Raw genomic sequence first — 115,343 nt, 5'->3', positions numbered from 1 at the left:
GCGACACACTGCCCATCAACCAAAACCTCATTCTCACCACAAGTCACCGGGTCAACGGGCTTCGCGACACACTGCCCATCAACCAAAACCTCATTCTCACCACAAGTCACCGGCTGGACTGGTTGCACGACACACTGCCCATCAACCAAAACCTCATTCTCACCACAAGTCACCGGCTGGACTGGTTGCACGATCTGCGGCTTTTGAACCACGGTCGCGTCAAACCAGTCGAACTGCGCCATCGGGAACTTATCGAGGATCAACTGCATGTAAGCAACCCACACGTCCGCGGGCGGCCCGTAGAACGGTTGCCCGTTGATGTACGGAAGCGAGAGTTCCTCACCATTCGGTCCGACGTTGTACATAGAAACCGCTGTGGTGATCTGCGGAATGAACCCAATGAACTGGGATGAACGGAAGTCCTCCGACGTACCGCTCTTGCCGGCAGTTTCACGGTCAATGACGGCAACGGCCTCTGCGGTGCCCCCCTCCTGGGTCACTGATTTTAGAGCTGGCAGGAACATTGAAACCGTCTTAGAAGAGAAAACCTGCTCCCATTCATTCACGGCTTTGAACACCGTGTTTCCTCTTGAGTCTTTGACCTCATCCACGATATGCGGATCAACTCTGTAGCCGCCGTTTGCCAGCGTTGAGTAGATGCGAGCTAGGTCAACATTATGCGGGGATGCAGAGCCGAGAATATTTCCGATTTCAGGGGATAGACCTGGCGTGTCTTCTGGTAGCCCCGCTTTAAAGAGGGTGTCCATGGTCGTCTGCGCCCCAACCTTGGTGCTGACATCCATAAACGGAGTGTTTAGAGACTTCTGAACGGCCGTGTTCAAGTTGACCTGTCCATATGACAGACCCTCCGCGTTCTGGACCTCGACCTCGTTATTCGGCCCAAAGGTTCTCGGGGAGTTTCCGTCGAACAGGTCCTCCATCGACCCGCCACCTTCTAGGTATGGAATCAAGGAGAACGGCTTGAACGTTGAACCGGCCATCGCGCGTTCCTGCGTCGCCGCGTTTATCTGTCTTTCCTGGTAGTCCGGGCCCGCGTACTCAGCGAGAATCGCCCCGGTCTTGTTGTCCAGAGTCGTCAGGGCGACGTGAAGCGTGTCTGGCATACCCTCAGGAAGGTTTGTCGATGCCTCAACTGCGGCGGCCTGCATGTCCTTATCGATGGTCGAAATAATCTTCAAACCACCAGCGTCCAGGTCTTGAGTAGTGAAGCCCTCGGTACCTATAAGCTCGTCACGGATCTGTTGTAGCAGGTAGCCATTGGTGCCCTTCATCGAAGACTGTCCATCCGACGGAGGAATCGTCTCAGGGAAGACCTGCTGATCCGCCTCGGCCTGTGAAATCCACCCGTCCTCGACCATTAGGTCCAGAACTCTTTGCCAACGTTGCTTCGCCATGTCGGGATCCACGGCTGGGTCCCAGTTGCTCGGCGACGGAATGATTCCCGCGAGCATCGCCGACTGAGAAAGCGTCAGTTCGGATGCCGGGGTCCCGAAGAATACTTTTGAGGCAGCCTCAATTCCATTGGCTCCGCGACCAAAGTAGATCGTGTTCAGGTAGTTCGCAAGAATTTCACTCTTCGACTGGGTCCGATTGATCTTGATGGCCATTACGGCCTCTTTGGCCTTGTCCTTATAGCCGTATGTCTCCTGACCAAAGTAGGTTTCAACATACTGCTGAGACAGAGTCGAGGCCCCCTGCCTCGGTCCTCCCCGCACGTTGTTAAGGAACGCACGCGCGATGCCCTTGATATCTACGCCCTGATTGGTAAAGAAGGTTCGGTCCTCAGAGGCGACAACCGCTTGACCCACGTAGTCGGGCAGTGCTTCTGCGTCAATGATTGTCCTGTTTACTTCGGCGAAGGTTCCCATCTCGGTTTCGCCGTCGCTGTAGTAGACAGTGGTTGCCTGTGCCAGAGCAAACTCGCTTGGAGCCGGAATGGTGCTCTTTGAGTACATGTAGAGGAACAGCCCGGCCCCTCCGATGATGCCCAGAAGGAAGAGGATGAGGATACCGAGCGCGATGCGCTTGCCCCACTTGCCCTTCTTCTTAGTCTTGTCGGAGCTATCGGAACCTTGATCGAGGTCGAACACCTCATCCACCGACGGAGCTTTCGCCGAGTTGCCATGAAGCTTTGCTACGCGGCTTCCTGGCGGCGGAGGTGGTGGCGTCGACTGATACGGACTGGATGAGCCCGCGACCTGTTCGCTGTGGCGCGACGGATAATTTGAGGAAGTCACTCATTCTCCTTGAAACCTATTGCTGCATAAGAGTAACTGCGGCAATCGGTCAGGTGATGGCAACTGTGACCAATTAGCGGGACTCGCCCTTAGCGAAATTCCGCTGGTTCCACCACTCAAGAAGACGTTTAGTCGCCTCTTCCTCTCCCAAAGGCCCCTCGTCCATACGTAGCTGAAGTAGGTACTTGTAGGCTTCGCCCACTTCGCGTGAGGGCTCCAGGTTGAGCAGTTTCATTATCTGGCTGCCGTCCAAATCGGGACGGATCGAGTCAAGTTCCTCTTGCTCTCGGAGCTCCGCAATACGGGTCTCAAGGTCATCGTAGGCCGCTGAAAGACGCTCGGCTTTGCGGCGATTCCGGGTCGTGCAGTCAGCTCGCGTCAGACGATTAAGTCTTTCAAGCTGATCCCCCGCGTCGGTAACGTAACGCCGTACAGCAGAGTCTGTCCATGCGCTTTCGCCATAACCGTGGAACCTCAAATGTCCGGCAACTAACTCGGTGACCGCCTTCGTCGTCGCTGTATCGAACCTGAGTTCCTTCATCCGCTTACGGGTCATCTTGGCGCCGACAATCTCGTGATGATGGAAACTGACCTTCGACCCGTGGAAACGTCTTGTTGCAGGTTTTCCGACGTCATGCATCAAAGCTGCAAACCGCAGGACGAAGTCGGGTCCCGGCACTGCCCCGTCCGGCCCTGTCTCCAGGTCGATTGCCTGGTCTAGGACGGTGAGGGTGTGTTCGTAAACATCCTTATGCCGACCGTGCTCGTCCACCGTTTCAACCAGCCCCGACACCTCAGGTAGGACAATATCCGCCACTCCCGTGTAGACCATTAGCTCTATGCCTCGCCGTGGCTCTGGGCTGATGATCAGTCGCTCAAGCTCTGCTTGGATTCGTTCAGCCGAAACGATGCGTAACCGATCCCGTTCCTCCGACATCGCGGTCATTACGTCGTATTCAACGTCGATGCCCAGTTGAGCCGCGAATCGGGCCGCCCTCATTATCCGAAGTGGATCATCCCTAAAAGACTGGGTCGCCGTCACAGGAGTCTTCAGTAATCCTGTCGCCAAATCCTCAAGTCCACCGTGGGGATCGACAAGTGCCATCGACGGAAGTCGCATCGCCATCGCATTGACGGTGAAGTCACGCCGCGACAAGTCTCCTTCAAGCGTCTCCCCATAGGTCACAGCGGGCTTACGGGAATCCTCCTGATACTCCTCGGTTCGGTATGTCGTCACCTCGACTTCGATCGGCCCCTTCTTCGCCGCGACAGTTCCAAATGCCCGACCGACATCCCAAGTCTTTCCACCCCACTGCCTCAGGATTCGCTCAGTCTCCTCGGGACGCGCCGAAGTGGTCAGATCAAAGTCGTGTGGGACAATCCCCAAAAAGGCGTCACGAACCGGGCCACCCACCAGGGCAATCTCGTGGTCGGCCTCCACGAACAGATCCGCTAGTTCCATCACAGACCGCGGCAAATCAGCAAAAGCGGACTGCGCGTTAGCCAGCAGCGCCGGGATGTCCCCGGCTCCAACCAAGGAAGGCGCGTGTTCTACCAAGGGGTCTACCTCGTTTCTAGGCCGCCACAAGAGCGTCTAGAACCAGGTTAATTGCAGGGAGTAGGCGAGCCGCAACATATGCTGGGAGAATGCACACACCCGGAATGTTCGTTGGGCCTGACAGGCGGCCCGCCGCATTTCGCGGTGCCGCTCGCGCGAACAGTCCCGAACGCCGCGGATCCTCGCCCACAGTCCACGAGACCTCCGCGGGCGGAGTCGCTATCAAGGTCAGTCGCGGAATGCCCTACGTCGCTGTGATTAAGAGGAAGAACCGCTCTGGTAGATACGAGTGGTGTCTTCCAAAAGGACACTTAGAACGAGGTGAGACGGCGACCGAGGCGGCCGTCCGTGAAGTAGCAGAAGAAACCGGAATACGTACCCGCGTCGTCTGTCATATTAGTTCCGTCGACTACTGGTTTTCTGGCAGTCAGACCAGAATTCATAAGATGGTCCATCACTTCCTACTTGAGTACCTCGACGGCGAGATCACCGCTGAGAACGATCCAGATCACGAGGCGGAGGACGCTCTTTGGGTTCCTCTACAGGACGCAACTCGTTCCCTCTCCTACGCTAATGAACGGCGGGTGGCGCGCGCAGCACTCGCCCTTCTCTACCCTGACGGGAACGACACGTGAGTGCACATAGGACCCCGCCGATTTGGGGCAGTGAACACCATCGTTCGCTTCTGCGGTGGTTCCTGACTACCGCAGTGGCGATTGCGGTAACTTTCGCCCTTTCCCCCTTGGCGTCTGCCGATCCAGAATTCGAGGACGAGGAATCCCAGATCCGCGTCACACTGCGCGAGATCAGCCCGGCGGTCCTCACCTCCGAGAAACAGATCTCCATTCGGATAAACATTGCAGGAGTGTCTGAGGACTACGGAACCCGCGTAGGGGTGTACATGAGCGCAGACGCTCTGAAATCCATGGACTCGGTTGAGTCCTTCTTGGAACACGGGGGTTACGTCTGGAATGTCGGAGAGATCCGACTGAGCGACGAGCAACAACGGCAGGCCGCGACGGAAGCAGGAGTGGATGTAACACTTGAGTTCTCGGTTGACGAGCTCCCACTCTGGAACCCGGACGACTGGGGGCCCTACGGACTAGATATTCGCGTGCTTCAACCGACCGGTGGACCCAGGTCTGGAATTGGGATCGCACGAGGCCTGATGCTCTGGTACGACAAAACTGCGCAGGGCCAGACTCACCTCAACGCCCTGGTTTCGGATGCCTGGCAAGCAAAGGAAGGCGAGTGGCCCAAATTGAGTCGCGAAGGTGTCACCCTCGGCTTGCAGCCGGATCAGGCTGTCACCTTCTCAAAGAACTCTGGCAGTAGCGGTGAAGTACTGGTGTTGCCGTCGCGAGCGGCAGACATTTCGATGCTCGCGGCAACGGGAGAAACTCCTCTGCTCGATCTCGCACTAGGTTCGCGTACCTCGGCCAAAGTTCCCGAGGGAGCTTCGTGGGTCCAAAATGCAGTGTTAACCTATGAGCCGTGGCTCGCGATGTCATCACTCAACACCGCAGCCGGAGGCCCAGTTCTGAGTCCCCCCAAAGGCATCCCGGGAGAACCCCGGTGGTCCCCTTCAGAAAAGTACTCTATCGACCCACAGACCGGCTCTGCTCTGGCAGAGAGCGCCGAAGGAAGTTCGGTTGTTCTCGGGAGCTTTGGCGAGCTTTCACAGATTTTCTCAGACCCCGAACTGGATCAATACCCGCCCCAGCATCGCGAACAGCTACTACGCGCCTCCACAGCCATCGCAGCAAAACTGAGCGAGGACGAGTCTCCACGACTGTGGGTGAATGTTGAGGCTTTCTCTGGCCAGGAACGGCTCACGCTTGAGCAGTCGGAATCGAGACTCTCCGCTCTATTTGACGTACCTTGGATCAAAGGAATCTCATTGCGCGAGACTCTCGACGGAGAGGATTTCGGGGAACCCTCTGGAACTATTCCAGTCGCACCGCAGGCGGATCCGGCAGAAATCACACACCTGCTCGATCCGGTGAGTAAGGCTACGCGGCTTGCACTAGCAGTAATCGGCGACGAGAGCGGCGAAACCAGTGAACTTACTGCCCTAGCGCACGCAGCCCTTGCTCCCGCGACCGTAGGGATGTCACTTGAAGAGCGCACGAAGGTTGCTACAGACACCGAGCGCGCGATCATGGAGGTATACAACGTTGTCGAGATCGTCCCCAGTCAATCCGTAAACATTATGGGGCCGAATGCTGACTTTCCAGTAACAATCTCAAACAAGGGCAAGTCTCCGATTGCCTTGGAAGTCGGGCTCCTCCCCAGCAACCACCTAATTCAAGCCTCCGAGTGGGTTAAGACCACGGTTCCAGCAAACTCCACAACGTCCGTCAATGTTCCAGTGCGCGCGGTCGGGTCCGGGTCAGTTAGCGTCATTCTCGAAGCCAAGACAGCAGACGGAACCCTGCTGGCATCATCTCCTGCGGTCTCTGTTCGGTCTAGGCCAGGCATGGGAGATGCAATAACCTGGGTAGTCGGATCAGGGCTAGCGGCTCTATTCGTGTTGGGCCTGGTCCGCACATTCCAAAAGGGCCGCCGTGGCGGAGTGGGTCTGCCTGCCGCAGAGAATCCAGGTGACAAGAACGAGGTAGCGCAATGAGTAGCGATGAGGACCTCCCCGAGGATGCTCCTCTAGAGCCGAAAAAGATGTCGCTTTGGCGCTCATCCGCGCTGATGGCCTCAGGCACACTCGTTTCTCGGGCTCTCGGTTTCATCCGTAGCGCGATGCTGATCTCGGTCATTGGTGTGGCGGGCGGAGTGGCCGTCGCGTTCCCGCTGGCAAACACTCTGCCTAATATGGTCTACAACCTGCTCGCCGGCGGGGTGCTCGACGCGGTATTGGTGCCGCAGATTGTGAAAGCGCTTCGCAGCAGGAGCGGGTCTCCCTACGTAAATAAGCTAATCACCGCCGTTGGATCACTCCTGTTCTTGCTCACGGTTGTAGCGATGATCGGGGCCCCGCTTCTCATCTCGCTAATGGCCTCTAAGCTGGACCCCGCGACCAGATCGCTCGCCATAACCTTTACGCTACTTTGCCTGCCTCAGATCTTTTTCTATGGCGTCTACAACCTCTTTGGTCAAATCCTCAACGCCCGGGGAGTTTTTGGCCCCTATATGTGGGTTCCAGTAGTCAACAACATCATCGCAATCGCATCGCTGGGTACCTTCATTGCTATTTGGGGCACAGCTAATGAGATCGTTCCAGTTGACACTTTCACCACGACAAAGACCCTGTTACTGTGCGGTTCAGCGACGCTGGGAGTGGCACTTCAGGCAATTATCCTGATCATTCCGATTCGTAGATCTGGCGTGAAGCTGAAGCTAGATTTCCGACTTAAGGGAACCTCATTCGGCTCCGCCCCAAAGGTCGCGATGTGGACCTTTGCGACACTGCTAGTTGGTCAGATCGGGGTGATCTCTGCGACCAACCTGGCGACACGCGCTGACGATTGGGTAGGGGCAACAAACGAGCTGGTTGCCGGTTACAACGCCTATCAAACGGCGTACATGATGTACATGCTTCCCCAGTCGCTGATTACCGTGACTCTGGTGACAGCCATTTTCACCCGACTGGCCAACCATGCTGCCGAGAAAAACATGGATGCCGTCGCCACGAACTTCTATCGGGGCGTGCAACTGGTTCTCATGCTGACCATGTTGGCAACTGCCATCCTGATGGTGGCCGCAACGCCGCTTATGCAACTGTTGATGCCAACATTCAACATGGACGCAGCCTCTCTCTACGGGGCGGTACTGGTCGCCCTCGCGCTCGGAGTTCCATCCAGCGGCATGACGATGATGGGGCAACGAATCTTCTATGTGCTTGAGGACGCCCGGCCCGTATTCATGATGGGAATCGCCCCGCTAATCACCGAGCTGGTAGTCGGCTGGGGCATCTACTTCGTGACATCTGCACAGTGGTGGACCATCGGAGCAGCAGGGGCAGAGACTGTGTCCCGCATACTCCAGGGTTTCTTGGCCTGCTACATGGTCTCTCGTGCAGTTCCCGAGATAAGGCTTGACCGCCTGATGAGGATGTACGGAAAGTACTTCGTCTCGTTCATCGGTGCGGGTCTGGTCGGGTGGGGAGTTCTGCACCTTTTCGGTGCGGGCGCTCCGGCGGGAGCGGGAGGCATTGCCCGTATGTGGGGGGCCGGATGGCGCGTGGTCGTCATCGCGATCGTAATCTCTATTGTGTATTTCGCGATTCTTCGTGTTATCGATCCCGCCGGCTTCAATAGTCTATTATCCCAGGTCACCGGACGTTTTCCAGCCCTGTCTAGGTTCGAGGCAAGAAAGGGTTCCGGTTCAGATCATCTCGAAGAGCCAGTTTCTGAGTCCGCGCCTGACGAGGGAAGTAATGCTGAAACAACCGCCGCGCCAGATACCTTCGAAGAAGAACTGTCCTCAGAGGCAAGGGCGCTCGCTCAAGGCAGCATGGCGGAGCCGGGTGATGCGATCTTCGAAGAGTCGCCCTCGTTTGAACCAGAATCCATAAATCCACCTCCCCCTCCTCCACCGCCCCGTCATTGGTCCGTGCGTCCGGAATGGACCGATGAGCCTCCAACCTGGGACCAGATATTCGATGGTGAGTCGGTTGCCGTGGCATTCGGTCGAGCCGGCGCAGCTCACGACCCCGCCGCCACAACCGGCGCTCTTCCGGTCCTCACCGATGCGATGATGTCGATGACGCGAACCGACGCCGATTCGAAGCGTGATAACGGTAGGCTTGGAGAGGCTCGTGTGGAGTCTGAATCGACAAAGGTTCGTCCCTACAGACCATCGGTCGCACCGCCACCGCCGACGGGAAACAGGAGAACGATGGAACAGAGAATGGACTCGATTCCTTCGCCCAATTCGCGTTACCCGGAAGAAGTCCTAATGAGTGTCGGAGAGACAGACCGCAGAGGACGACGCCGCGGACGGTTTGATCCGACGATTCCAGCCTTACTCATTGGACTTGCCATAGTAATCGGCGCTATTTGGTTCGCGTTCAGCCACTTCCTCCCCGACTCTGGCCGTCTGCCAGTCACAAATGGACAGAGTCAGCAGTCGCAACTTGAGCCGGGACAGAGCGGTGCGGCCCCCGTCTTCTCGGACGCTGACCTTACGGGAGCTCCTCCTGTAATCACCTCAGTGTCCGTTCTCTCTTGGAACGATGACGGCAATGATCATGCCAATTTGACCGCAGCTGTCATCGACGGAGACCCAGAAACGTTCTGGCCGAGTCGGTATTTTGACCCCGACAGCTATGCACAGAAAGATCCCGTCATTCTCGTCTTGAACCTCCAAGAACCGGCGGTTGTCAGCAAAGTAGGAGTCTCAGTTATTGGGACAGGCGGCGAAGTCACCATACTCAACACAAGCGGAGAGTATCAGCGTCAGGGAAGAGTCCTTGCCAGTGCACCCCTATCCTGGGATACGGTGATTACTCTTGATGAACCAACCGCCGTGACTTCAATCGGCTTGGTTTTTAATAAGTTGCCAATAGATGACGAGGCGAGATACCGCGCCAAGGTCATCTCCGTTTCAGTGGAGTAAATGTGTCTCAAGGTGTTGAAAAGGTTGTAGTTATCGGTTCGGGTCCCGCGGGCTACACGGCGGCCATCTATGCAGGTCGTGCCGGGTTTAAGCCCTATGTTATTGCCGGTGCTATCGATGCCGGCGGCGCGCTTATGACAACGACTGAGGTAGAGAATTTTCCGGGTTTCCCAGACGGTGTCATGGGCCCAGACCTAATGGAGAAGATGCGTGAGCAGGCGGAGCGTTTTGAGGCGCGAGTCGAGTTCGATGATGTCTTATCGGTCGACCTGAAAGCCAACCCCAAAGTAGTTCGACTTTACGAGCGCGAGATCCAAGCGGAGTCTGTCATCATTGCCACCGGATCAGCGTACCGTCATCTGAATATCCCCGGCGAGGAAGAGTTCTCCGGGCGGGGCGTTTCGTACTGCGCCACGTGCGATGGCTTTTTCTTCAAAGAGAAGGAACTCGTTGTTGTCGGTGGCGGAGATTCCGCCATGGAAGAAGCCTTGTTCCTTACTCGGTTCGCCAGCAAAGTCACCGTCGTACACCGGCGTGATCAACTTCGAGCTTCAAAGGTTATGGCAGAGCGGGCTTTGACTCACCAGAAGATTGAGTTTGTTTGGGATTCTGCAGTAGTAGAGATACTCGGCGATGCCTCGGCGCGCGCCGTGGTCCTAGAGAACCTCAAGACGGGCGTGCGCTCCGAAATGAAGACGGACGGGGTGTTCGTCGCCGTCGGGCATGATCCGCGTTCAGGACTGTTCGCAGATCAACTAGATCTCGACGAGGCTGGTTACGTCAAGGTTGCTGACCCCGGAACGGCTACCTCGATCAAGGGTGTCTTTGCCTGTGGTGACGTTGTCGACCACACCTACCGCCAGGCGATAACGGCAGCGGGATCCGGGTGTCGCGCCGCCCTTGATGCGCAGCACTACCTTGAGATCTAGAGCCAGAGACTGAAGATTGAACCCCCGCACCACGATTCGTGGTGCGGGCGACCGACGTCCAGTTCAGTGATTATGCCTGCTCAACACTCGGGACCACCAGCCTTGATCTTTAGTCCGTCGCTGTCGTTGCGAAAGGTCTAGACAACCTCCGCGCCAAGGGCTTGTGCGATGCGCTCTAGGTCACCCTGATCTGCAAACTCAATGATAAGACGTCCGCGTTTGGCACCAGAGTTAACCGACACGGAAGTTTCTAGTAAGTCAGCTACTGCATCGGCAACTCGCTGTGCCTCGGGACTTGGTGTAGGAGAAGTCCGTTTCGGACGTGGTTTCCCCTGCTTGCCAAACTTAACCTGCTCTTCGGTTGCCCTAACAGACAAACCCTCGGAAACGACTCGGGCCGCAAGTGCCTCCATCGCGGTGCCACTTTCGAGACTTAATAGGGCTCGCGCGTGTCCGGCCGATAGAACTCCGGCCGCCAGTTGGCGCTGAACACTTGGTGGAAGTCTAAGAAGTCTGAGAGTGTTGGCAATTTGCGGTCTTGACCGGGCGATCCTCCTTGAAAGCTCTTCCTGCGTACATGCGAAATCTTCCATCAGTTGACTATATGCGGCTGCCTCCTCAAGGGGATTGAGCTGCACGCGATGAAGATTCTCAATCAGTGCATCACGAAGTAGATCATCTTCTTCCGTAATTCGGATGATCGCCGGTATCTCTTCCAGGCCGGCCATTTGGGAAGCCCGCCACCGCCGCTCTCCCATAATGATCTCGTACCGGGCCTCGGGCTGTTCCTCCAGCGCCTCCCTCAGCCTCTCACTCTGACCTTCTTCTGCCAGGGTGGCGTCGGTAATCCTTCGAAGTACGATGGGTTGGAGAACACCGACTTCGCTAATCGACTGTGATAGTTCCTTGAGTTCATCTGAATCGAAGACGTGGCGGGGCTGCTTTAGGTTGGGAATGATCCAGTCCGGCCGAATCATTCCAAAGGTCGCACCGGGAACCTCTTTTAAATCCATGCCCTTTGTTTCACGTGAAACATCGGACTCATTCCGCTCTTCAGAGAGTACATGAGTGCTTTTTTTTGCGGTTACCTTCACTTTTCCGGTCATCTTCTGCGGTCGCCGACCAACCGTTTCCGCCACTGATCCCGATGGTGCCGCTTCACCTGGAGCGTCAGATTGGTCCCGAGTGCCATCCGCAGCTTCGGGGGTGGCAACTCGTGCGGTACCACCATTTCTTCCGCGTCCTTGCCCGGAACTCGTCTCGTCTTCGCGCCAACCATTCCCGGTCTCATTATTCTGGACTTGAGGGACGGTGCCTGACAAAGTTGTTTCACGTGAAACATTCCCAGCCGCCGAACGGGGCGTCAGAAGATCACGTGCCGATCCTCCTCTTTGCCTGGTTGTCTTGACCGGTCCCGACCCGGAACCGTGGTTCCCGCTCTGAAGGTCTGGAAACAGGACATCGAGAGGACGTCCCTGCTCCGCCGGAGTTACCACCTCTGAGTCCGGAATTAGTGCGCCCAGCCCTCGACCGAGGCCGCCACGTCCTCGCCGCTGACGCGGGCTCTTTTGTCCCTCCGACTTAGAGGGAGTCGTTGCAGCATTCCCCTGATTGGATGCTTCAGTCGCCATCTTTGCCTCCGTCGACATCTTCGTTAGAGTGCCCGGTCGTTGCCTGTCCGTATCGGTGCGCTAATCGGCTCGCAAACTCAAGTCCAACCTGCCTGTACGCGATAGCTCCGCCACCCTTCGGATCATAGGTGAGGATCGTCTGCCCAAAACTAGGTGCCTCCGATATCCGCACCAGGCGAGGTATCACAGCCTCGACCACCTGATCACCAAAGTGATTCCGCACCTCCTCCGCCACGTCAGCGCCGAGATTCGTCCGTGAGTCGAGCATGGTAACAAGCAATGTCGGCTCTTGGAGACTTGGGTTCATCTCCTGTCGGATTCTCCCAACCGTGCTCAACAGCAATGACAATCCCTCCAGCGCGTAGTACTCGGCCTGAACCGGGATAAGCAACTCGGTTGAAGCAACGAATGCGTTAAGTGTCAGCAGACCCAACGAGGGAGGACAGTCAATAACTACGACATCTGGCTTCGGGAACTCACCGCGACGAGCTTGATCGAGCAGTTCATCAATCGCCTGCTTTAGAAAACTAGCCCGTTCTGGTTCGTCAACTAGTTCTACCTCAACGCCCGCCAAGTCAATCGTGGCAGGGCATACCCAGAGGTTTGGGACATCAGGACAACTCTGGATTACGTCAGACAGGCCCTTTTCGTTTACGAGGACCTCATACGTTGATGGAGTCCCCGGACTATGTGCGACACCAAGCGCGGTCGAGGCGTTACCTTGAGGATCACCATCGACGACCAGAACGTTCAATCCGCCAAGAGCAAAAGCTGCCGCGATATTGACCGCCGTGGTGGTTTTCCCGACTCCGCCCTTTTGGTTTGCCACAGCCATGACCACAGTCTGGGCGGGGACAGGAAACTCTTTGCTCTCAAGCTCACGTAGCGCCGAGTAATTCTGACTCAACTGATCCAACAAGGGGGAAGGAGACCCAGCGTTCTGATCCATTCACCAACCTTTCGTCGCCTCACAGCATAGTTTGACCCACCGACAAGACTCGAATGTTTCACGTGAAACAATCAGTGCGTCGAGACTCAACACATGTCAGGACTCTCTGCGACACTCCACTACATAAGTGACATCGCCGTCCATCACCGAAACAACCTCATGCACCTCGGAGGTAAGGTGATACTTTCTCAACTCTGACCCAGCCTCTTCAATTTCTTGATAAGCTCGCTGACCCTTCAGAGCAAGCAATGCGCCGCCGGGGGCAATCAGCTTTGAGGTGAGGCGAAGCAGCTTACCCAATCCTGCCACTGCCCTTGCCGTCACAACATCGGCTCTAACTGATCGACCGAGCGATTCCGAGCGAGCTCGGATCACCTCGACGTTCGACAGGCCGATCTGATCAACCGCATACTGCAACCACTCACATCGACGCTCCATCGGTTCAACGAGCTTGACCGACAGATCTGGCCTGGCGCAAGCAATAACAAGTCCTGGTAATCCAGCGCCCGATCCAACGTCAACGACCGTCCCGCGAGTCGGCAGAAAAGGGAGTAGGGCACCGCAGTTAACGATGTGTCGGGGCCAAAGCCGCTCTGACTCACGCGGCCCGATCAATCCTCTAAGCTCACCTTCATCCGCCAGCATGTTGGCAAACTGAATCACGTTGTCGCGATTCGGACCAAAAGATGATAATACCAGGTCAGAAGGTGTTTCACTCATCGTCTAGTCGGCGTTTTCTTGTCCGTGATCCTCGGTGTCGTCGGAGGATTCACTCAGTTCGTCGTCCCCATCCTTACCCGTGGGAAGAATAATCAGATGACGATTCGGTTCGACACCCTCGGACTCAGATCGTAGGCCGGCTCCAGCAACAACATCGTGGCAGACCTTGCGCTCAAATGGATTCATGGCCTCGAGAGATACGGGTTCTCCGGTCTCCTTAACCTGATCAACTGCATCTTGCGTGATTTCCTGAAGCTCAGCTTTTCTCGCTGCCCGAAATCCGTCGATGTCAAGCATTAGCCGTGAGCGCTCTCCGGTGGAAGCCTGCACCGCCAACCTGGTCAACTCCTGAAGAGCCTCCAGCACCTCTCCATCGTCACCGACCAGACGCACCAGGTTTGAGTTGGCATCATCGCTAACTATGGCTACCGAAGCACGTCCGTTTTCAACGTCTATCTCGATATCTCCATCAAAATCTGCGATGTCCAAAAACTCTTCTAGGTAGTCCGCCGCAACGTCCCCCTCTTCTTCGAGCTGCTCGACTTTAGGCGATGACTTCTTCTCGCTCATCTATTCATTCCTCCCACCCGGAAGACGTGCTAGTTGCCCGTCTTCTTTTGGTTGCCTTTGTTCTGTGCGCGCCGCTCAGCTTTTCGCTGCTGGCGCCGACGCTCAACTTCTTCCGGACTCAAGTCTCCACCTCTTGAAGAGCGGTCAGCAGCCTTGCGTGCCTGCTTCTCCTCGCGCCGTTTCGCCGCAGCAGCATCCTGCTGTTCCCGTTGCGCGAGGCGCATTCGCTGCTCGCGCGAGAGCTTCTTTGGGCGGGCCGCGCGCGCCGCCTCAGCTGCGACCTGTGAGTTCTTGGCGAGAACCATTTGCTTCAGCCAAACCTCATCAGGAATCGTCTTCCAGGGCTCAACCGCTAGACCGCGCAAGATGGCAACCTTTGAGGCCGCATCCCAGTCATCCGGAAAGTCTGTCGACACCTTTTGTTTCTTCGCATGCTTCTCCGCTTCGGCGAGAGTCTGAACGTTAAGTTCCTCCAACGCCTCGGGATCCGCTTTGAGCGCCTGTGCCTTTTGGTCGTACTCGGCAAAGAAACCTGTCGCCCATGCCTGGTACTTCTCCTCACGCTTCTCCCGAAGCTCGTCGGCGGCCGGAGAACCCGGAGTAGGTATGGTCTTGATAACCCAAAGCTGTTGCGCCCAAGCAAATATCGCGGTGGTGATCATGTACATCAGCATGCCCATCTGGAACACCATGCCGGTGAACACGTACATCAGCGGCATCATGTACATCATGGTCTTTTGGCTACGGACCATCGGGTTGTTAGGGTCCTGGACCGCAGGCATGTTCTTGCTCATCGACATGCGCATGGTGAGGAACTGCAGGGCGACCATGATAATGATCAGTACAACGAAAATGGCCTTCTTCCCAACGCCGGGCGCTGTTGCCATAGTCTGTGCCATACCAACACCAAGGATCTGAGAATCCGTGATGTCCTGAGCAACACCCTGGGTTAGTGGTCCCAGAGCGTCGTAAGAGTAGGTTCCCCCGGCCAGATCCTTGACCGCAAAGATAACGCGGTACAGAGCGAACATGACTGGAAGTTGTACAAGCATGGGCCAGCAAGACGCCATTGGCGAGCTACCGGCCTTCTTGTATAGCTCCATGGTCTCTTCCTGCTGTCGCTGGCGAGAGACGGGATCTGTCTTACCCTTGTACTTCTCCTGAATCTTCTTCATTTCAGGCTGGATTACCTGCATGTTCCGTGACGAACGAATTTGCTTCAGGTAGAGGGGGAGAATCGCGACGCGGACCAGGATTGTCATAATGACAATCGCAACTGCCCAAGCAATTCCTGGCCCATCGGAGAATCCAATAAGTGTCAGTAGCTTATGAATCTGTACCCAGATCCATGCGAACGCGACGATGATCGGGTGTAGGAATGAATCCACTCAGGACTCCTTATGCTGCGGGGAGGCTTCATCGCCACGTCCCTCGTCCCCTTTTAGGACAAGCTCAGGCGAAACTCCCTCTACCTTACGGCCCGAGTCGGCTTTGGAAGGAATCGTTTTGCTGTTCCTTCGCACGCCGCTTCGGCTCTTCAAAATGATGTCTTCCTCAATATCGTGGCCAGCCCAGTCCTCCGGCGGCACCCATTCTGGCGCTCTCCACTGACCCTTAGGAGGAACGTGATCAACACCGCCCCTGCTCCAGGGGTTACACCGCATCAGACGCCATGTTGCCAGCAGAAAACCCTTGATCGGCCCGTGGATCTGTAGGGCGCTGACCGCATAGGCAGAGCACGTTGGGTAATATCTGCACCTCGCAGGTAGTCCCGGTGAGATGTGCTTCTGATATAGATGGATCGGTGCCAACAGAATTGAGGAGATCGGATTAGCCACGCGCAATCTCCTTCTGGAGTGACGCCCTTAACCCGCGGTCTAGGTATTCTGCGAGTTCGTCCGAGGTCATGTTGGTACATCCGCGCAATGCTCGCACTACAATCCGAGTTCCCGAAGGAACCGTGGATAGTCTTGCCGCTAGGAGGTGACGGAGCCTCCGCTTCACGCGATTTCGGTCAACAGCGCGGGCAACTTCTCGTTTGGGAACAACGATTCCAGCCTGAGTGGTTGCCTCGAGTTCTAAAGAGCTATCGTCAGGAGCTGCAATCTTTACGTACACCACAAGGGCTCGGTTCCCAGTTCGGGAGCCGAGCCTCATTGTGTCTGTAAAACCAACGCGTCGCGGGATGCGACTGCGAGAGGCCAGCAACTTGGCCTACGCGTCAGACCGCGATCTGAGCCCGTCCTTTACGGCGGCGGCCGTTAAGGATTGAGCGTCCAGCGCGGGTCCTCATGCGAGTGCGGAAACCGTGTGTCTTGTGGCGACGACGGTTATTCGGCTGGTACGTACGCTTCGTCATGATTACTCCTATTGATGGCAGACGAGTCTGCCCCTATGACGCATCGGTTCTCGATCCACCTGTTCACTTCAGAATCAGGCAGGGTAAAACCTGCGTCAGTTCGCCAAAACAGATTACGCGGGATGTATCGAAGGGGTCAATGAAGCGCGCCCGACGCAAATTGCCATTTGTTCGACTCACAACTGTGTATGAATCTCTGAGTATCTCTGCGAAGTTATCCACAGTTCGGGTGGAAAACTCCTTCAGGTCTCCGCTTGGTAACACAGTAAACCGCGAAAATCCTTGGAATAACAATGATGTAAGACGATGAATGTAGTTCCACAGATTAATTCACAGGATGGGAGTTCTCCGGTTCACGGGTAGACTCAATCTGGTCCAGTCGCAGTGAGCGGTGTTCAATGTCACGCCGAAAAACCATTGGGAGCAAAGCATGAAGGGTTCCGAGTTGGGTGAAGCCTGGGACCGTGCTGTGGCCCGGGTCAACCCTGAAGAACTCGGTCCCGCCTATGAAGCGTTTATTCGGATGGTTAAACCACTCGGAGATATCGAGGGCACAATTCTGCTCGCTGTACCCAACGACTTCACAAAGCAGTACATAGAGGGCCGACTGTCGAAGGAACTCACCGGAGCTCTGTCACAAGAGATGGGTCGTGTCGTTCGAATTGCAGTCAGTGTAGATCCGTCCCTTGAATACGAAATCGAAGACAACGTCGATGAAGAACCTGATTTATCGCGGTCCGAAAACTTCCCTACTCCGCCGATAGAGTCCGGATCCATAGAGTCCGTCGCAGACGCCCGACATCAGCCCTTTATTGAAGAAGACACTCAGGACTCTGCCGCCTCTATTGGTGCGCCCCGAGAGTTTCACCCAATTAGCGATCGCAACGAGTTCGAGCCGGCAGGCCAGCCGCCAGCCACTTTGGCCAACGTCTCCTATCGCGCACCCGGAGAACGAACGGGGTCCCACCTAAATCCCAAGTTCGTGTTCGATTCGTTCGTGATTGGTCCATCGAATCGATTCGCACACGCCGCAGCCTTGGCAGTTTCGGAAGCGCCAGCTCGTGCGTACAACCCGCTATTTATTTACGGTGATTCCGGCCTGGGTAAAACGCACCTGCTTCACGCAATCGGACACTATGCTGTCTCGCTCTATCCTCATCTTCGAGTTAAGTACGTCAACTCAGAGGAATTTACCAACGAGTTCATCAGCGCAATTCTCAACGGTCAAAGAATGGAAGCTTTCAAGCGGCGCTATCGGGGCACAGATATTCTGTTGATTGACGACATTCAGTTTATTCAGGGTCGTCGGGAAACGATTGAAGAGTTTTTCCATACTTTCAACGCGCTACAAAACACCGGCAAACAAATTGTTATGACGTCGGATGTTCCTCCGAAACAACTGTCTGGGTTCGAGGACCGACTGCTCTCCAGATTCCAGTCTGGTCTGGTCACAGACGTTCAACCGCCAGACCTCGAAACCCGTATCGCAATTCTTCAGATGAAAGCTGATGCAGACGGAATCCAGGTGGACCGCGATGTACTCGAATACATCGCATCGCGGGTTTCGTCGAATATTCGTGAGCTACATGGTTCACTGCTACGAGTCACAGCCTTCGCTAAACTCAACCACCAGGCTCTGGATTTGCCCCTAGCTCAGCGATCTTTAAAGGATCTACTATCCGACCCCGATGACACCGAAATATCCGTTTCGCTCGTCATGGGTCAAACCGCTGCGTTTTTTGGCATAACGATTGAACAGATGTGTTCTTCGGACCGATCTCGTCCCATTGTTGAGGCCCGCCAAACAGCGATGTATCTGTGCCGCGAGCTAACAGACCTCTCACTCCCGAAAATCGGGGAAGCATTCGGGGGTCGCGACCACACCACGGTCATGTACGCCAACAAAAAGATCGCCGCCTCAATGGTCGAACGGCGCGAAACCTATAACAACGTCACAGAACTGACAAACCGTGTAAAGCGCAAAGCTCGCGAAAATTAGATCTCATCTACTGAACATCTTTGATTTCGCAGATCCACATCTTACATAGCTGTAGTTTCAAGTAACGGCGCGGCTGTTGCCGACTAATTGTTATTAGAGTCGAAATTTGTTCTTTTAAATGACAAATTCTGCTGATAACTCCACTCCGGAGAGTCGGTCTCTTTGCGTTCTTCTTTTCTTATGCACATCACTTCACACCAGGAGCGCTGTTGTTCAGAATTCGTTGAACAGCAGATTTGTTGCACCGACGTCCTGTAGGCCGGATATCCACAGAATTCACAATGGCTACTACTACTACCAACTAATTCAATTCAAGATTCATCAACATCCCGCAGTCGAGAATCGGGGCGCTCGATTTGGGTCCCGTAACAACACCCTTCGGACTTTGCTAGCGTCTCAAGTCAGGTAAAGTGAAGTGCCAGATACGATTCCTGGAGGATCCGTGAAACTCAAGCTCTCTCGCGATGTTTTTTCTGATGCCGTCCAATGGACCTCGCGCGCAGTGCAGCAACGTCCAGCAATACCGATTCTGGCTGCTGTGCGCCTTTCGGCACATGATGGAGAGCTTGAACTTTCCTCGTTCGACTATGAGGTTTCCGCAAGAAGTCGAGTTGAAGCACAGATCGATGACCCGGGCGAGGTGCTAGTTTCGGGACGGATGTTAAGCGACATTGCGAAGTCTCTGCCCAACTCAGATGTGTCGATTGAACTGAATGAATCGCACGTTGAGGTTCGTTGCGGGCGTGCTCAGTTCTCGCTAGGAACTATGGCCCTAGAGGACTATCCACTGCTGCCAGAACTTCCTGAAAAACAGGGAACTGTCGACGCGCGTGATCTTGCCGCGGCAATTGGTCAGGTAGTCATTGCCACGTCAAAGGACGACACGCTCCCGTTGCTTACCGGGGTTCGCGTCGAAATTGCCGGGCCAAAGATTACCTTCCTCGCAACGGATCGCTACCGCCTCGCCCAAAGAGAGATGCTTTGGAATCCTCGTGACATTGAGTTTTCCGCAGAAATGCTAGTCAAGGCAAGAGTCTTGGCAGACGTTGCGCGTAACCTTACGTCTTCCGGTGACGTCGAGTTGCGGCTAAACCCTTCAGGAGTTGGGGAACGCAATGCGATCATCGGGTTCAGTGCCGGGGAGCGCCAGGCAACATCCTCTCTCATGGATGGTGATTATCCGCCTGTAAGAAAACTGTTCCCCGAGGCAACGCCGCTGGAGTATGCATGTTCACGAACTGAGCTTCTTGAAGCGGTCAAGCGAGTCTCGCTGGTCGTGGAACGGAAGACGCCCGTTCACCTGACATTTGCCGACGGTGCGGTACGACTTGAGGCCGGACAGACCGAGAGCGCACAGGCCGAGGAATCAATCGCGCTTATTAGTGAGTCTGAAGAGTTGCGAACGGCATTCAACCCCGCCTACCTTCAGGAAGGTCTGGCGGCTCTTGAGACAGAATTCGTTCGTTTCGGATTCGTCCATGCCACCAAGGCGGCAGTAATGATGGGTCAGAGCGAAGCTGATGGCGGCGCGGATGAGGACTTCAAATACCTGTTGATGCCGATTCGCTTCGGTCTGTAGTTCGTCACCGTGAGGGTGTCTCACTTTGCTCTGACCGACTACAGATCGTACAGATCGGCCGTGGTTGAACTCGGTCCGGGTGTGACTGTTCTGCAGGGGCGAAACGGGCGAGGGAAAACGAACTTTGTCGAAGCCATCGCATATTTGGGCACATTCAGTTCTCACAGGGGTGGCTCGTCTGCCAATCTAGTTCGCATTGCTCCCGAGGGTGAAGAACAATCTGGTGGGGCGGTGATCCGTGCCCGGATTGAGTCTGAGGGTCGGTCTGATCTGGTTGAGCTTGAGATTGCTCGAGGTCGGGCTAACCGAGCACGCCTCAACCGGGCAAAAGTTTCGCCGCGGGATGTGTTGGGCACCCTCAGAGCGGTTGTATTTGCACCAGAGGACCTTGACCTACTTCGGGGAGACCCGGCTGGGCGGAGATCATTCCTGGACCAGACTGCGGTGAAGTTGAAACCACATCATCTTGGCACCCTTCAGGATTTCCAGAAAGTCTCGCGTCAGCGGGCGGCGGCACTAAAGCAGTTACAAAAAGCCAGAGCTACTGCTTCGGAAGAAGCGGTCGTCCTCGAAGTTTGGGACGAACAAATTGCCGAGTTGTCTGCGGTCATCGTCGCACATCGACTTGCGGTAGTTGAGGCGATGCGCCCACAGATGGAATATGCCTACGCAAAACTGACCGACGAGGACAGGGTGGCCAATCTAGCGTATTCGTCCCGACTAAACCGTGACTCTTCAACGGTTGGTCTTGATCTAGACAGTTTTCGCGTCGAGGGAGGACGGTTTAGTGGAGACCCAAGTTTGGTGGTTAGTCGGCTGAACGCAGCGTATAGGCAAGAAGCTATACGGCGTCGTGAAGTTGAGATAGTCCGCGGCGTCAACCTGATCGGAGCGCATCGCGATGATCTAGAGATGACACTTGACTCGCTTCCGGTGAAGGGATTTGCGAGTCATGGGGAGACGTGGTCGATGGCTCTGACTTTGCGATTGGCTGAGGCTGAGATACTGAGACGTGATGAAGACTATCCAGTTTTGATTCTCGACGATGTTTTTGCTGAGCTTGATCTAGACCGTCGTAGTGGACTTATTGAGTGCATTATGCGAGCTGATCAAGCCATCATCACGGTGGCTGTACCCGAAGACGTCCCAGGTGAGTTGGACGCTCGCGTTCTAGAAGTCTCACGAGGCGATGACGGAAGCACCGAAATCCACGACGCCGGTGATCAAACAGTGAATGGGGGACAGGATGACTGAACCGACAGATAAATCATCTGGGGTCTCCTCAAACCAGAAAGACTCCGGCGATAGCGCTGACGACGTTCTATCTGAGCTATTCGATAAGTACCGTTCAAGGGGACGGGGTTACACGGGCCGTCGACCACGCCGTAAAAGAAGACTCACGCCAGGTGCCGTTACGAACCGGATTGTCGAGGAGGCGGAGGACGCTCTTGAGCATCACCACGGCTGGGTTCCCTCGCCTGGAATGTACAGATCGAAAACTGGAACGGGACCTTCCAAGTATGACCCGCGTCCGATTGGTGCGATCCTCGATAAGGAAGTGCGTGATCGTGACTGGCAGCGCTCGCTGGCTACCGGTCAAGTAATCGGACAGTGGGAGGAGATTGTGGGTGACGTTGTCGCGCAGCACTGTCCCATAGAGAGTTTTGACGGTGGCCGCCTGGTTGTTCAAGCTGACTCGACGGCCTGGGCGCAACAGCTAAAAATTCTTTTGCCAGAGGTAATGGGAGCGATCGATAGGGCAGTGGGTTCCGGCATTGTTGAGTCAGTGGTTGTCCTGCCTCCGCGGGCGCCAAGCTGGAAACATGGGCCACGAAGTGTCCCGGGAAGAGGCCCAAGGGACACTTACGGTTAACCCCCACGGACTCCCTTCTGGTTTGCCAATCAAATAGGGAGCTTTTGACACGGGTTTAGCGGCGTGCCGGCTCCCTATTTGATTGGCAAACCAGAAGGAAATCGGGATATAGCGCGCCGATCAAACTCTCAGATGGACGTGTGGTTCGACACACTCCAAACACGCCTACTTTTCGTTGAAATAACGCCATTTTTACGAAACACCGAATGCCGTTTTTTGGGTCCAATTTGATAAGATACGGGTGGTAGAGAATTGCCTTTAGCCGCAGGTATCTGCAGTTCAAGGCCACAATTGTCCGGTTAAGCCCCGACTTTCGGTTTCGAAAGCTGGGCAAACGCAACCGAACCTGTCTCGAAGAATGGTCGAGACAGGTTTTGCTGTCACCGGAAAGAAGATTTGTGCGCCCACAACGTTGGGTGCGGACAGGGAGCTGCTTGTGACTGACTCCGTAAAGGACGAAGCGGGCACCACTGAGCACAAGGACATTACGGTTCCGGAGCCTCACTACGGCGAATCGGACATCACCGTCCTTGAGGGACTTGAGGCTGTTCGTAAACGCCCGGGCATGTACATCGGATCGACTGGTGAACGTGGTCTGCACCACTTGGTGTACGAGGTTGTTGACAACTCGGTGGACGAGGCGCTTGCGGGATACTGTGACCACATAGATGTCACCATCTTGGCGAACGGGGGCCTTCGTGTAACCGATAACGGAAGAGGCATCCCGGTCGGTATTCACCCAACGGAGGGCCGCCCCACCGTGGAAGTGGTTATGACCATTCTTCACGCGGGCGGAAAGTTCGGCGGAGGGGGATATGCGGTCTCCGGTGGTCTGCACGGTGTCGGTATCTCTGTAGTGAACGCACTCTCTCGTCGAGTCGAGACCGAGGTGCGACGAGATGGGAAACGCTGGGCGATTTCGTTCGCCAACGGTGGTCATCCCGTTTCCGAACTCACTGAGGTCGGTGAGACCGAAGAGACGGGGACGATTCAGACCTTCTGGCCCGACCCCGAAATTTTCGAAACGGTCGAGTTTGACTTCGAAACCCTGCGCCAACGATTCCAGCAGATGGCCTTCCTCAATAAGGGATTACGGATCACACTGACCGATGAGCGTGAAGACGTTCAGGACGAGATAACCGGTGACGATGATGACGAGGACTCTCAGAACGCTCACCGTCGCGTCTCATACATGTATGAACGAGGTCTTGTTGACTACGTCGAGTACCTCGACAACGCAAAGCGAGCCACGCCGATCAACCCGGACATTATTAGCCTGGAGGCTGAGAATGAGGCGGGAACCCTCAGCATGGAAGTGGCCATGCGTTGGACCACGGCATACTCAGAGACGATTTACACCTACGCGAACACCATCAACACCTCTGAGGGCGGTACTCACGAAGAAGGCTTCCGCACGGCGCTTACGACCATCATCAATAAGTACGGTCGAGAAAAGGGAATCCTGAAAGAGAAAGACGAAAATCTCTCGGGTGACGACGTTCGTGAGGGAATAACAGCTGTCCTTTCGGTAAAACTCACCGAACCGCAGTTTGAGGGTCAAACTAAGACCAAGCTAGGCAATACCGAAGCGAAGACATTCGTGCAACAGCAGATTTATGCGCTGCTTGGCGACTGGTTTGACGCACATCCGGCAGAGGCTAAGGCGATTGTCCTCAAGGGACAGGCTGCGCAACAGGCACGCCTCGCAGCCCGCAAAGCACGGGAGGCCACGCGCCGGAAGAGCGCCCTCGATTCAGTCTCACTTCCCTCTAAACTTCGTGATTGTTCCTCGCGCGATCCTCAGGTTTCTGAACTGTTCATTGTCGAGGGTGACTCGGCCGGTGGTTCTGCGGTTATGGGTCGTGATCCCGACACCCAGGCGATTCTCCCTCTGCGTGGAAAGATTCTAAACGTTGAAAAGGCGAGGCTGGACAGGGCAATGTCCTCGGACACGATTCAGGCTCTGATCGGCGCGCTCGGTACCGGAATTGGTGAGGAGATTGACCTTCAGAAACTGCGTTACTGGCGCATTATTCTGATGGCCGACGCAGACGTTGATGGCCAGCACATCGCAACTCTTTTGCTCACCTTCTTCTTCCGCTACATGAAGCCGCTGATCGAACAGGGGCATATTTATCTGGCAACTCCGCCTCTGTATCGACTCAAGTGGACCAGCAGGGCTGATCAATACGCATATTCGGATGCCGAGCGTGACCAGCTTCTGGCCGACGGACTCGACAAGGGCTGGAAGATGCCGAAGGACGGTATCCAACGCTATAAGGGCCTTGGTGAGATGAACGATCACGAGTTGTGGGAGACGACAATGGATCCCGCACACCGACTGCTCAAGCAGGTTGAGGTTGGCGAAGCCGCTGCAGCCGATGAAATCTTCACGATCCTGATGGGCGACGACGTCGAATCGCGCAGACATTTCATTCAGCGCAATGCCCGCGACGTGCGATTCATCGACGCTTAGTACCAAGGAGTATCTGAACTGTGAGTGACAAGTCTGTATCAAACGGTCCCGACGGGCAGGAAGACCCGAAGAACGATTCCTTGAGTGAAGAGGTCAGCGAAGCAATCGAGACCTCTGCCGATCTTGACGAAAGCGAAGTGGGGGAGGACCTGCTTGTTTTTGATGAGCTGGGTCGCCCAATAGGTAACCGTGTGGACCAGGTTAATCTCGAAAAAGAGATGAAACAGTCCTACATGGCTTACTCGATGTCCGTGATTGTGGGCCGCGCTCTTCCGGATGTGCGTGACGGTCTCAAGCCCGTTCACCGCCGCATTCTCTACACCATGTTCGACGGTGGTTATCGCCCGAATGCCGGTTTCTACAAGTGTATGCGCGTTATCGGCGATGTAATGGGTAAGTTTCACCCGCACGGTGACTCTGCGGTTTACGATGCGTTGGTCCGCATGGAACAACCCTGGTCGATGCGCTACCCGCTGGTTTCAGGGCAGGGTAACTTCGGCTCTCCGGGAAACCTGGGGGCGGCAGCACCTCGTTACACCGAGTGTAAAATGGCACCCCTTTCTATGGAGATGGTGCGCGACATCGACGAGAACACTGTCGATTTTGTTCCCAACTATGACGGTAAGAACATGGAGCCCGTTGTGCTCCCCGCTCGCTACCCGAACCTGTTGGTCAATGGTTCGGAGGGAATTGCCGTTGGCATGGCCACTCGCATCCCTCCGCACAATTTGCGAGAGGTAGCAGAGGGGGTCCAGTGGTACCTTGATCATCCCGAGGCTACACGTGAGGAACTGCTGGAAGCTCTTCTAACGTATGTAAAGGGTCCAGATTTCCCAACCGGCGCTGTCATTTTGGGACGTCAGGGAATTGAAGACGCGTACCGCACTGGCCGCGGTGCCATCGTTCAACGCGCTCGGGTTGACGTAGAGGAGATCCACGGGCGAACCTGTCTGGTCGTCAAGTCACTGCCGTATCAGGTAAACCCTGATACTCTCACCGCCAAAATCGCCGAGCTGACCCGCAGTGGCCAACTGACCGGGATCGCCGATATCCGAGACGAGACCTCCGGCAAGAACGGGCAGCGCCTCGTCCTCGTTCTCAAAAAGGACGCCATCCCGAACGTTGTCCTGAACAACCTTTACAAGCGGACTCAGTTGCAGGATTCCTTCCCGGCAAACATGCTCGCGCTGGTTGACGGTGTGCCTCGAACCCTGAGCCTCGACGGATTCGTCCACTACTGGGTGAAGCACCAAATCGACGTCATCGTTCGCCGCACCCAGTTCCGGTTGGCGAAGGCCCGTGAACGCCTACATATCCTGAATGCCTACCTCAAGGCACTTGATATGTTGGACGAGGTCATCGCCCTTATCCGTCGTTCACCCACCGTCGACGAGGCCCGTACAGGGCTGATTCAACTACTTGAAATCGACGATGTCCAAGCTGACGCGATTCTGTCCATGCAGCTACGTCGGTTGGCAGCTCTGGAGCGTCAAAAGATTCTGGAGGAGCACGCGGAGATCACTGCCCGAGTCGAGGATCTCCTTTCGATTTTGGACAGCCCTGCCCGACAGCGCACGATTATCAGTGAGGAACTGACGGAGGTCGTTGATCGCTTCGGTGATGACCGAGTTACACAAATTGTTCCTTACGGTCCTGATATTTCGATCGAGTCACTGATTCCGCAGGAAGACGTGGTCGTCACTATCAGTCGCGAAGGATTCGCGAAGCGAACTGGGATCGACAACTATCGTGCCCAGAAGCGTGGTGGAAAGGGAGTTCGAGGAACCAGCCTTCGCAGTGATGATGAGGTGGCGCAGTTCTTCGTCACCAACACCCATGACTGGTTGCTGTTCTTCACGAACATGGGACAGGTCTACCGAACTAAGGCATATGAGCTGCCTGAAGGCGGTCGTGACGCCAAGGGGCAACACGTTGCGAACCTGTTGGCGTTCCGCCCGGACGAGACCATTGCTCAAGTAATGGCGATCAGCGGGTACGACGATGCGGAGTACCTGGTTCTCGCCACTCGGGACGGGTTGGTGAAGAAGACTCGCCTTGATGCGTATGACTCACCGCGGCAGGCTGGCGTCATCGCGATTAATCTGCGTGAAGACGAGGACGGTCGCAGCGACGAACTGGTTTCGGCGAGGATTGCTGAACAGCGGGATGACCTCATCCTCGTATCAAAGGATGGCATGTCGGTTCGCTTTAGCGCCTCGGACGAGGCGTTACGGCCGCTTGGGCGCACGACATCGGGTGTACGAGGAATGAAGTTCCGTGAGGGTGATGAACTGCTGACGATGGAAGTTGTCAAGCCGGAGTCGGACCTCCTAGTCGTCACGGACGGCGGATACGCGAAACGAACGCCTCTTTCGGAGTATCGCGTCCAAGGACGAGGTGGCCTGGGAATCAAGGTCGCCAGTTTGTCCGAGGACCGTGGTCGTTTGGTCGGAGCGCTGGTGACGGACCCGGATGAAGAGGTCATGGCGATTATGGACTCCGGCAAGGTGATTCGGGTTAGCGTTGCTGATGTGCGCCCTACGGGACGTAATACAAAGGGTGTGATCTTGGCGAAGACTGATGACAATGACAAGGTCAGTGCGATCACAAGGAATAGCGAGTCTCAGGTAGGCTCTGACCAAGACGAACCCGCTGAGGAGAACTCGGATGTCTGATCAGACCGTAACCAGCGAAGACATTGGCGCACCGCCTCCACCCTCACACGAGGTTGAACAGACAGAGTACATTGAGGATCAGGCTGGATCTTTCGACTACTACGTTCAAGAGGCGCAGTACCTGGACGAGCCACGACGGTCCGACGTGACAATCGCGCGCATCGACGCGTGGAGCGTACTGAAGACCAGCTTCTTGATCTCGATTGCAATCGGAATAGCGACCGTGGTTGCGGCAATCGTCTTGTGGTTCCTGCTGGACGGAATGGGCGTGTTCGGCTCGATGGAGGACTTCCTGACGGAACTCAACGCCGAACGCTTCCTCGGACTGTTGGAATACATGAGGCTACCGCGCGTCATCTCGTACTCAACCATTCTGGGAGTTGCAAATGTCGTGATCTTCACCGCGATGTCGGCGTTGGCTGCGTTGCTGTACAACCTGATTGCGGCGCTGGTCGGAGGGATCCGCGTCTCTTTGATGGATGAGTAAACATACGAGATATCACACTGCATTTTGGGTGAACTGGTTTGCCGCAGGGTGATGCCGTCCGGTAGTGTTTTTCATTGTTGTAACGGGCCTATAGCTCAGTTGGTTAGAGCGCAGTCCTGATAAGACTGAGGTCGATGGTTCGAGTCCATCTAGGCCCACAGCCGTTGCGATAACTGGGGTGAGAGCATGAAGAAGTTCGTGAAACTCGGAGCACTGGTAGTTGCGGCGGCGGTGGTGGCTTTTGGGATTCGCACGGCATACGACCTGACGGACAGCCCGGTAGTATGGCATGAGGTTGAACCTGAAGTCTGATCAACCGCCGGTTTACCTCGCGGGGTGAGCCGATAAATACATAGGGGCCATGGCGCAATTGGTAGCGCACCTGCTTTGCAAGCAGGGGGTTGGGGGTTCGAGTCCCCCTGGCTCCACCACCTACAACGGTTGAAATATCAACGATGATCACACATCCACTTGAGTCATTATTCGGTGTTTTGTCACGCTGGATTACGTGCCGGAACGTACGAACGACTGGAGTAAGGTCTGGGGTATGACGGCAGAACTTATTGTGGCCTCGTACAACGTCTGGGTTCAGGCACCGCAGAACACAACTGCCCAGCTCGAGTTACTCTGGGCTGAAGGGGTGGAGATCGCAGGGCTGCAAGAGGTGAGCGAAGGCGTCTCGACTCCTGAGGTTGCTGGCGGTTCCGTTGTAAACCGGCTCAGTGTTATCGAGAGCGGCCCTTTTGAGCATGTGGCGTTTGGGAAAGCGATCACATACGGCGGTGGTCAGTATGGAAACGCGATCATTTCCAGACGGAAGTTCACTGGTGTCGAAACGCTGAATTTGCCGAGAGCGGCAGCAGCGGAAGATCGCTGCGCATTACGGGCGGACATTCTCTTGGACAGCGACGCAGTGTCCTTCTACACCGCCCACCTGTCGTTTGAGTCGACTAGGTTACGAACTCTCCAACTACAGGTACTAAAAAGAATGATGGACGAAGACCCGAACGAGTACCGCATACTGACTGCCGATTTCAACACCGACCAGAATCTCGATGAACTCGATCTCTTTAGACCGGACTACCAGCTGGTGAACGGCAACGAAGACGACTGGCGCGAAACGTTCCGCGGGGACATGGACTCCGAAATGAAGCACAGAATGATCGACAACATCATCGTCTCCAAAAACATCAAAGTTCTTGATTGGGACGTTGTAGATTCTGACCTGTCAGACCACAGCCCACTGAAGGCCGCCTTGATCTTGGACTAAAGCGAACGCGCGTGACCTCGCACCGGTCTTCGCACTACGTGACCCTGGAGCACTGATGGCGGCATGCCGCTGATCCAGAACATCGATAGACACGAAAATCCCACTATCCATGGGGACCGGACGAGGATGCCGACGGATGGGAGGTTCTCCACGCGAGCATTTGGCTGTTGTGCCACCTCGCAGGCCGGGCCTAGATCGATGGGGGTACATCGTCTTGAAAGCTGATGTTCTGATAGTTCGACGTATCGGTAGACGAGGTCGATATCGGACTGTCAACCGGTTCTCTTTCCGAACTGCCTGGCTGGACAAGACGGGAGACGTAGCTACCGATTCTGTTTTTCTTGACGACCGGGGTAAACCACATGGCGATCGCGGCCACGAGGCTCAGCCCCTGAAATGCATAGAGTGCCAGGACTACACCAATGGTGCCAGCAAGCCATCCAGCTAGGAATGACCCGACGGGCATCGCCCCCCACACCGCGAAGCGGAATGTCGCATTGAGGCGTCCAAGCAGGTGTGGCGGACAGATTCTTTGGCGCAAACTGAGCTGGACGATGTTATAGACCGTCATGAAGAACGAGTTGACGAAACCGGTGACTACCAGCACCAGCCAAGCTTGGCTACCGGCCAGGACTGACATGGGTATCGCGAAGTTCACGAGTACGCCCAAGGTGTTGAAGATTGCGATCGTGTGGCCCTCGCCCAGACGCCTGACGATCCGGCGGTTGATTAGTGCGCCGAGCACTCCGCCGACGGCACCAACCGACAGCAGGGTTCCGAGAACCTGCGGACTCATCCCCAGTTCACGAAGGGCGAGGATCGGCATCAGTACCCACACGCCCTGACCGAATAGCCCCAGTGCCGCGATGCATAGGAAGAGGGGGCCGAGGAGCGGTTCGCCTCGGACGTAGTCGACTCCCTCTTTCACCTGTTGCCAGAGTTTCTGGTCCGTCGGCTTCTTCCGCTTAGGTTCATGACCGGGAATCGCCCCGATGGCACCGGCCGAAATCCCCAGTGTGACTGAGGTGAGCACGAACGTCACGGGGGCGCTCATCAGACCAATGAGCCATCCAGCTATACCGGGTCCACCGACGCGCGCGATTTGAAATGAGGCTTCAAGTCGACCGTTTGCCTGTCCAATCTGGTGATTACGAACGATTGAGGGGACAAAAGACTGGTAGGCAACGTCAAAGAAAACCGTACCGAACCCAAAAATGAGAACTACGACCATCAAGTGATATATCGAGAGGGAGTCCATCCACCAGGCCAAGGGGATGCTTGCGAGCGCGATCATCCTAACCAGGTCAGCAACAATCATCGTCCGGCGCTTGCGCCACCTATCAACCCACGCTCCGGCGGGAAGGCCAATGAGGAGGAACGCGAGAGTCTGCAATCCTCCAATGATGCCGACCTGCTCTTCAGTTGCGTGAAGAACAGTAATCGCCGTGGTGGTGATAGCAAGACTTGCCACCTGGAAGCCAAACTGACTTGCAGTTTCACCCGCCCAAAGATAATTGAACGCTCGGTTGCGATTAAGACTTTCAGGCTTATCAGCGTCGGGCGTTGTAACGGCACGCTCTGAGTTAACGCCCTTGGTCCGGGTGGCAGGGTCAATGCGGTCCGCGCTTTTCGCGGGCGCGCCGGAACTGCGAGAAGAAACTGGAGTTTGCATGTCTAAGAAATGATAGTCCGGGTAGCAGGGGTGTTTCTCCCGCGAACAAAAGTTAGGATCAGTGAATGGGTCGTGCTAAGTCTGGTGAGCTAAAGCATCCGGCAACGCCTGCAACCATGGTGCTTGATAAGGCAAAAGTACCCTGGATGCCGCACATGTACGAGCACGACCCGAGGAGTGCCTCGTACGGACTTGAGGCTGCGACTGCCCTTGGGATTGACCCGGACCGAGTTTTCAAAACACTGGTTGTTACGGTCGAGGGCAAGCAGGGGATAGCGGTTATTCCTGCGTCGCACACGCTGAACCTCAAGTCAGCAGCGGTGGCGCTCGCGGAGGTTGGGGCACCCAAGGCTCGAACAGTCGAGTTGGCCGACGAACGCACCGCCCAGGCTGTTACGGGATATGTCATCGGGGGCATCTCCCCTCTGGGCACCAAGCGCGAGCTACCAACGGTTCTGGATCGGTCGTCTTTGGATCACGACACTATATTGGTGTCGGGAGGAAGACGAGGGTTCAGCGTAGAGCTGGTATCAAGTGATCTCTGCAGATTGGTCGGAGCAATAACAGCAGACCTAACGAGGTAGGGCAGGAGACTAAGGGGTCACCTCATCCGCAATTCTCGTGAAGATTGCGAGTCTTCACGGTCATAACATCTACGGAAGCCACCTCGGTAGCGATGGCGTTGGTAGCGTTCGGAGGGGCGCTGTCCTTCCCGCGTTCCGGCGCCACCGATGCATCGGGGCACGCAGAGCGATGATCTCCCTACCAGCTAGTGCTCAGTGGACGACCTTCCTGGTAGCCGCTCGCGGTCTGTACTCCTACGATGGCGCGTTCGGCGAACTCATCGAGATTTCGCGCCCCCGCATAGGTGCAAGCCGACCGCACGCCAGAGGTGATTTCATCGATCAGGGCTTCCACCCCTGGGCGCGTCGGGTCAAGGTACATGCGGGAGGAGGAGATGCCCTCCTCGTACAAAGCCTTCCTTGCCCGATCGAATGACCCGCTACGAGCGGTTCGCGCTGCGACCGCGCGCGCCGAGGCCATACCAAACGACTCCTTGTACAGACGACCGTCGCTGTCGCGGTGCAGATCTCCGGGGGACTCATACGTGCCCGCGAACCACGATCCGATCATCACCTGGCTGGCTCCTGCGGCGATTGCGAGGGCCACGTCGCGTGGGTGACGGACGCCTCCGTCTGCCCATACGTGCTTACCCAACGCTCGCGCAGCTGCGGCCGCATCGAGTACTGCCGAGAACTGTGGCCTTCCCACGCCGGTCTGCATGCGCGTTGTACACATTGCCCCCGGGCCGACACCAACTTTTACGATGTCCGCCCCGGCGGAGATCAGCTCTTCCGCGCCAGGTGCTGTGACCACATTGCCTGCCACGACTGGCACCGTCGGGCCGAGGTCGCGTACCCGCTTAAGGGCCTCCAGCATCTTCACCTGATGGCCGTGTGCGGTGTCGACCACCAGGGTATCTATTCCAGCGTCCAGCAGCGCCTTGGTTTTCCCCTCAATATCTCCGTTGATCCCGACAGCGGCCGCGATCCGTAGCGAACCAGTGGCGTCAAGGGCCGGGCGATACACGCTTGAACGCACCAGTCCTTTTGAGGTGATTAGTCCAACCAGCTTTCCGTTTTTCACAACGGGGGCCATATGTAGGCGCTGACCCTCGAGAAATGCGTACAGGTTCTCAAGAGCATCCTCGCCATCGAGCTGCTCGATATCCACAACAACGGGGTTTGGAGTCATTACGTGGCTGACCTGGGCGTACTGATCCACCCCGGAACAGTCTCGAGAGGTGGCAATACCGACTGGTATTCCGTCTTTCACCACGACTGCGGCATCGTGTGATCGCTTCGGGATAAGGCTGAGGACCGCGCCTACCGGCATATCCGGCGCAACGATAATCGGTGTCTCGATAATCGGATGCGCATTTTTGACGGTGCGGACCACGTCGGCCACCACATCGACCGGGATATCCTGCGGGATTACGGCCATACCGCCCCGACGGGCGACTGTTTCGGCCATCCTACGTCCCGAGATTGCCGTCATATTGGCAACGACGAGGGGGATCGTGGTTCCGGTTCCGTCGTCTGTCGCGAGATCAACATCGAAACGGGAGATGACGTCGGAGTGGGAGGGGACGAGGAAAACGTCGTCGTATGTCAGGTCTTGGGCATGGCTTTGCGAAGGTAGAAACTCCATGAGGATAAGGGTACGTGGTGTGTTCTGCGGCCATTCGGAATTCCGGGCGATGAGACTTTAAGCGGCGGGTGGAAAGTAGATGTGCGGTGGCGGGGGTGACCTACCTGTTGGCCTGACGGTAGAGTCTTCCTACGGACGGATTGTGTCCGTACGTGCGCGCGGAATACTCAGGGCAACCGGAGCAGAGCTCAGATATGCAAGAACTTCAATAGAAGCCTGTCGCGAATGAGGAACAGTTAGATCGAGTCCACCCACAGGATGTAAACGGTCTATTTACCCAGGTCGTCTGCTACTTGGATGGGCTTGTTCTGACCGTCGACTAAAACAACGCGAGGAAGGCGTTCGCGGGCGGCTTCTTCGGGTACCTGTGCATACGCCATGATTATGACGACGTCGCCGATGCTGGTTAGGTGTGCGGCCGCGCCGTTGAGTTGGACCGTTCCCGAGCCAGAGGGTGCTTCGATCGTGTAGGTGGTGAGTCGAGCACCGTTTGTCACGTTGACCACGTCGACTTGCTGCCCGGGGTAGATGTCGGCGGCGTGCAGTAGGTCGGAGTCAATCGAAATCGATCCGATGTAATTGACGTCGGCACCGGTAACCGTCGCACGGTGGATCTTGCCGATCGCCATGGTGCGGTATACGGGGTGGTCAGTCATGGTGTCACCTCCTACTGTGAACAAGGGTAGTCGCGCGGGCCGCTTCGAACGCAGAACGTGGTGAACCCCGCGTTGATTCGGCACGGTCAAGAACCTCGTCCGTTTAGGCATGAACCCAAGTACCGTCCGGAATAACATGGTTCCCTCGGGGCATAATGAGTAGTCAGGTGGGGAGCACGCGTCAGCGAATTTGTTGCTGATTGGTACGGCGGGATCATCCCTGCTCGCGCAGGGAGCACCACCTGCTCAAAGAAGGAATGTCCGTAGACCAGGGATCAGCCCTGCTCGCGCAGGGAGCACACCGCCTCGACAACGGCAAGTACCTGCCCGAAGGGATCATCCCTGCTCGCGCAGGGAGCACGCATGACTCAACGAGAGTGGACGGTGCTCAACGGGATCATCCCTGCTCGCGCAGGGAGCACCAGCATGACCTTGAGTGCGGCCCGACTGTTTTGGGATCATCCCTGCTCGCGCAGGGAGCACACCTTGTACCTTACTGAGGACGAATGGGATCAGGGATTATCCCTGCTCGCGCAGGGAGCACCAAGCTTGACCCTAATCAGTTCGCCGTCGTGAGGGATTATCCCTGCTCGCGCAGGGAGCACGCCAAGGCTGCGCGGCTGGTTTGCTGCAAAGTGGGATCATCCCTGCTCGCGCAGGGAGCATGCTATCGAGGATGCGCACGTAGAGCTTGATCAGGGATCATCCCTGCTCGCGCAGAGAGCACACGGCCTTGGTTTTGTCGCGACCTGCCCGAATGGGATCATCCCTGCTCGCGCAGGGAGCACGCCAACGACCCCGACCAGCCAGACGCTGAACCGGGATCATCCCTGCTCGCGCAGGGAGCACTTTCTATTACCCAAAACAGGAGGCTGCTCGTGGGGATCATCCCTGCTCGCGCAGGGAGCACATGTCCATATGGATATAGTACATAACTACTTGGGGATCATCCCTGCTCGCGCAGGGAGCACGAGAGCGCCGATAGTGGATTTCCCGCCGTTGCGGGATCATCCCTGCTCGCGCAGGGAGCACACCTCACAGGCTCTCTCGCGGTTGGTGCGCGTGGGATCATCCCTGCTCGCGCAGGGAGCACTGCAAGCTGTCACCGAGCAGGAAGCCGCCCTGGGGATCATCCCTGCTCGCGCAGGGAGCACCTGCCGAGGTTGAGCGGTTGCAGGTGCAGCGTGGGATCATCCCTGCTCGCGCAGGGAGCACTCACCCGACATGATCCCCGAAGTCGACTACCAGGGATCATCCCTGCTCGCGCAGGGAGCACCTTTTCGGTAGCTTCCTCTAGTGTCCCCCAGTGGGATCATCCCTGCTCGCGCAGGGAGCACGTTTGGATGATCTCAACTGCGACACCGGACAGGGGATCATCCCTGCTCGCGCAGGGAGCACGCGGTGCTGCCTTGGTGGTTGGCCGTCGTGTACGGATCATCCCTGCTCGCGCAGGGAGCACTGGGTTGGGCAGGGGCAGTCTTCTAGGTCGCATGGATCATCCCTGCTCGCGCAGGGAGCACCAACAGATCGAACTTGTGGGTTTATCGAAATTGGGATCATCCCTGCTCGCGCAGGGAGCACATTGGTGAGCATTTGTCGGAGGTGCGGATTTTGGGATCATCCCTGCTCGCGCAGGGAGCACATGAGCGTCACGGACCTAATCACCGTAGACGAGGGATCATCCCTGCTCGCGCAGGGAGCACTCGCGTCAGGTGAATCCGCTGCTGAAATGACCGGGATCATCCCTGCTCGCGCAGGGAGCACCTCTTCGATGAAGGTGAGCATGTCTTCGTCGGGGGATCATCCCTGCTCGCGCAGGGAGCACTTTGCCGCCTGCTGAACGGTTGCAGTTCAAGTGGGATCATCCCTGCTCGCGCAGGGAGCACTCATGGTTTTGGTTCTCCTTTGAGTAGTGCTCGGGATCATCCCTGCTCGCGCAGGGAGCACTTCATCGCGTGGCCCCGCAGTGGCCTCGTCGGGGGATCATCCCTGCTCGCGCAGGGAGCACATCAGGGCGAAGGAAACTTCGCTCAGTCGCATGGGATCATCCCTGCTCGCGCAGGGAGCACATTTCTCCTCCAGCAAATGCAGTTTCCGTTTGGGGATCATCCCTGCTCGCGCAGGGAGCACCGGCGATGGTCAGGTTCTCTAGCAGGTCGCCAGGGATCATCCCTGCTCGCGCAGGGAGCACTATCCGCCGTGGACGCCGATAATCACCCCTCCGGGATCATCCCTGCTCGCGCAGGGAGCACCGTGGTCGAAGGTGAAACCGCAAATGAGGGCGGGGATCATCCCTGCTCGCGCAGGGAGCACCTGTGACAGGGGTCGGCGCGGACGGGGACTTAGGGATCATCCCTGCTCGCGCAGGGAGCACATGGGCACTGATTCTTACGGGCGTGCCAGCGAGGGATCATCCCTGCTCGCGCAGGGAGCACGTTGGCTTCGACAAGGACGGGCTGCCCACAGAGGGATCATCCCTGCTCGCGCAGGGAGCACCTCTGTTGCAGGGTGCAATCCAACTATTCATGGGGATCATCCCTGCTCGCGCAGGGAGCACGCAACTACGGCACAAAGCGAAGAAGTGGAGCCGGGATCATCCCTGCTCGCGCAGGGAGCACGAAGCCGCCCTGGCTGACACGACTACGCCCCTGGGATCATCCCTGCTCGCGCAGGGAGCACGGCATGTTCGGGGGGCTGGCCGGGAAACTCAAGGGATCATCCCTGCTCGCGCAGGGAGCACGTTGTTGTTGAACTCCTAATGACGGCCAACCAGGGATCATCCCTGCTCGCGCAGGGAGCACCTGTGCTGAAATGCCGAAGCCGATCATGGTCTGGGATCATCCCTGCTCGCGCAGGGAGCACGATCCACCGAAGGATTTACCGACCCCGTTCTTGGGATCATCCCTGCTCGCGCAGGGAGCACACTTCCTGATCTGGGAGGTTACAGAGGGGAGTCCTGAATTTCGTTCACTTTCCGTTTTCGATGCAATCGTTGTCCGCGTGTTATCCTCGTCGTCTTCGATACCTCGAAGCGGCAGACCAACCCTTCTTCATAGAAGATCCCGATCCGCTTGATCGCCTCATCATTGTTACACCATCAAAATCTGTCGGACGCCAGTCGTGGTCACTTGATCGCACGCTGAACCCCTGTTCTGCTGAACGATCTTTGTAAACGAGAAGTGCACGCCCGCTTCCGTCCTCGATTGTAAGCGCCCACACATGGTCGCGAAGGCGAGGATTCAACTTTCCAACGAACACGCCTGGACTGACTTCCATCATCCAGCGTGTCAGATGGCCGCGTAGTCCTGCGGAGCAGGCGGTGAGGATGAGGACAACCACCGTCAGCCTCGAGCATCCTCGTTGAAACTCACTCCTCCTTCGACTTCGCCACTGGCATCCCAGAGCAAGTTTTCTCCCTCGCCGTCATAGACGAGGTCTACTTCCCCTATGTTCAGTAGCCGGACTACGTCACGAACGACGCGCTTTGTGAGCTTGTCGTTCATGAAGCTATCCCGCATTCTCCGCCGCACATCGCCACCGAAGTCGCGATTAGCCAGCGCGTCAAGCTTCGGGTCACCTGTTAGGGACTCTTGATACTCGGCAGTCGCTTCGAAGGATACGGGTATTGATGTCTCCGCTTTGTACAAGTCGGCGATGTCGTAGACGAAGCTTCGGTCATGTCCCGTGTGCACGATCCCAAGTCCAGGAGAACAACCTATCGCGACAACCGCAGCCTGAACTAGACCATACAGACAGGCGTTTGAGGCCGAGAGTGCTTGATTAATGGGATCTCCTCCCGCGAAATCTTCGGGATTATAGTCTCTGCGTCCCCATTCAACCCCTGTTTTCTTGGACCAGTCTCGATACACATTTCTTACTCGAGCACCTTCTCGGCCGCGAAGTTGCTGCATCGTAAGGCCAGAAACATCTTCATTTGGAAAGCGCATTGCATACATTTCGCGCGCGACCTTCATGCGCTCTCGATTACTGGAGACGATCCGAGCCTGTTTGACCAGAAGCTTGGTAGACCGAGCAAGAGGGCGCCCACCCGCGTAATACCGGACGCCACGCTCTCCGACCCACACGACCGATGTCCCGCTGTCCGCTATCACGGCCATCGCCTGGTGGGTGACGTTCGTTCCTGGGCCAAGCATTAGTACGAGTAATGCTGCGCTGGGGATGTGCACAACGCCATCTTCAGTAGTCGCCGTCAGCGCATTCGCGTCACGAGCAATTACCGCGTGTTCCAAATACACGAACGAAATTCTGTCCTCAACTCGTGCGAGCTCTGATGGGTTCGATGGGACAACACCCGGCATCGTGTCAGCCATGCTAACTCTCGCTACCCGGTGGACCGTGCTGGTGCGAGGGTCATGAGACCGCAACCGTACGCTTTTCCTCTTCCGATACCTTCCACGAGTACCGAACGAAGTGCATCGGCGTCGATCACTTCCAGGCCACCTTCAAAAGTTACTCGGGCGAGCGTCACATGATTCTGACCCCGCTTGAAACGAAGAGTTTCACGCTTTGTTACTAGCGGAGCTGCACTCTCATCTTCGGTAGAACTATCAATCCACTTCACGCCGATGCTCTCGGCTCGTTCTTGCAGCCACTCAGCTTGGTAGCGTTCAGAAACGTGGGCTTTCCGGCGTTTTGTTCCGTCGGGTCCTGTGACGATGTGAGTTGGATTAGCGGTGAGGCGGAAGCGGTATCGTTGGCCTTTATGTAGTCGCGTAAGTAGCGGATCGTACTCACGAGAATCCCATGTTCTTTCCGTTTCCCAGCCGGCTTGCTCCTGCAAATGCTCCAGTGATGGAATATCCCGACTGACGATTAGCAACGCTGTTTGACTCGCACTCTCGTCGAGTCGCCACAGTATGCGACCGCGATTCTCGGTGGGAGGGAATGCCGACTCGACCGCTGCGTGCAAAACCTGAGGGTCCTTGGACATTCTGAGTGTCTGCCGACGCCTCGGGTTTAGGTACATCCGAGTCAAATACATCAAATACCTCCCAGAAGTTGCATCACGTCATGTTCGTCCGAGGGAACTCCTTCTGGATTCGTCACCCGGGACCAGCCGTGCACGACACTCCTCCACGCATACTCGCGATTACGAGGATCGAAGCTAACAGGCACGTCACGAACCATTTCATCACTCACGTCGTAAGGACCAGCATCCCGGGAGTAGAGGAGCATTGCATCCCTAGGCTGCGTTCGCATGTATCTCTCGGAGGCTCTCCAAGGCTCGCTCTCTATCGCATCCTCGATGTCTCCGTCTCTGATACCGAGGACGAGGCGAGTGCCCGGCGGACACGCACGTCGTCCTAGGTAGAGCGGAAACACCGGAGATTTGATGGCTCCGGCGAGTCCTTCCAGTAGGGTTGAGTCCCCCTCAATGAAGGCTAAGAACTTTGCGTCCCCCACGTAGTAGCGTTGGGATAGCGGTTTAGCTTTTCCAGTACGCCAATCAATTGCCGTCTGGAAATCTCTCACGAGTTCGCCAGGCTGTTCTTGGCGAACTCCAAACCGGAGACCGGCGAGGTCTTCGATTGGATCGATTCTTCGACGCCCCAAAGCCGCGGCTAGCAGTCCAACGACACCGCTCTTTGTTGGCAGCATCCTGGTGTCCCTGCGGACGAACCGACTCTCGTCACCCCACGCCTGGAGGGGGCCAGAGAGTTCGAGTACGAGGGTTGACATCACTCGCCTACCAGGCGAGATCGGGTTGCTTCAACTGCCGTGGACACAAGTTCGTCCAGTCCAATGGAGGAATCAGCACCCTTACTCCTAAGCATCTTGAGCGCTCGCGGATCTGCGACCATCTCGGCATCAATCACGGGATGTGTCCCATAGGCTTTGTCGCCCGCCTCGGCAAACTCCAGAAGCTCAACCGCTGCGGCTGAGAGGACTCCACCATCGGCATCGGGCCGCACCGGATCCTCGAACGCACCCACAAGATTCGTCGGTTGATCTGAGCGGACCTGGACCATGACGAAACCCGGCCGTGTTCTGTTTGCAAAAGTGTTCTGCTTGCCGGTCGGCATGCTGAGGATAAATGCGCGAATGAAAGCGTCGACGGCTCGGACGGCGGCTTCTTTTGAACCGAGGTTCTCAGAGAGGCGCACCGCGTCGATGGTTGCGTACCGATAGAGGGTTGAGGAGTTAAACTCGACTGTCCCGATCATCCCGGCTCCCGCGTTATCTTCCGGAGCGTTATCATCGACAGCCGTGAAGTAGTCGAACTCGGAGACGACTTCGTGCACGGAGATGGCGTGGCTTACTTGGCAGGCCGCGTCGACATTAAGTTCTGGAGCATCAGCGATCATTCGGCCGAAGAGTGCAACGTCGATAGATGAAGCCCCTTTTAGGGCCTTCTGCGCTTCTGACTTTGAGAACTCTCCATCCGGTGCATTCGCCGCAAGCTCCGCCAAAGCTTCGATCTGAGCTCGCGAAAGGAAAACCAGATATCCGGTCTTATGCTCTTCCGCGGTGTTCTCATCTGAATCGTCCTTGGTCTTCTTCTTCTCAACCTTCACCTTGATACCAGAAGCAGAAAGAACCTTGTTCGCGAGCTGGACCGAGGCTGTTTCGTCGCGATCCGGGTCAAGATCTCGGATTCTCTTAGCAATCCGATCTACCAACTTGAGTGTCCGTTCTCCGAGCTCGCTTTCGTCTAGAGAGTCCCGGAATACACTTCGAGTAGCGCGCTTCCATGCTTGGCTTGAGACGCGGGCTCGCTTCACTCCTCCATAGACTGCGCTTTTCGGGGAGCCGGTGTCGTCTCTGTTAATGCACGAGGGTGGGACCGTCTGTAGCACGTGGATGTCGATGAAAGTGTTGTCGGAATGCGTCATTGGTATCTCCTGGGATCTCTGTGGTTGGTTTTGGCTATTGTTCGGCGGGTTCAGTCGTATCGGGGGATTGGGTGGGCGAGTCGATTCGAGCCAGATCGCGAGCCCATCCGAGCCTCACGCGGGTTCTAGATTGAGGGGACTGAAGCCAATACAGGTCTTCCGCCAATCTTCCGTAATCAAGAGGTATCTTCTCGTTTCGAAACTGAGTGATTAGGCCACGCAAGTGAACCGTAGCCTCGGCCAGACTTGTCGATGTGGCCAGAGCGTTGAACCTCCGCATTACCGGTTTCTCTCGAGTGTCGCCCTCAGACGGATTCGCTAGTCTTCGCACAGCGCGGCCTAGACCCCAGCCGGACTGGTGTGCGCCTTCACTGAGAGACTGCTGGTGAGTTGCATAGAGAATTAGTGATGCGGCAATAGCCGCCTCTGCACGACTTGGTTCGTCTCCGTATCCAATAAGGGACGCAGGAACTTCCTGAAATCCAATCGTCAATGCCTGTAGAACGCCCTCTTCTGAGGAGGGGTTCGCACGTCGCAACTCAGCGAGCGTGGCGCGAGCGCGAGAATCTTTTGCAAGATAGCGCCTCTGCATTTGGCTCACATGCTTAGAGACGTGAGAACGAAGCTCCGTATTTGTCGAGCGCGGTTCTTGTCCACTAGTCATCATTCTGGGAGTCCTTCTCCTTTTGGGTATTCCCACCTAACCCGTAATAGATGTTCTTCTCAAACTTGTTCATTGCTGTGGGTACGCTGAGCACCTTCCCGCTGACGCCATCCGGACGACCGATCCAAGCTGAAGGTGGCGCTTCAGCAACTAATGCTTCAGCACGTTTCCGTATGGTCTTGCGCACGTGCTCGGTCCAGTCGTCAAGCAATTCTTCGCCATCGCATCCGGGTTTGACCTTGAGGAGCCAGCCACGGAATGACTGATCGAACTCGGCGTATGCGCGTTCTGACGCGGTCACTCCTGAACTCTCACCGGACCCTCCAGCGGCTCTGTCAACGTCTTGTGCCAAGTATTGAAGCGCCCGGACTCCACGTTCGGTTCTTGTCACGGCATTCTGCGCCAGTTGTAACAAGTCGCCACCATCGGTTATCTCAGCTAGAGCAGCCGCAAACGCGAGTCTGTCGGAGACCACCTCGGTGTAGCTCGACATCTGCGCCCCGTACTCCATAGTCACGGCGCTTACTTCGACTACGTAGTCCGCTGGGATGAGCTTGTATTTTGTCAGTTGGGCGAGCCACTCAACAACGGCAGCAGGCTGGGCCGCGTCTTTGACGTTCCACTTCTCCTGCAACTTCTTATCTAGTTGTGCTGATTCACCGTAAGGAATCAACGTTGTCAGACCCCTCCAAAGTGCCTGCCCAGCACTGAATGTACGGGGCATGTAGCGAACAGCCTTAGCTTTTGTTGTTTGAGGCTGGCTGAATCTCCATCCGGACATGACTTCATTTGTCCACTGCATGGTGTAGTCCAGCGGGTCTCCATTGGACACCAAAACGCCTGTTATCTGATCCTTACCAGCCCTGAGTCGTAGTCGACGCTGCGGCCAAGTCATGAGCGACACTGCGCCGACATGGGAGAGGTCTTTTGGATTCCGCTCTCCGTCGGGCAAAACCGGCTCTTCCCAAACGGGAAGATCGTCCGGAGTTTCTACTGTCCTCCCGGCGATGTAGTTAAGGAGCAGGGTTTCCCGGAGGTTCTTGCCCGTCAAAGCGACACCACCGAGCCAACCGCACCAACCGACTCCCATGGGATATCCGCGCCCACCCTTTACTCGCTCATCACCGACGGCTCCGGATTTGATACCGGAGTAGTCGTAGGCGTTTGTGTGGATTAGCCAGCGAGCGGCTTCCGAGAAGCTTAACGACTTCAACTCGCTACGCATGGTGAATAGTGGTTTGTCCGTGTCTACATCGGCAACAATCAGGTCTACGGGCTTCCACTCATCCTTGGCTGTTCGTAGTGTTGGGACCTGCATGAATGGTTCTGTCGGGGAGAGTAAGTCGAAGCGATGATGCCAGTCATCTAGATATGGTTCGATGAGTTCTGCAGGAAGTTGTCCTTCTCGCCACAGCTCACCCCAGTATTGCAGTGGCTCGCCGTCGATTTCCTCGTCAAAGGCACGGTAGATGATTGCCAGAAGAACTCGAAGAATCGCGAACCTTACGGTGAGCAACTCTCCAGTGATATCTCGGAAGTCTTCTGCATGTAGGAGCGCCTCTCTTATCGACACCTCCCGCTCGATTCCCTTCATATCAATCACCGGAATCCAGTCCTCATCTATGAGGTTGAACTCCTGAACCTCAGCAGAGAATGGTTCTTCTGTCATTTGACCGCCTCGCGTTCTACCAATAGGCCTAGGTCTCTGTCGTATCGAACTACGTATCCGTTCAAGGTGGTCTGCAGGTTCTCATCGAGGATCAGAGGGAGGACTCCTCGCAGCCAGTAGGACGTTTGCCAACCCTCGATGCCATTGCCTTCAAGGTCATCAAGGACTTTGTCGAGATTGGGGCCCATCGTTAGCCAAGACGGAAGCGAAACTGTGCAAGTCGCAACCTGCCTGGCAAGTGGGGCCTCTATCTCCCTCAGGCCTACTTCGACATCCCCGTAACCATCTGGAAGCCACGGTAGAGAGTACAGTCGGCTATCCTTTTTCTGAATGATGACTACCTCTACAGAGAGCTCCGCGTCCCGCACTTGAGCGGCGCCGACCTCTTCGGAAGCTTCCTTCATCGCGAGACGACTCCAGTTGACGATATTTCCACGGCCGGGGGAATTGATGGCGAATGCTCTGGAGCGGTGCGCCTGATCCGCCTCATGCTCCTTTTGCTTCGCGTCGGCTTCCTCGAACTGGTTCTTCCATTCCTCAGGCACATCTGGATCTTCCGCATATGTTGCGCGGATCAGGCCGGGCACATCTTCAGGAATTCCGACCTCGTTCCTCCCTCGTCCGCCAAATAGCGCACGCAGTGCAAGCGCGGATCGGTACAGGTGAGAGTTGCCGTACACCTTGGCTACACCGCGATCAAAGACTGGAGGTTCCATGCCCTCAAGGATGCCTGAGCCCCCCGACAAAATGATGCGGGGTGTCCGCATGGAGGGTGGACGTTGCTCCAGAGGCCTGTTGTGGCGGTGCACTCTGCCCATGCGCTGGATCAGCAAATCGGTAGGCGCGAAGTCGGTGAACATCATGTCGAAGTCGACGTCCAGAGAGGCCTCAATTACCTGAGTTGCTACAACGATCATCGAGGATGGTCGATCTGCACCTTTGCCTAGACGACGCACAAGCTCGCGCTCACGCCTTGAACGAGACTCCGCGGTGAAACGAGAGTGGAACAGTTCTACTTCCCCATCAAAGGCTTCGTTGATTGCCGCGAATATCCGTTGCGCGCGGTCTACGGTATCAAGCACGACCGCAATACAACCCCCGGCTGAAGCTTCCGAGAGTACGCTCGAAACCAGATCCTCGTCTGATCCCCCTGCTACTTCTGAAATAGAAAACGTAGTCCGCCTATCCGACTTTGGTGGGGAGATTTGGATGCTCTCGGTACCACTGATCGCGGTGATCAAAGGGTAGCTAGGGTTGTCGGCATACTCCTCGATCAGCGGGTCACCTGAGCGGTCGCGGCGCCTTCGCTTTGTTACCTTTCCGCTCTGCGCTCCGCGGCGATAAGCCTCGAGCAGGGCTTTGCGCTGGGAGGGAAGCAGGGTTGCTGACAATGCAACCACCGGAACGCCATATGCACCGAGCCATTCGAGCACGCGATGCAAATAAGTCTGCATGAAGGTGTCCGCAGCATGGATCTCATCGATCACGATGACCTTGCTACTTAGTCCCAGATGGCGGAGAACTAGGTGCTTCGCCTTCAGCGCGCCAAATAGTAATTGATCCACCGTCCCGACTACAAAATCATGAAATATGCTCTTCTTCCGCCCAGAGAACCATTCGTGAACAACGACCGGCGAATCGTGGTGATCCCCGTAAATAGTGCGATAGGAGTGTGCGCGAGGGAGTGCCTGCATCTCCTGGTCGAACTGCGCCTTTCCGTGGGCGAGGGTCGCCGAAACGCGCTCGGCATCGCCAATCGAGCTATCCAACCACCCGAGTACGCGACCGAACATAGCGTCGCTTGTAGCCCTGGTGGGAAGCGCCACCATCAGCCCATGAAGACCGAACTTTTTCGCGAGGACTTCCGCTGTCGCGAGGGCGATCTCAGTCTTACCTTCGCCCGTGGGCGCTTCGACTAGGATCAGGCTCGGCTCGTTCAGCGAGTTCGCTAGCGTCACGGCTTCGGTTTGGACCGGGCGAGGGGTGTCGATGCGGAATCGCGAAGAGAAGTAGTCCTCCGTAGTGGTGACTTCAGTGGGTTTCCAGTGCTCACCGAACTGAAGTGCTTCGAGCGCAAGCCTCGCTTGCTCGGAGGCCTTGCGGTCAGTAATGAACGGGAAGAGGTCAGCGTCCGAGGCGATCCAGTCGCACACGATCAAGAACCCTGTGAGGATTGCTTGGACCGGCTCCGTAATGTCTGCTGAGAGGATGGTGTGCCAGTCCTCTTCGGTCAGCTCAGCGATCTGATCGGCACGCCGGAGAAGCTCTTGGCGAACCGCAGACCATCCTGGATCTTCATTTGTGCCATACGGTGCAGGTATCGGTCCATCCGTGGGGAACTGCCCGTGATGCCCACCCACCATCTCTGCTATTGCGAATTTACTCTTCTGGGCCGGATAGCTGTCTGCGAGAGAGTCAAGGTAGCTCTCTACTGCGACCTGTCCGGCACGCCCGTGGGGGAAGGCTCGCTGATCCGCAGCAGGTGGGGTGTTTCGAGGAAAAATGAAGCCAGCCAGTTCCATTTGGTACTGCTGACCTGGAGCCTTGATGGCGAACGCTGATGTTGCTTTGCCTGCGTCGTGCGCGGCTGCGAGCCAAATGGTCAGTTTCTTTGCCAGTTGTGCGTCACCAAAGGTTTGTATGAGTAGTTGCTTTTGGGACTTGGAAAGCCATTCTTCATAGAGTTGATCCGCAACTGCGGCCGCATCTTCGAGATGCGCCCAGAGTGGATATGACTTCTCCGTGAATCGATCGAACTTGGCCCAGGCGGCACGAGTCATGGCATGGTCAGGGCGACCAAGATTGATCATGTGTATAGCCTCTTGTCTACGTCGACAGATACTGAACTCATCATAGGCCGCGTTCCAGAGTCCCACCCGTCTTTGGTGAAGTATCCGATCTAGGACTGAAAGATCGAGGTGTCCTAGTAGCTTTCATTAGCAGAATCGCCCACACGACGCTAGTAGGATGACTCGCCCACACCTTTCCGTCGGGAGTGAGTGCTGGTCTCAGTAAGCTCGGAACCTCGCCTTCGCGAGGATCAAAATAACGACCATTATGCATGTGTGTCGATTATTGGATCATCCCAACCGAGGTGTGGGCGAGTCACAGTAATTCTACAACACCAATACGCAGTCCAATGAGTATCGATTATGTTTGATCATCTGGTAGTGTCAGATGCGACACCAAGGGTTGGGTTGGTGTTCCGGCCTGGGTCCGTTGCAGCCGAACCCAAGCCGGTCGCCCGAAAGGGATTGAGTTGCGCACACGGCGCCTCTCTATCGTAGCGAACGAGATTGGCTGGTTCCCTTCGGGTTTACTGATGGCCAAAGCGGCTGTCGGACGGACGCAAAATAGGAGTAGCAATGAGCGACCGAATGGTTACACATACCCGCAAAGATAGAAACGGAAACATAATAGGTCTGGGAAATCTAGGACAGGCGTGGTCTGTCAGGTCTTCCTATGACTGTATTAGAGATATAGAGCAGGGAGGTCACCGGTATTACGTGGCGTGGCCCGAAAAGAGTACATGGATTCGCGTAGTGAATGGCGCCTCAGGCAAGTACTTGAGAACAGACCGTGATAACACGTTGCGAAACAATCTGGATGATCTTCCGGAAATCTAGATGTCTGTGCGAGGGGTGGGACTGAAACGCGAGTACCGCCCCTCACATCGTCGTTCATATATATGTGGTTATACCGTGGCAATCTGGCCGTGGCTGCTTACATAAACCGCAATTGCTTCCCTGACGATCTCTGACTCAGGACGGTTCTGTTCCTTGGCCAGGGCCGCCACACTGTTCTTTAGTGCTTGAGGGACGCGTGCCCGGAGCGTTGGAGACGCGCCCTTCTCTTGCCCAACTCGGGGGCGACCTACCGCAAGCGTTTGAGCCTCGTCCAAGGTGCTTGCACCAGTGGCTACCATAAGTAGTTCACGTGCAGCTGTAGCGGCGCCTTCTCCGTAAAGGGCTGTCCCCGGAATTGGTTGTAGTTCTCCTTGCTCTGCGCGGTTAGCTAGTTCGTCGTAGTCCGTCATCTCTGCTCACTCCCTCCATATAGCAGGTGTCGATATCTGTCACTCAACGGTTGAACGTGAAAGACAGTTAGGGTTCGCGGTGGTCGTAGCGCCACAATCACCTCTATGTACCTCTCAGTCTGTGGGTGTGGGTGGCCTACATAGACAGTCGTTACTTCGCCCGGTTCGCCCTCAACTTGCTCCGAGGCGACCGCATTCACCATCGCGTGGATGGCGTCTTCTCTAGGAATACGGTGCTTGTCGGCACTGTCTTTGAACTCTACGGGCACCGCTCAAGTGTAGCACAAAATAAGGCTACAATAAGTCCAGTTGCATCTTGGAGTGAGTTGGAAGGTATGACATGGATGCTTCTTGATGCGCGAACAACGCTCCAATAGTTGACTCTCTGTGATTTCTATACACTCAGAATTCCCGACCCTAGTTCATTGATTTGAGGTGATCGCCTTGTCCCCTTCTTCGCTTGTAGTTGTCATTTCTGGGGTTAGTGGGTCCGGGAAGTCGACCGTCGCGCGTACCGTCGCCGAGCACCTTGGCGCGCGATACGTCGACGCCGACGACTTTCACCCCTCGTCCAACATCGCCAAGATGGCGGTCGGCATTCCATTGACGGACGAGGATCGCCTTCCGTGGCTCCAACGCCTCGTCTCCGAAATCAACGCGTCACCGGAACCCGTTATCCTCGCCTGCTCCGCGCTCAAACGCAGCTACCGCGACACACTACGAACTGCGACGAAGCCCGTGAGATTCGTGGAGCTCTCAGGCGGCAGAGAAGTCCTCGAACAAAGACTCCAGAACAGAGACGACCACTTCATGCCCGCAGACCTGCTGGACTCGCAACTCGCCTCGTTTGAACCGCTAGAAGAAGATGAAGCAGGACTTCGCCTCGACCTCGAAATCCCTCTCCCCGAAGAACTAAGCCGCATCGAGAACTGGCTGCGCTCAAGCATCATTCCGTAGCCACGAAACCCACCCGCGTGCAAGGGGTCCGCTTGACGGTCGGCAACTAAACTCCCTTTGCCAGCTGGGAGACACGACCCTTTGAGATTCCGAGTAGGTCCGCCACGTCCTGAACCGACAGACCTTGTGACCGGAGCTTTGTCACCGTGCTCAACTGCTTTGACTGGGCGGCAGCTGAAGCCCTTTCCTCGGCTTCTCTTGCGAGTAGATAGTCATTAACTAACTCCTTTTGTGCTCCCACAACTTCGAACTCAACGCCTGCTGCACCTAAGGCTGGATCGCCGAGCTCTTCGCGCCATAGCCGGACCACGTCCTCTGCCATCCGGCGTGCTTCTCGCAAAGTGCGGCCCTGTGTGTACGAGGTATGTCCTGGAATCTCGACAACTACCGACCACCAGCCATCAGATCGACTCGCTGTCGCAGTCACTGCTTCTTCCATGTTGTTGCAACCTCCAGAATCCCGTTCGCTGTTTCGCGTGCAATCTTGCGGTGCCGGAGTATCGTCGTGACCGCGACTCCATCGAACCTGAGCGTTGGGTGCCTCTTGCCTTCGGTCACGCTCATTGAGTATTCATGCGCCGCCGCGATCTGCGCCAGACTCTTTAGGAGTTCAACGCGCTTCATATGCTGGGTTTGAGTATAGCGAACCTAAACTTTAAATGTCTACTTTTACTAAACATGAGTTGCTTTTTGTCCTTCAGACCGTTGGCATCAACGTAAAGGATGCGTCGACGGCATGGATGGTGGCCTCGAACAGGTTGTGCAAAACCGCCAAAGCCTGGATCTGTGGACAAGATGGACAGATAAACTGCGAATTCGGTGGTGCCACCAGATGATGCCATTCTTATTGGCGGCTGGATCTGTCCGAGCGGGTCTTTAGGAGGTCATCATGAGTGCACCGCGAATCCTCATTGCGCCGGATTCCTTCAAGGAGTCCATGACCGCACGCCGGGCTTCCGAAGCGATCGCGCGCGGGGTACATTCCGTCTGGCCGTCAGCGCAGGTCACCCTTATTCCGATGGCGGATGGGGGCGAGGGCACTCTGGATGCCGTCCTCGCCGGCGGCCGGTATGAGGAGCGCACCTGCGGTGTCACCACCGCCTACGGCAAACCCCGAACCGCGCGCTTCGGCTGGGATCCCACATCCCGCGCCGCGCTGATCGAAACCGCCGAGGCAGCCGGCCTCGAACACACCAAACCCGAGGAGCGCGACATCTGGTGTGCAACCTCCAACGGGGTTGGCGAACTTATCCGGGCGGCGCTCGACCTCGACCCGACCACCATCTACCTGACACTCGGCGGCTCGGCTACCAACGATGCAGGGACGGGGATGCTGGCGGCGCTCGGAGTGAGGTTCCTCGATCGCGCCGGTCAGGAACTCGGCCCGGCCCCAGACGAACTGGGGGATTTGTACGAGGTGGACCTTTCTGCCCTTGATCCTCGTACCCACAATGTTGCGTTCGAGTTGGCGGTCGATGTGGACAATCCGTTGTTGGGGGACGAGGGTGCCTCTGCTGTCTTCGGCCCCCAGAAGGGTGCGTCGGCTGACGATATCAAGCGTCTCGACGCTCTGCTTGAGCGGATCGCGGACCTGCTCAGCGTGAAGACTGGGGCCGACAGTCGCGACGTTCCTGGGTCTGGCGCCGCTGGCGGAATGGGTTGGGCGGCGATGGAGGTGCTAAACGGAACGCCTCGGCGCGGCGTTGAGATCGTCGCAGAGATGGTCGGCCTAGTCGAGGTGATGAAGAGCCAGGACCTGGTGATTACGGGGGAGGGGCAAGTCGACCCCCAGACTCTCTCCGGCAAGACTGCCTACGGGGTGGCGCAGGTGGCGAAGGCCTGTGGGATCCCAGTTCTGCTGCTGGCGGGGAGCGTGTTGCCGGGGGCGGAGAGACTTATGGAACACGGAGTTACGGCGATAGTTCCGATCTCGGACGACGCTGAACCGCTGGAGGAACGCCTGGCACGAGGCGAAGAAAACCTGGAACACGCGACGGCAAGAACGCTAAGCGAGCCCCCGGCTTTCAGTGACCTCGCTACAAAAGGGGTAGTTTGTACCCGAGAGATTGGCCTCGGGAAGCCCAAGCCCGGTTGCGCACCCTAAAGTTGGCAAATCCTCGACGAGATCGAGGTTGCACCCGACCCGGGGCGCAACGTTCAGGGGGACGCTTCCATGAGGCAAGCAGACGTTCGTAGTTATTCCGACTTAGGGGGCTTAACTCGGAATAACTCGGGAGATATTCCGACTTAGTGTCCGATTGTTGTGGCTCGACACCACACGCTAAGTACCCCGCCGTACTTTCGCCTACTACGCGTAGTATTTTCGAGGCGAGATTCGGGTTTCGCCCCTCATAAGGTGGGCAAAGCTCAGGTGGGTAGTGCTTGGTCATAGAACGTTGGTAAATTTTCAGCCCTGGGTGGGACATGTTGAATGCCTCGAACCCCTCCTCCAAGTTATCCCGGTTCGGGTGGTGAGCCTTCCGCGACGGCAGAATGATCGCTTGCCCGTCCATCTCTTGGAGGCCGTGTCGAAGCATGGGCCCATCAACCTCGTGCAACAATCCCGAGTTGATATGGATGCGATAGTCGGCGTCGATCCCCATGAAGTTCTGGTCGTACGCCGCATGCTGGATCTTGCAAATGGACATGCCGTTGGAGGTCCGCGCGAGCCCTCGTTCATGCCGGTCCGACAGAATGTGCGCGGCGTCGAGTAGTTCCGCATGCCGAAAGTGACACACCGTGCACTGCGTGTCATAGGCCCGCAGCACCATCGCACGGAACGCGGGTTGGTGAACCCGCCGAGCCGCCTCGCTGGTGGCCCATCTGCGCTCAACCTCAGAGGGAGCGTGGATGTCAATGTCGGCAAGTTGGGAGATGGCGAGGGTGACCAGTTGCCGCTTGTGGTCCACTCCTATTACCTTGACCGGGTATATCGGCAGGTAGTTGAGAAGTTACTCCCGAGACAGCGTCCCGTCGGTGTGCGAGGTCATCACGTCGAGATCCGCGAAGATCCTCTTTCGCAGCAACGTTTCCTCGGCAAGCTCCATAACGGCACCGTACAGACTCAAAGCAGCCCATACGCGACGTTTGTCGGGTTATCCAGGCATTGGAGGATGTTCTCCACTTTGTGAGAACGAGGGAACCAAAGATTGCGTCGGACCGGGGCTTTACACGCCTTTCGTCAGTTGCGAGACGCGTCCTTTTGTTAGCCCCAACATCCGCCCGATGTCATCCAGGGTGAACCCCTCTTCTCGCATCGCCGCGACGAGGCTCCGTGATTCTTTCGCGGCCTCCGCATTAGCTCTGCAGGACTCTTCACGAAGGGCCTCAATCGCGTCCATCCGTTCAGAGATATCGTCAGGGAAAACCACTTTCACTTTGATCGAGATTTCGGCCCGTCAGGGAGCAGCTGTCCTCGTCGTATCGAGCTACAACCCCGAATTACTTGGAATATGTGACCGAATTCTAGTAATGAGCCATGGCAATCTCGTCGCCGAGTTTGATCATACGGTCTCAGACCACGAGCTCACTTTGGCGGAGCAAGGAGTTACAAATGTCTATAGCAACTGAACAGAGTTCAAAGCTACAAGAATCAGATATAGAAGTCGAGAAGCCAAGAATCCTGGGCCGTTTTCACAGCCCACAGGGAGCCGCTGTACTGTCTTTGGTGCTTGTAGCGCTCGTAGTCGTTTTCTCGTTACTCTCACCGCACTTCTTTACGCTCGCGAATCTGTATCAAATTCTCTTGACAACATCAGTCGTGGTGGTGCTCGCTGCGGGGCAGACCTTTGTAATCGTGACCGGTGGCATCGATCTGTCTCAAGGGTCGATGGTTGGCCTATGTGGAGTCGTTGCAGCTCTGATTATGACTGGCGGTGGGTCCGTCTTTCTGGGCATATTGGCCTCTTTGGCAGTGGGAGCGGGGGTTGGAGCGCTCAATGCATTCATGGTAACGCGGATGAATCTGCCACCGTTTATTGCCACTCTAGGTACGATGAGTATCGCCCAAGGTATGGCACTGATCATCACTGGGGGCCAGCCAGTCTTCGGTCTGCCAAAGAGCTTCTCCGGCTTCGGGCCCAGTGGCGTTGGCGGGTTTCTTCCTAATGTCACCATAATCATGATCGTCATGGTGGTGTTGCTCCACTTCTATCTTTCTCGCACAAAGACGGGTCGATATATCAACGCCATTGGTAGTAACGATAAGGCTGCGCGTCTTGCGGGTGTGCCCATCAAGAGGAATCTTTTTAAGGCTTACATCCTTTCCGCAACTATGGCCGCGGTAGGGGGATTGATTCTGCTTGCATGGACAAACTCGGGTGTCGCAGCAGCTGGGACGGGAAGAGAGATGCAGTCGATTGCGGCAGTTGTCATTGGTGGGGCGTCATTGGCTGGAGGTGCCGGATCTGTCCTAGGAGCGCTAATTGGGGCACTTCTGATGGCGGTTCTGAGCAATGGAACGCAGTTGCTCGGCATGTCGTCCTATCTCCAAGTAGTCCTCCTCGGACTTGTTGTAATTCTGGCTGTCTATGTGGATCAGTTCCGCAACCGATCAAGTAGCTAGCTAAGTCCTACCCCCGTGAAACAAGAGAACCGCTCAAGGGCGGCTACGAGGTGTGGCCGCAATCAGTTCAAGAAATATGAAAGAAAACAAAGGAGTTACTCATGAAAACGAGACGTGGTGCTATCGGCATTTGCGCTGTTGCTGCGCTGGCTCTGGGCCTGGGTGCGTGTTCGACATCTGCCCCAACTGAAAACGAGGCTACAGAAAGCGACGATTCGGCTACAGTTGAAGAGTCAGGTGGCGCGGAAACCTACGAGGCAAAAGACAGTTACGTCTTCCAAGTAATCACCCTTTCTAATGCATCGCCGTATTGGTTGGCAGTACGAGACGGCGCTGAGAAAGCTGCGGAAGAACTTGGCAATATTGAAATTAGGTTTGATGCGCCTAAGGAAGATTCTGAGCTTGCTCAACAAATAGAAATCTTCAACAATGCGATAACGGCAGATGTTGACGGAATCCTGCTAGCGGCGCAGAACCCCGAAGCTTTGGTGGAGCCTATCGAGCGTGCGCAGGCTGCTGGAATTCCAGTCGTGACCATCGATAGCGGCGTTGATCCGAATGTTGCGGATAGTTATCTCGCGACGGATAACGTGGCGGCGGCAGAGGAATTGGCCATTTACATGGCAGGTCTAATGGATGAGTCCGGGAAATACGCAATCGTCAACTCGTCGATGCAGTTCACTTCAGGAATCGAACGCCCCAAGGGCTTTGATAAGGGAATGGAGCAGTTCGCGAACATCGAGTCAGTAGGCATGCAGTTGTCTAACTCGGACATGGCAAAAGCACAAGAACAGGCGGCCAACTTCATGCAAGCGAACCCAGATCTTGGCTTAATCTTCGGGGCAAATGACAGGTCGGCGATTGGTGTTGGAAACGCGATTCAGGCTGCCGGAAAGGGCGACGAAGTGCTCACGGCGTCCTTTGACGTAAACGAGAATCTGATCGCGTTCATGCGTGATGGCGTGCTACAAGCCTCTCTGCTTCAGAGTCCGTTCGGCATGGGTGAGATGGGCGTCGGAGTTCTCATGGACATCTTCGATGGGAAGACCGTCGAAAAAGTCATTGCAACACCGACTTTCATTCTCACTCCCGAGAATCTCGACTCTGAGGAAGCAATATCGGCTATTCAGCAGTACATGCCGGACTATAACGGCTAGTTCCCCTAAGTCGGGTGCCTGGGTGTCAATACCATCCAGGCACCCCTTCTCCCAACAAACGTGTAAAGGAAGCGAAGGATGGTCGCTAGGCCCCGGTTTTCGCCATCACTTATGTGCATGGATCTCGCAAATGTAGGCACACAGCTTGAATAACTCAACCAAAATGCTGAGATGATGCACATCGATCTGATGGATGGTCACTTTGTCAAGAAATATGGGCTGTCTCCCGAGTTCATTCGGCGAATCCGGACGCATACGGATGCCATACTCGATGTTCACATGATGGTAGAGCAGCCAAGTTCGGTAGTCGACGACTTGATTGACGCTGGAGCGGATGTGATTTCCTTCCACGCCGAGGCCACGAATGGCGAGGCGTTTCGTTTGATTGACACGATTACAGACGCCGGGCGAAAGGTTGGCGTAGCGCTTAATCCTGAAACTTCGGCTGCGAGCATCAGGAGTTATGCAACGAGGCTCTTTAAAGTGACAGTCATGACTGTTGCTCCGGGGTTTGCTGGAGGACGATTTATCCCGGAGATGCTTGACAAGATCGAGGAATTACGAGTCATTCGAAAAGAAACAGGAGCCGAGTACCTAATCGAAATCGATGGACAGGCGAATAGGGAACACTTCGGAGTGATGGCTGGCGTGGAGCCCGATGTCTTGATCGTAGGTACATCCGGACTGTTCACACTAAAGGACAACTTGATAGACGGCTGGACCGAGATGCTAGATCAGTATGACGAAGCCGTCGCGGAGTACAAAGCAACGAACGCGGCGAAACTATAGCGTCGAGGTTTTCGTTTCTTGGCCCGCATGTGGCTGTGGACATCGATGCCTCAAGCGTCTGTTGTAATCTGACTGTGGAGTGGGGCTAGACCGCTCACTTTTCGCCGTCTAGCCAGATGCTTTTCAGGTCGTGAATTTTGAGTGATTCCACTACGGCGTGGCCGCCCTCAGATGACATCTCAACAGCGCGAGGACCAGAACCGCAGAAGCTGAATGATGACATTACGGCCACTCCGCCGTTCGCGAATAATTCGATTGAGCCATTATCAACAAAAATGCGCAGAGATAGTCTGTCGCCCGTCACTGGTGCTGTGCGGATCCCCCCGTCTCCTTCTGCAACCAACCGACGATCAATGAACACAGTTGAAGACGCGGCGTCGTAGCCCACGAACGTGTGGTGTCCATCTGGTGTGAGGTGCAGCTTGAAGCCAAACCTGTCGGAAGTTGTTACACTGAGATCGAACTCTGCTTCGATTTCGATGGGGCCAGAGTCCCTGCGAAGCAGAACCACTTCGTTGTCATCAATCAAAGACAGTGAAATGACCTCGGTGCTTCTCCGAAGGTTCTTGAGCTCCGGCACAGGCATAGAGCAAAGAATCTTGTCAATATTCAAGACCTGAACCCGGGGGATCGTTAGTTGTCCACTCCAACTGTCACTTGCTTGAGATGGAAGATCTCTGACGAAACCGCCCATCCACGCAAAAGAGATTCGTCTCCCATCAGGTCCTTTAAAGCTCTGGGGCGCATAGTAATCATGACCCCAATCGGCTGGTCGGTATGGAGTCTCCTGTTTGAACTCTTCGCCGGGCTGCCATTCGCCGACGACATAGCCAGCATTATGATGGTTCCGGCCAATCGCTCCCTTGGCGCGTAGCCCCATAGGGCAATAGGTGAGAACCCATTTGTCGTTCAAAGGGAACATGTCAGGGCATTCCAGCATGAATACATCCGGATCTGGGTCTTCGAAAAGGATTTGATCAAACTCCCAGTCACGCATGTTCTCTGACGTGTATAGCCAAACCTGACCACGGTCTCGCTCTGAACATGCACCGAGAATCAGGTACCAGGCATCGTCCTGCTTCCAAACTTTGGGATCTCGGAAGTGGGTGACATTCGCCGGTGTACGTATGACGACTCGCTTATCCCTGAAATGGACTCCGTCCTTTGAATCGGCCATGAGTTGCACCTGCTTCACGCCATCTTTTTCGTTCACTCCGTTGGCCCACTGGTTCCCAGTGAAGTACGCAACCAGCCTTCCGCTTTCGTCGTCAACTACAGCAGATCCTGAAAAGACTCCATCCTTGTCTTCATCGACGGACGGAGCCATAGCAATCGGCTCTCGGCGCCACGTGACTAGGTCTTCAGATGAGACGTGCCCCCAGTGCATAGGTCCGTGTTTCGTTCCAAATGGATGGTGTTGGAAGTAGACCTGGTAGCGGCCAGCAAAGAATGAAAGGCCGTTTGGGTCGTTAATCCAACCAGCCCGTGCCGCGATATGAAAGTCGGGATACCAGCGTAGATTTCGAGTCTTCGTAAGTTCCCGAACACCCTCTTCGGCGCGTTCCAGTTCGTATTTCATCTACTCTCAGTCCTTTGATTCGCAACTTCTCAATGAACCAGCTCTGCTAACACGGATCTACTTTTCTCCGGCCAGGGGGCATTGGTGTTCATCGGGTGGCTTTTTCGGGCAGGGACATGGTCACGAAATAAGCGGATGCCGCTCGCGGAGGGCTGACCTATATCTTCGTAGCACCCTGTTCGACCGCGGATGGCCGTATGCGGCCGATCGACAAGATCTTTCATCGCACTTTTCCTCACGACGAGTCCCTTTTGTTGGTATTTTTTGCCAAAACGTTATGACTGTTGCAAACAATAGCCTCTTTCGCGGACGGAATGAAACCAAATCGTTAGATTTCGTCGGTTGACACACGAGTTGCTTGGTCTCTAAGCTCAAGCACAACGCCCAGCCAAAACGTTTGGGCGCCGGATGAAGGAGTCCAATGTGAAGAGTCACAGAAACAGAAATCCCTTGAGTCGACGAGCCATTCTTGCGACTCCTGCTTCGCTACTTGCCGCTTCCCTTCTGCTGGCGGGTTGCTCGAGCGGGAGTCCAAGTAGCGCCGAGGGCACCGAAAGCGGTTCTGGCGAAACTGCGACAAGCGAAAAACTCACGGTTGTCGTTGAGGGGGGAGGTAAGGCTGAGCTAGAACCTATTGCCGCGGCGTTCAAAGATGAGACCGGTGTCGATGTCGAACTCGTCGAGCTTCCTTATGACGGATTGTATGAACGCATTTCGACGGAGCTAAGTTCAGGAAAGCTCTCGTTCGACGTAGCGGCTCTCGACGCAATCTGGCTCAGTGCTTTTGCCGAGGGAATGGCGTCTCTTGACGACGTCATGACAGAGGATGTTCAAGAGGATCTATTCCCCGCGCTCGTAGAAGAGGCTCAGGTCGATGGCCGTTTCGTTGGCATTCCGGTCTGGACTAACGCCCAGGTCTTGTTCTACAGGACTGACTTATTCGAGGATCCCGAAGAAAAGGCGGCCTTCGAGAAGGAATACGGCTATGAACTGGCCGCTCCTACGACTTGGGATGAATACGGAGATATTGCTAAGTTCTTTACTCGTGATAGCGATGGTGATGGAACCATTGATCTCTATGGCACGGATGTAAAGGGCGCCGTTGAAACCGAGTGGTTGGCGATGATTACTCAGGCCGGAAGCGACTCGGTTGTCCTTGGTCCGAACAACGAGGTGATCGTCAATGATGAGGCACACAAGAAGGCTTTAGATGCATATATTGCACCCCTAACTGCGGGTAGTACACCGGGCGGGGCATCACAGATCGACTGGAATGAGGCCCAGAACCTGTTCAACCAGGGACAGACAGCGATGACCCGTTTCTGGGCACACGCATATCCGCAAATCCCCGAGGACTCACCTGTATATGGGAATGTTGGAGTTGCTCAGATGCCGGCGGGCGAGCGATTCGGAGCGATTCCTGGAGCTTGGTATTTGTCTATTCCGGCTGCTGCAGGTGATAATCCGACGGCGAAAGAATTCCTTGCATTTACAGTCGAGCACAATGATCTAGCTTTGGACACCTCTCTTGGGCTCGCTGCCACTGTCTCGGCCCTTGAGTCTGCGGCAGGTAAACCTGGTAAGGAACACCTGGCAGTCTTGATTGATACGCTCAATGCGCCGGGAACGATCAGTCGACCCGCGAACGAGAACTGGCAGCAGATTGTTGACACGGTCCTGATCCCGACGCTGCAGGCGGCGACTCAACCCGGCGCGGATACCCAGGCGCTTCTTGATGAAGCTCACGACAAGATTGTCGAGATCATCAAGTAACTCTTCCCCGGGGTGCGGTAACCATCTGATGCTGCGCCCCGGGACCATTCGACTATTTACTAGGAAAGCGAAGATGCGGCTCAGCGACAAGAAATACGCACTACTGCTTATGGTTCCAGCCGCCCTGTTCATCTTGGTGTTCATGGCCTGGCCCTTGTTCAGGTTGATCTACGACAGCTTCTTCGAGATTTCGAAGTTTGCGGGCGGACCACGAGACTTTATTGGGCTCGCCAACTATCAAGAGGCTCTTGGAAAGGCTAGTTTCCGCAGTGCGGCAGGGCGCACAGTGATTTACACGGTTTTTGTTGTGACCCTTGAGTTCACTCTTGGGTTTCTCGCAGCACTTTTGTTTTCTGTGTTGGGGAAGAAGTCGTCGGTCTTCAGAACATTTTTCCTTTACCCTTTGATGATCGCGCCTGTTGTCGCAGGTTTGCTTTGGCGCTTCTTGTTGATCGATAACTCAGGTATTGTCAATCACCTGTTGGCCAAGGTCGGTATCATTTCGTCACCCGATTCAATTAACTGGCTCAGCAATCCTCGAATAGTTCTCTTTTCAGTCGCGATCCCAGACATTTGGCTGACAACGTCTTTCATGACGCTTGTACTTTTCGCCGGTCTGCAGAACGTTCCGGCAGAACTAGTGGAGGCCGCCCGTCTTGACGGTGCTGGCTTCCCACGGATTCTGCGGTCGATTGTTATTCCAGACCTGCGTCCAGTAATTGCTGTCGCATTGTTGATCCGTGGAATCGATGCTGCAAAGGCCTTCGACATTATTCAGATTCAGACGGGTGGTGGTCCGCAGAATGCATCAGAAACCATGAGTCTCTTGGTTTACCAGACGATGATCAGACACGGTGAGCCGGGATTGGCTAGTGCGATGGGAACCCTCTACCTAATTGCGATGATGGTGGTCGCCGCGCTTGCCGTTGTGTTCCTATGGAAACCAGGAGCTAACTCATGAGTGCCCTGACAGTTAGAAACCCACTCATCAAGGTCCTTCTATGGGCCGCAATGATACTGATGGTTCTTGTCTACGCTTTTCCGTTTATCTATCTATTTCTGACATCCTTCAAGACGCCGTTTGAGACGTTGGCGATTCCTCCGCGAGTCGTTCCATCAACATGGACTCTCGAGAATTACGTTACGGCTCTGCAAAGACCCGGTGCTGGAAAATCATTCCTCAACAGTACGGTCACGTCCCTCATAAGCACCGCGGTGTCGGTGGCTCTGGCTGTTCCTGCCGCATACGGAATAACCCGTTTTCAAACTCGTGCAGGTCAGGCACTGAGTGGGTTAGCTTTGATCAGTCGCATGATACCGCCGGTTGCCATTGGCGTGCCTATGCTCTCGATGCTGGCTTCAGTGAACCTAGTAGACACCTCTTTTGGACTGGCAATCGCCCAAACCACGATCTCGTTACCGCTGAGTATTCTGCTCATGGCATCCTTCTTCGAAGGGGTACCAGTTGAGCTAGAGGAGGCAGCTAAGGTCGATGGGTGCTCGAGTACTCGAGCCTTGTGGAGCGTGGTTCTTCCGATTGTGAAGGGCGGCATGGCAGTTACAGCAATCTTTGCTTTCCTCGCTTCTTGGAATGAGTTCCTCTTCGCGTTGATTCTGACATCGCAGAATGCACAAACCACCCCTATTGCAATAGCCAATTTCCAGACACAGTTCGGTTTGGATTGGGGTCCCATGACGGCAATGGCGGTTCTCTATTCATTACCCGTAATCGTGCTTACTATCCTGCTTCAGCGACATATCGTGGCTGGAATGACAATGGGTGCTGTCAAGGGTTGAGCTCTTGGAACTAAGGAGAGGACGGATGTCGGCAGACAACGTCTATGACGTGACCAATTGGAGAGTCGGCAATGCGACGGAGGACGTGGGCGAGGTTATCAACAGCATCGTCTCCGATGTCAAGCAACGTCAGAGCGATGCGGACGCGAGCGATGGGGGTAAACCCGGTGCAGTGATATATCTGCCGCCAGGTGACTACCACCTACGAACTCAAGTCCTGATTGATGTTAGTTTCCTTCGAATTGAAGGATCTGGGCACGGGTTCACTTCGTCCAGCATTCGATTCAACGAACCTGAGTCAGAGTGGGGAGACTTACATGAGCTCTGGCCAGGAGGAAGTCGCGTAGTCGTAGACATTCCACTGACTGCTGATAGTACGGAGGAGGACGCAGCGGCGTTCCTCATAAGCAGAGAGGGACGGCCTCGTATCAGCGGAGTAGAGTTCTCCAGTTTCTGTATTGACGGGCTCCACTTCATTGCGGACGGCTCCGAGGTGCCTCCAGAGAATACCTATACCAATGGAAAAACCGGTGTGCTGGTAGCCAGTGACAACGACTCGTTCCGGATAAGCGAGATGGGATTCGTCTACCTTGAGCATGCGGTGACTATCTATAACGCTGATGCACTGAGCATCCACGATAACTTCATAGCTGAGTGCGGGAGTTGCGTGGAGCTTCGGGGATGGGGCCAAGCGTCCAAGATTACCGACAACTTGATTGGTGCTGGTTTCAAGGGCTACTCAGTCTTTGCTGAGAATCATGGTGGACTGCTTGTCGCTGCAAACAACATATTCCCTCGTGGGAAGAGCAGCATTCATTTCAGCGGGGTCCAGCGTTCGTCGATCACGAGTAATCGCCTTCACTCCTTCTACCCCGGAATGGTGATGTTGGATTCAGGCAGTTCAGAGAATCTTGTCGGCTCCAACCATTTCTTACGCGACTACGAACCATGGACTCCCTTTATTGGCATCGACAACGGACTTGATGATACTGCTGGTCTCCTGTGTGTGAGTGGAGATAGCAACTCGATAATCGGTAATCATTTCTCGGTTACGGATGATGCTGATTCCGCCAACCCAGATGACGCCCACCCCGTGGCAATTAGGTTGCTCGGAGGCAGTGAGAACTTCGTTTCCAGTAATCATGTGGTTGTGAAGCACGTTCGTTGGTCCGCTAGCGACTCGTGCTACTCCGCACAAGTGGACGCATTGTTGACCGAAGGTGAGAAGCAATCGGTCGATCTTCAATCAGTGGTGGTTGATCCGGGTTCGATTCGAAACGTCATCATAGATTCAGGGACTGAGTCACAAGTTCATCTCGATAAGGCGGCTAACGCATTCCGGGCCACGCCATCGTTGCCAAACTAGACTAGAAATGTGCGAGACGGGTAGGTGAGAAGACGGTGAGACCTAAGAGGCAGCGCGTCACAATAAAAGACGTCGCCGCGAAGGCTGGTGTATCCATTACTACGGTGTCGCACGTACTGAACGATGTGCCCGGTTTACGAGTCAATCCGGACACTCGTGATCGTGTTCTTGAAACGGCCAAGAACCTCGGCTATCTACCGAATGGTGTTGCGCAATCACTGCGAACTCAACGATCAAACATGATTGGTGTCGTAGGTGACGAGATCATAACTACACCGTTTGCTGGTGGACTCATCTTGGGAGCGCAGGAGGTTGCGCTGTCAAAGAACTCGGTTCTCTTCGTTGTTTCTTCCGGATACAGAAGGGACCTTGAGCACCGAGAGATCGAGGAGTTACTGCGACGCCAAGTGGACGGCATTCTCTATGCGTCGATGTACCACCGGAAGGCGGAGTTGCCAGAACTCCTTCGCTCAGTCCCGTCGGTATTCATGAATGCCGAATGTACGACTCCCGGAGTTCCCTGGGTTGCGCCCGACGAGGTTGGCGGCGGGTGGGACGCGGCAGACACATTGCTAAGGGCCGGCCATAAGCGAGTTGGATTCGTCAACAATACTGATGAGATCCCTGCTTCTGTTGGTCGACTTCAGGGATTTAGGGAGCGCTTGGCTTTGGAGGGCCTTCCCGAGGGTCATCTGTCAGTAGCAACTGCGAAAGATGATCCCGCAGGAGGATACATCGCGGTGATGGAGCTTCTCACTCGGGATCCGCGCCCTACCGGAATCTTCTGCTTCAACGACCGGATGGCTATGGGGGCGTACAGAGCTGCTGCAGAAATGGGCCTGCGAATTCCGGATGATCTATCAATTGTTGGGTTCGACAATCAGGAGTACGTTGCAGACGGCCTCTTCCCGGGGCTCACTACGATTGAATTGGCACACTATGAAATGGGTGTGCGGGCTGCGGAACAGTTGTTCCTGTTGATAGAGGGCAAAGAGGTTGAGCCGGAAGCGTCGTTGCTTCGAGGGGCCGTCGTGACCCGCGATTCGGTGAGCGCCCCGCCATCGCTTCCGTAGGCAAACTCTTGCCGTCTTATATCCCTGCAACTTGTTGGGGACGACGCGCTGTCCGAGTTGATAATCACGCGGGTTCCGATTAGAGAGCATCTACTACATGCTCGCGTATGCATTTTCGACCCTGCGAGGCAGGGGCAACGCGAGTCTTGAGTCCGAGGAGTTCCAGGACACTGATGATCTGTTCATAGCGATCCTCATCCGAGGTATCGCTCAGCAGGTTAAGCGTGGACTCAAACGCGAGTACATAGAAGAGGAGCAGATCGTCTTCGTCCCCAGAGAAAACATTGACGTCTCGGTTTCCATCAAGACGAACTCGATGATTAAACATGAGAGCGTCCGCAACATCAATGAGTACTCCGCGAACGCTTACCTGGAGGACTTCGCGGGTTCCTCAAAGCGCCACCTCCCTCGACCTGCCACACTTATAGCCATGCATCAGATCCAGTGCCCCCACTGCGGGCAAGCTTTCACTATCGACGAGTCGGGGTATGCGGAGATCCTCCGGCAGGTTCGCGACGACGAGTTTGAGAAACAGGTGCATGAGCGCCTTGAACTTGCCGCCGAGGACAAGCGGGCGGCGGTGGAGCTGGCGGAAACTCGCGCAGCCAACGAGATGCAGCAGGCAACCTCCGCCAAAGATGCAGAGATCTCTGAACTGCGGTTGAAGCTTGAGGCCGGTGAGGTTTCGCAGAAGTTGGCGGTGTCTGAGGCGCTCGCGGAAGTCCTCAAGGAGCGTGACGCCCTTGCGAACTCCCTGGAGAAGGCGGAGGGGGAGAAGCAGGCGGCCCTCGAATTAGCCGAGGCAAAATTGGTGGCGGAACTGCAGAGGGAAGCCTCGTCCAAAGATGCAATGATCGCCGAGCTTCGTTCGAAGTTAGAGTCGGCCGATGTGGCGAAGAGACTGGAACTCTCCGAGGCTCTGAGCGCGATTGAGAAGGAACGCGACACCCTTGCCAGTTCGCTTGAGAAAGCGGAGCTGGAAAAGGAACTGTCCGAGGCGGCGCTCAAAGAACGTTATGAAACGCAGATCAAAGATCGGGAAAACGAGATCCTGCGCCTGCAGGACATGAAGGCGAAGCTGTCGACGAAGATGGTGGGGGAGACCCTCGAACAACACTGCGAAATCGAGTTCAACAAGATCAGGGCGACGGCGTTCCCTCGTGCGTATTTTGAGAAGGACAACGACGCGAAGGCGGGCAGCAAAGGCGACTTTATTTTCAGGGACGAGGACGAGGCGGGCACCGAGATCGTCTCCATCATGTTCGAAATGAAGAACGAGGCGGATCAGACGGCCACCAAGAAGAAGAACGAAGACTTTTTCGAGAAGCTGGACAAGGACCGCAAGGCGAAAGGGTGCGAGTACGCGGTGCTGGTGTCGCTACTTGAGCCGGACTCGGAACTGTACAACACGGGGATTGTGGACGTGTCGCACAGGTACCCGAAGATGTACGTCGTGCGGCCGCAGTTCTTTATCCAGATGATCACGCTACTGAGAAACTCGTCGATGAAGGCTCTTGCCTATAAGGCTGAGTTGGAGGCGGTGCGGGCGCAGAACATCGACATCACTCATTTTGAGGAGTCGCTGGATACGTTCAAGGCGGGTTTCGGGCGAAACTATGAGCTGGCATCGCGGCGGTTTGGTGAGGCGATTGAGCAGATCGACAAGTCGATCGCGCAGTTACAGAAGGTGAAGGAGTCGCTGGTGGGCTCGGAGCGGAACTTGCGGCTGGCGAACGACAAGGCGCAGGACGTGACGGTGCGGAAGCTGACGAAGGGGAACCCGACCATGGCGGAGAAGTTCGCGGAGCTGGAGAAGGGTCCGGAGGTCGAATAGGGGATCCCAGAGATTGCGGTGACACCGTCTCCGCAATTGGGCTTGCCTCCTGTTGTCGGAACGGTGCTGTACCGTCGGGGGACATTTGAATTGTCTGAGGGAGGATGATCGTGGCACATCGAATCTGGATTACCGCCGACACCCATTTCGGGCACAAGTTCGTCGTTGCATTACGTGGGTTTGATGATGTAGCCGAGCACGACCGGATGCTCATCGAGAACTGGAACTCGGTTGTTGCCCCAAATGACGCGGTCTACCACCTCGGAGACGTTTCGATGTCGCTTCACGGGCTTGAATCGGTGGCAAAGTTGAACGGTCGGAAGATCCTTGTTGCCGGTAACCACGATCAGTGTTGGCATCGGCGTTCTAACCGTTCTGATATCAGGCGGGCGCTCCGCAAGATTGACACCTACTATCAGGCGGGGTTCTGTGAAGTGATTACTTCAGGGTCGATGATCTACAACCCGGCTAAGAGCGGTCCGGTGCTGTTGAGTCACTTGCCAATGCGAGGTGATCACATGGGGGAGGAGCGATATGGAAAGCGGAGACCGCCGCCTGGGGAGCTACCGATTCTATGCGGTCACGTGCATGGCGCATGGAGAATCGATGGAGGGAAGCAACTCAACGTTGGGGTTGATGTGAACGGATTTCGCCCGATTCTGATCAATGATGCGATTGTGGAAGTGCGGGCACTCGACGGAGCAGGAGCCATAGGAGCCTCGATAGACGGACCGTGGAGAGACTTCGGCCCCGCCTTGCAAGAACGGCACAGGTTCTTAGTAGTAGCATCACGTGGCCTCAGATTGTCGCAACATCATTGAGACTATCTGTAACCGGGTACGTGGGCGTTGGTGTTGCCGTGCTGCAAATGGCGTTCAAAGTGGTGAAGATCGATTACTTTGCAAGTTCTTTATGGTTTCAACTATGCCCTGTATAGCCGGCATTAAGGCCAGATATGCCGCTTATGCGCGGCATATATAACAGTATGAGGGTGGCATGGGTGGCTATCGTATTGATCGTGAGATGACCGAGTTTGGGAATCATGTCCGGGAGTGGCGCATGGTTCTCGGGTTGACCGCGCAACAGGTGGCTGAGTGCGCCGACATAGGTCGCGATGCTGTGCGGAAGGTCGAGACCGGTGATCCAAGCGTGTCGTTAGGCGCAACGATGCAGGTGTTGCGGGCGATCGGAATCCTCGACCAGACAGTTGATGCTATTGATCCCCTAAATGGCGACATAGGTAAGTTGAGAGCAGACAGTCTAACGAGAAAGCGCGTGCGATGACGACCGTCGATGTATTTGTGGCGAAGGGAGAAGACGGCGCTCGATCTGCTTAAGCTCGCGGCGGTTGGTGTACCGACTAGACGCTTGACTAAGGTCGGAGACCGTAGTGTTCTTCTCTTGCGGAGATTCGATCGGGATGGGGAGGATCCTGACGTTCGCGTTCCATACATAAGCGCGATGACAGCCACCAGTTCAAATGATGGCGACAGCGCGGATTACGTGGAAGTTGCGGAAGCGGTCCGTGAGCTTTCACCCTCGCCCCGCAACGATCTCCACGAACTCTTCACCAGAACGGTTGCTAGTGTCGTCCTTGGTAACACGGACGATCACCTGCGCAATCTGGGGTTCTTAGCTGCACGAGCGGCCTGGAGCCTTAGCCCGGCATTTGATGTCAATCCGACGCCAGAGCTTGGTCGGCGTCGCTCCACTTCTATTGCTGGCGCCGACACGTTCCCCAACGAGGTCGAGGGGCTGCTGGCCTTGGCTGAGGATTGCAGCCTCTCTCAGCAACAGGCGAAACATGTCATGGCACACGTCGCCGACTCGGTGTCTGAATGGCGCACTATCTCTGGTCGAAGTGGGATCGCTGAGCGTGAAATTCGAATGATGTCCGAGTCAATCGACCCAAGACTTGAGCTAATTACAAAACTATCTCGCTCATAGCAGTGGTCGGCAATTGCGGAGATCACTCCCTCCCTGATCCCGGTAATCATCCTTCCTTGTCACTCGGAAGAAGCCCTCACCATCACGATTTGGTAACGATGCTAAATCGATTGAGCTAAAGAAGACCTGAACGCGTAGCATCAAATGTCGGGTCCAACCGAAGAGCGTTTGGGCGTCGATCGAAACGGAGAAACTTAATGAAGAGTCAAGTTCGAAACGTAGTGGCAGCTGCAAGCGTCGTGGGACTTTCGCTTGGAATCGTTGCATGCAGCTCCGGGGGTAGCGACTCGCCTGCCAGCGGTGAAGCCTCGGCCGGACAGGTAGAGATCGAGTTCTTTCAGAACAAGAGGGAAGCCGTAGACACATATAACAAGCTCATCGATATGTTCGAGGATCAGAACCCGGATATTAAGGTGACTCAGACAAACGCCCCGGAAGCAGAGACGGTTTTCCAGTCACGCCTCGCCAGTGGTGACGTCCCGGACGTGGCCGCACTCGGATCGCAAAGTTACGCGCAACTTGTTGCTGGCGGGGTTCTGCAGGATCTGAGCGGGTCAGAGGCGGTCAAGGAGGTCAGCAACGAGAAGGCTCTGACCGACATGCAACTTCTGGGCCTCACAGATCAGACATATGCTCTGCCGATGTCCGTTAACTCCCTATTCGTTCTGTACAACCAAGAGAAGTGGGATGCTCTGGGCCTGGAAGAGCCGAACACGTGGACTGAGTTCATCGAACTGCTCGACACGATCAAGGCCGCCGGAGAGACCCCCATCTACTTCACCATCCTCGACGCGTGGACCGCGCAAGGATTGGGTAATGGAATAAGTGCGTCGGTTCGTCCGGATGGTTTCATTCAGGACGTACGCGACGGCAACGCAAACTTCGCAGACTCAGAAGCGATGCGTGAAACCGCTGAGAAGATCGTTGAACTCAGCTCATACGCACAACCCGACGCGGCAGGGCGTTCATACGATGATGGGAACATTGCCTTTGCCAACGGCGAATCCGTGCTCTACATCCAAGGGAACTGGACCATCGCACCGCTGCTTGAGCTGAACCCCGATCTGAAGTTGGGTGCATTCGGTTGGCCGGGCACCGATGATGAAGCACAGAACAAGATCGTCTCCGGCCCAGACCAGCTACTCGGTATTCCAGTCGGTTCGAAGAACCCGGAAGCGGCGGAGAAGTTCCTAACCTTCCTCCTAAGCAAGGAAGCACAGCAGCTTTACAGCGATGAGCAGACACTCTACTCAGTTCGCGATGGCGTTCCCCCGTCCAACGAGACGGTTCGACCGATCTACGAGAACTGGGTTACGGCCGGCCGGACCGCTCTTCCTCTCGATGCCTACTTCGGTGTCGGCTCGGACTATGCAGGTGTAACGCAGCAGCTCTTCACCAGCGGCAATATCGATGGCTACCTATCGAGCCTTCAGCAGAACTGGGAATCCTTCGGAATCAAGTAGGCGCTAGAGGGGGTCTCCTATCGCGCTCTCGGAGACCCCCCTCACACCTAAGACGAGGACTGAGTATGAGGTATAAACGCTTTTCGCTCGCAATAATCATTCCTGCGCTTATCGTCTTCTTCCTGTTCCACACCTTCCCTATGCTGACGGGCTTCTTCTACAGCTTCACAGACTTCAGGGGATACGGGGATTATGATTTCGTCGGGATTGCGAACTACCAGAGACTATTCACCGATCCGGGAGTACGACAGGCCTACGGATTTACCATCACGTATGCGGTAATCGCGACAGTCTTGAGTAACGTGCTCAGTCTGATCATCGCGCTTGGTCTCTCAGCAAAGATCAAGATGCGTGGCGCCCTACGCGCTACCTTCTTCCTCCCGGCGGTCCTACCGATTATCGTCGTCGGTTTTGTCTTTAAGTTTGTTTTTGGTCAGGTTCTCCCGCAAATGGGGATAGGTGGTCTGAGCCAGAACATCCTGGGAACTGACAAGGCTTGGATCGCAATCGTGATCGTTGGAGTATGGCAGTCTTGCGCGGTCACGATCGTCCTATATCTGGCGGGTATCCAAACAGTCCCCGAGGACGTAATGGAAGCGGCGACCATCGATGGTGCAGGGTCATGGCGCAAGTTCTGGAGTGTCACGTTTCCCTTGATTGCTCCGTTCTTCACCATAAACATGGTTCTTTCTCTAAAGAACTTCCTAATGGTGTTCGACCTGGTTATAGCGCTGACCAATGGTGGTCCCGGAACTTCAACGCAATCCGTGGCCTTCCAGATTTACCGGAACGGATTTGCTGGTGGCCAGTTCGCGTATCAGTCGGCTAATGCGGTCATCTTCTTCTTACTCATCGCCCTGTTGTCGTTTGCACAGCAACGCTGGCTCGGGGGAAGGGAGCAACGCGCATGAGTAACAAGAACACAGCGATAAGTACCAACTGGATCGTTACGGTTACCTTGATTCTGTCGTCGCTCACGATCATCGCACCGATGTACCTGACGGTAGTCACGGCCTTCAAGGAACCGTCTGACATGGTCAATAGTGTCTGGACACTTCCAACTACGTGGCACTGGGAGAACATTCCGACCGCTATCAGGATGACGAACTTCTGGCGGGCATTCGCCAGTAGCGCGCTCATCGCAATCCCAACTGTGATCCTGACGATTCTCACCAACTCAATCATCGGGTACGTCATTGCGAGAAATCTGGATCGGCGCCTGTTTAAAGGGGCTTATCTCTACATCATGTCGGGCATGTTTGTTCCGTTCGCGGTCATGATGCTTCCGCTCGTGAAGTATATGAGCACGCTTCAACTCAACAATCAGTTCGGCCTAATCATCATCTACGTGGTGTACAACCTGCCCCTGAACATGCTGATTTACACGGGCTACGTCCACAGTATCCCGAGGGATGTCGAGGAATCCGCGAGCATGGACGGTGCTGGGCCGTGGAGAACTTACTGGCAGATCATCTTCCCCCTCATGGGTCCGGTGAACGTCACCGTGGGAATTCTGACGGGACTAGCCGCCTGGAACGACTTCTTGCTACCCCTGGTGATACTGACAGATCCAAAGGACGCAACGCTGCCCCTGGTGCAGTACGTGTTCCAGTCTCAGTTCACAACCAACTACAACCTGGCGTTCTCTAGCTACTTGCTAGCGATTCTGCCAATGATCGTTGTTTACCTGTTCTTCCAAAAGAAGATTATCGGAGGCGTCATGGCGGGTTCGATCAAGTCTTGATCGAAAGCTCGTCCTCGCCTTCAAAGCATAGAAATGACAAGGAAATAAGTTGAAGATTTTCTACGAACCCACCGATGGAGCATTTGGCGATTGCATGCCGATGTATTGGGATGGTCTCTACTATCTGTATCACCAAAGAGACCCCGCGCTCGATGCGCCCCTGAGTGTGCCGATCGGCTGGGCGCTTGAGACCACGCCCGACTTCGTTACGTTCGAGAACCATGGCGAAGTAATACCGGGGGGAACAGACGACGAGACGGATCGGTACATTTTCGCCGGCTCAGTTTATGCGGAGAACGAGAGTTCATTCGTCGCCAACTACACGGGTTTCAACAATCTGCGCGAGGGTTCGGGCCTGCCCACCCAGGTGCTGATGCGAGCTTCGAGTGACAACCTTGTCGACTGGGTAAAGGAAGGCGCATTTGAGCTGCCGCCCCAGCCTGGCTATGACCTTGGGGATTGGCGAGACCCGTTCGTTTTCTGGGACGAGGACGCAGGACAGTGGATGCTCATTCTGGGCACGCGCAAAGAGGGAGCCAAGATCCTCCGTAACGGTTCGACCGTCTGGTTTTCGTCATCGGATGCCAAGAACTGGAAGTTTGAGGGTGATCTCTACGCGCCGGGGCTTTACACGGGACACGAGATGCCGGACGAGTTCCGCATCGATGACAAGTGGTATCTGCTCACCACTGAGTATTCGGACAGGTCAAAGACGGTCTACGTCGTGGGTGATTCAGCCCAGGGTCCTTGGCGTCGTCCCTTCGACGATGCCTTCGATGGGCGTGCATACTACGCGGCAAGGAGCGCCTCTGACGGTGAACGTCGGTTCCTCTTCGGATGGGTTGCAAACAAGAAGGGCAACCTTGATGCGAACACCTCGTGGTGGGGCGGCACGCTAGTAGTTCACGAAGTTGTTCAGCGGGAGGATGGAACTCTCGGTGTGGTTCCCCCCGAAGAACTCTTCTCCGCAGTCATGGCCGATGCGGCGCCGCTTTCGGCCAGTTCGTTGGCTTCTGAGGGGTCGAGGAACACGGAAATCCTGGCAGACGCGAAGGGTAGTTCCTACGGGTTCGAGGCAGAGATTGAGGTAGCTGAGGGAACTCGTCAGTTCACCCTTCTGTTTAACGGCGATGCTGAGACGGACGACTGGTACGGATACCGGATTGACCTGAACGAGAATCGCCTGTTCTTCGACCGATTTCCCAATTGGCCATGGAACCGCTACGACAACAAGGGCCTTGAGCGTCCCCTGCCCGAAGGCATTGCCGACCGGCCGATCAGGTTACGTCTTATTGTCGATGAGTCTGTTGCGGTTCTTTACGTGGATGACATCGCCTTGAGTGCCCGAATTAACGAGTCTGCCGGATCTTTGGTAGGAATCGAGGTGGAGGACGGATCGATTTCGCTAGTGAATCCTCGTCTTGGTGAAGTAACTCGCGATCTGTCTCCCGACAAGAATGCCTAGGAAGGGTGACTTCATTGAGTGTTGCGACCGAAATCGTTCCTGAGTGGTGGCGCCAAGCTGTCGTCTATCAGGTTTATCCCCGAAGTTTCTCTGACTCGAACGCAGACGGTCTGGGAGATATTGCCGGGATTACTGAGAAAGTCGGTTATCTGAAAAGACTCGGGGTTGACGCAATATGGCTCAGTCCGTTCTATCCCTCAGAACTGGCCGATGGCGGGTACGACGTCGCCGACTATCGAAATGTCGATCCACGGTTGGGGACCCTGGAGGATTTTGACGAGATGGTCCGAACCCTCCATGACGCCGGGATCAAGGTGGTGGTAGACATTGTTCCAAACCACACCTCTGATCAGCATGAGTGGTTCCAAGCGGCCCTTGCTGCGAGTCCGGGTTCGCCCGAGCGAGACAGATATATCTTCAGAAAAGGTCTCGGGGAGAGCGGCGAGATTGCTCCGGCTGACTGGGTCTCCGTTTTCGGCGGCCCCTCCTGGTCACCCGTTGGAGACGGCTACTGGTATCTCCACACCTTCGCCCGTGAGCAACCGGACCTGAACTGGAACAATGCGGAGGTGAGGGCCGACTTCGTAAAGACATTGAAGTTCTGGTCCGACCGCGGAGTTGATGGATTCAGAATCGACGTGGCGAATGCCCTCGCTAAGGATCTGCCCGAAAGACTTCCGTCATGGGAAGAGCTGAACGCAATCCCCGTTGATGGGAATCACCCAACGACGGATCGTGATGATGTACATGAGATCTACGCGGAATGGCGAAAGGTTTTCAACTCGTATGATCCCCCTCGTACCGCGGTAGCAGAGGCCTGGGTGCATCCTGACAGGATTGCGCGATATGCGAGTCCCGAAAGCCTGGGGCAAGCCTTCAACTTCGACCTTCTGCAGGCCGACTTCGATGCGAAACAGTTCAAACGAATTGTCTCGCACAATCTCGATCTGGCGGCGAAGTCGGGTTCCTCCAGCACCTGGGTTCTTTCCAATCATGATGTCGTCCGACATGCGACTCGTTACGGTCTGCCGAACTCTCCGCGAGACGAGGAGGGCAAGGTTCTGCATCAGTCCGGTACGGGGTTTGACTGGCTCCTCACGGGCGGCTCTGAGCCGGAGCTCGACCTGCAACAGGGTCTACGCAGGGCGCGCGCGGCGACCCTTGTTCTCTTTGCGCTTCCGGGTTCGACGTATATTTACCAGGGTGAAGAACTCGGCTTGCACGAGGTAGCTCAGATCGCTCCTGAGGAGCGTCAAGATCCCACCTTCTTCCGCACCAACGGGGAGGAGATTGGACGTGACGGTTGTCGGGTTCCGATTCCATGGGTGGCAGACTCGCCCTCGTTCGGGTTCGGAGCGGGCGGATCACACCTTCCGCAGCCAGAATGGTTTGCCGACTACGCGGCTGATGTAGAAGATACCGACCCGAACTCAATGCTGAACCTGTACCGAGCAGCCCTCGCCCTCCGGCGGGAGTTGCAGACCGATGAGGAACTGGAATGGCTTGACACCGGGGACCAGGACCTTCTTTCGTTCCGGCGTGCAAACGGGTGGCGAGTCGTAGCGAACTTTGGTTCCGAGGCAAAGCCTCTTCTAGTAGGCGAGGACGAGGTGGCTCTCGCTTCTTTGCCGCTGCCCGATAACGGAACAATTCCGGGGGAGACGACGGTCTGGCTACGCAGGTGACGGCATGAGTGTTGCACACGCGTAAATCGGGTGCGGCCATGTAGCGAACCGGGGCTTGTGGATGTGGAGTTACGCATCCACAAGCCCCTTCGTTTGCAGTTAATTCGTAGGCTCCCAGATAGTGCCAACCCGATGGATCTTCAAGGAGTCGATCGCTATCTCACCCGATTCGCTCGAAATCTCGATTGACCGAGGGCCGGAGGTTGGGAAGCTCATTGATGAGAGGACGCTCTGACCGCCGTTCGCGTAAACCTCAACGGACCCGTTATCCACGAAGATCCTGAGTTCTAGTTGTTCTCCTCGACTGCAGGGCGCTGAGCGGCATCCGCGGTCTCCGTTGCCCGTGAGTCGCCTATCGAGGAAGACGCGGCCGGAGAGGTCGTCGTACCCGACGAAGACGTGGGATCCGTCGGGAGTCTTGTGAACGAGCAACCCAATTCTTTCCGATGTTGAACGCGTCGAGTCTATGACTACTTCGATCTCCACCGGCCCTGCATCCTCAACAAGAACAATCGAGGTGTTTTCGGGAACAATTAACGCGCCGAAGTCGTGGGTTGCCACACGAAGTTGATTGACTTCGCCAATCGGTGATGAAGTCAGAGTCATATCTTCATTCAGTCGAAGCTCTCGAGGAAGAGTTAGCTGTCCGTTCCATCCATCTTCGCTGGGGTATGGCGCGACGTATGTGAACGAACCCATCCAGCCAAACATGATGCGGCGACCGTCTGGAGACTCAAAGGTCTGAGGTGCGTAAAAATTATGACCCCAGTCGACAGGGTGATAGGGCGTGAGAGGAGAGAACGTCTTTCCCGGAGCCCAGTTCCCTACCACGTAACCAGCATTGTGGCCATTCCGGGACTGGTAACCAGTGGGAGTTTTGCCCATGGGGCCGTACACCAGAACCCATTTGTCGCCCAACGGGAAAAGATCAGGGCATTCGAGCATGAACACGTTCGGGTCTGGGTCTCGAAATAGTACCGAATGGAATTCCCAGTCGGTCATGTTTGTTGAAGTGTAGAGCCAGACTTCACCACGGTTCTTGTCAGAGGAAGCTCCTAGGATCATGTACCAGATATCACCCATTTTCCAGACCTTAGGGTCGCGAAAGTGGGGCATGTCAGTCGGGGGAGAGATGATGACCTGCTTGTCCTCGAACCTCACGCCGTCATGAGAGGTGGCCATCATCTGTACTTCCAGGCTGTCATCTTTTCCGTCGATGCCGTTTCGCCACCTGTGTCCCGTGTAGTAGGCGTGGAGCACGTTATTGGCATCGACAACGGCGGACCCAGAGAAGACTCCGTCTCTGTCCTCTTCCATTGACGGGGCGAGGGCAATGGGCTCGTGGAACCAGGTGATCAGGTCGGGTGAAGAAACGTGTCCCCAATACATAAGTCCGGGCGTGCCGCTTAGAGGATGGTGTTGGAAGTAGACCTGGTAGCGACCGTTGAAGAAGGATAGGCCATTTGGATCGTTCATCCAGCCAGCAACAGGTGCGATATGGAAGGTTGGATGCCAGCGATCGTCTCGCCGCTTCGACAGCTCTGCGACACCGGATTCGGCCTCGGCGATTAGGTTTTCCAAATCAGACTCCATCTTTCTTATGAGGCCGTCAGCGTCAAGTGCTGACTGCAACGCGCGCACTAGATAAATTGATTTAGCACTAGCTATTCTAGCAAGTAGAGTGGACTTGTTAGAGGTTGAAACAGCGTCTTGTTTGAGTGGTTTTGCTGCGCTTGATCAAGTTATCGCTCAGCGAGGACAGTTGCGCCCTGGTAGGTGTGGATATCGTCTCTGATGTGGGCGTACTCAGACGGCGGGAACCCGTCAATGCCTATGATTACGAGGTGTAACAAGGAGGTTCGCCAATGGGCGCACGGGTCACGTTGGCTCAGGTCGCGGAACGATCAGGATACTCACCGACGGCCGTGTCGTTTGTCCTGTCGGGCCGAGAGGGTACCCGAATCTCGGAGAAGGCCGCGAAGAAGATTCGCGAGACGGCTGACGAGATGGGGTATTCGCCTGATCCGCGGGCGCGAGCGCTACGGACGGGCAAGAGTGAAGCTATCGGGTTCATATCTAACGACGTGATTGTCACGCGCTATGCCTCCGCAATGGTGGTTGGGGCAGTGGACAGGGCTGAACAGGCTGATCGAGTGATGCTGATCAGCGAGTCTGGAGGCTCGCGCAATCAGAGTCAGGCTATCGAGGCACTTTTGGAGCGCCGAGTTGATGGGCTTCTTGTCGGACTGATGGGAACCCGGCTGGTCGAGGTGCCAGACGCCGCGCTCTCGGTTCCGACCATTGTTGTGAATGGCATTGCGAAGGGATTTCCAGGCATCGTGCCGGACGAGCGTGCCGCGGGATACGAAGCTGCCAGGTACCTAATCGATGCCGGCCATACGCGAATTGGTCTTATCGGCAGACCTGATCTGGACGGTGACGATGCTGGTTTGGAGATTCTTCGTCGCCGATTCGAAGGGATCGATCGCGCCATGAATGATGCCGGCCTGAGTTTTGTCGCCGAGTATGGCACGCGTGAATGGGAACCGGCAGCCGGTCTGATGGGTGCCAAGCAAGTGATCGAGAACCATGATGTCTCGGCGCTGTTGTGCGCTAACGACAGGCTTTCCTTTGGCGCTTACCAGGCTGCTGCTCAGTTGGGCCTCAGTATTCCAACGGATCTGTCGGTTATGTCTTTCGACGACGAGCAACTCGCTGGTTATCTGACGCCAGGCTTGACCACGATGCGACTGCCATATGAAGAAATGGGCAGGTTTGGCACTGACTGGGTTTTGAGACAGGCCGATGCGGGTGTGCCCCACGGGAAGCGAAATGGGGAAGAGTTTCTCGTTCCGATGCCCTTGGTTGAACGCGGATCAGTTGCCCGACCAGGTGATCGATCCTCCAGTTTCTAGTGGCCTACGTCCCGCCGAAATAGTGAAGAGAACGCGAACACGTTCTCGGCCAACTGTAATGAACACAGGAGTTGTGGACTCACACCGGTTTCGTGTGACTCGGCCTGATAGCCCCGAGGTTCGGTGACTTGAATGTGCGTGCGACGGGTGCAGCCGAGCATCAAATCGACGGCCTGCGACTCTTGACGTGTAACATACAGCGCATGAATAAGCACTCTAAGCCACCTCAAGGACGCGCAGGTGGACCACTGCTTCTCGCCGCCGGGTCCATTGCAATTGCGATGATCCTCGCCTACATTGTCGGGGCGTTCCTCCCCGTTACTTCGGCGAAGGAGTCTCCCCAGGTGACATGGTGGATGACGGTACTAACGGTAGTCGCGTTCTTCGTTGCCTACCCAGGGTGCGTGGCGGCGCTCGCGTGGTGGACGAGGCGAGTCCAGGTCGACGGGCCACCCAACCTTAAGAAGGCGATCTGGGTCGGCATCGGCTCCGGCCTTTTTGCTCTGGTAATCAGCTATGTTCTTGAGGAGCAAACCCACTTCCTGCCAGGCTGGCTTGGTGGAGTTCAGGGCGGCAACGTAGTAACCGGGTTTATCGAAGAAGGAACGAAACTTCTGATACCTGTTCTGCTCATGGGTACTGTCGTTTTCCGCAACGTGCTCACCGGTTTCTGGACCGTGTTTACCTCCGCTGCGACTTTTGGCTTGGTCGAGGGTGCGCTGTCTTTTATCGGTGGTATCTACGACCCCAATCCCCCAACTCCCGGGTACTCGGGTGGTTGGGTAGAGGCGGTTAATGCCCTCAACATAACGGGCGAGGCCCATCACATCCTCTACACTGCTCCCGCCGCGGCATTGATTTGGTATGCAGCAGCTCGGCTTTCTCGCGGGAGGGCTTGGGCTGTCGGCATCGGGGCCTTTTTGGTTGCTGGCGTTCTTCATGCGGTCAATGACGGAGTCCTTGCTCAGTACCTATCTGGCGCAAATGCCATCTATGTTGTGTTTGGGTACGGCGTTCTTATGCTCCTAACCTGGTACTGCTTGTCGGTGCGAAAGCTGACACCGCCGGAGATAACTGCGCAATCCGAGGCCCGCTAAGTCGTTCGTTCCACACGAATAGGGGCTCATTGACCGGACTCGTGCATCGTGCATAGCCGCGGCTTTACGGGGCTGGTTTTTACGCAACGCACGCAGGGAGCCGAATGGGTATCGTCTGACACGGATTGCCGGATGTTGTAGAACGGCTCTGTCCAGACGAACTATTCGAGTGGCAAGGTAGAGGCATGCCTACTGTCGCTGCGGTTCTTGGGGACCTGACCAAGCAGAATGTTGACGCAATCGTGAATGCTGCCAGCACCGCGATGCGTGGAGGTGGCGGGGTTGACGGCGCGATTCACCGTGCCGCGGGACCCGGGTTGTTGGAGGAGTGCATTGAGCGATTTCCGAACGGGCTTGCCACAGGTGATGCAGGCTGGACGACTGGGCATGATCTTCCTGCCAGGTACGTTATCCACACACCAGGGCCGAATCACCGGGCAGGGCAGAGGAATCCGGAACTACTGAAGTCCTCATACAAACGCTGTTTGGAAGTGGCGGACGATCTCGGTGTCCAAACTATTGCGTTTCCGTTGATCAGTGCTGGCGTATTCGGATGGCCGCTGGATGACGCGATCAAGATCGCGGTCGAAACCCTCAGTGTCACACCAACCAAGGTGGAGCAGATCAACCTGGTGGCACTGAACGAGGACAATTACAGCCGAATCCAAGACCACCTCGCGGGCTTCTAAAGTTGCATACTGAGCTATGAGTCCTTCGAGTTGTCAACCTGTTGTCGTTCCTGCCTACACTGCCGCGCAGATTCGGACGGCTGAGGGCCCCTATCTTGAAGCCGGCGTCCCCCTAATGTTGCGGGCCGCGACGGCTCTAGCAAAGGTAATCTCCGAAACAGTGAAGTCGCCGGAAGTCCCAGATGATCTGCGGATACTGTTCCTAGTCGGCTCCGGCAACAACGGCGGCGACGCCCTGTTCGCAGCGTCTCAGTTGGCACAAGGAGGCGCGCACGTGCTCGCGATGCCGGTTGGCGCCAAGTTGCACAAACATGGTTTGTTAGAGGCCCAGGCCTCCGGCGTTCGATTCGTTCACCCTGAGGAACTTGCCGAACTTGCCCTTGACGAGTTTCCCATGGACGTGATCGTGGACGGGATACTCGGGACGGGAACCTCTTCCAACTCGGCGTTGCGCGGAACGGGGCGTGAGGTAATTCAGAGCATTCTTGAGCATCTTGATTCGACCGTGACGACGGTGATCGCGGTGGACATCCCGAGTGGCCTTCATCCGGTGACGGGGAATTCGGACGAGGTAGTCCTCCCGGCGGACGTGACCGTCACCTTCGGATGCCTAAAGCAGGGAGTGGCGACGGAGGAGGCGAAGCCCTTCGTCGGCGAGATCATCCTGGTCGACATCGACATCGGTGCCGAACTGGAGAAACTGGAGCCGGTGGGTAAGGGCGAGATTGCCCGAATCCTCGACGCCACGGCCACCAACTTCCCGAAGCCTCTGCTCACGTTCCTGGAATCAGGAACCGTCCCGGTCACGTTCACAGAGAACTAACGCGCGCCTACTGTCATAGTTGCAGAACTCATCGCTTCCAGGCGCTGATTCTCGGCCGCGGACGAGCTTCGTCCCGGTGAGGTTCACGATTTCATTCTCGATGCTGCTGGAACTGGTGGAATCGCGGCGATAGATTAGAAGTGCAAGCGCGATCTCATAAGTCGAAGGAGACCACGATGAATCTTGATCGTCCGATTGCCCCGGATCCATACGAGATGCTGCCCCAGGTGCCAGGATTCGAGCTGTGCTCTACAGCGTTCGAGGATGGCGAATCTGTGCCCGACCTCTACGCCGGGTGTGGAGGAGACGTCTCGCCAGCACTTGAATGGAGCGGATTTCCCGCGGCAACCAAGAGCTTCATGATCAACTGTTTCGATCCTGATGCCCCGACACCCGCAGGTTTTTGGCACTGGACGGCAGTTGATGTGCCGGTGGGGATCACCAGGTTTGCGGAGGGCGCGGGAGAGTCTGACGCGACGCTACCGGGTGGATTTCATGTGGCCGGGGATGGAGGAGACTACTCGTATTACGGACCATACCCTCCGGAGGGCGACCGTCCGCACAGGTATTATTTCGCGGTGCACGCGTTGGATGTGGAGTCCTTGGGACTCAACGCCGAGGCGACACCGACGACAGTCGCTTTCAACGCGTTGTTTCATACGCTGGCCCGGGCGGTAGTTCACGGAACATATCGGCGCTAAGTTCTGCATTGGGCGTGTAGCTACGGGAACCTTAGGCCACTTTGCACCATCGGCAACTCTGTGCCGGGCACCCACGGCAGTTCTGTGACCATAGTGGCGAAATGTCTATGACCTTGCCCTGGGGTCAGTCAGCTCGGGCGTGTAGAGTCTCAAGTGAGGGTACCCTTACCTTTCAAATCGTTGACACTTCGATTATTTGAGACTGCTGAGGAGCGCAGCGTGTTCGGAATTTCCGGTGGCGAGTTAGTCGTTATCCTGCTCGTTGCTGCCCTGGTTTTGGGACCCCGAAGTGTTGCTCATGCCCTGGTCGGATTACAGAGCGGCGTCGAGAGGCTGCGGCAGTGGAGTTCCAAGATGCGCACACAGCACACAGTGGATATCGCTGCCCTCGGCATAACGCAGGAAGACCTCGACACGCTCCATAAACTCAACGGCGGCGAGCTTGATCCTCGACGTATCGTCCAACAGGCAGTGCGCGAGGAGATGCACGCCTGGATTGATGCCTCGTCCCCATCGGTCATGCCGCTAGCAGAGTCCGGCGTGCCTTTAGGGGATAGTTCCGAGTTGGAAGTCGCGGGCGAAGAGTCGCCAAGTAAAGGAGAGCCCAAATGAAGCCCTCGCACATCCTCGTATTCGTCCTGGTCCTGGTGATTATTTTCGGTGCCTCCAAGTTGCCCGACGTTGCGAAGTACTTGGGCCAGTCCGCCAAGGTTCTTAAGAAGGAAATTCGCGAGCTTCAGGACGAGGACGAATCTAAGTCGAGCGGAACCTCCGACCGGTCAGATGGATCGAGTACGCTACCCGGCACCACGGGTCCCAGTGCCACCCCGGATCCAGTGCCACGGCAAGCGCCGGCAGTTCGGCATTCGTCAGAACAGCCGACGCCTTCCGTGACACCCGCGGAGGGAAGACCAGGAGCAAACGAGGAGGGTTCTTCGCCAGCCCCTGCTCCTGATGCCGTATCTGAGTCCGCTACCGGATTGTCCAGATCTGATTCATTAGAGTCGCACAGCAGAAATGATGACGCGGAGACCGACGCCTCCGATGGGGAACTCACCGCGTCGTGAACAAGCGACGGGAAGATAACCCCGAGGCCGTCATGACACTTTCGGGGCACTTGTCAGAGCTGCGACGAAGACTGGTTTATGCGCTCGTCGGGATTGGGATCGGCGCAGTCGGTGGTTGGTTCTTGTATGAACCGATCATGGCGTTCATCCAGGAACCCCTAAGGAACTTTGATGCGGCGGAACTGCAACTCAACTTTCAGACAATCGGCGCCGCGTTTGATCTTAAGCTTCGCATCGCGCTGTGGGCGGGAGTCATAATTGCTAGCCCCTGGTGGATTTACCAGTTGGGAGCGTTCATTGCTCCGGGCCTAAAGAAGCGGGAGCGGATCTACGTTCTGGCATTTGGGCTGGTCGGGGTTCTACTATTTGCCGCTGGCGCCAGTTCGGGGGTGTGGATGGCACCGCGGGCAGTGGAAATCCTTCAGTCATTCTCACCGGAGGGGTCTCTTAACCTTCTCCAGGCCAGTGACTACGTGAGCTTCTATCTGCATCTTGTCATGTGGTTCGGAGTTTCGTTTCTGTTGCCAGAGATCCTGGTCGCTTTGAACTTCGCTGGGGTACTGAGCTCGAAGAAAATGCTAAACGGCTGGCGTTGGGCCGTGGTCATAGCCTTTGGCTTCGCGGCAATTGCCAACCCTCTGCCGAGTCCCTGGCCAATGATTGTGCAGGCATTCGTTTTGATTGGCCTGTATCTGATAGCAGTCCTTGTCTCATGGTTGCGTGAACGAAACATCCATAAGAGAGATGAGGGCAGAGTTAAGGGATGACTGACAGTAAAGAGTCTTCGTCATCGCTTGACAGGTCGCAGTGGTGGATACTCGGTTTCTCCGGGATTTCGCTTTTGATCCTAATTACTGCTGCGCTTATATCGCTCACCTGGATTCCGTCGCTACCAGACCCGGTTGCTATTCATTGGGGCGGCGACATGTTGCCAAATGGATTTCAGTCTCCCGGGTCTTTCATAGCCCTAATAACCGGATTGATGGCAGTTCTTATCTTTTTCTTTGCCGCTATCGGTTTCGCCGCGAAGTCTGCAGATGCAATGGTGCGCCTGGTCGTGGGAACCCAGTTGTTCCTCGCCCTAATGTGTGCAACTCTTTTGTTGACAACCCTCGGGATCCAACGGGGATCTACCGGTGCGGATGAGGTATTACTCCCTGGCTGGGTGCTACCGGTATCTATCCTCGTTCCCGCTGGCGTAGCAATGGCTGGAGCGCTGCTGGTTCCAAAAACCCGGGTTCCGGATGCTCCGACCGGTCCAGGCCCGAACATACCTCGCGCCGCACTGCAGGACGGTGGTGTCCCGACTTGGAGCGGCAAGACAACCATGTCAGAGCCCTTGGTCTGGGGAATGGGGGCCCTGATTATTGGGCTGTTTATCTGGATTGGTGCTGAGGCAAACGCCTGGTACTGGATGCTAGTCGGCCTGCCGTTGGTGGCCGTGATTCTACTGATGAGTGCCTTCACTATCCGTATTGACGCGGCAGGTTTGCATGCTAGGGCGCTACTGGGGTGGCCGAAGGTCTTCGTAACGGCTGCGCAGGTACGAACAGCGGCGGCGGTCGAAGTGAGGCCGTTGCCAGAGTTCGGAGGTTGGGGCTACCGGATATCGGTTGACGGGGCAACCGGCATTGTCTTGCGGAAAGGCCCGGGAATCCGCGTTGAATATGGGAAATCGCAAACCCTGGTGCTTACCGTCAACGGCGGCATGCAGGAAGCTGAGGAGGCAGCGGCAACACTCAACACGGCTGCGGCTGTACATCACGACGTGGGCGATGTAGACGAACAACCAAACGGTACTGCGTAACGCGGGGTTGGTCGGAGGGTTAATACTGGGTCTTCAACCAATCTGCCAAGCCCGGGACAGTAGTGATCTTAAGGCGGGGGTCTGCCAACATCCGACCATCCACGGTGAAGAACATCGTAGCGATCTCCGGATGCTCGACATCCAGAATCATCGCCTGGTCCAATCCCATGGCCAAATATGCGGTCGAAAAAGCTTCGCACGCCATCCCATTTTCGCCGCAGACGATTACCTCGCAAAGGTCGGTCATAGCAGGCTCGCGGGTATGAGGATTGAGCACGTGACTTCGCTGTCTCGCTGGCCGGGAGTATTCGTCTAGTCGGACGCCGTCGATGTCTGGTGTTGCGGATGATGGTTGTTGGTTCGGCGCGCGCGATAGGGCCCGTGCTTGGGACTGAATCTTTGTGTCTGGGTCCGCTGATATCGACATGGAACCGGAATCCAGAGTCAGGCTCCCGATTCGCTCCCATCCGTGCCACGGACTCGTTATCCCAACTTTCGTCGACGCACCAGCTATTGCGATAGAGGATCCGCCCAGCGACACCAGTACGTCCGTGAATCCCATTTGGACGAGGAGGCTCCGCAACTCGTCCGTCGCATACCCCTTTGCGATTGCTCCGAGGTCGATCGAACCGGGGTCCGCATCACGCAGTCGAAACAGAGGACCGTCTTGCTCGATTGAGGCTCCAGCGGTGGGTGCAAAGGGACTAGAACTCCCAGTGCCCGGCTCGTGGACAACAGCTTCCCAATGGCGCATTTGGTGCGCAAGCAAAGGGTTGAAGTAACCGCGCGTAATCTGGGTATAGTCGGCGGCGGCTCTTAGGACCGTTGCAGTATCGACTGAAACCTCCGTCCACCTCGGGCCGAGCAGGGACACCTCGGAGTCAGGAATGAACCGTGACATCAGGGACTCGAGCTCACCGGCTCGGGTTTGAAGTTCCACAGATAGATCATCAGCACTAAAGGTAGAAGCGTCCGATCCCGACCACGACACGGTTGCTACTGTCCCCATCGTTGGGAAAGCAATAGAGTGCGAACGAGGGGAACTCATGCCAAGCCGTCTCCTTTCCGATTGCCATGTCTGCGGAAGACTGCGCCACTACGAACACTCCGTACGCCCGGATCCGTTTCACGCTGCGATGGGATGCTACGCGTTTCGCCACCCGTCGTGAACCTGTGGCTGTACTCTTTCACCGCAAGGTTACTGAAAGCAGCGTCGATGCAGCATCGCCAGCTCGTAGCGGGAGCGTTAGGGAGTGTCCCCTAAATCTGTGCTCAGGCGCGGATTTCCCGGTCACTACAGCGTAGGAGACAAACCCTAGGCGCCAGCATTCATGACTGCATCCGAGACCGCGCTTCGGAAGGCTCGATACGACAGTGAAGCTCCGGCAATGGTTTCCACCTGTTCCTGATCCCCGGCCTCAACGAATTGGCTGACGTATCCTTGCTCAGCGAGAATGGCGTTTTGGGCTCGTTGATAGAACGCCTCATCTGCAGGCACTCCACCGGATCCTAAGCCGTAGTTATCATCATGCGGCGTGCCATCTTCGTCAAACATCAGGAAGTCAGCCGCGGTGACCTGACCACCTTCGACGGTAAAGTTCACAACCCCATAGGAGCCGTCGGCTTCGGGGACCGACTGTCCTGTGTAATCCCCGTCAGGAAGTGTGTTGGCAGGATCTCCGGGGTAGTTGCCTGTAGCGCAACCGCCGAGAGCAAGAGCCGAGGCGGCGAGCACCAATCCCGCCCCACCTCGAAGGACTCGGTTCTGTTGTAGAGCACCGCGACGACGCGCGCGTGAATCACTCACTATGGTCTCCTCTGATACTTTCCGGACGCTTCTTGGTGGTGTGGCTATCCTCTAATCCGCCGATCTCTCGGGCGATTCTGCCGTGTTCCAGAATGATCTGCCGATCGCCCTGAGCTGCAACCTCTGCGTCGTGGGTAACCACGATCAGTGTGGTTCCGGCATCGTTTAGCGTGTGGAAGAAGTCGATGACTATTTTCTCATTTGCCTCGTCCAAGTTACCCGTCGGCTCATCCGCCAGGATGATGTCGGGGTGGTTGATCAGCGCCCGCGCCACGCAGACGCGTTGCTGCTCACCACCGGATAGTTCGCGCGGCAGGTGAGTGGCGCGCTCGGCCATACCGACGCGGGCGAGGGCTTCAAGCGCCTCGTTCTCATCGGGTAGCGAGTGGTAATACTGCGCTAATTCGACGTTTTCGACGGCGTTCAGATGTTGCACTAGGTGAAACTGCTGAAAGACTAGGCCAATCTTGTTGCGCCGCACCGCTGCCAGTTCAGGTTCGCCCATCTTGTCGAGGCGGTCACCTTCAAGCAGAACTATCCCCTCGGTTGGGCTGTCCATGCAACCGATGATGTTCATCAGTGTCGACTTCCCAGATCCGGAGGGGCCTACGATGGAGACCCACTCGCCCCTCCTAATCGACAGGCTCACGTCGTCGAGTGCTGCTAGGTCACCGTACCGACGCGAAACGTTTTGGATCGAGATGATGATGTCATCTGAGTCGAAGGCGGAGTCGCCCGTAGCATCGGGGGCCGTCGTTGCTGTTCCTTCAGCAGTCATGTCTGCTCCTACCTAGTACGTCACAACGGGTTTGATTCGAGGGGTGGGGCTTTGCGGGTCGCAGGGACCCGATCACTGCGATTGCGTGAGTCATTCCTATTCCCCACCTAGTACGTCAACGGGTTTGATTCGGGAGATGCGCCTTGCCGGTCCCAGAGACCCGATCACTGCGATAGCGATTGAGAAAGCCAGTGTCACCGGGATGATCCACCACGGGACCTGGACGCGCATCGCGAATGCCTGCATCGAAAGATAGTCGGCAATCCAAATACCAATTCCAGAGCCAATCAGACCGCCGAAGGTTCCAAGGACGACGGCCTCGCCCAAGAACTCCCGCATGATATCGCCCGATAATGCACCCAGAGCTTTCTTTAGGCCGATTTCCTTCGCCCGCTCTGACACCACCGCGTTCAGAGTCGCGGAGATCGAAATTATGGTCAACAGCGAAATGATCGCGGTGACGATAATGATCAGCGTCGATAGAGTGTTAGCGATCCCGGTTTCCGACTCACTAATGCGCCGCACCACTTCGGCGTCCATGTTGGGGTTCGCTTCGTTGAACTCCTCCGCAGCCGTGGTCAGAGTGTCCTGGTCCGCATTCAGCGAGAACTCGACGAGGGAGTACGAGGGCGTTCCAGTGAACTCCCTCAACACGTCCGGGCTCATAATGACCAGTTCGTCTTCGGCGCCTCCGGTATGCAGTATTCCCGAAATCTTGAGATTTTTCGCGGTCCCGTCGACAACTGTTGGTTCTGTTAGCCCGACGGTGTCTCCGATCCGGAATCGGTACTGTTCAGCGACCTTGTCGCCGACGAGCACCTGGTTATCCTTTGTCGGAATCTCCCCGCTGATCTCCCAGTAGGGCCGTACCCGCTGGGCGTCATCGAAGTCGACGCCCATCACTGACAGGGCCTGCTGGCTATAGAGCAGGTTGGTGTACTGGTAGGCGGCGTGACCCAGAGCGTCAGGGAGTGCCTCGCTCGCAGTCTCTACTTCAGCCTGACTCATGCCTTCCGGACCACCCGGCAGAACGATCATGTTCGCGCCGTAAGAGCGTAGTTCCATCTGCATCTGTTTCGGCACCGTGTAAGCAACGATACCCAGCCCGGAGAGCGTTGCTGCGCCGACCGCTATCGCTAGGGAGGCAATCATTACTCGAGAGAATCGGCGCAAGAACGACCGGCCGATCATCTTGGCGTACATCTTCTGATGAGTGTCCATCGGTCTACCTCCCGTGAAGCACTGCGGCGGGGCGCAGTTTCAGTAGGTACCGCATGGAAGGAAGTGAACCCAGCGCAACAGCGACCAGCGTAATGACGATCATCAGTGGGATGAGGATGGGTCTTATTGCGATTGACGATCCAAATACCAGGTGTCCGACTACCTGAGCCAGTCCGACCCCCGCAGCGAAACCGAGGATCGCTCCAACGCCAGCGACGATGAATGTTTCGGACATCAGTGAAGCAACTATCGATTTGTTCCGGGCGCCGAGGGCCTTCATCAGACCAATTTCTTTCGAACGTTCCATGACCGAGGCGGTTACTAGGTTGGCGATACCCAGGGCCGCCGCAACCATCGCGAAGATTGCCACAAACGTCATGATCATCTGGGTCTTTTCTAGGATTGAACCCTCGTTGTCTGCCACTGCGCGAACCGCGCTGGCGTCTACGTTCGTCATCGTTTCCTCAATTTGATAGGCGATGGAGGAAACATATGCGGTGCAGTACCAGGTCTCCCACTCGGACAGGGAGAGAGTTGATGGGTCCGCAGCTGCCCGGCGAGCCAGATCGTTGTCCGGGGTGGTGATGGCACGAACTTCGAGGCGATCAACCTCGCCCGCCCGATCTGCCAGCGACTGCGCAACTGGTAGTTCAACGAACAACTGGGAATCCTCGTCCGAACCGGAACTGAAGGTGCCGGAAACTGTGACGGTTTGAGTGTGGTTCTCCTCGGTCAAAACGATGGTGTCTCCGGGGGACCAGCCCCGGTTCTTCGCCAGACGGGAGCCGACCATGGCTTCGCCTTCACTCGCGGGCCACTGCCCGCTTACCTCCCACCACTCGCGCATGTCGCGAACGCCGGTGGTTAGTTCCTCACCCGTCTTGACCTTCATTTCGTGGTCGAACCAGGTACCGACAACCTGAACGTCTTCGCCGTCGGCAATGGCGGTTGTGGCAAGAAACGGAGTGAAGTACTCGATGTTGTAGCCCCAGAAGATCGTCTTGAGGTTAGGAATTTCGGATTCGTCAATGTAGCCAGCAACGGCGCCGCCGTCGACGTCGTACATGTCGGTCACTACTGCGGCGCCCTTCGGGACGACGCGGATGTTCGCGCCGAAGGAGGAGAGTTCGGCCTGCATCTTGTCGCCGATGTCCAGCATGACGGCGAACATTGAGGTGGTGAGGCCAACCCCCAAGAAGACGGTAGCTGCGATCATCAGGCGCTTGCCGACCTGACGACTGAGCGAGCGAAATGTCATTTTCCAAAAGAACACGGGTCAGCTCCGGAAGACTTGGGCGTGGCTCTCAAGTTCTGCGGCAGAGAACTTGAGCTTGTCATCGGTCAGTTCGTAGGCGATGGGAATCGGGTTGCACCCGCCGGGGAAGCCGATGGTTTGGATGTTCATCATGACATCGCACTCGCGGCAGATAACCTTGCCGTTCTTCTCGTAGTATCCGGAGTCCCCGCAAATCTCGCAGGCATCAAGTCCCGTGCCGTAGGCGATCTCATTTTTCTTGATGGCGAGGAAACGGACTGCTGTGCCGTCCTCTGCCTCGTATGCGAATCGGTGAAGATGACCGTCACTGACCAGTTCGCGGGAGACGGTGACCCATTCACCCTCGACCGAGGAAGCCTCGATGGGTGAGAGTTCAGGAACGTGGTCGGCAATCTTCTTGCCGACCGTGAGTGCTCCGAGGAAGATTGCTGAGCCAGCGATGGAAAGGCCGAAGAACTCGCGGCGGGAAACGTGGTCTGCCTTCTGGATTCGAACCTGCGCGGAGTTGGCGGGTTTTGTGCGAGGGTAGGTCCACAGCGCGACGATTCCCGGCAGCGCGATTAGCGCGGCTAGCGCCAACTGGGTGGCGGCTTCGTTGTGTTGGATCCAGAGAACCAGCCTGAAGACGAAATTGCTACGGGGTACCAGGCCGTGCGCGGCGAACTGTTGGTAGAGCAAAAGTGATCGGGGAACGATCATCGCGGCGAAGACGATAGTGGTGATCGAAGTGCGGACGTACCAGGGGACGCGGCGGGCGGAGACAACGTAGCCCCAGGCGGCGACGATCACCAGGATGGTGCCGAGGGCGTATCCGGACAGGCGCAGCAACGACTGGGTGTCGAATAGATTGGCGCCCATCGGAACGATGCCGTCCATCATGAAGAAGTATGTAAACCCATAGAAGATCGAGGACAGGGCCAGAGCAATGCTGCTAGTGACCGTCAGTAGGCGATGTCGGGGGGTCTGCTCAGGTGAGTGCAGGTTGCGGGATCCGAAAGCCCAGACAGCAATTAGGAATCCGACCACTGCAACGATGGTTGCCGAGCCAACATATGTGTTGAAGGTTGGGATATTGATCAGAGCGGTGTTGAGTCGGAGCCAGGCGATTACGGCCGCGACAACTAAGCCGGAGATCAGGACAGCGGAAGTAACACGGTCGGTGGTACGGCGCTCCCGAGGAGCGTAGGCACGGCTGGCAAGCAAGATGGCAACTGCCAAGCACAGAGGCAGCGAGCTCAGGATGGCCTGAACAAATTCCTCTAGCATCTATTCCCTGCTGTCTTTGGTCGGATCGTTTACGTGGAAGATGGGTGGCGCCCGCAATTTTGGCTACGAGCGCCACCCAACCTTAAGCGGTTGTGAACCTAGAAAAGGACCGCTTAAGTCTTATGGTCAGATGAGCTGACCGTCCCATTGCCAGTTCTTGAACTCGAACTTCAGGGGCTCATCCCAGAAGCGGCCCTTGACGGCAGAAGTGTCGTTTCCGGTGTGCAGCATAAATGAGTCAGCTGGGGAAGCGACGGTAACTTCGACGTCGTAGCTACCAGCCGGCAACTTGATGTTGTTTCCATAGTGAGGGCCATCAGCCGCAATCATCGGCATCATGGTGCCAAGATCAATTTCTTCGCCGGTGTCCTGGTTAGTGGCGACCGCAGTAACGGTCAGATACGGGAGGAACTGGTCGGCTTCGTATCCCCACTCATTTGCTTCCTCGGTGGTGACCAGGTCGACCTCAAAGTGCATATCGGATTCGGATGCGGGAGGCATGGCCATCGAACCGTGCTCCATGTCAACAGCCTGGAAGTAGACCAGATCGACGGTTAGGGGACCGTTAGTCTGCGGGCCGGAGTCGCCAACAGGGAGTTCGTTGATACCAGCGGTGTCTTTGTCGGCGCCGATGACCGCATCATCGCCTTCCTCCACTGTCTCGGTGGCCTCCTCTGAGACAGTCTTTTCGGCCTCCTTGCTTTCAGCCGAGTTATCGCTTGAGCAGGCGCCCAGAGCCATGATCAGGGTGAGTCCTGATAGTGCGGCAAACACCTTGCGTGTATTCAATGCCGTTTCCTTTCGTTTGGTGCTGCGATGGGTAGGGTTTTAGTGGGCGACAGGGTTGGGATCGTGCTCAGAGTGAGTGGTACTCATATCTGTGGTCTCGGTGGGAGTTTCCTCGTGCGTAGGTTCGTCATCGCCAGGTTCGAGTTCTGCCTTGCGGGATGCTCTGAACTGCACGATTGCTAACGCCACTAAGACCCCGATGACGATGAGCTGGGCGACAAGAGTCTCGACTGTTGGGTAGAGGCCGAGGAAGCTGATGGTAGGTGCACCCTCGACCACCGTCACGGGAATCAGGGTGGCGTCTTGGAACTCCTTGATTGCACCACCGGCGATGGTGATAGCCAGAACACCGAGCAGCACCGAGGTCCACTTAAAGAAGGCCTGCATGGGAAGCCTGACACCGAACGCCCAGACCAGAAGGAAGATTACGGCGAGTATCAGGACGGCGGCACCCACGCCCAGCCAGATCTTGGCGTTGTCGGTACTGGTTTTGCTTGCGGCGAGGATTGGTGAGAAGAAGAGGATGGTCTCGGCGCCTTCACGTAGAACCGCGAGGAAAGCCACGGAGGCGAGAGCGAAGGTTCCGCCCTTAACCTGCTCCCCAGCCTGCTTCTTGATGTATGCGTCCCAGCGTTTGCCGCTTGCCTTGGAAAGAATCCAGTTTGATGCCCAGATCAGCATGATCACGGCGAGTATGCCAGTGATGCCTTCGATTAGTTCCTGACCGAAACCCGAGGCGACCGAGGCTGTGAGTCTTGAGAAGGCAAACGCGATCCCTATTGCCAGGAGGATTGCCGCGCCAACCCCGATCAGGATTCCGGCCAACTGGTCTTTGCGTCCGGCCTTCTTTGCGTAGGTGACAAGGGCGGCGACGACCAACATGGCTTCGGCACCCTCACGAAGGAGGATAAGGAACGAGGCCCAGAATCCGGCCCAACCCAGTTCGGAGCTAGAGGTTAGCTGGTCGAGTTCTGCTGCGTCATCCTGTAGGGCTTGGATGAGGGTGTTGGCGATGGTGTTGTATTCGTCGACCGAGACATCACCGTCGCGACCCAGCTGGCGGAGTTGGGTAAACATGGACTCAAGCTCACTAACACGGGCCTGCCCCAGGTATGAGATGGAGGCCTTCTCAAGGCCGTCTGCTTCGTAGTGGGCCAGGTAGGCGTCACGGGCACCGTTAGCGGCACCTTGAAAATCGCCTTCGGCGTAAGCGGATTTCGCGGTTTCCAACGACTCGATCGCACGATCGGCAACGCGGGTCCACTTGTCGGTGACCTCGGGAGCATCCGCGAGTTCTGCCACGTCGCCCTGAAGCTGGAACATGACATCGTCAACCGCGTTTGTGACCTCCTCCTGAGAGGCTCCTCCTCGCGCTAAATCGCGAAGGGCCAGCAGTTGCGCGTAGAAATCCTCTGCCTGTTCCGAACCGAGTCGGTGATCGATCTCGGATTCGAGGCCAGAGACCTGGTAGACCTCGTAGTATGCCTGTCGGATTGATGTCTCGATAGCGGTGACATCATCGGCAGCGTACTGGTCGGGGATCCCACTGAGGATCTCCTCCATCTGTTCTGCTACCGGAGCCCAGTCTTTCTCGTCCGCGTTTGCCGACGGTGCGGAAATTGCCCCAACTAGGCAGAGTGCTAGGAATAGTGCGGCAATGGCAGGAAGGCGTCTAACGCGCTCGCGGGCTACCGCCTGCATAAGTGAACCCCTGTGGGTAGAACAATGGTCGTGCCAGACCTATTTATGTTAGGTTAGGCTTTCCTAACTCTAGACCTGTGGTGAAGTTCTGCCTAGTAGTTAAGTCCTACCGGAGGCGGAATGTCATCCCTCAGGCGGTAGCGGCCAGGTTCTTTATGTTGCCGAATGCCCGAAATAATGCGGATTACTGAAAGTGTTTTGCCGGGGTAACCATGAATTTCCGGTCAGCCGTATGATCGGCTTCACGATCATCACTAGATGTTGGTTCGCCAATACCACGAGACTGGGCTCTCGTTAACCCCCAACTAGGATTGCCGGTCTCTGGGTAACTTTTTCGTGACCAACGCTGTCCCTGAGCGCATGAGTGTTTTGGGCGGAAACTTAGAACGTCACCAACGAACCGGCGAGTGTGGAGATGCCCAAGATGACCGCGCCCACCAGTATGGTCCGAAACATCGATCGCCACGGTGAGGAGTGGTCTACCAGGTGTCCGATCCATCCGGACACGGCAAGCGCAATTAGCACCGACACGACAGTTACCTCTCCACGAATATCCCAGGGCAGGATCAGGAGGAAAAGCAACGGTAATGCCGAACCGACAAAGAACGCTCCGGCTGACCGCAAAGCGGCCGTCCATGGAGTCCACGGACCCGCTATCTCGACAAGGCCATACTCGTCGGTGAGCTGCGCCTGTAGCGGGTCGTTTGCCATCAGTTCGGTCGCGACAGCGTGGGCGAGTCCGGCTGACAGTCCCTTGCTTTGATAGATCTCGACGAGTTCTTGGTGCTCTGTCTCGGGTGATGTTGCGAGGGCTGCCTGCTCCTCCTCAACAATGCGGATCTGGGCGTTCCGTTCGGACTGCACTTCGGAGTACTGTGCCGCCGCAGTGGCGACTATTCCTATGACGATCAGCGCCGCGACCCCGATGACCGCTTCTTGGCCGGTGGCACCCCCGCTCAGCAGGCCTTGGATGATCGCGGCAGAGGAGATAATCCCATCGTTGGCCGCCGACATCATCTCCCGAAACATGGCGTCCCGCTCAATGTTCCAAGAGGAGGCGTCGCGGCGGCGACGGTGGAGGTATCCAGATAGACCTTGGCTATCCCGGGTTGGCGGGTCAACGCTCACGAAAGAACTCTACCGTCATGACCTTCCATGACGGCCGAACGCAACTGAGTTTCCAAGAGTCCTTTACGATCTTTATATGACAGGCGCAGCTAAGCGGTTTCGACGTGCGATGATAACCGGCGTAACCGGAGGTATTGGATTTGAGATCGCTCGAGGACTGTCCCCGTACGTCGATGAGTGGATTCTTCCGGCGCGAAATCAGAAGAAGGTTGAGCGGGTTATCTTCGACCTGAAGGAGGAGTTCCCGGAACTCTCGTTTCGTGCGCTTCACATGGATCTTTCGGATCTAGAGTCGATTCGGGAGATGTGCGACCGACTGGTAGACGAGGGCAACCAAATTGATCTGCTGGTGCTGAATGCTGGGATTATTCCTCTGGGCGAGGGAGAACCCCAGGTTTCAGCTGATGGCTTGGACCTGGTGTTCGAAACGAACTACCTCGCGAACTTCGCACTAGTTGAGGGGTTGTTGCCCCTCCTAAAAGCAGGGCACGCGCGAGTGGTGTTCCAGGGCAGTCTCGGCGGTTCGTTTGGGAAGTTAGGGGCATCGCCAGGGAAGCCTGGCGTGGGCGCGGCGCGGGCCTATCAGCAGTCAAAGATCGCTTTGGGATTGTTCGGGATGGAGTTAGAGCGGCGCTCACTTGCAAGTCATTGGGGAATAAGCGTCCAGTTAGCTCATCCAGGGGTCACTCCCGGATCCGAAATTGCGCCTACGTTGCGACACATGATCCCCTCGAACGTCGTGAATTGGGCGGTCCGGCACGTCGGAAACAGCACAGCAGATGGGGCAGCCCCGGCGGTCGAGGCGGCGTTGACCGATTCTAGTGAACTCACCATGTTCGCACCGGCAAAGTGGTTCGGCACCTTCGGTCCGGTTACTACGCGGAGGCCATTTGAGCCCTACTTGGACCGAGCTGCAGCGGTCAGGCTCTGGGCGTGGAGCGAGCGGTTGCTTGCGGCTCTACCACCTCAACGCGGATCTCAGGGTCACAACTGAACCTGTCAAACGGGAACATTGGTCGGTCGATGTGTCGGTGGCCGAGCCGAACCAGGTCTTGATCGACCCCGCCCGGCGTCAACGCCATCTTCCAGTCTGCCTTGATCTCGTATAGATCAGGCTCCAGGTATCCAATTTTCACCACGACAACGTCAGCCGTACGAGGATCAACTCCAACAGCAAGGTACTGCTCAAGACTCGCGTACTGATTTCGATTCTCCGTGACAAGCAGGGTGAGTCCGCCGCTCTTGAGTGCCGCCGTCTTGCCGCCGCGCGGATCCTCGGTCACAGAGAGAACCTCCGCTATCAGCGGTACCGGTCCGGGAGCACGAGAGTCGACCTTACCTCCGACTGATAGCTCCACTGTTGCACCGACCCCCGCTGTTGCCGCCGAGATCGCGGACTCGGGGTCGAGGATCGAGGCATAGAGGACGTCTAGTGTCGAGTCCCTCACCGGTGCCCAGTCGAGGAGTGCCGCGAGCACCACAGTCACATCGTCTGCTCCGCCCGCTCCGGGGTTGTCCCCGGTATCGGAGATAAAGAACGGCTTGGGTGCATCAATCGCATACTCCAGGCAACCCTCGATAGAATCCACGGGTGCCACGAACTCGAATTTCTCGTGCGCGTCCCAGAACGCTTTAGCTAGCCGGGCCGTTTGCGTGGCCACGTCCCCAGTGTCGTCACCAAAGACAGCTACTGCTCCCTTGCATCGCGGTTGGTCAGCCCAAGCGAAACCGACCCAAATGGACGCGTCGATGATACCGGGGCGAGCCTCGACCTCAGGGATCATCCCGTAGAGGCCTTTCGCGGGTTCGATTCGAGTGGATGTCTTCTCTCCTGGCAGCAAAATGGGAACGTGTGCCAGAGCCTTAACGGGTTTCCCCAATCCCGCAATGAGTCGATCAACGAGGTTGCGTGCGCCGCGTTCGCGGGTTTCCCACACGTCCTCATGAGGTGCTAGTCGATAGCAGGTCATCATGTCGCAGCTATCGAAGAGGGTCTGCGATATGTTTCCATGCAGGTCCATCGAGGCAGAGACCAGGGGCTCGTTTCCGATTACATTTCGAATCGCAGCTATTAGGTCACCTTCTGCATCATTGATTCCTTGCACGCTCATAGCTCCATGGATGTCAAAGTAGAGTCCATCAAGGGGGACCTGGTTCGTGAGAGTATGGAGACCTTCGACAATTTCTTGCTTCCAACCGTCATAGGCTGAGCGTTCTACCACTCCTCCCGGAAGTGCTCCTGCCCGCAGAATTGGGAGCCACTCAACCTGCTGCGACCAGTCATCATTTATCCAGTCGTATCGGTCCAGTAGCTCCGCGCCGCGCAACACATCAAAATCTGATTCCACCGAGACGTATGGGGTAAAGGTGGAACTCTCGATGTGGATACCGCAGATTGCGATGCGTGGTCTCATTACGGGTTTTCCTTCCGGACACCTAGCTGGAACACCTGCGTCTGAACAGTGAGGATACCGTGATGTCGGCGGTGGGTGTTACCTTGGGGCATAACGAAGATTCAGGCCACAGATACCAAGCGCGGGCGGAGCTTTTGCCGGGCTTACGGCCATCACCGGAACACGGGGCGCTATCGAGTAATCGATCGACAGGTGTTGTGGGGGTTGTTGGCTAGAATTGGTGTGTAAAACGGGGACATTCCTCGGCAACGGATACGGGAGGGCAACATGAGCATTGAAGTAAACCAGGAGGCAGTCGAGTTCGCCAAGAAGCTGATTGCTGAGGGTAAGTACTCGACGGAAGAGGACGATTGGGGAGAGGTCAATCCCGACACCGAGCAGCAGAACGAACTCATCCACAAGGAAGGAATGGGTCAGTTTGCAAAGTGGCATCTTGGGGTTAAGTCTGGGGGTAGCCGCGGCGAGAAGACCGACTATTCATTCCCATACGGAGACTACAAGGTGGTGTGCCGCTCAGGTCTTATCGCGGCCGAAGAACGCGCTGCGCAGTATGATCATTTCTCGATTCGCGATGCGGCAAAAGAACTGCTTGATCTGCTAAATGCGGCGGCTGGCGAGTAAACAGCAGCCACATGCGAGGGTTGGGCACCGTGTCCCGGGTGTCCAACCCTGATCGGCCTTGGGGTGCGCCTCAAGTGGGTTACTCAAGGCAGGCCGTGCCGGAGTCTCGCGAGACTAAGCGTGCGGGTCGAGGTGTGAGCCGCCAGAGAGCTATGGGTTGATGGGGTTTCATGTCGATTAGTGCCAAGGACTTGCCAGTTGAACTGAACCTGATGCGGATTGTTGCACAGGGTCTGATCCCGGCGACCGCCGCCTCAACTCCGGTTCAGGTAGTCGGCAGAATGTTGGCGACTCAGGGGCAGATCACTTCAAACGTTCCGCACTCACTGATTAGCCGGACACTCGCTTCCCTCGGCTCGGACGTTACTAGAGCCTTCGAGTCCGGGCAGTTGGTGAGGTCCTGGCCTTTCCGCGGAACACTTCATATCACGACCGCTGAGGATTATCGATGGCTTCGCGCCTTGGATGGGGATAATTCTTGGTTCAGGCGGGCTGCAGCAGAGATCGGACTTGAGGACCGACACATCATGCATGCCCGGGAAGTGGCACGTGATGCACTTGCGGATGGTCCCCAGACACGCGCGGGAATGCGCAAGAGCTGGCTTGCAAACGGGGTCGGTTCGCACCTTTCGGAAGAGGAAAGGGCGCGACTGATCTACATTCTCTTCGTTCAATTTCATGGTGACGGAACGTTCGTCAGCGGTCCACTTCGAGGAAACGAACACTTGATCGTGGATACTTACTCCCTACCGGAGGACCCACGCGGTTGGGCTGAACGTCTCGACGATGGTGACCCGGAAGCCAAACGAATAGCATTCGCAGAGATCGCCCGACGATACGCAATCACCCACGGGCCGGTTACCGATCAGGATTTGGCTCGCTGGACCGGCGCTGGCCTAAGAGTTTCCCGACAAGCCCTGGCCGATGCGCTTCTTAACATCAATCAGGTGGACGAGTTTTCAGACAACCATTCTGTGGCACAGACGCCGGACCCGAACGCCGGTAGGTTGGCGGATCAGGTTTCGGGACTGGGAGGCGCCGTTTCCCAGAACTCGACGGGCAAAGTCAGTAGAAATGGTGAAGAAGGTGGGCGGGCCGACCAAGTCCCAATAGCTGGGATGCCCGACGCTACTCTTCGACTGACAACTGCTCATCTGGAGGGGAAGCGGTTGGTGCCAGGCTCTCCCTCGGGCATGAAGACGCCAACGTTCTATCTGCGGTCGGACCTGTGGGACCTACTCGATGAGAATCGCGAGGATGCGAGCAAGACGATGTACTTGGCGATGTTCGACGAACTCCATGTCGGATATAAGGACCGAAGCTGCCTAACGGACAAGGTCGGTGAGAAGTTGATCTGCCCGGGAGGCAACGGGATGTTCCGACCTCTGATTGTGGACAAAGGAAGACTGGTCGCGGTCAATCCGAAGAGTATCGGCCTGACCTGGTACAAGTCGCCGAGCAAACGCTTGGAAACTGACGCGGCGAGAGCCATGAAGAAAATGGCATCGCGCTTGGCGGTCTAGTGTCTCGCGCCGCAAATTCCCCCTACTTCGCGCGCCGACCCAACGCCTCTCGGCGACATGTTAGCTTGCTTGTCTTGCGATGCGTTGACCGGGGTCTCCTACTCTACGTCCAGGCCCCGGGTTTCTGATTCGTAGAGGTATCCAGCCTGCACCAGGGCTCGGACGGGGTTCTGTCCGAACGAGCGAGCAGCGCCGATTACCTCTTCCGCGCTGTTGCGTCCGCTTTCTTGTAGACCAGCAAACACCTCACGTCGCTTTGCTTGGAACTTGTCCCAAGCCGAGTCTTCGTCCCGGTCTGAGACAATGATTCGTTTGCGCTTCCCGGTTTCGTCGCGTCCAAGGTCAACGACCCCAATCCAACGCTGGTCGGAATTTCTGAAGTAAAAGGAACCCTCACCCTGCCGTAACTCATGCTTGGGAAGCGGCTTTCGTTGCTCGTCACTCATGAAACTCTCTCCGGTCAGCTCAAGAGTTCGGTCACGGTGTAGTTCGCCGTCATGGTGTAAGACTCTCCGGGTCCTAGGTGAATCGCGGCGTCTCTCGCGTTCGCCGTCTCGACGCAGACATATTGACGCCACTCACCCTCGGAGAGATCTGGAAGTTGCTCGCCAAACTCTGGGCCAGGATTCCACACGACAGTTGTCCCAGAGTTCTCGTTTTCAATCTCTATTTGGCGGCCCAGCTTGTAATCGAGAATTCTCGGTGAGTTCTCGGTCGGATAGATTCGATCAACCTCTTCCCCAAACATAATCGGTCCCCGCTGAACTGCGAGCCGGTCCGTCTGCGAACCACCAAGAGTCGTGTCGACATGCACTAAACCTTCGAATCCCTGGACCTCAACATCCTCGATGTCCCCAACCCTAAAATAGGTGTGCAACGCCTCCTCGAAATAGAAGGGTTCTGATCCGGTGTTTGTGACAGTGAGCGACAGCGAAGCCGTTGCATCCCCGAGCGTTGCCTGGAGTTCTGCTGTAAAGGGTTCCAGAACTTCGACCATTGCCTCTGGTACGTCCTGATCAGTTATGCGGTAGGCAACGCGCCAGATGCCTCTTTCATCCGTTTCGTTTTCGATGAGGTGCCAGTTTAGGAACCGAACGAATCCGTGCTTCTCTGTTGCTCCCGACTGTCCGAGGAACGGAGGATGATCCGAGGTGTGGCCGTCATGGTCGTCCGGATCGGCGTGTGTTGGAACACCGAACCAGGGGAAGCAAATAGGGACCCCTCCGTGGGGGCTACGGCCGACTCCATAGTCGGCCGCACAAGGGCTGAATATCAAAGGGCCGTAAGTCACAGAATCCCAACGAGACAGGTGGGCTCCGGCCGAATGAATCTCGAATGTGCCGGTCGAGGTAGTTGCTCTGCTTACTTCATCAATCTTGTCTATCGCGGGCATGGCTCTCTCAACGGGTCCAGTGGTGTCGGAAGGGGAAGCGGCTCAGATGACCCCCATAGTCATATTCAACTACGTTTTGAAGCGAAGAATGTACGCAGTTGTGCGCTCGCCTCCTCTTCGAGAATTCCGGGAACAACCTCTACCTTGTGATTTAGGCGTGCGTCGCGCACAACATCGCGAATGCTGCCGCAGGCACCAGCCTTGGCATCCCAAGCGCCGAACACCAGGGTGCTGATTCGACTATTCACAATGGCGCCCGCGCACATGGTGCACGGTTCGAGGGTTACGACTAAAGTGCATCCGGTGAGGTTCCACGTCCCGAGTGCAGCGCCCGCTTGTCGGAGAGCAAGCACCTCGGCATGAGCCGTGGGATCACAGTCCGCTTCGCGTCTATTCCAGCCGCTTCCAATGGTCTCGCCTGAAGAATCCAGAACTAGTGCGCCGACCGGGACATCGCCGTCCGTCTGTGCACGGTGAGCGTGGAGCAGGGCTCTGGTCATTGAGCTCTCATACCGCTGGTTGTAGTTCACGTTCTAAGGCTACAGCGCGGCGTATATCCTGGGGTCATGCAACTACACGTCGCCGATCACCCACTTGTGAATCACAAGCTGACCGTCCTTCGAAACAAGGAGACCTCTTCACCCGTCTTCCGCCAGTTGGTCGACGAGTTAGTTACCCTGCTCGCCTATGAAGCCACACGAAACGTGAATGTCGAGGAAGTCGATATTCAGACCCCGGTGGCTCCGACTACCGGGGTAAAACTTAAGTCTCCGCTTCCAATCGTCGTTCCTGTGCTTCGTGCTGGATTGGGCATGCTCGATGGAATGACCCGACTGCTTCCGACCGCTGAGGTTGGTTTCTTGGGAATGAGGCGGGACGAGGATTCGCTTGAGATTGAAACTTACGCGAGGCGTCTGCCCGATGACATTTCGGGTCGTCAGTGTTTCGTAGTTGATCCGATGCTCGCTACCGGTCACACTCTGGTCGCGGCGATCAATTACCTGCTTGAGCACGGCGCGAAAGATGTGACCGCGGTATGTATCCTCGCCGCTCCGGAAGGCTTGGCGGAAGTAGAGAAGCAGATCGGTGATCGTGCTGACGTGAAGATTGTTGTCGCTGCAGTTGACGAAAAGCTTAATGAGAAGGCATACATTGTCCCTGGTCTTGGTGACGCGGGCGACCGCCTCTATGGCGTTGTTGATTAGGAGAATAGTTTGAAAGTTGGCATTATTGCAGGCTCGATTCGTGAGGGCCGCAACGGAATCAAGGTGGCAGAGTGGGTCGACGAGATTGCGCAAAAGCGCGGTGATGCCGACTACGAGCTCATCGACCTCAAGAAATTCAATGTTCCGTTATTGACTGACCCGAGGCATCCGGCGATGGCTGGCGGTAAGTACTCGACCCCTGAAGTTCAGGCTTGGAGCGCTGCGATCGGAAGTTGCGATGCCTTCGTGTTCGTAACCCCCGAGTACAACCATTCCGTCCCAGGCGCATTCAAGAATGCTGTGGACTCGCTTGCCGTCGAATGGATGGGAAAGCCAGTCGGATTTGTTTCATACGGTTCTTCGAGTGGTGTTCGCGCCGTCGAGGCGTGGCGCCTAAGCCTTGCTAACTTTGGCATGCTGGACCAGCGCGCTGCTGTTGAGCTGGGTTTGTTCACTGAGTTCGATGATCAGGGCAACTTCACCCCGGCAGAGCGTAGGGTCGACGAAGTAAACGCGATGCTTGACTCTGTTGTAGCTGCGACCAAGATGGTGGAAGCTTCGAAGTAGTACCGCAGATTTTAAGAAGGTCGGCTCCAAGAGAAGGAGCCGACCTTCTCATATCCGCCAGATCATAACGATGGAAGCACGGAGGCGATCCCCGATGATCGCTTCTGACTTCCTTCCGGCGTTGCCGATCAGATAGAGACAAGACGCACCGATAAAGTCAGCGGAATCGTCATATGGCGGTAGCTTGAGGTTACCCAGGTAGTTGGCCTGAACACATATCTGTATAGACCGGACTAGAACTAGTCGGTTATACTTTGTAGGGTCCTAACGCACAGTGCTCGCCCGTGGCGCTTACGTAAGGGCTGAATTCTTCCCGAACCCTGGGGAACCTTGCGTCTAATGTTCCTTTGCGACCAGTGGGCAACGGAAGAGTGAAAACGCGTTTGCTTTCGACTGCGGGCACACCCGACTCGACGCTGAGGTCGCGTCTACTCGAGATTACAATCGGGTCAGCGATTCTGAAATTATGCCGAACATGGCGGAATAGACAGGTACAGCGGGCGAGGGCCAATGCGATGCCGTTTCGCTCCCGTGGAACGGAAACCAGATGCGCAAAGGCGCGAAAGGAGTCCGCAGAACTGTGTGGAATCTATGGGATGTGTTCGCTTCAGAATTTCTAGGCACGGCGATTTTGCTGCTGCTTGGGACGGGTGTTGTGGCCACAAACTTACTACCGTCCTCAAAGGGACGTGGCAGTGGATGGTTATTGGTGACTTGGGGGTGGGGCTTAGGCGTCTTTGTAGGTGTCTACGCCGCTTGGAAGACAGGAGGTCACCTCAACCCCGCCGTGACAATCGCTAAAGCATTCGCCTACCTCTTTGATCCAGAGGTAACTCTTAATGGCGCGGCCGTGGGAACTGAGACAGCAATACCCGTGACCGCCGGAAATATAGCGGTCTACATCGTCGCCCAAATGCTCGGTGCATTTATGGGTGCTGTTCTCTGTTATTTGACTTTTAAGAAGCAGTTCGACCAGGTGGCGCCAGCAGATGAGAAGCTTGGAGTATTCGCTACCGGACCGGCTATTCGGTCTTACGGTTGGAACCTTGTCACGGAAATCATCGCGACGGCAGTGCTCATTGGTTTCGTGATGGTGGCTGGTGGTACGCCGACATCCGTTGGCCCCCTCGCTGTTGCCCTTGTGATTGTCGGAATTGGAGCATCACTTGGCGGGCCTACTGGATTTGCGCTTAATCCCGCCCGTGACCTCGGCGCCCGAGTTGCGCACGCGGTACTACCCATCAAAGGAAAAGGCGGATCCGACTGGTCCTATTCCTGGGTGCCGATCGTCGGGCCAATCATTGGAGCTCTCTTGGCAGTGCTTTTGGTGTACGGGTTTGGCCTTGGGAGTATCGACATTCGTGCGGCGCTTCCGCTCTAGAACTATCAACTGCGTGTGGAGTTCAAACGTTCTGGACTCCACACGCCACCCGATCCCAGAGCCGAGGACTACGTGGTATCTAGGGTCTAGCTCACTCAGTCTTCGGTGTATTCAAACGATAAACTCACTCGGTCGCCACGGAAGCAGATCTTCGAATATTCAAAGACCCTGCCTGACGAATCGCTGATCGAGTCTTCCAAAAGCAGTATTGGTGAGCCTCCGGGTAAATCGAGCAACGACGCTTCTTCCGAATAGGCACCTACAGCTTCAAGCGTCTCCCGGGTGACCGCACGTTTCAGATGAAACTCTTTCTCAAGAACCACACAAAGTTGTTGGTCAACTACGTCGTGACCGTCCAGGCCCGGAGCAAGGGATGTTGGAACATAGCTGCTATGTAGGCTGACGGGTACGCCCTTGACCAGGCGACGGCGTACGATGTGATAAACCGCAATACCGTAGCCAAGGTTCAGCTTTTTTCTCAAACGTTCATCAGGTGTCACGGTCTCAAGTGCCAACAACTCCGTTTCAGTCTCAAGACCCATTTCCTCAAGTTGTTCGCGGATGCCTTGATATGCGGGGGATCGGGCTTCGATCTTCGACTCGGAGACGAATGTACCCTTGCCGGGCACGCGGTGGAGAACTCCGCTATCAACCAGAGTGGTAAGCACTCCCCTGACTGTCATTCGCGAAACACCGAACATTTCGTTGAGCGACTTCTCGGAGGGAATACGATTGCCCGGCGACCATTCTCCGCGAGCAATACGATCGCGGATTTCTTGTTCGATCTGCACATACAAGGGGGTTGCAGCGTTGTGATCGATCACGTTATACCTCTTCAATGCTCTGAGTATCTAAACTCATTATCTCCGGTCTATACGTGTGTGTCGAACAGGGCGTTCTGCGCTTTCCTGCCGTAGTCCCTGACGTTCAGCACCCAGTGCTGAAACCGGGACCTTCTGCAGCTATAGATTGAGCATTTAGTTAGACACATAGGGGAAAAGCCCAATTGGCTCTAGTTGTCCAGGCCGGTCTAGTCCGGTATGCTCATACCCAGCTGACCGAAGGAGCTACTAATGCCGACCGACTTTGCAAATCCCCCTGCAAACCTCTCTCTCAACGTGGGTGGCCTAGGTTTGAAGATGCGATCCGACCAGGTAGACGACATTGAGCGTGTTCTTGCCACCCCTATCGAGGCGGATACCTACGAACTTCTACGCCGTCAGGCAACTAAACTCGAAGTTGGTGCAGAGCTCTCTGCGGTCGTTCGTTACTTTGGTACCGCCGAGGGGACACCAGCGGGCTTTCGGCGTGAACTTGCGTTAGAAGGGGACACGCTTGTTGTCGACCTGAAGCGCGATATCGCATATGACAAGAACGGTACTTTACGTCCCACGAAGGTCCTATACTCGGCGGACTCTGCAAATCCCTACGAAGTGGCTCCAATTGCTCCGTTCCTCGCGAACCTCACCTGCAACCCGGGGATCATCTACGACCTTTTCATCAACAATCCGAGGGCTAACGTTGGCGGAGAATTCAAGACTCGAGATGAAGTTATCACTGCTCTCGGCGACGTTTTGGGTCCAGGGTGTGACGTGTCTGTTGAACTTAACAACCCATTTGAGAAAGATTTCAACAAGATCCTTGAAGAGGCTGAACGTTTCAGAGAAATACTCTCGCCGTGGAGGGTTGTTATCAAGGTTCCCCACACCGGTCCAGTGAATGCCGAAAACTACGATCAACTTCTCGAAGGCGACAGGAAGTTACGCGTTGGGTATGACCAAGGTACTACGCAAGATGCGCTCAACGGCCATCAAATTGCCCTCAAGCTACAGGAGCACGGGTATCGGGTTAACTTCACCCTCATGTTTGAGCCCTACCAGACGCAGATGGCGCTCCAAGCCCGCCCGTACTTTATTAACTCGTTTATCCGTCACCGTAAAATGCAATCTGAGCGGATCATCGGATTGCTGAAGGCGTACCAGACGTCGGGCGACGCCTACTTCCTAGAGGAACTGCGTCGCTACTTCGTCGCGAATGACTATTTACCGGCCGACGGTGAGAGCGAGGATCTGCTTACGGTGTTACGAAAAGCAGAGTCGGTCTTGGCCGATCGCTCACTGACGGCAGACACCCACGACTTTGATGGCCTCGACTCAGTGCGACACAATCTGCGCGCTCTGCGAAATGCGAATCTCCCGGACACCAGGCTGATTATTTGCTCAATGGAGGGAGATAGGAACTATCGGGACATTGATAGTCTGCTCAATGAGCCTGAGTTTGCCGATGTTGCTGATAGGGTTGTTCTTACTGCTGAACCCGCCTATCTTGCTCGATTCACGTCTACAAATCAGGTCGTAAATTACCAGCGTCGATTCATGAGTGCCGCGAACGGCCAAGCCTAATTGATTCCAGGCGTAATCTACATAATGAAGTACCGGGCACCGCGGGTGCCCGGTGTGCGCGCAAAACAGAGGGGTCTGTAATGTCAAACTTCAGTACAGTCAGGATGGTCAAGGACGCGATTAGTAGAGGGTACGCAGTTCCCGCGATTAACGTGGTCGATCCCCTCTCTCTTAAGGCCGTGACTGAAGCGGGTCAACGTATCCAAAGTCCGCTCATTGTTCAAACATCAGTCAAGACAGTTCGCCTGTTTGGTGCTCGAACGCTCGCTGCGGCTTTTGTGGAGGCGACCGAGGAAGCCATCACCCCTGTAACGCTGCATCTGGATCACTGCCCGGATCGCGACGTGATAACGGAGTGCATCGAAGCCGGATGGGACTCGGTTTTGTTCGATGCCTCAGACCGCGATCTAGATCTTGCGTTTTCGGAGACGGAAGCCGTTGTTGCTGAAGCGCACGCGGAGGAGGTCGAGGTGGAGAGCGAGATTGAGAATATCATCGGCGTTGAAGACGGGGTGGGCTCAGACGAAGCGATGCATGCGTACTCTGTCGACACACTGTTGCGCGTAGCCACGAAGAGCAATGTTGATTTGCTGGCTCCTGCGTTGGGTACTTCTCACGGTGTTTACACCTCGAAACCCAAACTTCTACCAGATAGGGCCTCCGAAATAGCGCGCCGAACCGAAATTCCTATTGTGCTTCACGGAGGAACCGGTCTAACGGAATCACAATTCCGCTCCTTTATTGACGCGGGTATCGGAAAGATTAACGTTTCTACTGCGCTCAAACAGGCGTACATGAAGGCGGGGTTAGCCTATCTTCAGGATGAAGCACTAGAGACCGATCAATGGGAGCCGATGGGACTTTTCGATGCTCAGGCTACGGCGTGTAGTGGGATCGTTGAAGAGTTTGCGACCATTTTTGGCTCCGTTGGAAGAGGTTAACGTGCAGACGCTGTTGCTTGACTGCGACGGGGTGCTTGCAGATACCGAAGCGTTCGGTCACTTGCCTGCCTTCAATGACGCTTTCGAAGAGCTCGGTCTAGGCATCCACTGGTCATTGAACGAGTACGCAGAGTTGGTCAAAATCGGCGGAGGTAAGGAGCGTATTTTGCATTACCTCCACTCGAATCCTGTGAAGATAAATGGGTACGATCTCGATAGTCTGACAAGAGAACTGCATTCCATCAAAACGAAGAAGTACATAGATTTAATCGATAGTGGATGTATACCCGGCAGACCCGGAATCCGACGTCTGGTTGACGAGGCAAAGGCAGAAGGTTGGACCGTGGCCGTTGCGTCCACTTCGGCCGTGAAGTCTGTACAGGCGGTTATCGATGCGGTTCTGTCTCCTGGGTCAATTGATGCTGTCTTTGCCGGTGACATGGTGAAGGCTAAGAAACCTGCTCCTGATATCTATCTGATGGCCATGGAGCGGGTGGGAGCCGAGCCCCGATCGACTATAGTCATCGAGGACTCTGCAACCGGAGCCGCTGCAGCCCACAACGCTGGGCTTTCACACCTCGTAACGCACTCCGCTTTTTCGGCGGAAGAGGAGTTTCCGTTTGCCTCACTCATCGTGTCAGATCTGGGTGAGTTGGAAGAGCCGCCGGAGATTCGCGGTGGCCTTGACTCAGACGTGACGCTCGAAAGTGGCATGGTCACTGTGAAAACTCTGGAGCGGCTACTAGACGGTCATTCTTCCTGAGTTATCCGGCCTGGGCACCAAGGTCGATTCCCCGTCAGTCACACAGTCTGAACAGACCAAAGAAAACGCCCGTACCTAAGAAGTTCGATGTGTTCACGGACAGACTTCTTGGGGTACGGGCGTTTCGCCTTGGCCTTGCGGATTCAGGAGTAGATATTTTCGTAGAGTTTAACGAAGCGACCAAAGGCCTCACCATACGCTTCGCTATTTGCTTGATTCGGCTCGTAGCGGTTTACTACCTTGACGGCTCGATCCGCAGCCGCTTCACATGATTCGAATGCGCCGATTCCAACTCCAGCGTACATTGCGGCACCCAGACAGCCGGCCTCGCGTGTTCCTAAGACCTCGATTGGCTTGCCAAGAATGTCCGCAAGCATCTGTGACCAAAAAGGAGACTTGGCCGCACCTCCAACGAGCCGGACAGTGTTAACTTCGATGCCAGCCGCCATCTGGGCCTCTACGATGTCCTTCATCTCGAAGCAAATTCCCTCAAGCACCGCCCTTGACATGTCGCCCTTTTTAGTCGCAAGCGACATGCCATTGAAGCCTGCTCTCGCATTTGGATTTTGTCGCGCCCCTGAAGCTCCACCCAGGAAAGGCAGAAAAGTCACGCCGTTTGCACCTATAGAAGAAAGCGCAGCTTCGCTCGTCACCATGTCGTAGGCGTTCGCGTCAGTGACCGACGCCGCAGCAACTTCGAGATGGCAGAACGTGTCTCGATACCAACGGAACGACGAGGCAGAAGTGTTTGAAAAAGCTTCAATCGTCCAGCTTGGCATTCCATGATTAGGCTTCACAATAAGTGTGCGCTGCGGATCAAGCGCCGGCTCGTCCATGACAACAAAACAAGAGCCGAATGTGCCCATGACCATTACGCAGTCACCAGTAGAAACAGCCCCGCCTCCGAAGGTACAACAATTCTGGTCATGCGCGCCGACACAAAGCGCCGTGTCCACTGGAAGCCCGGCACGACGGGCCACCTCCGGGTCTATGGTTCCGACGACCTGTCCCGGTTCGTGAGAAATCTTTGCGCGCTTTTCGAGGGGAATACCAACTAGGTCGTGAATTGCCTTGGACCACTCTCGAGTGTGAACGTCAAGCATTCCTTCCCGAGACGCCGATGATAGGTCAGTCCAGTAATCCTTAGCTCCCCATTCCTTGAGCAAAAACTCTTGCTCAGAAAGGAACCACTTCGTCTTGTTCCAAATCTCTGGACGGTTCTCTTTGAGCCAGAGCCACTTTGGAGCTGCCGTGTTCGTTCCGATGGGGTCGCCGGATTCCTCATAGTACTTCTCAGCACCGTACTCCTCACGAATTCGCGGGATTAGTGGTGCGCCCCTCAAGTCTTGCCAGGAGATGAAGCTCGCCAAGAGCTCGTTGTTTTCCCCGACCGCGGCAAGGAGTGGCGCTTGCGAAGAGAATGCCACCGCTCCAATCTCTTCTGAGTTTACGCCAGAGTTAAGTACGGCAGCGAGACACGAGTCGATAAGTGGAGGAATGATCTCTTCGTACCTTTGCTCAACCCAACCGTCCCGCGGGTACTGGCAAGGGTATTCACGGTAGTCCTCACCAAGGGCGTTTCCGTCGAAATCAAAAATGACAGTTTTGCAGCCAGTTGTCCCGGCATCGATGCCTACCAAATACTTCTTGGTCATTTACTCGCCTTTCTCCTCAAGATACTCTGCGTATTGATCGACAAGATCCGCAGCGGAGCGAGTTCCGACGAGGGAGACACCCATCTCGTTGAACGCGGCGAGGGTTGCCTCAAGGGTAAAGGTCCGAGGAACACCTGAGACCTTCAGTAGTGTGTCGGGATTTGTGATGTTTTTGCGCATCACCTTCACCTGCGCCACCGTCGGGAAGGCCTGTGACCCCGTGGAAGTCTTAACGTAGCTGATGCCTGCGTCGCAGCAGAGTTGAGTAAGCTTTGCGATCTCCTCGTCCGTGAGGTAACAAACCTCAAAGATCAACTTGGAAAGAGCTTTGCCTTCTGTCAGTTCCTTGAGTCCGATGATCTCGCGATTGACGTAGTCCCAATCGCCGTCTCGCACCTTACCAATATTGACAACCATGTCGACTGTTGTTGCACCCGCAGCTAGGCCCTCCTCAATTTCGGCGAACTTCATGGCTGTGGAAGTCGCCCCGTAGGGGAAGGAAATAGCAGTTCCGACAAGGACATCAGAGCCCTCCAGTTCTTCAGCAACCACCGGAGTCCAGACGGAGTTGGTGTAACAAGCGGCGACCCCCGCTTCTCGCGCACGACGTGCGTGTGCACGAATTTGTTCTTCCGTACAACTGGGATCGTGCAAAGCCATATCTAGGTGCTTTGCATATTCAGGGACAGTCATCGTCATCTTTTTGCTCCTGGGTTCATCATCGAGACGCCGGATTTCGTGCTGGACCATTCAGGAGCCGGTTGGCCGCTTGTGGTCTAGACCAGTCTATCGTAACACTGCGAAGTTCAGAACGGTCAATTTGGGGGTATTGAGGTACCAAAAATGTTGGTATTACAAGTACTACTAGTGATAGGCGTGCTGTCTAGGCCCCGAATTGCTAGTCGTAGATAGTCTCGGCGTAGCTGTAGTTCTTGTGCAGACTAGACCGGTATGGTTCAATCTGAACAGTACGGATATGTGAGTCCGTAACGAAACTCAACGACAAAGAGAACGATTCAAAGATGAAAATTGCCATCGGTGCGGATCCTAATGCCGCAGAACTGAAGTCAACAATCATTAGCCATGTGCTCGCGCTTGGGCACGAGGTTCAGGATTTGGGCTCTGAGGATCCGCTTTATGCGCATGTTGCTGCAAGTGTTGCCCAAACAGTTGCATCTGGATCGGCAGACCGTGGGATCGTGATTTGTGGAACAGGCATTGGTGTCTCAATTGCAGCAAACAAGATTCCCGGTGCCTTCTGTGCTCTGATCACGGATACGTATCAGGCACGAAGGGCTCAGCTTTCGAACAATGCCAATGTGATCGCTCTCGGAGCTCAAGTGACTGGTATTGAATTGGCAAAGGAACTTGTCACCACCTACCTGAGTGAAGAATATGCGGAATCTAACCGTTCGAGAGAGAAAGTTAAGGCTCTGCGCGGTCTGGAGTTTGCCGCAAGATGAACTCGTCTAAGACCGAAAAAATCGGCGCGGAAGAAGAATCTCTCACGACTAGGGTCACCGCCACGCGCGCGCGGCTCAATATCTTAAGGATGCTTGAGGCAAACCCTGCGGGACATGTGGGCGGCGCTTTGTCGTGCATCGACGCGATCTCCGTTCTCTACGGGACTATCTTGAACGTCGACCCTGCAGAGCCATTCAAAGCTGATAGGGATCGCTTTCTACTATCAGCCGGCCACAAGGCTTTGGCACAATATGCGGTTCTGGCGGAACGAGGCTTCTTCTCAGAAGATTTACTCGATCAGTATGGAGGCGTAGGAACCCGCCTCGGGGGCCACCCAGACATGGCCAAGCTACCTGGGATTGAAGGCAACACGGGCGCATTAGGCCACGGGCTCCCGCTGGCCGTGGGAATGGCACTGGGCGCACGCCTTCGTGGTGACAACTTAGGAGTCTACGTCCTACTCGGAGATGGGGAACTGCCCGAGGGATCGAACTGGGAGGCAGCAGCCATTGCCTCCCACTACAACCTAAGTGCCCTAACTGCACTTGTCGATGTGAACGGCCTGCAGATAAGTGGCCTGACCTGCGACGTCATGTCCATGGAACCAATAGCCGCTAAGTTCGAAGCCTTTGGTTGGAATGTATGTAGCGTCAACGGACACAATCATGAGGAATTGACCGCGGCCCTGACTACCGCTCAAGCGGAGATGGCTCCGAGCGTTATCCTCATGAAAACCGTCAAGGGCAGAGGAATCAAGTTGATTGAAAACAAGGTTGCATCGCACTACTGGAAGCCGACAAGAGACGAGATCGCAATAGCGAGAGAGCATCTGCAGGAAGAGTTGAGCGAACTCTTAGGACAACTGGCGGATGAGGCAGAACTGGTATGAAACTAGATTGTCCACCCCAGTACGTTGATCCCCGAAGCACCTTTGGAAAGGAGATATCGGAGCTAGCCGAGCGATTCCCGGCGCTCGTCGTCGTGTCAACTGATTCAGGGAAGAGTTCCGGTTTTCAGAGCTTTGCATCAGCGCAACCCGACAGGTATTTCGAGGTTGGTATCGCAGAGCAAGCGGCGACAGGAGTCTGCGCAGGGCTTGCAACCACGGGATTAACACCGGTGCTCTGCGCTATTGCTCCTTTTGTAACGAGCCGGAACTTTGAGTTTTTCCGCAACGATGTCGGATACATGCACCAGAACGTGAAGATTGTCGGGCGTAATGGCGGCTTTACATACTCCGAACTTGGGTCGACCCACCATTCACTTGAGGACTATGCACTCATCGGTTCTATTCCCGGAGTCGTGATCTTGGCACCGGCAGATGCGGGAGAGCTACGTGCCGCATGCGCCGCAATGCTGAAGTGGGACGGGCCAGTTTACATGCGTATCGGTGCGGAAAAGATTCCTGACTTCGGTAATGAGAACGAATTCGTGATCGGTAGGGGGCGACGCATCACGTCGGGCAACGACCTCACTGTTGTCACAACCGGATACACGACCAACTACGTGCGCTCTGCGGTTGCTCTTCTGATAGAAGAGGGTGCGAGTATTGACCTGATTCATATGCCAACTGTTTCTCCGTTTGACCGGGATATAGTGCTGGAATCGGCTATCAAGACCGGTCGGGTCGTGTCCGTCGAGGAACACTATGCCTTTGGAGGATTGGGGACAAGAACGGCGGAGCTTGTCGCTGGAGTCGGGGTTGCTAGATGGAGCGGACTCTCCGTCTCCCAGAAGAATCAACCATCCAGTACATATGCTGACCTCCTAGCTCAAAACTCGCTCGATGTAGATGGAATCTCGACGTATCTCAGAGACGTCCTGGAGGCTAGCTAACCCAAAGAAACCTGTCGAGGTTCTGTGTAACGGGCCTGGAGTCTCGGCTGGGCTGCAGCATTTATTGGCTGCAGTCGGGGCGGATGCGCCAATACTTGGCACATCCGCCCCGAGAACTTGCGTCCGTACTCACCGGCCTAATTCCTCTCGGTTACTAGTCAGACAGAAAATGACTCACAGATTTGGCGTGACTGGTCCCCGTTGTGATTGTGTTTCTTTGCGAGAGCATCGAAGAGGTCGCCATCCTCGCCCGTATCCCCAATCGGCTGATTGCCCGGTCGGTATGCGGCTGTGATGCAGTGTCCACATTCGGCCATTGCGTCCAGCCAACGCAGTGGCAGGATTATCTCCGTGACTTACACGTCCTCACTTGAGATCGATGGACCCACTTCATCGGTCAAGGGGCACACGGCGGCCGTACTTCCGCTGATTGTGGGTGCAATCGGAGTCGTCTTTGGCGATATCGGCACCAGCCCCCTGTACACACTTCGCGTCGCCATCGGGTCGAACGGCGATCACGAGTTCAGCCAAGATTCTCTGTTTGGCATTATCTCCATGATCACGTGGTGCCTGATCATTATTGTCACGTTGACTTACGTTGGAACCATCCTTCGAGCTGACAACCACGGGGAGGGCGGGATACTCTCACTCGCAGCGATGATGCGGAGCAAGATGGGTCGCAACTGGCGCTACACTCCCGTAGTCGTTGCGGTTTCGATTCTTGGAGCATCGCTCTTTCTTGGTGACTCAATGATTACTCCGGCGATCTCAGTAATGTCGGCAGCTGAGGGACTACGGGTTATTAGTCCTGGCTTCGAGCAGTGGATTGTTCCCGTTTCGCTTGTTTTGCTTACCGTGCTATTCGCCGTGCAGCGCCGGGGAACCGGTGGCCTTGGCGCCGTGTTTGGTCCGGTGATGGTTGTCTGGTTCGTGGTGTTGGCAATCATGGGTGTCTCATGGATCGTGCGCAACCCTGAGGTCCTGCTGGCCCTCAGTCCAACCTATGCGGTCTCATTCATTATCTTGCACCCGTGGATGGCATTTCTGGCGCTTGGAGCATCGGTCCTCGCGGTTACGGGAGCCGAGGCGCTTTACGCGGATCTTGGGCATTTTGGACGCAGACCAATAGCAATGGCGTGGTTGTTCCTAGTCTTTCCAGCGTTGGTGATCAATTACTTGGGGCAGGGTGCTCTGCTAATGGAACGTCCTGAAGCCATAGCGAATCCGCTCTTCAACATGGTTCCAAGTGGGGCGGTCTTTCCCCTCGTAATCCTCGCGACAGCAGCAACGATCATCGCTTCTCAGGCGGTCATTACAGGTGCGTTCTCGATTGTCAGGCAGGCAGTTCGCCTGTCGTTCTTGCCGCGGCTGAGGATTGTCCAGACCTCTCCATCGAACGGCGGACGCATCTACATACCCCTTGTAAACCTCGTCATCTACATCGTGGTGTTCATCTTGGTCACGCAGTTCGGATCATCGGATGCACTCGCCTCGGCCTACGGCATAGCCGTAACGGGAACGTTTCTGCTTGAACTGACTTTGTTCCTCATGTATGCAAAGCACGTGTGGAAATGGAGTGCTCTGAGAACTACCGCGATGTTGTTGGCTAGCGGACTTCTTGAACTCGCCTTATTCGTGGCGAATTTGCCAAAGATAATCACAGGCGGGTGGCTACCGCTACTCATCGCCGTGTGCATCGCCACGGTAATGTTCACGTGGAATCGTGGCTCCCAGATTATGTTCTCGAAGCGGCGGCAGATGGAGGGATCGCTCCAATCGTTTGCGGAAGAGGTTCGTAAGAAGAAAATCCAGCGCGTTCCGGGCGTAGCCATCTATCCGCAGGGAGGCTTAGACACCTGTCCGTTGGCGCTCAGGGAATCAGTGAAGTTCAATCACGTACTACATGAACACGTTGTGGTTGTCACGGTAAAACATGTCGATATCCCCCATGTTCCGGATGTGGATCGAATAGAGATTCACGACCTAGGGTGGAAGAGCGACGGCATCGTTCAAATCGTTTACAACGTGGGGTTCAACGATCCGCAGGATGTGCAGGAGGCTGTTCAGATTGCCGTGGGACGGACGAAGGAACTGGACTTTAGCCCGCAGGCTGTTACCTACGTTCTCTCGGTCTATCGAATTGGAGCTTGTCAAATAGTTTGTGTTTGGGGGTTAGTAAATGTGGGGGTTGACGCGGTCGGGGTAGGCGACTGCGAGTTGGGCTAGGGCTTGTTTCCAGTTGGTGGTTACATGTCCTTGGATTAGTCTTCCTGATGCTTTTCGGTCTTTACCTCTCTTTCCTTTATCTCGTTGTCTTTCGGCCGCTCTTTTGTCTTCGATGTTGCAGATCCCAAGCCATAGCAGTTTCACTGCCGCTTCATCGTTTGGGAACTGGCCGCGGTTCTTACTGATTTTGCGTAGCTGGTAGTTCAGTGACTCGATCGCGTTGGTCGTGTAAATGACGCGGCGTAGCTCTGGGGGGAACTCCAGGAACGGGGTGAACCGGTCCCACGCTGACTGCCAAGTACTCACCGTCGCGGGGTTCTTTGCCCCCAGATCGCTCTTCGCGAAAGCGCTGAGTGCTTCGGCCGCGGCGTCGGCATCAACGGCCGTGTAAATGGGTCTAAGCGCTGCGGAGACCTTTTTACGGTCTTGGTAGTTCACGAACCGCATCGAGGCGCGAATCAGGTGCACCACGCAGGTCTGGACTATGGTTTCAGGCCAGGTAGCTTCCACGGCTTCGGGCAGGCCGGTGAGCCCATCACAACAAACAATGAGGACATCGGCTACGCCGCGGTTACGCAGATTAGAGCACACCGAGGCCCAGAAACTAGCGCCTTCGTTGTTTTGAACCCAGATCCCCAGGACGTGTTTGACACCGTCCATGTCAACGCCAATGGCGATATGAGCGGCTTTAGAACGCACATGAGATCCATCCCTGACTTTCACGCGGATCGCGTCTAGATACATGACGGGGTAGAACTCATCCAGGGGCCGTTTTTGCCATTCCAGGACGGCCTCTAACACGGCGTCAGTGATGTTCGAGATCGTCTCGTGGGATAAGTCAGTGCCAATGGTCTGGCTCAGGTGCCACTGGATTTCCCTTATCGTCATTCCCCCCGCATAAAGGCTGATGATCATGTCATCTAGGCCTCCCAGACGCCGCGATCCTTTCGGGACCAGGCGCGGGGTGAAAGAACCATCCCGGTCCCTTGGTATCGAGACCTCAATCGGGCCTACCTCGGTGGCAACTGACTTAGGGTATGAGCCATTCCTTGAGTTCGCAGCCCCTACGGCTTCCTTAGATTCCCGATCGCCCGCAGCGTAACCCAAATGCGAGGTCATCTCCGCTTCTAAACCGCGTTCCAAAGCAGTCTTGATCAGTGCGGGAATGAGACCGCCATCGCCTGTTAGTTCCACTTCACCGCTATCAATGCGGGCAAACAAATCAGCCAGAGCCCCAGAATCCTCAAGCTCTTTCGCTAAACGATTTGTTGCCTCACTGTTCTTATCAATCAAATCGATCTCGTCCAAATCAATCGTTCGTGTATCCAACGCCAGCACAGCCTTTCAGATCAAGCCATACACAAACAATCTGACAGGCTCTCGAATTGAGCCGCCGAATAGAGCAGATGAGGCAGAGTGGCCGTACTGGCAACGGAGCTTGTTTCGTTACCTTGAGAAAATTTCTGCCAATCGCACGCACGTGTTCCACCTGCCGCCGGACAGAACAACGATCATCGGTGCGGTGGTCGAAGCATAAAGGCCCTGTTCTTGCGAACTCTGGGTTTGGCTCGGGATCGCTTGTCGGGGTCCGCGATTCACGATCGTGCTAATCCCTCCAAATCAAGGCATTGCAACGGCCATGTGAACCCGCCTGCTGACAGAATCAGCGGAATCGGTCCCTATCGGATTGGAGACTCGTCTGAGGGAATACCGCGCTAGAAAGCGAAAGTGGTAGGTACCCGATCATCAGGCACCTACCACTTCTTTACGCTTCCTCCCGAATCTCCAATCACAAAGGGGAGTTTCCGCTGCGTTTTTACGGCGTGTCCCACCCCGTTGTGATTGGAGATTCCTGTGAGGGTTGGTGACTACTTAGCTGGGATTACCGACTTGTCCGGCCAGGTTTCTTCGATGTACTGCTGAACCTCGGCTGAGTGAAGTAGCGCATCAAGCTTCTTGACTGCCTCTTCATTGTCCGAACCGGGAAGCCACGCGACAACGTTCACGTATGGGTTGCCTTCGGTGCTTTCAAGGGCAACAGCCTGATCCAGAGTCAAGCCACCCTCCTGAGCAAAGTTGCCATTGATTACGGCAAAGTCGAGATCTTGCAGGTTGCGGACCAGGGCGGGCCCATCGACCTCAACTAGCTTGGTGCCGTTCAATAGGGTCACTGTCGCGGCATTAACATCGCCGGAAGCGGGAAGCTCAACGAACCCCTCGTCTGCCAAAAGCTTCAGAGCGCGAGCCTGATTGGTCGGATCGTTGATAATGCCGATTGAAGCGCCCTCGGTCTTTTCTGAGACCGCATCATACTTCTCGGAAAACAGGCCGAGAGGCTCTAGGTGAGTGCCCTCGCCGTGCTCGAAGGTCCACCCTTCCTGAGCGGTGTGTTCCTCAAGATAGGGGATGTGCTGGAACCAGTTGGCATCAAGCTGCCCGGCCGCAAGCGCCTTGTTGGGCTCCACGTAGTCGGTGTACTCGACGATCTCGATGTTCAGTCCGTTGTCAGCTGCGAGGTTGTCCTGCACGAATTGGAGGATCTTCCCGTGAGGAGAGGGAGAAGCGCCGACGACCACCGTTGTTAGGTCAGCCCCGCTCTCTGTTTGGGCGGCGCCACTCTCAGTTGTTTCTTCGGTGGATTCCGTGGTGTTTCCTCCGCTAGAGCAGCCGGCTAGGGCGAAGGCCGCTACGACGGATGCTGCCGCGATTTTGCGTACTGCACGCATGGTTTACTCCTAATGGTTTTTGTGTCCGATCTGGACACTTGATCAAAGTCTTTACAGGTGGGCTCTTGCCCTTGGACCTATGGAAGCTAAGGCTTCTTTTTCGCTGCCGACTGGTGTTGCCTTAGCGGTGATTCACCAGCCGGCTGGTCATGTCGCCCATCATCTGTGCGACTTGGACAATCAGCATGATTGCGATGACGGTTATGATCATTACGTCATTCATCCACTGGTTGTATCCGTAGTTGATAGCCAGTGCCCCCAGGCCCCCGCCACCGATCGCACCGGCCATGGCTGAGTACCCGATTAGGGTAATAAAAAGCAAGGTTATCGATTGAACGATTCCGGGCAACGACTCACGTACTTGGACACCCCATTCAATTTGGGTGTTCGATGCCCCCATCATCTGTGCGGCCTCGATCTTTCCGGGCTCCACGGAGCTGACGTTCGTTTCAACCAGCCGCGCAAAGAACGGAACCGCACCGACGACTAGGGGAACTACCATCGCCTTCCAACCGAGTGCCGAACCCATGATTAGTCGAGTGAATGGAATCAGCGCAATCATCAAGATCATGAAGGGGAACGACCGGAACACGTTGACAATTGCCCCGCTCACCTGGTTCAGAGTGCGTCTCGGTTTGATGCCGTCCTGTGCGGAAGATGCTAGGAGTAGGCCGAGAGGAAGCCCAAGGAGTACGGTGACCAGAGTAGAGATCCCAACCATGCCCAGAGTTTCACCAACTGCGGGCCAGAACTTCTTTTGAATTACGGGGTTGCTAAACCACTGCTCGTCAGGGTTTGAGGCGAACGCGACAATGGTCGGATGCGTCGCGACTCGAAGCGCTAGGTCAGTGAATATCATTTCCACTCCCTAACCCGGACGCCGGACTTCATTAGCTGTCCGGCGATAGCGCGAGCGTGATAACTGGGCACTGCGAGCGCCAGTCGTCCGACCTGCTGTTTACCGATTGACTCAAACCGTCCCGCGGCGACGTCGGCACCAACCGACGCAACTAAATTCAGGACGGCAGCTCCCGTTGGGACTCCCGGAGATGAGGTGAAACTTGCATCCAGGAGAGTTTGTGCCGGGCCGAGTTCCACGCCTTCAACGTTGGGGCGAGGAACGAGTTCCTCGGCTAACTGTGAATCCACCTCAGCAAGGATGGTCTCCAGAGCGCCAGTTTGTACGACCTCGCCATGTTGCAACAAGGTGACCGAGTCGCAGATATCGCGGACCACGCCCATCTCGTGTGTAATCACCACGACGGTCACACCGAACTTGTCACGAAGTTGCTCAAGTAAAGT

Annotated in this window: 105 protein-coding genes, 2 tRNA genes, 1 pseudogene and 1 CRISPR repeat array (2 of these 109 cut by a window edge); of the genes and pseudogenes, 59 read left to right on the top strand and 49 right to left on the bottom strand. The window is 55.9% G+C overall.

All coding sequences use genetic code 11. From position 1 onward, the window contains the following. Both U6G28_03825 and U6G28_03820 read right to left on the bottom strand, forming a co-directional pair. Positions 1-2,258, bottom strand: the 5' portion of a protein-coding gene (locus tag U6G28_03825) for a transglycosylase domain-containing protein (protein WRS30824.1). 25 nt of this gene lie to the left of the window's left edge; 2,258 of the gene's 2,283 nt are visible here — the first part of the coding sequence; the start codon lies at positions 2,256-2,258; the stop codon falls past the left edge of the window. 73 nt (positions 2,259-2,331) lie between these two features. After that, positions 2,332-3,816 carry a CCA tRNA nucleotidyltransferase gene (locus U6G28_03820; GenBank protein ID WRS30823.1) on the bottom strand — a complete coding sequence of 495 codons (1,485 nt, stop codon included), beginning with the start codon at positions 3,814-3,816 and terminating at the stop codon, positions 2,332-2,334. A gap of 239 nt (positions 3,817-4,055) precedes the next feature. Here U6G28_03820 and U6G28_03815 point away from each other — a divergent pair, with 239 nt between their 5' ends. Genes U6G28_03815 through trxB form a run of 4 tightly spaced genes read left to right on the top strand, consistent with a single transcriptional unit; the run spans position 4,056 to position 10,316 of the window. Further along, entirely contained in the window at positions 4,056-4,451 is a 396-nt protein-coding gene (locus tag U6G28_03815; protein ID WRS31188.1) for an NUDIX hydrolase, read from the top strand. Then, positions 4,448-6,445, top strand: coding sequence for a DUF6049 family protein (locus tag U6G28_03810; GenBank protein ID WRS30822.1), 1,998 nt, complete (start codon positions 4,448-4,450; stop codon positions 6,443-6,445). Before U6G28_03815 ends, U6G28_03810 begins: the two co-directional genes overlap by 4 nt. Next, positions 6,442-9,387, top strand: a complete 2,946-nt coding sequence (locus U6G28_03805) for a lipid II flippase MurJ (protein ID WRS30821.1) — start codon at positions 6,442-6,444, stop codon at positions 9,385-9,387. Before U6G28_03810 ends, U6G28_03805 begins: the two co-directional genes overlap by 4 nt. A 2-nt stretch (positions 9,388-9,389) precedes the next feature. After that, positions 9,390-10,316: a thioredoxin-disulfide reductase gene (gene trxB / locus U6G28_03800; GenBank protein WRS30820.1), complete on the top strand. Its 927-nt coding sequence runs from the start codon at positions 9,390-9,392 to the stop codon at positions 10,314-10,316. A 137-nt stretch (positions 10,317-10,453) separates the two neighbouring features. On the opposite strand, the gene U6G28_03795 is transcribed toward trxB, so the two are convergent. From U6G28_03795 to rpmH, 8 genes are all read right to left on the bottom strand, one after another. Then, positions 10,454-11,947 carry a ParB/RepB/Spo0J family partition protein gene (locus tag U6G28_03795; GenBank protein ID WRS30819.1) on the bottom strand — a complete coding sequence of 498 codons (1,494 nt, stop codon included), beginning with the start codon at positions 11,945-11,947 and terminating at the stop codon, positions 10,454-10,456. After that, positions 11,937-12,896 carry a ParA family protein gene (locus tag U6G28_03790; protein ID WRS30818.1) on the bottom strand — a complete coding sequence of 320 codons (960 nt, stop codon included), beginning with the start codon at positions 12,894-12,896 and terminating at the stop codon, positions 11,937-11,939. Before U6G28_03790 ends, U6G28_03795 begins: the two co-directional genes overlap by 11 nt. 96 nt (positions 12,897-12,992) lie before the next feature. After that, positions 12,993-13,616: a 16S rRNA (guanine(527)-N(7))-methyltransferase RsmG gene (rsmG, locus tag U6G28_03785; GenBank protein ID WRS30817.1), complete on the bottom strand. Its 624-nt coding sequence runs from the start codon at positions 13,614-13,616 to the stop codon at positions 12,993-12,995. A 3-nt stretch (positions 13,617-13,619) separates the two neighbouring features. Further along, a complete protein-coding gene (locus U6G28_03780; GenBank protein WRS30816.1) occupies positions 13,620-14,186 on the bottom strand; it encodes a R3H domain-containing nucleic acid-binding protein in 567 nt (188 codons plus the stop codon). A 29-nt stretch (positions 14,187-14,215) separates the two neighbouring features. Next, on the bottom strand, positions 14,216-15,574 hold the full coding sequence (yidC, locus tag U6G28_03775) for a membrane protein insertase YidC (protein WRS30815.1): 1,359 nt from the start codon (positions 15,572-15,574) through the stop codon (positions 14,216-14,218). Then, on the bottom strand, positions 15,575-16,024 hold the full coding sequence (gene yidD / locus U6G28_03770; protein WRS30814.1) for a membrane protein insertion efficiency factor YidD: 450 nt from the start codon (positions 16,022-16,024) through the stop codon (positions 15,575-15,577). After that, positions 16,017-16,394 carry a ribonuclease P protein component gene (gene rnpA / locus U6G28_03765; protein ID WRS30813.1) on the bottom strand — a complete coding sequence of 126 codons (378 nt, stop codon included), beginning with the start codon at positions 16,392-16,394 and terminating at the stop codon, positions 16,017-16,019. Before rnpA ends, yidD begins: the two co-directional genes overlap by 8 nt. Positions 16,395-16,407: 13 nt before the next feature. Next, on the bottom strand, positions 16,408-16,545 hold the full coding sequence (gene rpmH / locus U6G28_03760) for a 50S ribosomal protein L34 (GenBank protein ID WRS30812.1): 138 nt from the start codon (positions 16,543-16,545) through the stop codon (positions 16,408-16,410). A gap of 430 nt (positions 16,546-16,975) precedes the next feature. Here rpmH and dnaA point away from each other — a divergent pair, with 430 nt between their 5' ends. The 11 genes from dnaA to U6G28_03705 all read left to right on the top strand — a co-directional run bounded on the left by dnaA (position 16,976) and on the right by U6G28_03705 (position 28,904). Continuing rightward, positions 16,976-18,544, top strand: coding sequence for a chromosomal replication initiator protein DnaA (gene dnaA / locus U6G28_03755; GenBank protein ID WRS30811.1), 1,569 nt, complete (start codon positions 16,976-16,978; stop codon positions 18,542-18,544). A 442-nt stretch (positions 18,545-18,986) separates the two neighbouring features. Further along, complete coding sequence (gene dnaN, locus U6G28_03750; protein WRS31187.1) at positions 18,987-20,123, top strand: DNA polymerase III subunit beta; 1,137 nt, start codon at positions 18,987-18,989, stop codon at positions 20,121-20,123. Between the two features lie 9 nt (positions 20,124-20,132). Further along, positions 20,133-21,377, top strand: coding sequence for a DNA replication/repair protein RecF (recF, locus tag U6G28_03745; GenBank protein ID WRS30810.1), 1,245 nt, complete (start codon positions 20,133-20,135; stop codon positions 21,375-21,377). Continuing rightward, a complete protein-coding gene (locus tag U6G28_03740; GenBank protein WRS30809.1) occupies positions 21,370-21,996 on the top strand; it encodes a DciA family protein in 627 nt (208 codons plus the stop codon). The genes recF and U6G28_03740 overlap by 8 nt, the downstream gene beginning before the upstream one ends. A 358-nt stretch (positions 21,997-22,354) precedes the next feature. Beyond that, complete coding sequence (gyrB, locus tag U6G28_03735; protein WRS30808.1) at positions 22,355-24,472, top strand: DNA topoisomerase (ATP-hydrolyzing) subunit B; 2,118 nt, start codon at positions 22,355-22,357, stop codon at positions 24,470-24,472. A 149-nt stretch (positions 24,473-24,621) separates the two neighbouring features. After that, positions 24,622-27,147: a DNA gyrase subunit A gene (gene gyrA / locus U6G28_03730; GenBank protein WRS31186.1), complete on the top strand. Its 2,526-nt coding sequence runs from the start codon at positions 24,622-24,624 to the stop codon at positions 27,145-27,147. Beyond that, the gene (locus U6G28_03725; GenBank protein WRS30807.1) at positions 27,140-27,634 is read left to right on the top strand and encodes a DUF3566 domain-containing protein; all 495 of its coding nucleotides are present in this window, start codon (positions 27,140-27,142) and stop codon (positions 27,632-27,634) included. Before gyrA ends, U6G28_03725 begins: the two co-directional genes overlap by 8 nt. 84 nt (positions 27,635-27,718) lie before the next feature. Further along, positions 27,719-27,792 (top strand) — tRNA-Ile (locus U6G28_03720). Positions 27,793-27,820: 28 nt separating this feature from the next. Next, a complete protein-coding gene (locus U6G28_03715) occupies positions 27,821-27,946 on the top strand; it encodes a hypothetical protein (GenBank protein ID WRS30806.1) in 126 nt (41 codons plus the stop codon). Between the two features lie 43 nt (positions 27,947-27,989). After that, positions 27,990-28,065 (top strand) — tRNA-Ala (locus U6G28_03710). A 116-nt stretch (positions 28,066-28,181) separates the two neighbouring features. Further along, complete coding sequence (locus U6G28_03705) at positions 28,182-28,904, top strand: endonuclease/exonuclease/phosphatase family protein (GenBank protein ID WRS30805.1); 723 nt, start codon at positions 28,182-28,184, stop codon at positions 28,902-28,904. A gap of 190 nt (positions 28,905-29,094) precedes the next feature. On the opposite strand, the gene U6G28_03700 is transcribed toward U6G28_03705, so the two are convergent. Continuing rightward, positions 29,095-30,576, bottom strand: coding sequence for an MFS transporter (locus U6G28_03700; protein ID WRS30804.1), 1,482 nt, complete (start codon positions 30,574-30,576; stop codon positions 29,095-29,097). Positions 30,577-30,641: 65 nt separating this feature from the next. Between U6G28_03700 and U6G28_03695 the strand changes: the two genes are divergently transcribed. Then, positions 30,642-31,160: an aminoacyl-tRNA deacylase gene (locus tag U6G28_03695; protein ID WRS30803.1), complete on the top strand. Its 519-nt coding sequence runs from the start codon at positions 30,642-30,644 to the stop codon at positions 31,158-31,160. A 178-nt stretch (positions 31,161-31,338) separates the two neighbouring features. Here U6G28_03695 and U6G28_03690 read toward each other — a convergent pair whose 3' ends face one another. The 12 genes from U6G28_03690 to U6G28_03635 all read right to left on the bottom strand — a co-directional run bounded on the left by U6G28_03690 (position 31,339) and on the right by U6G28_03635 (position 46,935). Continuing rightward, positions 31,339-32,787 carry a GuaB1 family IMP dehydrogenase-related protein gene (locus U6G28_03690; GenBank protein ID WRS30802.1) on the bottom strand — a complete coding sequence of 483 codons (1,449 nt, stop codon included), beginning with the start codon at positions 32,785-32,787 and terminating at the stop codon, positions 31,339-31,341. A gap of 269 nt (positions 32,788-33,056) precedes the next feature. After that, positions 33,057-33,443 (bottom strand): aspartate 1-decarboxylase, encoded by a 387-nt coding sequence (panD, locus tag U6G28_03685; protein ID WRS30801.1) that lies wholly within the window; start codon positions 33,441-33,443, stop codon positions 33,057-33,059. A 210-nt stretch (positions 33,444-33,653) separates the two neighbouring features. Beyond that, positions 33,654-36,366: direct repeats of the CRISPR family, unit length 29 nt; unit sequence GGGATCATCCCTGCTCGCGCAGGGAGCAC. Positions 36,367-36,446: 80 nt separating this feature from the next. Then, positions 36,447-36,782 carry a type I-E CRISPR-associated endoribonuclease Cas2e gene (gene cas2e / locus U6G28_03680; GenBank protein ID WRS30800.1) on the bottom strand — a complete coding sequence of 112 codons (336 nt, stop codon included), beginning with the start codon at positions 36,780-36,782 and terminating at the stop codon, positions 36,447-36,449. A 2-nt stretch (positions 36,783-36,784) separates the two neighbouring features. After that, entirely contained in the window at positions 36,785-37,774 is a 990-nt protein-coding gene (gene cas1e, locus U6G28_03675) for a type I-E CRISPR-associated endonuclease Cas1e (GenBank protein ID WRS30799.1), read from the bottom strand. Between the two features lie 11 nt (positions 37,775-37,785). Beyond that, positions 37,786-38,445 carry a type I-E CRISPR-associated protein Cas6/Cse3/CasE gene (gene cas6e / locus U6G28_03670; protein ID WRS30798.1) on the bottom strand — a complete coding sequence of 220 codons (660 nt, stop codon included), beginning with the start codon at positions 38,443-38,445 and terminating at the stop codon, positions 37,786-37,788. After that, a complete protein-coding gene (gene cas5e / locus U6G28_03665) occupies positions 38,445-39,143 on the bottom strand; it encodes a type I-E CRISPR-associated protein Cas5/CasD (GenBank protein WRS30797.1) in 699 nt (232 codons plus the stop codon). Before cas5e ends, cas6e begins: the two co-directional genes overlap by 1 nt. Further along, complete coding sequence (gene cas7e / locus U6G28_03660) at positions 39,143-40,297, bottom strand: type I-E CRISPR-associated protein Cas7/Cse4/CasC (protein ID WRS30796.1); 1,155 nt, start codon at positions 40,295-40,297, stop codon at positions 39,143-39,145. The genes cas5e and cas7e overlap by 1 nt, the downstream gene beginning before the upstream one ends. Positions 40,298-40,331: 34 nt before the next feature. Further along, positions 40,332-40,964, bottom strand: coding sequence for a type I-E CRISPR-associated protein Cse2/CasB (gene casB, locus U6G28_03655; protein WRS30795.1), 633 nt, complete (start codon positions 40,962-40,964; stop codon positions 40,332-40,334). Beyond that, entirely contained in the window at positions 40,954-42,630 is a 1,677-nt protein-coding gene (casA, locus tag U6G28_03650) for a type I-E CRISPR-associated protein Cse1/CasA (GenBank protein ID WRS30794.1), read from the bottom strand. The genes casB and casA overlap by 11 nt, the downstream gene beginning before the upstream one ends. Beyond that, on the bottom strand, positions 42,627-45,440 hold the full coding sequence (gene cas3, locus U6G28_03645) for a CRISPR-associated helicase Cas3' (protein ID WRS30793.1): 2,814 nt from the start codon (positions 45,438-45,440) through the stop codon (positions 42,627-42,629). The genes casA and cas3 overlap by 4 nt, the downstream gene beginning before the upstream one ends. Positions 45,441-46,324: 884 nt before the next feature. Then, on the bottom strand, positions 46,325-46,666 hold the full coding sequence (locus tag U6G28_03640) for a hypothetical protein (GenBank protein ID WRS30792.1): 342 nt from the start codon (positions 46,664-46,666) through the stop codon (positions 46,325-46,327). Continuing rightward, on the bottom strand, positions 46,663-46,935 hold the full coding sequence (locus U6G28_03635) for a hypothetical protein (protein ID WRS30791.1): 273 nt from the start codon (positions 46,933-46,935) through the stop codon (positions 46,663-46,665). Before U6G28_03635 ends, U6G28_03640 begins: the two co-directional genes overlap by 4 nt. Positions 46,936-47,101: 166 nt before the next feature. On the opposite strand from U6G28_03635, the gene U6G28_03630 reads away from it, so the two are divergent. After that, positions 47,102-47,623, top strand: coding sequence for a gluconokinase (locus tag U6G28_03630; protein ID WRS30790.1), 522 nt, complete (start codon positions 47,102-47,104; stop codon positions 47,621-47,623). Between the two features lie 46 nt (positions 47,624-47,669). Here U6G28_03630 and U6G28_03625 read toward each other — a convergent pair whose 3' ends face one another. Then, complete coding sequence (locus U6G28_03625; GenBank protein ID WRS30789.1) at positions 47,670-48,062, bottom strand: hypothetical protein; 393 nt, start codon at positions 48,060-48,062, stop codon at positions 47,670-47,672. Continuing rightward, entirely contained in the window at positions 48,047-48,247 is a 201-nt protein-coding gene (locus U6G28_03620) for a hypothetical protein (protein WRS30788.1), read from the bottom strand. The genes U6G28_03625 and U6G28_03620 overlap by 16 nt, the downstream gene beginning before the upstream one ends. 265 nt (positions 48,248-48,512) lie before the next feature. On the opposite strand from U6G28_03620, the gene U6G28_03615 reads away from it, so the two are divergent. The 3 genes from U6G28_03615 to U6G28_03605 all read left to right on the top strand — a co-directional run bounded on the left by U6G28_03615 (position 48,513) and on the right by U6G28_03605 (position 50,754). Next, on the top strand, positions 48,513-49,727 hold the full coding sequence (locus tag U6G28_03615; protein ID WRS30787.1) for a glycerate kinase: 1,215 nt from the start codon (positions 48,513-48,515) through the stop codon (positions 49,725-49,727). A 397-nt stretch (positions 49,728-50,124) separates the two neighbouring features. Beyond that, on the top strand, positions 50,125-50,337 hold the full coding sequence (locus U6G28_03610) for a hypothetical protein (GenBank protein ID WRS30786.1): 213 nt from the start codon (positions 50,125-50,127) through the stop codon (positions 50,335-50,337). Positions 50,338-50,343: 6 nt separating this feature from the next. Next, positions 50,344-50,754 carry a hypothetical protein gene (locus tag U6G28_03605; GenBank protein ID WRS30785.1) on the top strand — a complete coding sequence of 137 codons (411 nt, stop codon included), beginning with the start codon at positions 50,344-50,346 and terminating at the stop codon, positions 50,752-50,754. A 36-nt stretch (positions 50,755-50,790) separates the two neighbouring features. On the opposite strand, the gene U6G28_03600 is transcribed toward U6G28_03605, so the two are convergent. Next, a complete protein-coding gene (locus U6G28_03600) occupies positions 50,791-50,994 on the bottom strand; it encodes a sigma factor-like helix-turn-helix DNA-binding protein (protein ID WRS30784.1) in 204 nt (67 codons plus the stop codon). A 182-nt stretch (positions 50,995-51,176) separates the two neighbouring features. Between U6G28_03600 and U6G28_03595 the strand changes: the two genes are divergently transcribed. The 3 genes and pseudogenes from U6G28_03595 (at position 51,177) to U6G28_03585 (ending at position 54,133) form a co-directional block, all read left to right on the top strand. Further along, positions 51,177-52,187, top strand: a complete 1,011-nt coding sequence (locus U6G28_03595) for an ABC transporter permease (protein ID WRS30783.1) — start codon at positions 51,177-51,179, stop codon at positions 52,185-52,187. Between the two features lie 101 nt (positions 52,188-52,288). After that, positions 52,289-53,344: a substrate-binding domain-containing protein gene (locus tag U6G28_03590; GenBank protein WRS30782.1), complete on the top strand. Its 1,056-nt coding sequence runs from the start codon at positions 52,289-52,291 to the stop codon at positions 53,342-53,344. A gap of 168 nt (positions 53,345-53,512) precedes the next feature. Further along, positions 53,513-54,133, top strand: a pseudogene (locus U6G28_03585) (hypothetical protein). A gap of 94 nt (positions 54,134-54,227) precedes the next feature. Here the strand turns inward: U6G28_03585 and U6G28_03580 are convergent. Beyond that, on the bottom strand, positions 54,228-55,712 hold the full coding sequence (locus tag U6G28_03580; protein WRS30781.1) for a glycoside hydrolase family 32 protein: 1,485 nt from the start codon (positions 55,710-55,712) through the stop codon (positions 54,228-54,230). A gap of 423 nt (positions 55,713-56,135) precedes the next feature. Between U6G28_03580 and U6G28_03575 the strand changes: the two genes are divergently transcribed. The 14 genes from U6G28_03575 to U6G28_03510 all read left to right on the top strand — a co-directional run bounded on the left by U6G28_03575 (position 56,136) and on the right by U6G28_03510 (position 71,859). Further along, positions 56,136-57,485 (top strand): sugar ABC transporter substrate-binding protein, encoded by a 1,350-nt coding sequence (locus U6G28_03575; GenBank protein ID WRS30780.1) that lies wholly within the window; start codon positions 56,136-56,138, stop codon positions 57,483-57,485. Positions 57,486-57,558: 73 nt separating this feature from the next. Beyond that, the gene (locus tag U6G28_03570; protein WRS30779.1) at positions 57,559-58,446 is read left to right on the top strand and encodes a sugar ABC transporter permease; all 888 of its coding nucleotides are present in this window, start codon (positions 57,559-57,561) and stop codon (positions 58,444-58,446) included. Continuing rightward, on the top strand, positions 58,443-59,282 hold the full coding sequence (locus tag U6G28_03565) for a carbohydrate ABC transporter permease (protein ID WRS30778.1): 840 nt from the start codon (positions 58,443-58,445) through the stop codon (positions 59,280-59,282). Before U6G28_03570 ends, U6G28_03565 begins: the two co-directional genes overlap by 4 nt. 25 nt (positions 59,283-59,307) lie before the next feature. Next, positions 59,308-60,648, top strand: a complete 1,341-nt coding sequence (locus U6G28_03560; GenBank protein ID WRS30777.1) for a NosD domain-containing protein — start codon at positions 59,308-59,310, stop codon at positions 60,646-60,648. A gap of 35 nt (positions 60,649-60,683) precedes the next feature. Beyond that, complete coding sequence (locus U6G28_03555; protein ID WRS30776.1) at positions 60,684-61,721, top strand: LacI family DNA-binding transcriptional regulator; 1,038 nt, start codon at positions 60,684-60,686, stop codon at positions 61,719-61,721. Between the two features lie 97 nt (positions 61,722-61,818). After that, complete coding sequence (locus U6G28_03550) at positions 61,819-63,555, top strand: DUF2130 domain-containing protein (GenBank protein WRS30775.1); 1,737 nt, start codon at positions 61,819-61,821, stop codon at positions 63,553-63,555. 110 nt (positions 63,556-63,665) lie between these two features. Next, the gene (locus U6G28_03545; protein WRS30774.1) at positions 63,666-64,376 is read left to right on the top strand and encodes a metallophosphoesterase; all 711 of its coding nucleotides are present in this window, start codon (positions 63,666-63,668) and stop codon (positions 64,374-64,376) included. Between the two features lie 175 nt (positions 64,377-64,551). Then, positions 64,552-64,839: a helix-turn-helix transcriptional regulator gene (locus tag U6G28_03540; GenBank protein ID WRS30773.1), complete on the top strand. Its 288-nt coding sequence runs from the start codon at positions 64,552-64,554 to the stop codon at positions 64,837-64,839. Between the two features lie 9 nt (positions 64,840-64,848). After that, positions 64,849-65,502 (top strand): HipA domain-containing protein, encoded by a 654-nt coding sequence (locus tag U6G28_03535; GenBank protein WRS30772.1) that lies wholly within the window; start codon positions 64,849-64,851, stop codon positions 65,500-65,502. Between the two features lie 197 nt (positions 65,503-65,699). Next, positions 65,700-66,965 carry an extracellular solute-binding protein gene (locus U6G28_03530; GenBank protein ID WRS30771.1) on the top strand — a complete coding sequence of 422 codons (1,266 nt, stop codon included), beginning with the start codon at positions 65,700-65,702 and terminating at the stop codon, positions 66,963-66,965. Between the two features lie 65 nt (positions 66,966-67,030). Continuing rightward, complete coding sequence (locus U6G28_03525; protein WRS30770.1) at positions 67,031-67,876, top strand: sugar ABC transporter permease; 846 nt, start codon at positions 67,031-67,033, stop codon at positions 67,874-67,876. Beyond that, positions 67,873-68,709, top strand: a complete 837-nt coding sequence (locus U6G28_03520; protein ID WRS30769.1) for a carbohydrate ABC transporter permease — start codon at positions 67,873-67,875, stop codon at positions 68,707-68,709. The genes U6G28_03525 and U6G28_03520 overlap by 4 nt, the downstream gene beginning before the upstream one ends. A 49-nt stretch (positions 68,710-68,758) precedes the next feature. Next, entirely contained in the window at positions 68,759-70,174 is a 1,416-nt protein-coding gene (locus U6G28_03515; GenBank protein WRS30768.1) for a glycoside hydrolase family 32 protein, read from the top strand. Between the two features lie 5 nt (positions 70,175-70,179). Beyond that, positions 70,180-71,859: an alpha-amylase family glycosyl hydrolase gene (locus U6G28_03510; GenBank protein WRS30767.1), complete on the top strand. Its 1,680-nt coding sequence runs from the start codon at positions 70,180-70,182 to the stop codon at positions 71,857-71,859. A gap of 99 nt (positions 71,860-71,958) precedes the next feature. Here the strand turns inward: U6G28_03510 and U6G28_03505 are convergent, their stop codons facing one another. After that, positions 71,959-73,500: a glycoside hydrolase family 32 protein gene (locus U6G28_03505; protein WRS30766.1), complete on the bottom strand. Its 1,542-nt coding sequence runs from the start codon at positions 73,498-73,500 to the stop codon at positions 71,959-71,961. Positions 73,501-73,724: 224 nt separating this feature from the next. Here U6G28_03505 and U6G28_03500 point away from each other — a divergent pair, with 224 nt between their 5' ends. The 9 genes from U6G28_03500 (at position 73,725) to U6G28_03460 (ending at position 80,958) form a co-directional block, all read left to right on the top strand. Further along, positions 73,725-74,774, top strand: a complete 1,050-nt coding sequence (locus U6G28_03500; GenBank protein ID WRS30765.1) for a LacI family DNA-binding transcriptional regulator — start codon at positions 73,725-73,727, stop codon at positions 74,772-74,774. 203 nt (positions 74,775-74,977) lie between these two features. Continuing rightward, positions 74,978-75,871 carry a PrsW family glutamic-type intramembrane protease gene (locus U6G28_03495; protein WRS30764.1) on the top strand — a complete coding sequence of 298 codons (894 nt, stop codon included), beginning with the start codon at positions 74,978-74,980 and terminating at the stop codon, positions 75,869-75,871. Between the two features lie 185 nt (positions 75,872-76,056). Then, positions 76,057-76,560, top strand: a complete 504-nt coding sequence (locus U6G28_03490) for a macro domain-containing protein (protein WRS30763.1) — start codon at positions 76,057-76,059, stop codon at positions 76,558-76,560. Between the two features lie 16 nt (positions 76,561-76,576). Then, a complete protein-coding gene (locus tag U6G28_03485) occupies positions 76,577-77,383 on the top strand; it encodes an NAD(P)H-hydrate epimerase (protein ID WRS30762.1) in 807 nt (268 codons plus the stop codon). 176 nt (positions 77,384-77,559) lie between these two features. After that, positions 77,560-78,084 carry a YbhB/YbcL family Raf kinase inhibitor-like protein gene (locus tag U6G28_03480; GenBank protein WRS30761.1) on the top strand — a complete coding sequence of 175 codons (525 nt, stop codon included), beginning with the start codon at positions 77,560-77,562 and terminating at the stop codon, positions 78,082-78,084. Positions 78,085-78,303: 219 nt separating this feature from the next. After that, on the top strand, positions 78,304-78,696 hold the full coding sequence (locus U6G28_03475) for a hypothetical protein (GenBank protein ID WRS30760.1): 393 nt from the start codon (positions 78,304-78,306) through the stop codon (positions 78,694-78,696). Next, on the top strand, positions 78,693-79,151 hold the full coding sequence (locus U6G28_03470) for a twin-arginine translocase TatA/TatE family subunit (GenBank protein ID WRS30759.1): 459 nt from the start codon (positions 78,693-78,695) through the stop codon (positions 79,149-79,151). Before U6G28_03475 ends, U6G28_03470 begins: the two co-directional genes overlap by 4 nt. Then, positions 79,148-79,918, top strand: coding sequence for a twin-arginine translocase subunit TatC (gene tatC / locus U6G28_03465; protein ID WRS30758.1), 771 nt, complete (start codon positions 79,148-79,150; stop codon positions 79,916-79,918). The genes U6G28_03470 and tatC overlap by 4 nt, the downstream gene beginning before the upstream one ends. Continuing rightward, complete coding sequence (locus U6G28_03460; protein WRS30757.1) at positions 79,915-80,958, top strand: DUF1648 domain-containing protein; 1,044 nt, start codon at positions 79,915-79,917, stop codon at positions 80,956-80,958. The genes tatC and U6G28_03460 overlap by 4 nt, the downstream gene beginning before the upstream one ends. A 19-nt stretch (positions 80,959-80,977) precedes the next feature. On the opposite strand, the gene U6G28_03455 is transcribed toward U6G28_03460, so the two are convergent. From U6G28_03455 to U6G28_03415, 9 genes are all read right to left on the bottom strand, one after another. Further along, positions 80,978-82,006, bottom strand: a complete 1,029-nt coding sequence (locus U6G28_03455) for an FAD:protein FMN transferase (protein WRS30756.1) — start codon at positions 82,004-82,006, stop codon at positions 80,978-80,980. Between the two features lie 267 nt (positions 82,007-82,273). Beyond that, entirely contained in the window at positions 82,274-82,765 is a 492-nt protein-coding gene (locus U6G28_03450; GenBank protein WRS30755.1) for an FMN-binding protein, read from the bottom strand. After that, positions 82,758-83,543, bottom strand: coding sequence for an ABC transporter ATP-binding protein (locus U6G28_03445; protein WRS30754.1), 786 nt, complete (start codon positions 83,541-83,543; stop codon positions 82,758-82,760). The genes U6G28_03450 and U6G28_03445 overlap by 8 nt, the downstream gene beginning before the upstream one ends. 96 nt (positions 83,544-83,639) lie before the next feature. Then, complete coding sequence (locus U6G28_03440; protein WRS30753.1) at positions 83,640-84,764, bottom strand: FtsX-like permease family protein; 1,125 nt, start codon at positions 84,762-84,764, stop codon at positions 83,640-83,642. 4 nt (positions 84,765-84,768) lie between these two features. Further along, positions 84,769-86,022, bottom strand: coding sequence for an ABC transporter permease (locus U6G28_03435; GenBank protein ID WRS30752.1), 1,254 nt, complete (start codon positions 86,020-86,022; stop codon positions 84,769-84,771). An 18-nt stretch (positions 86,023-86,040) separates the two neighbouring features. Further along, on the bottom strand, positions 86,041-87,258 hold the full coding sequence (locus U6G28_03430) for a DUF2318 domain-containing protein (GenBank protein WRS30751.1): 1,218 nt from the start codon (positions 87,256-87,258) through the stop codon (positions 86,041-86,043). Between the two features lie 174 nt (positions 87,259-87,432). Next, positions 87,433-88,095, bottom strand: a complete 663-nt coding sequence (locus U6G28_03425) for an iron transporter (protein ID WRS30750.1) — start codon at positions 88,093-88,095, stop codon at positions 87,433-87,435. A 39-nt stretch (positions 88,096-88,134) separates the two neighbouring features. Continuing rightward, positions 88,135-89,796, bottom strand: a complete 1,662-nt coding sequence (locus tag U6G28_03420) for an FTR1 family protein (protein WRS30749.1) — start codon at positions 89,794-89,796, stop codon at positions 88,135-88,137. 381 nt (positions 89,797-90,177) lie between these two features. After that, a complete protein-coding gene (locus U6G28_03415) occupies positions 90,178-90,924 on the bottom strand; it encodes a VIT1/CCC1 transporter family protein (protein ID WRS30748.1) in 747 nt (248 codons plus the stop codon). A 76-nt stretch (positions 90,925-91,000) separates the two neighbouring features. On the opposite strand from U6G28_03415, the gene U6G28_03410 reads away from it, so the two are divergent. Further along, positions 91,001-91,918, top strand: coding sequence for an SDR family NAD(P)-dependent oxidoreductase (locus U6G28_03410; GenBank protein WRS30747.1), 918 nt, complete (start codon positions 91,001-91,003; stop codon positions 91,916-91,918). On the opposite strand, the gene U6G28_03405 is transcribed toward U6G28_03410, so the two are convergent. After that, a complete protein-coding gene (locus U6G28_03405; protein WRS30746.1) occupies positions 91,845-93,338 on the bottom strand; it encodes a M81 family metallopeptidase in 1,494 nt (497 codons plus the stop codon). The genes U6G28_03410 and U6G28_03405 overlap by 74 nt on opposite strands. Before the next feature lie 267 nt (positions 93,339-93,605). On the opposite strand from U6G28_03405, the gene U6G28_03400 reads away from it, so the two are divergent. Together U6G28_03400 and U6G28_03395 are read left to right on the top strand one after the other, a co-directional pair. Further along, the gene (locus tag U6G28_03400; protein WRS30745.1) at positions 93,606-93,959 is read left to right on the top strand and encodes a hypothetical protein; all 354 of its coding nucleotides are present in this window, start codon (positions 93,606-93,608) and stop codon (positions 93,957-93,959) included. A 170-nt stretch (positions 93,960-94,129) separates the two neighbouring features. Then, positions 94,130-95,482, top strand: coding sequence for a crosslink repair DNA glycosylase YcaQ family protein (locus tag U6G28_03395; GenBank protein WRS30744.1), 1,353 nt, complete (start codon positions 94,130-94,132; stop codon positions 95,480-95,482). 98 nt (positions 95,483-95,580) lie between these two features. Here the strand turns inward: U6G28_03395 and U6G28_03390 are convergent, their stop codons facing one another. The 3 genes from U6G28_03390 to tadA form a co-directional block, all read right to left on the bottom strand. Beyond that, positions 95,581-95,928, bottom strand: coding sequence for a hypothetical protein (locus U6G28_03390; GenBank protein WRS30743.1), 348 nt, complete (start codon positions 95,926-95,928; stop codon positions 95,581-95,583). A gap of 14 nt (positions 95,929-95,942) precedes the next feature. Further along, positions 95,943-96,875: a D-hexose-6-phosphate mutarotase gene (locus tag U6G28_03385; protein ID WRS30742.1), complete on the bottom strand. Its 933-nt coding sequence runs from the start codon at positions 96,873-96,875 to the stop codon at positions 95,943-95,945. Between the two features lie 65 nt (positions 96,876-96,940). Further along, positions 96,941-97,405: a tRNA adenosine(34) deaminase TadA gene (gene tadA, locus U6G28_03380; protein ID WRS30741.1), complete on the bottom strand. Its 465-nt coding sequence runs from the start codon at positions 97,403-97,405 to the stop codon at positions 96,941-96,943. 36 nt (positions 97,406-97,441) lie between these two features. Between tadA and upp the strand changes: the two genes are divergently transcribed. The 3 genes from upp (at position 97,442) to U6G28_03365 (ending at position 100,028) form a co-directional block, all read left to right on the top strand. After that, complete coding sequence (gene upp, locus U6G28_03375) at positions 97,442-98,080, top strand: uracil phosphoribosyltransferase (GenBank protein WRS30740.1); 639 nt, start codon at positions 97,442-97,444, stop codon at positions 98,078-98,080. Between the two features lie 9 nt (positions 98,081-98,089). Beyond that, positions 98,090-98,647: an NAD(P)H-dependent oxidoreductase gene (locus U6G28_03370; protein ID WRS30739.1), complete on the top strand. Its 558-nt coding sequence runs from the start codon at positions 98,090-98,092 to the stop codon at positions 98,645-98,647. Positions 98,648-99,227: 580 nt separating this feature from the next. Then, a complete protein-coding gene (locus tag U6G28_03365; GenBank protein WRS30738.1) occupies positions 99,228-100,028 on the top strand; it encodes an MIP/aquaporin family protein in 801 nt (266 codons plus the stop codon). A 95-nt stretch (positions 100,029-100,123) separates the two neighbouring features. On the opposite strand, the gene U6G28_03360 is transcribed toward U6G28_03365, so the two are convergent. Then, positions 100,124-100,852 (bottom strand): GntR family transcriptional regulator, encoded by a 729-nt coding sequence (locus U6G28_03360; protein WRS30737.1) that lies wholly within the window; start codon positions 100,850-100,852, stop codon positions 100,124-100,126. A 249-nt stretch (positions 100,853-101,101) separates the two neighbouring features. On the opposite strand from U6G28_03360, the gene U6G28_03355 reads away from it, so the two are divergent. The 3 genes from U6G28_03355 (at position 101,102) to U6G28_03345 (ending at position 104,134) form a co-directional block, all read left to right on the top strand. After that, entirely contained in the window at positions 101,102-102,430 is a 1,329-nt protein-coding gene (locus U6G28_03355; protein WRS30736.1) for a transaldolase family protein, read from the top strand. An 80-nt stretch (positions 102,431-102,510) separates the two neighbouring features. Further along, complete coding sequence (locus tag U6G28_03350) at positions 102,511-103,371, top strand: class II fructose-bisphosphate aldolase (GenBank protein ID WRS30735.1); 861 nt, start codon at positions 102,511-102,513, stop codon at positions 103,369-103,371. Further along, positions 103,349-104,134, top strand: coding sequence for an HAD-IA family hydrolase (locus U6G28_03345; GenBank protein WRS30734.1), 786 nt, complete (start codon positions 103,349-103,351; stop codon positions 104,132-104,134). The genes U6G28_03350 and U6G28_03345 overlap by 23 nt, the downstream gene beginning before the upstream one ends. Before the next feature lie 143 nt (positions 104,135-104,277). On the opposite strand, the gene U6G28_03340 is transcribed toward U6G28_03345, so the two are convergent. From U6G28_03340 to U6G28_03330, 3 genes are all read right to left on the bottom strand, one after another. Then, on the bottom strand, positions 104,278-105,789 hold the full coding sequence (locus U6G28_03340) for an FGGY family carbohydrate kinase (protein WRS30733.1): 1,512 nt from the start codon (positions 105,787-105,789) through the stop codon (positions 104,278-104,280). Further along, complete coding sequence (gene deoC, locus U6G28_03335) at positions 105,790-106,488, bottom strand: deoxyribose-phosphate aldolase (protein WRS30732.1); 699 nt, start codon at positions 106,486-106,488, stop codon at positions 105,790-105,792. Positions 106,489-106,687: 199 nt separating this feature from the next. Beyond that, positions 106,688-106,825, bottom strand: a complete 138-nt coding sequence (locus tag U6G28_03330) for a hypothetical protein (protein WRS30731.1) — start codon at positions 106,823-106,825, stop codon at positions 106,688-106,690. Here U6G28_03330 and U6G28_03325 point away from each other — a divergent pair. The 4 genes from U6G28_03325 (at position 106,812) to U6G28_03310 (ending at position 111,315) form a co-directional block, all read left to right on the top strand. Then, complete coding sequence (locus U6G28_03325) at positions 106,812-107,252, top strand: RpiB/LacA/LacB family sugar-phosphate isomerase (protein WRS30730.1); 441 nt, start codon at positions 106,812-106,814, stop codon at positions 107,250-107,252. The genes U6G28_03330 and U6G28_03325 overlap by 14 nt on opposite strands. Then, complete coding sequence (locus U6G28_03320; GenBank protein WRS30729.1) at positions 107,249-108,142, top strand: transketolase; 894 nt, start codon at positions 107,249-107,251, stop codon at positions 108,140-108,142. The genes U6G28_03325 and U6G28_03320 overlap by 4 nt, the downstream gene beginning before the upstream one ends. Continuing rightward, positions 108,139-109,089, top strand: coding sequence for a transketolase C-terminal domain-containing protein (locus U6G28_03315; GenBank protein WRS30728.1), 951 nt, complete (start codon positions 108,139-108,141; stop codon positions 109,087-109,089). The genes U6G28_03320 and U6G28_03315 overlap by 4 nt, the downstream gene beginning before the upstream one ends. A gap of 351 nt (positions 109,090-109,440) precedes the next feature. After that, a complete protein-coding gene (locus U6G28_03310; GenBank protein WRS30727.1) occupies positions 109,441-111,315 on the top strand; it encodes a KUP/HAK/KT family potassium transporter in 1,875 nt (624 codons plus the stop codon). Here the strand turns inward: U6G28_03310 and U6G28_03305 are convergent. The 4 genes from U6G28_03305 to U6G28_03290 form a co-directional block, all read right to left on the bottom strand. Continuing rightward, positions 111,262-112,614, bottom strand: a complete 1,353-nt coding sequence (locus U6G28_03305) for an IS256 family transposase (protein ID WRS31185.1) — start codon at positions 112,612-112,614, stop codon at positions 111,262-111,264. The two genes, U6G28_03310 and U6G28_03305, sit on opposite strands and share 54 nt — an antisense overlap. A 569-nt stretch (positions 112,615-113,183) precedes the next feature. Continuing rightward, entirely contained in the window at positions 113,184-114,041 is an 858-nt protein-coding gene (locus tag U6G28_03300; protein WRS30726.1) for a MetQ/NlpA family ABC transporter substrate-binding protein, read from the bottom strand. A 121-nt stretch (positions 114,042-114,162) separates the two neighbouring features. Beyond that, positions 114,163-114,900 carry a methionine ABC transporter permease gene (locus tag U6G28_03295; GenBank protein WRS30725.1) on the bottom strand — a complete coding sequence of 246 codons (738 nt, stop codon included), beginning with the start codon at positions 114,898-114,900 and terminating at the stop codon, positions 114,163-114,165. After that, positions 114,897-115,343: the end of an ATP-binding cassette domain-containing protein gene (locus U6G28_03290; GenBank protein WRS30724.1), read on the bottom strand. 540 nt of this gene lie beyond the right edge of the window; 447 of the gene's 987 nt are visible here — the last part of the coding sequence; the start codon falls outside the window, past its right edge — the gene reads right to left on this strand; the stop codon is at positions 114,897-114,899. The genes U6G28_03295 and U6G28_03290 overlap by 4 nt, the downstream gene beginning before the upstream one ends.

The sequence above is a fragment of the Actinomycetaceae bacterium MB13-C1-2 genome (genome assembly GCA_035621235.1).
Lineage (GTDB): Bacteria > Actinomycetota > Actinomycetes > Actinomycetales > Actinomycetaceae > Scrofimicrobium.
This window is presented reverse-complemented; position numbering and strand designations above follow the sequence as displayed.

Excerpts from the sequence above, each read along its gene's own strand:
- U6G28_03815 (WRS31188.1), top strand. The coding sequence starts at position 4,056 with ATGCCCTACGTCGCTGTGATTAAGAGGAAGAACCGCTCTGGTAGATAC.
- U6G28_03805 (WRS30821.1), top strand. The coding sequence starts at position 6,442 with ATGAGTAGCGATGAGGACCTCCCCGAGGATGCTCCTCTAGAGCCGAAA.
- U6G28_03795 (WRS30819.1), bottom strand. The coding sequence starts at position 11,947 with ATGGCGACTGAAGCATCCAATCAGGGGAATGCTGCAACGACTCCCTCT.
- U6G28_03790 (WRS30818.1), bottom strand. The coding sequence starts at position 12,896 with ATGGATCAGAACGCTGGGTCTCCTTCCCCCTTGTTGGATCAGTTGAGT.
- rsmG (WRS30817.1), bottom strand. The coding sequence starts at position 13,616 with ATGAGTGAAACACCTTCTGACCTGGTATTATCATCTTTTGGTCCGAAT.
- U6G28_03780 (WRS30816.1), bottom strand. The coding sequence starts at position 14,186 with ATGAGCGAGAAGAAGTCATCGCCTAAAGTCGAGCAGCTCGAAGAAGAG.
- rpmH (WRS30812.1), bottom strand. The coding sequence starts at position 16,545 with ATGACGAAGCGTACGTACCAGCCGAATAACCGTCGTCGCCACAAGACA.
- dnaA (WRS30811.1), top strand. The coding sequence starts at position 16,976 with ATGAAGGGTTCCGAGTTGGGTGAAGCCTGGGACCGTGCTGTGGCCCGG.
- U6G28_03740 (WRS30809.1), top strand. The coding sequence starts at position 21,370 with ATGACTGAACCGACAGATAAATCATCTGGGGTCTCCTCAAACCAGAAA.
- gyrB (WRS30808.1), top strand. The coding sequence starts at position 22,355 with ATGGTCGAGACAGGTTTTGCTGTCACCGGAAAGAAGATTTGTGCGCCC.
- U6G28_03725 (WRS30807.1), top strand. The coding sequence starts at position 27,140 with ATGTCTGATCAGACCGTAACCAGCGAAGACATTGGCGCACCGCCTCCA.
- U6G28_03715 (WRS30806.1), top strand. The coding sequence starts at position 27,821 with ATGAAGAAGTTCGTGAAACTCGGAGCACTGGTAGTTGCGGCGGCGGTG.
- U6G28_03705 (WRS30805.1), top strand. The coding sequence starts at position 28,182 with ATGACGGCAGAACTTATTGTGGCCTCGTACAACGTCTGGGTTCAGGCA.
- U6G28_03700 (WRS30804.1), bottom strand. The coding sequence starts at position 30,576 with ATGCAAACTCCAGTTTCTTCTCGCAGTTCCGGCGCGCCCGCGAAAAGC.
- U6G28_03695 (WRS30803.1), top strand. The coding sequence starts at position 30,642 with ATGGGTCGTGCTAAGTCTGGTGAGCTAAAGCATCCGGCAACGCCTGCA.
- U6G28_03690 (WRS30802.1), bottom strand. The coding sequence starts at position 32,787 with ATGGAGTTTCTACCTTCGCAAAGCCATGCCCAAGACCTGACATACGAC.
- panD (WRS30801.1), bottom strand. The coding sequence starts at position 33,443 with ATGACTGACCACCCCGTATACCGCACCATGGCGATCGGCAAGATCCAC.
- cas1e (WRS30799.1), bottom strand. The coding sequence starts at position 37,774 with ATGGCTGACACGATGCCGGGTGTTGTCCCATCGAACCCATCAGAGCTC.
- cas6e (WRS30798.1), bottom strand. The coding sequence starts at position 38,445 with ATGTATTTGACTCGGATGTACCTAAACCCGAGGCGTCGGCAGACACTC.
- cas5e (WRS30797.1), bottom strand. The coding sequence starts at position 39,143 with ATGTCAACCCTCGTACTCGAACTCTCTGGCCCCCTCCAGGCGTGGGGT.
- cas7e (WRS30796.1), bottom strand. The coding sequence starts at position 40,297 with ATGACGCATTCCGACAACACTTTCATCGACATCCACGTGCTACAGACG.
- casB (WRS30795.1), bottom strand. The coding sequence starts at position 40,964 with ATGATGACTAGTGGACAAGAACCGCGCTCGACAAATACGGAGCTTCGT.
- casA (WRS30794.1), bottom strand. The coding sequence starts at position 42,630 with ATGACAGAAGAACCATTCTCTGCTGAGGTTCAGGAGTTCAACCTCATA.
- cas3 (WRS30793.1), bottom strand. The coding sequence starts at position 45,440 with ATGATCAATCTTGGTCGCCCTGACCATGCCATGACTCGTGCCGCCTGG.
- U6G28_03640 (WRS30792.1), bottom strand. The coding sequence starts at position 46,666 with ATGACGGACTACGACGAACTAGCTAACCGCGCAGAGCAAGGAGAACTA.
- U6G28_03625 (WRS30789.1), bottom strand. The coding sequence starts at position 48,062 with ATGGAAGAAGCAGTGACTGCGACAGCGAGTCGATCTGATGGCTGGTGG.
- U6G28_03620 (WRS30788.1), bottom strand. The coding sequence starts at position 48,247 with ATGAAGCGCGTTGAACTCCTAAAGAGTCTGGCGCAGATCGCGGCGGCG.
- U6G28_03615 (WRS30787.1), top strand. The coding sequence starts at position 48,513 with ATGAGTGCACCGCGAATCCTCATTGCGCCGGATTCCTTCAAGGAGTCC.
- U6G28_03605 (WRS30785.1), top strand. The coding sequence starts at position 50,344 with ATGCCGAAAGTGACACACCGTGCACTGCGTGTCATAGGCCCGCAGCAC.
- U6G28_03595 (WRS30783.1), top strand. The coding sequence starts at position 51,177 with ATGTCTATAGCAACTGAACAGAGTTCAAAGCTACAAGAATCAGATATA.
- U6G28_03590 (WRS30782.1), top strand. The coding sequence starts at position 52,289 with ATGAAAACGAGACGTGGTGCTATCGGCATTTGCGCTGTTGCTGCGCTG.
- U6G28_03580 (WRS30781.1), bottom strand. The coding sequence starts at position 55,712 with ATGAAATACGAACTGGAACGCGCCGAAGAGGGTGTTCGGGAACTTACG.
- U6G28_03570 (WRS30779.1), top strand. The coding sequence starts at position 57,559 with ATGCGGCTCAGCGACAAGAAATACGCACTACTGCTTATGGTTCCAGCC.
- U6G28_03565 (WRS30778.1), top strand. The coding sequence starts at position 58,443 with ATGAGTGCCCTGACAGTTAGAAACCCACTCATCAAGGTCCTTCTATGG.
- U6G28_03560 (WRS30777.1), top strand. The coding sequence starts at position 59,308 with ATGTCGGCAGACAACGTCTATGACGTGACCAATTGGAGAGTCGGCAAT.
- U6G28_03550 (WRS30775.1), top strand. The coding sequence starts at position 61,819 with ATGCTCGCGTATGCATTTTCGACCCTGCGAGGCAGGGGCAACGCGAGT.
- U6G28_03540 (WRS30773.1), top strand. The coding sequence starts at position 64,552 with ATGGGTGGCTATCGTATTGATCGTGAGATGACCGAGTTTGGGAATCAT.
- U6G28_03535 (WRS30772.1), top strand. The coding sequence starts at position 64,849 with ATGTATTTGTGGCGAAGGGAGAAGACGGCGCTCGATCTGCTTAAGCTC.
- U6G28_03530 (WRS30771.1), top strand. The coding sequence starts at position 65,700 with ATGAAGAGTCAAGTTCGAAACGTAGTGGCAGCTGCAAGCGTCGTGGGA.
- U6G28_03525 (WRS30770.1), top strand. The coding sequence starts at position 67,031 with ATGAGGTATAAACGCTTTTCGCTCGCAATAATCATTCCTGCGCTTATC.
- U6G28_03520 (WRS30769.1), top strand. The coding sequence starts at position 67,873 with ATGAGTAACAAGAACACAGCGATAAGTACCAACTGGATCGTTACGGTT.
- U6G28_03500 (WRS30765.1), top strand. The coding sequence starts at position 73,725 with ATGGGCGCACGGGTCACGTTGGCTCAGGTCGCGGAACGATCAGGATAC.
- U6G28_03495 (WRS30764.1), top strand. The coding sequence starts at position 74,978 with ATGAATAAGCACTCTAAGCCACCTCAAGGACGCGCAGGTGGACCACTG.
- U6G28_03490 (WRS30763.1), top strand. The coding sequence starts at position 76,057 with ATGCCTACTGTCGCTGCGGTTCTTGGGGACCTGACCAAGCAGAATGTT.
- U6G28_03485 (WRS30762.1), top strand. The coding sequence starts at position 76,577 with ATGAGTCCTTCGAGTTGTCAACCTGTTGTCGTTCCTGCCTACACTGCC.
- U6G28_03480 (WRS30761.1), top strand. The coding sequence starts at position 77,560 with ATGAATCTTGATCGTCCGATTGCCCCGGATCCATACGAGATGCTGCCC.
- U6G28_03470 (WRS30759.1), top strand. The coding sequence starts at position 78,693 with ATGAAGCCCTCGCACATCCTCGTATTCGTCCTGGTCCTGGTGATTATT.
- U6G28_03460 (WRS30757.1), top strand. The coding sequence starts at position 79,915 with ATGACTGACAGTAAAGAGTCTTCGTCATCGCTTGACAGGTCGCAGTGG.
- U6G28_03455 (WRS30756.1), bottom strand. The coding sequence starts at position 82,006 with ATGAGTTCCCCTCGTTCGCACTCTATTGCTTTCCCAACGATGGGGACA.
- U6G28_03445 (WRS30754.1), bottom strand. The coding sequence starts at position 83,543 with ATGACTGCTGAAGGAACAGCAACGACGGCCCCCGATGCTACGGGCGAC.
- U6G28_03440 (WRS30753.1), bottom strand. The coding sequence starts at position 84,764 with ATGGACACTCATCAGAAGATGTACGCCAAGATGATCGGCCGGTCGTTC.
- U6G28_03435 (WRS30752.1), bottom strand. The coding sequence starts at position 86,022 with ATGACATTTCGCTCGCTCAGTCGTCAGGTCGGCAAGCGCCTGATGATC.
- U6G28_03420 (WRS30749.1), bottom strand. The coding sequence starts at position 89,796 with ATGCAGGCGGTAGCCCGCGAGCGCGTTAGACGCCTTCCTGCCATTGCC.
- U6G28_03410 (WRS30747.1), top strand. The coding sequence starts at position 91,001 with ATGACAGGCGCAGCTAAGCGGTTTCGACGTGCGATGATAACCGGCGTA.
- U6G28_03405 (WRS30746.1), bottom strand. The coding sequence starts at position 93,338 with ATGAGACCACGCATCGCAATCTGCGGTATCCACATCGAGAGTTCCACC.
- U6G28_03400 (WRS30745.1), top strand. The coding sequence starts at position 93,606 with ATGAGCATTGAAGTAAACCAGGAGGCAGTCGAGTTCGCCAAGAAGCTG.
- U6G28_03395 (WRS30744.1), top strand. The coding sequence starts at position 94,130 with ATGTCGATTAGTGCCAAGGACTTGCCAGTTGAACTGAACCTGATGCGG.
- U6G28_03390 (WRS30743.1), bottom strand. The coding sequence starts at position 95,928 with ATGAGTGACGAGCAACGAAAGCCGCTTCCCAAGCATGAGTTACGGCAG.
- U6G28_03385 (WRS30742.1), bottom strand. The coding sequence starts at position 96,875 with ATGCCCGCGATAGACAAGATTGATGAAGTAAGCAGAGCAACTACCTCG.
- upp (WRS30740.1), top strand. The coding sequence starts at position 97,442 with ATGCAACTACACGTCGCCGATCACCCACTTGTGAATCACAAGCTGACC.
- U6G28_03355 (WRS30736.1), top strand. The coding sequence starts at position 101,102 with ATGCCGACCGACTTTGCAAATCCCCCTGCAAACCTCTCTCTCAACGTG.
- U6G28_03350 (WRS30735.1), top strand. The coding sequence starts at position 102,511 with ATGTCAAACTTCAGTACAGTCAGGATGGTCAAGGACGCGATTAGTAGA.
- U6G28_03340 (WRS30733.1), bottom strand. The coding sequence starts at position 105,789 with ATGACCAAGAAGTATTTGGTAGGCATCGATGCCGGGACAACTGGCTGC.
- deoC (WRS30732.1), bottom strand. The coding sequence starts at position 106,488 with ATGACGATGACTGTCCCTGAATATGCAAAGCACCTAGATATGGCTTTG.
- U6G28_03325 (WRS30730.1), top strand. The coding sequence starts at position 106,812 with ATGAAAATTGCCATCGGTGCGGATCCTAATGCCGCAGAACTGAAGTCA.
- U6G28_03330 (WRS30731.1), bottom strand. The coding sequence starts at position 106,825 with ATGGCAATTTTCATCTTTGAATCGTTCTCTTTGTCGTTGAGTTTCGTT.
- U6G28_03320 (WRS30729.1), top strand. The coding sequence starts at position 107,249 with ATGAACTCGTCTAAGACCGAAAAAATCGGCGCGGAAGAAGAATCTCTC.
- U6G28_03315 (WRS30728.1), top strand. The coding sequence starts at position 108,139 with ATGAAACTAGATTGTCCACCCCAGTACGTTGATCCCCGAAGCACCTTT.
- U6G28_03300 (WRS30726.1), bottom strand. The coding sequence starts at position 114,041 with ATGCGTGCAGTACGCAAAATCGCGGCAGCATCCGTCGTAGCGGCCTTC.
- U6G28_03295 (WRS30725.1), bottom strand. The coding sequence starts at position 114,900 with ATGATATTCACTGACCTAGCGCTTCGAGTCGCGACGCATCCGACCATT.